Source organism: Mycobacterium sp. 1081908.1 (assembly GCF_001673535.1).
Classification (GTDB): domain Bacteria; phylum Actinomycetota; class Actinomycetes; order Mycobacteriales; family Mycobacteriaceae; genus Mycobacterium.
The window spans coordinates 1-94,959 of the sequence record NZ_LZLY01000155.1 but is presented as its reverse complement, the minus strand read 5'-3'; the positions used below and the strand labels follow the sequence as shown (position 1 = coordinate 94,959).

The following is a 94,959-nucleotide window of genomic DNA, read 5'->3' as shown; positions in this document are numbered from 1 at the left end:
CCGCGGCGTTGGTGCGCCCGGACCGCACGGTCATGCGCGCGGGCCGCGACCTTGCGGGGATCTGTGCGTGGACGGCCACCGCCCTGCGCGCGGGCTAAGGCGCCCAGCGACGGCTACGCAGGCTTCACGACGATCACCGGAATTCGCACCGAATGCAGCAGCGTGTTGCTGACGGAGCCCAGCAGCATGCCCGTGAGACCGCCTCTGCCGTGGCTGCCGACCACGACGAGTTGGGCCGATTCCGCCGCATCGATGAGGTGATGGGCCGGCCGGTCGCGCACGATCACCCGGCGCACCGTCACATCCGGATAGTGTTCGCCCCAGCCCGCCAGGCTTTCGCCCAGACTGCGCTGCCCCTCCTCCTCCACGGTCGCCCAATCCAAGAACGGAACCTCGGTCGTGACGTCGCTCCACGCGTGCAAGGCGACCAGGTCGACGCCCCGACGAGAGGCCTCGTCGAACGCCAGCTCGGTCGCGTGCTCGGACGTCGAAGAGGGTTGTGAGGCTTTAGTCCTCAACCATCGGGGACGGAGGGCAGTCGCTGAATCACGTTGGGGCCGTTGCTTCCCCCGGCCGACGGAAGCCGCCCGGAGGTAACCGCCTATTCACCCGCTGATCGGGGAATATTCAGGTTTCGCGGCGCTGCAGCTGCGCGATGGTCCAGAAGGGCAACGCCACGAAGACGGTGCCGCCGATCAGGTTGCCCACGGCGGTGACACCGATGTTGGTGAGCAAGCCGTCGTGGCCGAAGCCCCAGCTGATGCCGACGCCCGGTGCGCCGGAGTGAAACAGCTTGAGCAACAGGGGAAGCCCGAGAAAGCCGACGTTCGCGATCACGTGCTGGGTGCCGCCGATCACAAACGCGAACGGCCCGTAGAACGCGAATGCCATCCGCGCAACGTCGGTGCGGGCCTTGAAGAACATGCACATCGCGGTCTGCAGGAACCAGGTGCACACCACTGCAAGCAACAGCGCGGTCGAAAACGGCTGGCCGGCCTTGGCGGCGCCGACGGTCGCCGCCCGCTCGGCGAAGGCGCCCAGATATGGGCCTCCGGCGGCGCCGCAGATCGTGACGAATACGAACGCGCCGGCAACATTGCCGATGAGACCGACGACAACCAGCGACGCGTAGCGCGGGAGGCTCAATGAGCGTTTCAGCACGGCAAGCAACCCGGCGGCCATGTCCGCAGTGATCAACGACATGCCCGACACCAGGATCAGAACGAAGGACATGCCGAATGCCAGGCCCATCAACAGGCTCGCGACCCCGGGTGTCTTCACACCGGTGCTCACCACGAGCGCGAGCAGCACCCCGAAGGCCACCATCGCGCCGCCGACCAAGGAACGCATGAAGAAAGCCCACGGGTGCGCGGCCTTTTCGACCGCCATTGCGGCCACCCGGTCGACCATGGCGCCCACGCTCAGTGGCTCGAACGGATCTCCAGCGGGCCCCTTGGCGGCGCCGTCGGCCGCGCCGGGATAGAACGAAACCAGCGTGTCTCCCGTCGTCAATTGCCTTTCCAAATGCGGCGCCTGCGTGTCGATCGTCATCCGTTCTGGCCTTTCTTGAATTCGCTGATCGCGTTGGTGACCCCGGTGATGTGCTCGGCGCTGAGCTTCTCCCCCTCGAAAACGTGGTTGAGCAGGATCTTGAGGTCGAGCATTTGCTGCAGATAGACCAGGCACGGCGGGCACTCCGCGAGGTGCTTGGCGACGATCGCGCCCCACCGCGCGGGGTCGGAATCGACGAGCTCGTCGACGAGCCTCACGAAGTCGACACAGTCGATGGCGGGGATCATGTTGTCGGAGAGGGTCATCGGTGATACCGCTTTTCCAATTCGTTTCGCAGATTTCCGCGGGCGCGGTAGAGCAGGGCGCGCTGCGCTTCTGCCGAAAGCTGCAGGATCTCGGCCGCCTCTTCGGCCGATGCGCCGACGAGGTCGCGCAGGATGATCAGCTGTCGGTGGCGCTGCGGCAACGCGTCCAGCGCGGAACGCACGAACCCGACGAGTTCGCTTGCCACGGTTTGGTCCTCGGGCAGGAAGCGCCGCGACGGCGGGACGCTCCAGTGCCCGGCGTCGGGGTGCCCCGCGGGGTGCATGCGACCCGACAATGGATCGGCGTTAGCGGCGGCGAGGACCTCGTGGTCGCGGATGCGCGACTCGCGGCGCCGGTGGCGGGACGCGGTGTTCTTGACGATCCCGAACAGCCAGGTACGCACCGAAGAACGTCCCTCGAACGAATCGGACGACTGCAGGACCTGCACCCAGGCCTCCTGGACCGCTTCTTCGGCCACTGCTGTCGAATTGACGATGGTGCGAGCGAAGTTCACCATCGGACGGTGGAAGTCGCGTACCAAACTGGCCAGCGGGATCCCGCCGACCAGCTGATGCGATTCGGTGCCTTCGGGTGGCACCGCCACGGGAGTCACCATCGACGCGGGCTCAGGCGCATGCGGCGAGTTCCCAGCGCAGTTGCGCTTCCGATGGCGACTGGACGGGAATGAACGCGGCTTCCCGGTAGCGCCTGCTCGCCGACGTCCTGCTGGCGTAGCCCTTGCCTCCGGCGGTTCGGATTTCCAGATCGGCGCTCGCGCTGGAAAGTTCGGCAGCGCCAAGGCGCAGCGTCAGCAGCTCTTTCTTGGTCGGCGTGGTCGCCCCGCCGACCGCGGCGGCCAATCGGGCCAACGTTGCCTCCGCCGCGGCGAGCTTCTCGGCGAGGCGGTCGACGTCGGCGGCGAACACGGAGTTGACCCCCGACAGACCAAGCCTGCTCTGCTCCACGGCGGTTCGGGTCAACCCCAGGCACATCGCCGACTGCAGGATAAGGAAAGTCGGGCGCACCGCTCGCAGAAACTCGTCGAAGTCGCGCGACAGCACCTGCCCGGCGGGAACGTACGCGGCCCGCAGATTCAGATACGAGGACGCGGTGCTGCCCAGTGCCAGCAGGTCGAAGTGGTCACCCAGGACGACTCCCGGTGTATTCAACGGCAATGCCACGATGAGTTTTTCACCGGCATCGGTCCGCGCGGCGGTCACCATCGTGGCGTCCGCGTGCAGGTTGCTGGCCCACCTGATCGGGCCGGACACCTCATAGCCGCCGTCGACCGGCGCCGCCGTCAGTTCCAGACCGCCGCAGGCCGCCGCTTCCCGGAAAGCCGACGCCATCGCTGTGACCCCGGGCACGGTTCCGGCGAGCAGCGGCCGCGCCGCCGCGATACTGAAAGGGGTTGCGGCATTGAGCAAATACTCCACCGTCATTCGATGGGCCCACAACGAGAACCCGGTGCTCATGCATTCACCGGAGATCCGCCGGATGACGTCGGCCATGTCGGGGAGCCTGCCGTCGACGTTGCCCGGCGCGCCGATCCCGAGCAGTCCGGCGGCACCGAGCGCGGCGAAGCTGCGGCGGGATTGCTGCTCGCCACGGTCCAAGGCCCCCGCGTGCACCCGGATGTCTTCCAGCAGTTGGAGGTCCAGCCGGCCGGCCGCGGCGTCCATCGTCGTGGTCATGACACTCCCTCCTATTCGGTGACCAGCGTCGAGTCCACGGTCACCGGGTTGCGAAACGTGCTGACCACCGGCGACCACGCGATCGCGGTGTCATGGATCTGCTTGAGGGTCGCGTCGTCGGCATCGCCGGCGAGGGTGACCTTGCAGCGCACGGCGCTGAAACCGAGGCGTTTCCCCTCGGGGGTGTCACCCACCCCCCACACGGCCGAGATGTCGATGTCACCCTCCATCTCGACCTCGATCTTGGTCAGGGCCACACCACGGTGCGTGGCGTTGGCCAGCAGGCCAACCGAGACGCAGGACCCCAGTGCCGCCAGGGCGGTCTCCGACGGGTTGGGCGCCGAATCGTCGCCCAGCAGCGCCGGCGGCTCGCCGACCAGCATCGGCGCGAGGCCGCGCACGTAGGTCATGTTGCGGAACCCCGCTTCACAGACCGTCGTCGCCTTGAGCGTCTTCTTTCCGGTGTCGGGGTTGGCCTTGGCATTACACGACAGCCGGTCGAGCCCCTCCGCATCGATGACGAGTGCGTCGGTCATAAACATCCTCCGTTTCCCGCGGGTGATTAGGCCTGCACGGATTTAGTGCTCCTCGGAACCGATGCGTGACGCCGGGCGCATTCGTTTTGCACGGACGCGGCGACCCATCGCTTGCCTGGAGCATCGCTACCGCCCCGTTTGCGCGCACGGGTGCGATGTTGCTCTGATGAACCGACTCTGCCCCGTGTCGTGGGATTTGTTGGCCGGGCCGGGAAGCGCGGAAGTAGCCGGTCCGGGGACCACCGGTGTCCGTCGGGCAGGTCGTGCCCGCCGGGCGGGATCAACGGGCGAATAAAATCCCGCGGATCTTTTCAGTCAAAAACGGTTCAGCGCCCGAGCGGTTCCGTGACGAAATCGATGAGCTCCTCGACGCGGCCGATGAGTGCCGGTTCGAGATCGTTCCAGTCGCGCACACTCGAGCGAATGCGCCGCCAAGCCCGGGCGATATCGGCCTGGTTGGCGTGCGGCAGGCCCAGCGCCTCGCAGGCACCGTGCTTCCACTCGATGTGCCGTGGCACCTCCGGCCAGGCCGCCAGGCCGAGCCGCTGCGGTTTCACGGCCTGCCAGATGTCGACGTAGGGGTGGCCGACGACCAGGGTGTCGCGGCCGCCCGGTCCCTGGCGCACCGCCTCGGCGATCCGCGTCTCCTTCGAACCGGCGACGAGGTGGTCGACGAGCACGCCCAGCCGGCGCCCGGGGCCGGGCCCGAACTCCGCCACGATGCCCACCAGATCGTCTATGCCACCGAGGTGCTCGACGACGACGCCCTCGATGCGCAGGTCGTCGCCCCATACCTGTGCGATCAGTTCGGCGTCGTGGCGGCCCTCGACGTAGATCCGGCCGGCCCGGGCGACCCGGGCGCGCGCGCCGGGCATCGCCACGGAGCCGGACGCCGTCCTGGCCGCGGTAACGGGGGCGGCGCGGCGCGGCGCGGTGAGGATCACCGGGCGCCCCTCGAGCAAATACCCTGGGCCGAGCGGAAAGCCGCGGATGTGACCGTGCCGGTCCTCCAGGTCGACGCGACCGTATTCGACGCGCACCACCGCTCCGACATAGCCGGTTTCGACGTCCTCGACCACCAGGCCGGGATCGGCCGGGTGTTCCGTCGAGCGGGGCTTGCGCCGACCCGCGGCGAGGACATCGGTTCCGTAGCGATCGACCACCCGGCAATCCTAGGAAGCGTTGCGGCCAAACAGGGTTGCGGCGCGCCACCGTGTCGAAATTGGTAAAGCGCTAAGGTTTCGGGCTCAAGTCTGAAAAATCCATAAATTAGTCGTAAGTAACTGCGTGGTCTTACCGGGCTGATGACGTTGCCGCTGCTAAGTTGCTAAGTGCCGCTAATGCACAGCGTGTGGCGGTGAGCGAGGTGGACGTTATGGACCTGTCCCTTTGGGTGTCGAGCATCGTCGCTTTTTTGCGCGCCGGGTACCCCAGCGGCATGCCGACGACCGGTTACGCGCCGCTGGCGGCTTTGTCGCACCGGCGCGTATCGAACGATGAGATCAACACCATCACAAGAGAACTCATCATGCGCAGATGCGCGCCGATCAGCAGCGCCGATGTCGGGGTGGCAATAACCCACGTCACCAACGCGATGCCCTCCGACGACGACATCGCGCGCGTGCAACGCCGCCTTCACGCGATCGGCTGCGCGAGCGGATAGGTTCCGGCGCCCGACGCCGCGCTCGGCGCTGCTCAACAAATCCGGCGGCCATCGGTGCCGAAGAAGTGCAAGTGCCCGGGTTCGGGATGCAGGCGCACGCGGCTACCCTTCTCCGGCGGTTGACGCCCGTCGGCCCGCGCGACGACGGGCTGGCTGATCACCTTGCCCGAACCCGTGATTCGGCCGTAGAGATAGGCATCCGCCCCCAGCTCCTCGACCACGTCGACTTCCATCTCGACGCCGAGGCCGCCCAGTTCGAAGTGTTCGGGGCGGACCCCGACGACAACCTTGCTTGCGGTGCCATCGATCTCGCGCGGCACCCGGATCGGCCAGTCCCCCAGCGACACCGAGGAGTCCACAACGGGAAGGGTGAACAGGTTCATCGCCGGGGACCCGATGAATCCCGCTACGAATACGTTGTCGGGGTTGCGGTACAGCTCGCGCGGCGTCGCAAACTGTTGCAGCACCCCGTCGCACAGCACGGCGACCCGGTCCCCCATGGTCATGGCCTCGACCTGGTCATGCGTGACGTACACGGTGGTGGTGCCGAGCCGGCGCTGCAGTGCGGCGATCTGGTTGCGGGTCTGCACGCGCAGTTTGGCGTCGAGATTGCTCAAAGGCTCGTCCATCAGGAACACCTGCGGGCGCCGCACGATCGCGCGGCCCATCGCGACCCGCTGGCGCTGCCCGCCGGACAGGTCTTTGGGCTTGCGATCCAGGTAGGGCTGCAGGTCAAGCAGTTTCGCCGCGGCCAGCACCTGCTCGCGGATCTCGGCTTTCGGTGTCCTGGCGATCTTCAGCGCGAAGCCCATGTTCTGCGCCACGGTCATGTGCGGGTAGAGCGCGTAATTCTGAAAGACCATCGCCACGTCGCGATCCTTGGGGTCGACGTTGGTGACGTCGCGGTCCCCGATCCGGATGCGCCCGGCGTCCAGTGTTTCCAGTCCGGCCACCATCCGCAGCGACGTCGTCTTGCCACAGCCGGACGGTCCGACCAGGACCACGAATTCGCCGTCCCCGACGTCGAGATCGAGGCCGTCCAGGGCCGGTCGATCCGCACCCGGATAGCGCCGCGTCGCCCCCTCGAAACTGACCGATGCCATGGCTATCCGTTCATCCCGGTGACGGCGATGCCCCGTACGAAGGAGCGCTGGGCGAAGGCGTAGATGACGACCAACGGCACCATGATCAGCATCGAGGTGGCCATGATCACCGGCCAGCGGGCGACGTATTCGCCGCGGAGCCGGACCAGCCCGAGCGTGAGCGTCGCCAGGCTGTTGCGCTGAATCATCAACAGCGGCCACAGGAAGTCGTTCCAGACGTTGACCCAGGTGAGCACCGCGAGCACCATCACCGCCGGCCTCGCGTGCGGCAGCAGGATGCGCCAGTAGATCTGCCATGGCGAACAACCGTCCAGGATCGCCGCCTCCTCGAGGTCGGTCGGCAGCGTGCGGAAGAACTGCCGCATCAGATAGGTGCCGAAGGCGCTGCCGAACAAACCCGGCACGATCATCGCCCACGGGGTGTCCACCCAGCCCAAGGTGCGCATCAGGATGAACTGAGGGATCACCGTCACCGTCAGCGGCACCATCAACGTGCCCAGGTACAGCACGAACAACGTCTCCCGGCCCCGAAAGTGCAGCCGCGCGAACGCGTATCCGGCCAGCGAACAGAAGAATACCTGCCCGGCCGTGACGCACCCGGCGTAGAGCACGGTGTTGAAAAACATGCGCCAGAACGGCATCAGCGAGAACACCTCGGTGTAATTGGACCACCGCGGATGCGCCGGCAAAAGCCTTGGCTCCGTCACCTCGCCTTCCCTTTTCAGCGAGCCGGACACGGCCCAGGCGATCGGGAACAGCCAGCACCACGCGATCGCGATCAGCGCGGTGTACACCAGGACGGCGCGAAACGCGTTGCGCTTGAACACCCGCTCAGCCAAAACCACCGGAAGCCTCCAAAGAACGCTGCCGCGTGAGGCGCAACTGCACCACGGTCAGCACCAGCAAGATCGCGAACATCACCCAGGCCAGCGCCGACGCGTAGCCGAATTCCAGGAAGGAGAACGCATGCTGGAACAGCATGATGCCCAGCACATAGGTGGCGCTTTCGGGCCCACCGTTGGCGCCGTTGAGGACGTAGACCATGTCAAACGCCTGGAACGCGTGGATGATCGAGATGACCACCACAAATGACATCGCGCCCCGGATCAGCGGCACCGTGATGAACGCGAATTGCCGTATCTCGCCCGCGCCGTCGATCCTGGCGGCCTCGTAGAGGCTTTCGGGAACCCCCTGCATCGCCGCGAGCAGGATGACGGTGGCGAACGGCACGCTGCGCCAGACGCTGACGATGCACAACGAAACCATGGCCCAGTTGGGGTCGACCAGCCACGGGATCGGCCCGATCCCGACCCAGCCGAGCATGATGTTGAGCAGCCCGTTGTCGGTGTTGAAGACGAACTGCCACACGACCGCCATCACCACCGACGAGATGGCCAGCGGCAAAAAGACGATGGTGCGAAAGACGCCGATGCCCTTGACCTTCCGGTTCAGCAGCGCGGCCACGAGGAGGCTGATGACGATGGTCGGCACGACGGTGCCGAGGGTGAAGATCACCGTGTTGCGGATGGCGATGAGGAACAGCGGGTCGGAGGTGAACAGCTCTTTGAAGTTCTTGAGCCCCACGAACTTCGGCGGCCTGAACACGTCCCAGCTCTGAAAGCTCATGTACAGCGAGAACACCAGCGGGAAGACCATGAACACCGCGACCGCGGCCAGGTTGGGCGCGACGAACAGGCGACCGGCCCTCGCCCGCCGCTGCAAAGGACCGGACCCCTCGCCGTCGTTGCGGGTATCGACCGACGTCATGGATTGCGCAGCACTTCGTCGAGGGCCGGCGACAGCCCGGTCAGCGACGTCGCCGGGCGGGATCCGCGCAGCACCGGCCCGAAGCTGCGGTCCATCAGGGCGACGATCTTCTCCCACGCCGGGGTGACCGGCATTCCGTCCGAATAGGCCGGCCCCTGGGTGAGCACGGCGAGGTTGTCGATCCGGTGGTGCGATTCGGCGAAACCGGTCGAGTCGAGCGCCGACCGCAGCACCGGCACGAAGAGGGTGGATTCACCGGTCAACGCCTGGCCGACGGGTCCGGTCGCGAATTTGACGAACTCCCACGCCTGCTGCTTGCGTTGACTGCTCGCGGAGATGGCCAGTCCGGTGGCACCGATGTTGGAGCGGGCGGGCTGTCCCTCCCGTCGCGGCCCCACCGGCAACGGGGCGACATCGAAATCCAGGTCCTCGGCCCGGATGAACGTCTGGTAGCGCCAGTGGCCACCCAGCGCGATCCCCGCCTTGCCCGATGCGAACAGATCGGGCGTGGACATCGACTGCACCTCGGACGCGTCGGGCGCCACCCGGTGCCGGTTGGACAGGTCGGCGTAGAACTGGACCGCCTCGCTGAACGCGTCGTCGCCGAAATTGAAGTGGGTCGGGTTCGTCAGCGGGGTGGCCCAGGGCACCCCGTTGTTCATGGCGAACAACCCGGCCGAGTAGTACGAGAACCACATGTTGACGAAACCCCATTGGGTGGCTCGTCCCGAGCGGGCTCGCCTGGTGAGCGCGGTTGCGGTGTCGAGGAATTGGGCCCAGTTCCAGGGCCGTTCCCAGGTTCCCGGCGGTGCGGGCAGCCCGGCGTCGGCGAAAAGCCGCTTGTTGTAGAACAGGTAGTTTCCCGACCACTGTTCCGGGAGTGCGTACTGGCCCCCGTTGTACGCGAAGGTGGTGTACAGCGACGGGATGCTGTCCGATCTGAGTTCCGCCGCGAAGGCCGGGTCACGCGCGAGCATGGTGTTGAGGTCCAGCAACACCCCGCGGTCGGCCAGTTCGGCGTAGGTCAATTCCCACGCCATCAGCACGTCCGGGCACTTGCCGCCGGCGCAGAACGTCGAGAGCTGCTGCATCACGCCCGGCGCCGACAGCACCGCGCGGACCTTGATGTCGGGGTGTTGGCGCTGGAATTCCTCGATGATGCGCAACCTGCGATCCCGTTCGTCGGGGTTGGCCGCGAAGAAGAAGGTCAGCGCGTCGTCGTCGGGTGCACAGCCGGCGGCCCAGGGCGCCAGCGAAGCCGCGGTGAGCGCACCCGCGCCCCGCAGCAGACTTCGTCGCCCAAACGGCTTATCGAGCATGGCGATACCGATCTTGCCCGGTAACCGGCAGCGTGAGAACGGCCCGGCGCAGGTCATCCGGATCGCCGGTGATGTCGATCGTGTGGATCCGGCCGTCGGGGCCGATGACGATCCGCAACATGGCCTGCGCGCGCCCGCTTGGCGCGAGCACGACGCCCGGGGCGCCGTCGATAAGCAGGACCACCCCGGCCCGTGCGCGCCTGGCGAAGCGGCGGGTCTCCTCGGCCACTTCCCTCGCCCCACACACCTCGGTCGGCACGTCGGCGGGGACCAGCGCCGGGTCGACCCGGCGCACCACGTCGGGAGCGAGCAGCTCGAGCAGGGCGGCGATATCGCCGCCGCGGGAGGCCGCCAGAAACGCCTCGACGATCTCGAGGTGCTTGGCCGCGCGGGCCGGTTCGACCGCCGGGCGGGCGTGCAGGCGCCCGCGGGCCCGGCTGGCGAGTTTCTTCGCCGCGGCGGGCGACCGGTCCAGGAGGGCGGCGACCTTCTCGAACGGCATGGCGAACACGTCGTGCAGCACGAACGCCGCACGCTCCGCGGGTGAGAGCCGGTCGAGCACGACGAGCAGTGCGCTGCCGACCGAGTCCGCCAGCAGCGCGCCCTCGTCGGCCGGGGCCGCCGCGGCCCCGGTGAGCCGGTCCAGCTCGGTGGGATCGCCGAGCGGCTGCTCGGCGCGCCGCCCGCGCGCCCGGAGCTGGTCGATGGCGGCGTGGGCAGTGATGGTGGTGAACCAGCCGGTGAGGTTGTCGATGTCCGCGACGGCTTCGAATCCGCGGCGGCTGGCCTTCAGCCACGCCGACTGGACCGCGTCGTCGGCGTCGGCCGCCGAGCCGAGCAGCTGAAACGCGACCGATCTGAGGTGTCGTCGATCCGCGTCGAACCGCTGCGCGAGATCAACCAGATCCTTTGGTGCGCTCATGGGTCACCTTTTCCGCGTGGGAGTCGTCAAGAAGGTGAACGCATCCATCGAACTCTCTGTCGCAAAGGAGACCTGCACCATGACCCTACCGATTGTGCGCCGCAACGCGCGCCGCGGCCATCCGGCTCGCCGCCGCGGAAACACCTGTAAGACAAGGGATTGACGGAGATGCACACCGCGTACATCGTGATCACGCTGACAACCGCCGTCGTCACCGCCGGAATAGCCGTGGCCGACCTGATTCCGGCCGGGTTCGTCGTGGCCAACTCCGCCGAGGTGGGGGTGCCTCGCTCGTGGTTGCGGCCACTGGCGGCGGTGAAGCTGGCCGGGGCCGCCGGGTTGATTGTGGGACTGGTGAGCTTGCGCGCGTTGGGAATTGCCGCCGCCACAGGCCTGGTGATGTTCTTCGTCGGCGCGGTCGTTACTCACGTGCGGGCACGCGTCTTCTACAACCTCGCGTTCCCCGGCGCCTACCTGTGCCTGTCGGCGGCCACACTGGCGTTGATGGTCCCGCGCTGAACCCCGCTAGGCGGGCAACCGGTCCTTGATGACCTGGTCTTGTCTGCGGGCCATGTCCAGCACGACGTCGCGCGGAGCGGGATCGTTGGGCGCGCTGTCGAACTCGAGGTCGACGCCCACCCTTCCCTCGGCGAACGTCACATACGTCACCGATTTGGAGTTGTCGGGCGAAGTCCCCACTGCGATCAGCCCGTTGGTCCCGACCTCGAACGGCTGGGGGGTCCCGGTGACGTATTTGCCGTACGACGAGGCGCGCTCTTTGGCCTCCTGTGCGGCGGTCGCCGGGTCGGTGAAGACCACGACGAGGTCGTCGATGCTCCTCGTCCGATCGGGATTGGCGTACGTCACGCCTGCTCCGGCGATACCGCCGGGGTTCTGCACGGGCGGCGCCGTGGTCGCGGTGTCGGGCCCGATGTCGGTCGGCTGCAGCAGCAAATACGTGTAGTCGCCCAGCTGGGCGCTCCCCGACGGCGGCGCGCTCGACGTGGTAGTCGGTGTCGCCGAACTCGAGGGCGTCGTGGTGGACGACGCGGGCTTGGACGAGCTCGACGAGGAAGACGAGGTGGTGGTCACCGTGCAGGCCGTTCCTACCGTCAGGACGGCGGCGAACGCCACTCCCACGCCGAAGATCCGCACCACGCCCATCGCCCGCCTCCATTCGGTGACAGCTATTTCTACGGCAGTATCACTTGCCTGGCAAGACATATACGCATCCGGCACTGGCTAACTTCGGCACCCTCGAAAGATCGGAGCCGTCAGGCGGGAAAGTACCGGATCCGGTCGATCGCGTTGCCGGGCCGGGCCGCGTCGACGAGCATGACGCCGCGCCCGTGGGGCGAGCTGACCGAAACCGCGACGGTGGTCCCCGCGCCGATCACCTTGGTCCAGCCGGCCCCGCCGAGCTGTTCGACGAGTTCGGCGACATCGAGCCGGTCGTTGTCGCCCAAAGTTATTGCGGCCGTTGGCGACAGCAGACGACGAGCCGCGGACGCCTCCTTCCGGGCGACGGCGCCGAGGAAGGCCTCCGCCAGTCCCTTGCGCCGCGCGCCGGCGCGCCGAAAGCCGGCCAGGAAGCCCGCGGTCCCCCGGAATCCCTGATTGGCCAACAAGCCACGCGACAGTGCCACGGCCGGCGACGCCGCCCGCGACCCGGCCCGCAGGAACTGCAGCATCATCGCCGGCAACTCCCAATAGGCCCGCAGGTGGGCAATCTTCCAGTGTCCGTTGTCTTCTCGGAGGTCGTACCGCAGGAAGGCAGGTATGTACATCGTCACGCCCGAGCCCATCGACGCCTCGAGCTCGAGGTCGCGCAGCACGGCCGTGCCCACGACGATGTCGAGGTCGCGATGGAACGTGATGTCGCGGGGGCCGATGAAGGTGTCGTAGAAACGGCCGATCTGCGAATGCCCGACGTGCGGGCGCGATCCCACCGGGTCTTCGATCCGGCCGTCGCCGGTGAACAGCCCCACCCAGCCGGTGCGGTCATGCGCCGCGGCGGCCCGCGGCGAGCGCTCCACGGCGGCGAGCAGGCGCTCCCGATCCAGGGGCACCACCATCACGGGCCGCCAACCAGCTCGATGCCGGCGGCTCGCATCTCCGCCAACGCCTCCGCGCCCGAATCCGCCGTCACGGCCGCGGTCAGATCCACCAGCACCCGAGTGGACAGGCCGGCCCTGGCCGCGTCCTCGGCGGTCCGCCGGACGCAGTGGTCGGTGGCGATGCCGGCGACGTCCACCTCGTCGACCCCGCGCCGGCGCAGCCACTCGAGCAGTGGGGTCCCGGTGCCGTCGACGCCCTCGAAGCCGCTGTACGCCGCGGCGTGATCGCCCTTGCGGAACACCGCCTCGATGAGGTGGGTGTCGAGGCCGGGGTGAAAATCCGCGCCGTGGCTGCCCGCGACGCAATGCGGGGGCCAGGACGACCGGTAGTCCGGGCGGTCGGAGAAGTGGTCGCCGGGGTCGACGTGGAAGTCCGCGGTCGCGACGACGTGGTCGTAACCGGGCGCGCCGGCGAGGTATCCGGTGATGGCGGAGGCCAACGCCGCACCGCCGGTCACCGCCAGCGAGCCACCCTCGCAGAAGTCGTTTTGCACGTCGACGACGATCAACGCCCGCACGCGCTCCACCATATCGCCGGGCCGGATGCCACCGCCGCGAGCTGCGCCGACAGCCACGGCGGTTTGCCCGCCGGTCGGCCGGGTAACCCAGCTGCCATGTTGATCCGCAGAATCGCGAGGCCCCTGCTGTCGGCCGTGTTCATCGGCCAGGGAATCGACTCGCTGCTCAATCCCAAGCCGGCGGCCGAGGCCGCGGCGCCGGCGGTCGACGGTCTTCGCGCCCTGCCGGATCCGGTGGGGAGCAGCATTCCCAGCGACCCCCAGACGTTCGCTCAGCTCAATGCCGCCGTCCAGATCGGCGGCGGCTTGCTGCTCGCCATCGGCAAGGCCCCGCGCGTCGCCTCGGCGGCGCTTGCCTTCACGGTGCTGCCGGCCAACCTCGGCGCGCACATGTTCTGGAGCGAGAGCGACCCGCAGCTGAAAGCCCAGAAGCGCAAGGACTTTCTGACCGACCTCAGCCTGGTGGGCGGACTGATCATCGCGTCCGCCGACACGGCCGGCAAGCCGTCCCTGGGCTGGCGGGGCCGCCGGGCCGCGGAACGGCTCTCCGAGCGAATGTCGTCGGCGCTTCCCGGAACCGACGGCGAAAGCGGCGAACTCGCGGAAAAGATCGTGCACGGTCTGCAGGCCGGCGCCGAACGCGGGCGTGAACTGGCCAGCACCGCGGCCGAACGGGGCGCGCCCTATGCCGAGGCCGCCCTCGAACGCGGCCGCGAACTCGCCAGCACCGCCGCGGAAAGGGGCGCGCCCTACGCCGAGGCCGCCCTCGAACGCGGCCGCGAACTCGCCAGCACCGCCGCGGAGAGGGGCGCGCCACTGGCGAAGAAGGCCCGCAAACGCGGCGAGGAACTCGCCAGCACGGCCGCGGAAAAGAGCGCACCGCTGGCGAAGAAGGCCCGCAAGCGCGGCGAGGAGCTCGCCGACACGGCGCGCGATCGCGGCGTGGAGCTCGCCGAGATCGCCCGGCTACGCGGCATCGAGTTGGCCAACACGGCGGCCACGCGCGGCAGCGAACTTGCCGGCGAACTGGCTGACACTGCCCGCGACCGGGTGGGCGACGCCGTTCCGACCCGTCGGCGCCGGCGCCCCTGGTAATCGCGTTCAGCTCGGCCAGCGCGCCGACAGTTCCTCTGGCGCCCACTCCGGCCAGACGGGCGATCCGACCAGCTCACCGCCGCTCAGTTGGGCGACAATGCGCGGCCCGCGCAGGCGACTGTTGTCGTAGACCGTCGCGATGTCGGATAGGGCGACGGCGTCCGCGACGAGCGCCCCCAAGCGGCGGTGCCGCTGACGGATTTTGTCCTCGGGCACGCGGTGCCCGCCGGCAAGCACGCGATGCCGAACCCGCTCGACCGCAAGGTCTTCCGGGACGAGCAGCGCGTGCAGGACGACGGTGAAGCCCGCGCCGCGCGCGCGGCGGATCAGGTCCAGCTTCGAGGGATGCGAAAAGACCGTCTCCGCAATGAAAGACCGGCCCAGCTCGATCAACTTGGCGCGCGTGTCGGCGGCGATTTCCGCGGCCTCATACGCGTGCGACGCCGGGTCCTCGGGCCACCGCTGCCGAGCGATCTCGTCGGCGTTGACGACGAAGCCACGGGGCAACAACGGCGAGAGGGTGAAGGCGATGAACGTCGACTTGCCGGCTCCGTTCGGCCCGACGACCAGATCCAGTCGATTCATCGTCCCGCGCGGTCAGCGCGTGCCCGAAAGCACCACCTCGGTGCCGTCGGGTCGGTGCTCGACGATGTCGCCGGCGTCGTTGAGGGCCACCGTGGTGATCCCCTGGCCGGCCAGCGCCGCCCCGTAGTTGGTGCGCGCCAGGCTTTCCTCGATGGCGGCCGAGATCTCGGCGTTGAACACGACGCCCTCCTCGACGGTGAGCTCGCCGGTCGCCAGGTGGCCAGCCAACGCCGCTTCCACCCGCCGCCGCGAGCTGGTGTGCTGGCTGGATACCGCGCGCCCGACCCGCGCCCAGTGGTCGAGTTGCTGTTTGGCCGAACGGCTTTGGCGGGCGCCCTCGGACGCCGCACTGTCCATCAGGTCGGCGGCAACCCGCGTGACGCGATCGAGGGCCTCTGCCATGACCTTCCTCCGCTCCTGCAGCATTCCGTTACAGACCGTAGCATAATGCTACACGCCGCGGCGCGCCGCGGCCCGGCGGAGAACGTAAAGCGACGGATCAGCCACCGGCCACGAAGGCGTCGACGATGGCGTCGACCGCTAGGCCGGCGTCCACGGTGACGCCGGCCTCGTCGGCGCCGAGCGGTTCCAACGCGTCGAACTGGGATCGCAGCAACGCGGCGGGCATGAAATGGCCCGACCTCGCGGTCAGCCGGCCGCCGATGAGGTCCGGCGAACCGGCGAGGTGCAGGAACTCGACTTCTGGGCAGTGGGCGCGGAGTTGGTCGCGGTATTTGCGTTTGAGGGCCGAGCAACTCGCCACGGCCCCATCGCGGTGGCCGGCCAACCACTCCCCGACGCGGTCGAGCCAGGGCTGGCGATCGTCGTCGTCGAGCGGTTCACCGGCGGTCATCTTGGCGATGTTCGCCGGCGGGTGCAGCGTGTCGGCGTCCACGAAGGGCACCGCCAACCGTCGCGCCAGCGCCGTCCCCACCGTCGACTTGCCCGATCCCGCGACGCCCATCACCACGACGACTGGCCTGGTCGCTATTGGGCGAGGTTGCGGTTCCATTCCACCCAACCGACACCGCTGCGGCCGTCCGCGGTTTTGACGCTGACCCAGGCGCGCGGGAACTGGCTTACGCGCCCATCCTTGGCGACCATGCGGACCGGGGCGTGGCCGCGCACCGCGATGTCGGCGGCGGCGGCGCCGGGGTTGAGCTCCACGGTCGCGCTCAGCGGTAACCCGTTGTCGCCGAAGGATTCCCGCGAGGCGACGGTGTCCAGTTCGGTGACGTTGCGGGCGGCGTCCTGAACGTAGCCGATGCTGAACGTCGGGGCGCCCGGGATGCGGATGTTCACGCCGTGCAGGTGGGTGCCGTCGTCGAGGTGCAGCGCGCTCCAGATCCAGTCCATGGTCCACCAGTCGCGCACGCCCCACGAGTGGTCGCGCTGCCCGGGCGCCGAGTCGACGCGGTAGCTGGTGTCGCCGATCGTGACGGTTCCCGAGACGGTGCAAGGGATTTCGTAGCGCGTGGTCAGCCGGTACTTGTACGGGGCGCCGTCGGTGGCCCACTCCAGGTTCATCGTCATCTCGACGGGAGTGCCCGGCTCGCCGCGCAACAAGGCCGAGGGGTCCGGGTAGGCGTGGGCCTGCGCGCGCACGTCGACCCGATAGGCCTGCAGCGGGGTGCTGGCGGAGTGGTCCAGCTCGAAGGCGTCGGCGCGCACCACCCACGGGTCCGCCGGCAGCGGGACCTCGGCGTCGACCGCGACCGTCGGCATGTCGGGTCCGCACAGCAGGACGTGCACCAGGGCGTGCTGCTGGTTGGCGATCAGGCCGAGACGAAACCAGCCGCCCAATCCCTGTGCCGCATCGGCAAAGTCGGCGTACCAACTCTCACTCCATAGTGGCTCGCCGGTTGGGTCGTGGGCGAGCTCGTCGTCCTCCGACGGCCGCAGCGGCTCCGGCGCCGCCGCGGCGGGCAGGGTCGCCAGCGCGTCGGTGTCGAGAACGTGTTCGCAGTTGCGTTGCAGCATCGTCATGAACATCCGGTCGCCGCGGTCGGTGCGCTCCACGAGCATCGACGAGATGATCGCCATCATCACGCCGAAAAAGCTCTGCCGCCGGACACCTTCGGCGACATCGGCGAGGCTGACGGGCGGTTCCGGGCCCAGCGCGTCGTGGTAGGACCGGAGGAATTCGTCGTAGTGGTCCCGGCGGTCCTGCGCCCGCAGCGCGCAACCCAGGAAGTACGCCAGGTCCGTGAATGCCGGCCCCCAGGACACCGTCTGCCAATCGACCACGGTCAGCGCGCGGTCGGCCCCGGCGATGCCGAACAACATGTTGTCCAGCCGGTAGTCACCGTGCACCAGGCCGCGGATCCGGTCCGGTTCCGACTCGGCCGCAATGTAACCGTCGAACGCGGCGACCAGCCGCTCGCACACGACGCGGTGCTCGGGCGCGATCTGGTCGCCATACCGGTCGACGAAGCCGGCGTACAGCGACGCGATCATCGCCTGGTTGAGCGGCGTCTCGCGGTTGAGCCACGGCGCATCGGCCAGCGACGGGTCCCCGAGCAGCGGGCCGTGCAGCCGTCCCAATTCGACTACGCCGATGCGCGCCTGTTCCGTTGTGGCACCGGCGATTTCGTCGCCCACGACGGCGGGCCCGGCGTCGCCCAGCAGCAGATCGAAGACGCCCGTGGCGGTGTCGACGGCCGCGTGGTAGCACGGCGCTATCGGCCCGCCCAGGCGCGGCGCGATGTCGCCGTAGAAGCGGACCTCGCGCTCGTAGAGGCCCAGGGCCGAACCCGTCTGCCGGCTCACCGGATCGGAGGCCGCGACCTTCAGCACCACCGACTCCGGCCCCCCGGCGCCGGCGTCGGCTTCCGAATCGACATAGGTGAGCCGGACGCGGTAGCACTCGCTCATCTGTCCGGTGCCGATGCGCTCCACGCCGAAGTCGGCGATGGGTCCGCAGCCGATCGCCGCGGCCAGCCAGGAGGCCGTGAGGTTATCGGGTCGCTCGATGACTTGCTCGGTGTCGGCGTGCATGAGGGTCTAGCGTGCCAGGTCACTGCGCAAGTGAGAAGCCGTCCCAGGCGATGCGGCGGTGCGGGTGCGGATCGAACTCGATCCGGCTCTTGCGGTCGAACACCATCACGGCGCGTTCGGCGCGGGTGTACGCGGGCCAGTCGTCGCCCGGCGAACCCGTGCGACTGAAGGACCGCCACCGCCGCTGCACATGGTTGCTGACCCGCAGCGCCGCGCGCCGGTCGGCGGCCGCGGTCAGCAGCGCACCGAACCGGGTGCGATAGACGTCGAAGACTGCCAGTAGCTCGGTGGCATGCGTGGCGCCCAAACCCGACCAGCGCAGCGTCCGCGGGGCGTAGTCGTAGCGGTAGAGGTAGGTGGGCGCGTGGTTGCCGTGGGCCTCGGCGATCTGCCAGGCCGCCGAGCTGAACGCGAAGTCGCCGCCGAGCTGGATGCAGGCCGACGGCGCTGGGTAGTCGGGGTAGGCGGCGGTAATGCGCTCGCGGGCAGCCGGTTCCGTGTCGGCCAGCAGCTCTTCGATCATCGATTCGTTCGTCGGCAACATCTTGAGGAAGCGGGTGAACAGGCGGCCCTCCTCGGCGTTGGTGCCCACGATGAGCGGCACCTTGTGCGCACGTCCGGACCGCATCGCCTCGACCGGGTCGACGGGCAGGACGTCGTCGCCGACGACGGGACCGATCGGGAAAGCGCCCAGCCGGTTCTCCATGCCCTGGTCGATCAGCCGGTGTTGCGTTTCCACCAGTTGCGCCGCGGACGCCTTCATCAACGCGTGGGCGCCGTCTTGCGGGCGCACTCCGAGCAGGCCGGCGAAGCGCTTCGCGAACTCGGCGGCGATCTCCCGCGATCGCACCAACCCCGACGCCGGGCTCTCCGAGATCGCCTGCGCGAAGAGGCCTTCGGCGTCGGGCACGGCCAACAGCGTGGAGGTGATGCAGGCGCCCGCGCTCTCGCCGAAGATCGTGACATTGCCGGGGTCCCCGCCGAATTCGGCGATGTTGTCCCGGATCCACCGCAGCGCGATCACCAGGTCGCGCAGGTACAGGTTGCTGTCGATTTTCGTGTCGCGCGTCGACAGCGAGGACAGGTCCAGACACCCCAACGCGCCCAAGCGGTAGTTGACCGACACGTACACGCAACCGCGGCGAGCCAGCGCGGCACCGTCGTACAGCGGTGTGGCCGAGCTGCCCATGATGTAGCCGCCGCCGTGGACGAACACCATGACCGGCAGCGGTTCGTCCGGCGTGGCCTCGGGCGTGACGACGTTGAGGGTGAGGCAGTCCTCGCTCATCGGCTGATAACGGCCGACACCGAGCATCGTGTAGCGGCGCTGCTGCGGCGCGCAGTTGCCGAAGCCGTGGCAGTGCCGCACGCCCGACCACGGCGGCGCAGGCTGCGGCGCCCGGAATCGCAGCCCGCCCACCGGCGGGCGGGCGTAAGGGATGGACCGCCACCGGTTTACGCCGTCGCGGGTGAAACCTTCGACGATGCCGGCGGTCGTGCGGGCGCGAATTGTGCGCTCATGCATACCAGTGACGGTAGCCGACACAACCGCGGTCGTGCTCGGGTAGCGATCGAATCGCCGGGCGTGGCGGCTAGCCTGACGGGATGCGGATCGCCGCGCTGGTCGCCGTGTCATTGCTCGTCGCCGGGTGCTCGCATCCGGGCGGCGGCTCGGGGCAGCCCCAGACCACCACGCCGCCGTCGGCGGGGGCTTCCGCGACGACGCCGGCCGGACCGTCGGGCAGCAAACCCCCGGCGCCATCCGCCGCGCCCGGGGCCGGGGCCGCGATCTCCGACGTCATCGCCTGGATCGAGGCAGCTCACCCCGCGGATCCCGGCCGCTACCACAACGCTTCCCGCGACGGCACCACCACGCCGCTCGGCAACGACATCGCCCTCACCGCGCAGGCGGGCAAAGTGTCGTGCATGACCGATTCCAAGCGCACCGGCGGCGCGCTGGCGTGTCTGGTCGCCCTGACCAATCCCCCGCCCCGCCCGGACACGGCCTACGGCGACTGGAAGGGCGGCTGGGTCGACTTCGACGGAACGACCCTCCAGGTCGGGTCGGCGCGCGCCGATCCGGGTCCGTTCCTCAGCGGCAACGGACCCGAACTGGCGAACGGGGATTCGTTGTCCTTCGGCGACTACCGCTGCCGCGCCGACGATTCGGGCCTTCTCTGCGTGAACTACGCCCATCAGTCGGCGGTGCGGTTCGCCGCCGCCGGCATCCAGCCGTTCGGTTGCCTGAAGCCGGTGCCACCGCCGGACGGGTTCGGTGCCGCCTTCGGCTGCTGAATTTGCTGCACCCGCGGTTTCGGCGTGGGACCATTTGCCGATGGACTCCGACGATCCCGAACAGCGCATCGCGGACCTGGAGCGTCAGCTGGCGGAGCAGAAGCGCATCGCCGAGCTGGAACGTCAACTGGCCGAGGCCAAGGCGGCCGCCGACCAGAACCGCGCCGGGGGGCGGCCCCGCTCCTTCTTCAGCGTCCAAACGGGCGCGAGCCAGGGTGGCGACGACCGTGCCCGCCAGTACGCGGAGTCGTTGTGGGAGGGTTTGCGCTCCGGGGCGCCGGCGGGCCCCGGCGGGCCTTCCGGGCCCGAGATGGCCCAGCATCGGGCGGCGTTCATGCAAGCCGCGGCCCAGGCGGGCCTGTCCCAGGAACAGATCGACAACATCTTCAAACACGGGAAAGCGACGTTCCAGGTGGGCCACTCATCAGTGGTGTATTCCGGGCAGGGCGCCGCACCGGACTACAGCGCGTTCGCCGGGCCGCCCGCGTTTGCCCAACAGGTCGGGTCGAAGCGCCAAGCGGCGCAGGGCCGCCGGCGGCCGCTGGGCCTGCGCGGGTGGCCCGATCGGATCGGCGCGGTCCTCGGGACCTTTGGCCTCTGCATCGGCGCCGCCGCCTCCCTGACCGCAATGATGCCGTCGAGCGCGCTCTGGACGAGCCCCTTCGTGTGCGACAGCGGATACCAGCTGGCCTACGACACCACCAACTACAGCTACAAACCCGGGCAGTCGGGGACCAGCGTCAGCTTCGAATGCGTGGGGGCCACCGGCTCGTACGAGCCCAGCTGGATCGCGATCGATGCGTTTCAGACCGTGTTGGCCGCGGTGGTGCTGGGCGCCGCCGTGGGCATCGGATTCGTGATCTGGCGTCTGATCCGCAAATAGGTCCGACCGTCAGCCGGGCCGGCCGGCGATGGTTGCGAACAGCTCCGCCATCTCGTCGGCGGGTCCGGCCGGGACCGTGTAGCCCGCTTCGTCCCGAATCTCGTCGAGGTGGTCGCGCACGTCCTCGATGCACAGCCCGGGACGGTGGAAACCCTTTGTCCTGCCGATGAAGAAGCGGGCGACGTGGCCGGCGCCCACCGTGTAGATCTCGCCGGACACCGGGCACTCGCGGTGCGTCAGAAACGCCGCCACCGGGGCCACCAGCGCCGGGTCCAACTTCTGAAGGTATTGGTGCACAAGGTCATCCAACACCGCCTGCGCCGCCTGGTCGTCCTGCCGCCCGGTCGCGTGCTCGACTTCGCGCGCCAGCATCCGCGTGTACGCGATCGGCGCGATGGCGTTGACCTTGATGTCGTGGGCCGCCCCTTCGGCGGCCAGCACGCGGGTGAAGCCGATCAATCCGGTTTTGGCCGCACCGTAGTTGCTCATGCGTTCGGCGCCAAGGATTCCGGCGGCCGAGCAGGTGTTCAGTATCCGCCCGTAGCCCCGCTCGCGCATGACCGCCCACGCGGGTCGCGTGACGTAGAACGCGCCCTTCAGGTGCACGTCGACGAGCGGTTCGAGCCGGTCGGCGGTCATGTCCGCGAACGGCGCGTCCCCGACGATCCCGGCGTTGTTGATCACGATGTCCACCCGCCCCCACGCGCGCCGGGCGGCGTCGATGATCGCCTGTCCGCCTTCGGGAGTCGTCACGCTGTGGGTGTCGGCGACGGCGTCGCCGCCCCGCTCACGGATCTCGTCGACGACGGCGCGTGCGGCCTCGCCGTCGGCGCCATCCCCGGTTACCGACCCGCCGATGTCGTTGACGACGACGCGCGCTCCGCGGGATGCCAGCAGCAACGCGTAGTGCTTGCCCAGGCCGCCGCCGGCGCCGGTGATCACGGCGACCTGGTCGTCGAACCGCAGATCGTTGGTCACCAACTGACCGGAAGTTCTTTCATGCCGTAGATGTTGGCGTCTTTGAACCGCAGCTCCTCCGGCGATACCGCCAGTCGGAGCCCGGGTAGGCGGCGCGCCAGCGTGGCGAACGCGACCTGCATTTCGACGCGGGCGAGGTTCGCTCCGATGCATTGATGCACGCCATACCCGAACCCTAAGTGCCCGCGGGTGTTTCGGTCGGCCTCGAACGATTCCGGATTGTCGACGAACTCGGCGTCCCAGTTCCCCGCGGGCAGGTTCATCATGACGAAATCGCCGGCGCGGATCAGCTGACCGCCGATGATCAGATCTTCGGTCGCCACGCGATCGACCTGGCTGTGCACGATGCTGAGGTAGCGCATGAGCTCTTCGACGATGTTCGCGACCACGGCTTGATCGTCGATTTGTCCGAGTCGGCGGAATACGTCGGGGTGTTGCAGCAGCGCAACCGTTCCCAGCGAAATCATGTTGGCGGTGGTTTCGTGGCCGGCCTGCATCATGATCACGCTGTTCATGGCCGTGGTGGCATGGTCGAGCTGACCCGTCGCCACGTATTCGGTGACGAGGCGGCTGATCAAGTCGTCGCCGGGTTCGCGCTCCTTGCGCTCCACCAACTCCTCGATGTAGGCGTACATCGCCCCGAAGGCTTGGCCCTTCTCCTCGTCGGAGGACCTCTGGTCCAAGCCCACGGTGGTGTGGTGCTGGAAGAGCCCGAGATCTTCGGGCGGCACCCCCAGCAGCAGCGCAATCACCAACGACGGCACGGGCAAGGCGAATTCGCGCACCAGATCCGCCGGCGCTCCCCCGTCGATCATCTGGCCGAGGTAGTGGTCAACCGTTTCCTGGATTCGTGGCCGCATCGCTTCGCAACGCCGGAAGGTGAAGTTGCCGGTCATCATGCGCCGCAATCGATGATGCTCGGGGTCGTCGGTCCGCGCGAACATCACCGGGACCTTGTTGTTGGCGTCCTTCGGCATGATGGCGTCGGGAATGGTCTTCGCGGACAGGCGGGGATCGACCAGCGCCTGCCTGATGTCGTGGTAACGGCTCACCACCCAGACCGGGTTGCCCTGGAACATCGCCCTCCGGAGCCCCGGTTCTTGCCGCCAGTCCGCGAACTCGGCCGGCGGCGCGAGCGGGCAGCGCTCGGCGCGCGGGGCGGGCAGCACGGGAAGATCGGCGTCAGAGTGGACTTCGGAAGCTGTTGACATCACCGGCATTTCCTACTAAGTGGCAGATAGCTGTCAATTAGGGAGCGTAGAGCCCGGCTAACTGACAGTCAACCGTCAGTTAAGCTGTCCAGATGACCGCCGTCGAGGACCGCCCGTTGCGGGCCGACGCCGCCCGCAACGCCGAGCGCATCCTGCGCGCGGCGCGGGCCGTCTACGGCGAGCTGGGTCCCGACGCGCCCATGGAAGCCGTCGCCCGTCGCGCCGGAGTTGGGGAACGGACGCTCTATCGGAGATTCCCGGCCAAGGCCGATCTGGTCCGGGCCGCCCTCGATCAGAGCATCGCCGAGGACCTCACGCCGGTGATCGACAGCGCGCGCCGCGCCGATGACCCGCTGCGCGGTCTCACCGAACTGATCGAAGCGGCGATATCGCTGGGGGCGCGTGAGCACAACCTGTTGACCGCCGCGCACCGGGCCGGGTCCCTCACGTCGGACATCTCGGTTTCGCTCAACGAGGCGCTCGCCGCCCTTGTCCGCGAAGGCCAGCGGGCCGGCCGGATCCGCGCCGACCTGGTCGCCGACGACCTGCCCCGCCTGATCGCGATGCTCTACAGCGTGCTGTCAACGATGGATTCGGGCACCGACGGCTGGCGGCGCTACGTCGCCCTCGTCGTCGATGCGATATCGGTCGATGAAAGACAAACGTTGCCCCCGGCCGCTGCGCTGCGTTATGAGATCGGGCCCAATAGCTGGCCGCTGTAAGCGGTTTAGTTGATGGTGACCCCGGCGTCTACCTTGAACTGCAGCCCCGTCACATACCTGGACTCGTCGGAAATGAGGAACAGCACCGCGTTGCTGACGTCGGCGGGCTCGACCGCGGGCGTCGGCATCGCGTTGACGAAGATCGGGATCAGGTCGGAGCGTTGCTCGCCCAGCAGGGCCCCGAACGACGGCGGAACCATCCCGGTCGGGACACCGGTCGGGAGCACGGTATTCACGCGCACGTTCTGTGCGGCCAGTTCATTGGCCAGCGCCAGCGTCAATCCGACCACGCCGTATTTCGCCGCGGTATAGGGCGTCTGTAGCGGGAATCCCTTGACGGCGCCGGCCGAGCTGATGTTCACCAGGCTGCCGCCGCCCTGCTCGAGCAGGTGGGGTATCGCCGCCGCGCAGGTGTTCCATACCCCGATCAGGTTCACGTCCACCACCGTGCGCCAGTCGTCGGGAGTCGTTCTGTCCCATGGCGCCACCGTCAACACGCCCGCGTTGGCCACCGACCCGTCGAGACCGCCCAGTTGTCCGGCACCCTCGTCGACCGCCGCGCGTAGTTGTTCGCCGTCGCGGACGTCGACGACGTAACTCACGCAGCGGCGGCCGAATTCGCCCACCAATCGCGCCGTTTCGTCGAGATCTTCCGTTGTGGCCAACGGGTATTCGATCTGCGGCAGGGATTGGCAAACGTCGACCAGGATCAGGTCCGCGCCCTCCTCGGCGAGCCGCAGCGCGTGACTGCGCCCCAGACCGCGGGCCGCACCCGTGATCAGGATGCGCTTTCCGGCAACGCGCACCTAAGGCTCGTTCCACATCAGGCCGCGCATCGTCGCGGACAGCGGGATGTCCTCCACGCCGACCAGTCCTTGGGGCGCGCGGCACACCCAGTCGATCGCATTGACGGCCCGGCCCGCGGTCGAGATGCAGCCGGCATCTGTGGCGTCGAAGAGGGGATGGGATACGTGGGTGTTGATTTCCACCCGCGGCTCGCCCTCCACGACGACTCGGTGCACGCCGGTGTGCCCCTCGGGCGGGAACTCCCAGTCGGGCGCGGCGGCGGCGGTAAGCCTCGTCACGTGCTCGAGGGTGATCACCGGTTTGTCGTCGAGGACGCCCTCGGTGGCAAAGCGAACCGCGGCCATCCGCCCCGGCTCCACGGTCATCATCGTGCAGTCGATGCGCTCGGGTGTGTACCAGGGTTCGACGCGCTGCCGGACGTCGTCGAGTTTGATGTCGAGATGGTCGGCCAGACTCCGCACCTGGCCGCCCCACATCGCGACGATCACCCCGGGCAGGAACATCATGGCCGGCTCGTCGTCCGGGGCGGTTCCGAACCCCATTGCCGCACCGGTGAACTCGGCGTCGTCGTAGTTTCCGTAGTCGAATATCTCCTGCACGGTGATCGACGAGACCCGGGTGGTCAGGCTGGCCGCTGCGTGCACCAGTGTGTCGCCGGAGAAGCCGGGGTCGATGCCGTTGACGTAGAGCGAGGTACCCCCGGCCGCACAGGCGCGCTCCAACGGAACCCGCAACCAGTCTTCGGCGTGATGCGGTGTCACCAGCCAGACCAGCGACGTGCCGACGACGTTGACGCCCGCCGCCAGAAACTTGGCCATCTGCTCGATGGCCTCGATCGGCCGGGTCTCGCCCTGCGCCGTGTAGACGACGCAGTCGGCGCCGAGGGCCACGAGGGCGTCGACGTCGTCGGTGGCGATGATGCCCGTCGGCCGCGCCAATCCGCAGAGTTCGGCTGCGTCGCGGCCGATCTTTTCGGAGCCGGCGGCGTGCACCCCGACCAGTTCCAGGTCCGGTCTGCCGATGATCGCTCGCAACGAATGCCGCCCCACGTTGCCGGTCGAGAATTGAATGACTCTGCGCATTGTTAGCCCGATCCTTCCAACGGCGGATGATGACCGATCATGTCAGGCGCCGGTCAGTAGTCGGGTATGGGCAGTGGCGAATTGTTCGAGTCGATGCCGCCGTCGACATGGAAGGTCGCGTTCGTCGCGTAACAATCCCGCGTGCACAGGTACACCGCGAGCCGCCCGAGGTCCTCGACGTCGCCGAGCCGATGCAGGGGCGTGTTCTCCTGCATCTTCTCCAGTGAACCGGGCATCAAGTCCAGGCTGCTCTGCAAACCGTCGGTGGCGAACGAACCGAGTGCGATGGCGTTGACGCGGATCTTCGGCGCGAGTTCTTGCGCCATGGCGCGGGTTAGGGCCTCCAGCCCGCCCTTGGCGACGCAGTAGGCGGTCAGCGCGCGAATTCCGAAACGGGCCGATCCCGACGAAATGTTGACGATGGAACCGCGTCCGGCGCCGAGCATGTGTGGGGCGACGAGTTGGCTCATGATGAACGCAGAAGTCACGCACCAGTCGAACGTGTGCCGGAAATCCTCGTCCGTGATGTCGAGGAAACGGGCGTACGTGGAGCCGCCGACATTGTTGACGAGGATGTCGATGCGGCCCAGGCGATCCATGGCGGTGTTCACGACGCGTTCCCCGTCGGGACGACTCATCGCGTCCGCGACGAGCGCCAGCCCCTTGCCGCCCGCGGCCTCGATGCCCTCGATCGTGCCAACGATGTCCGCTTCGGTGCGGGCGGTCCCCACAACCGTCGCCCCGGCCTCCGCCAAAACCCGGGCGATGCCCGCCCCAACACCCTTGCCGGCGCCCGTGACGATCGCGACCTGTCCATCCAGTCTGAACTGCTCCAATGCCATGCCGGGCTCCTTCGGCCGCGCGTGGGGTGTGCGCCGTACACTCTAAGAACGCTCTCTGACTAAAGTCAATGAATGTATGCCGTTCCGATTCGCGTCGGCTGGTGTGGTGAGGCGACGCTCAAAGTTATGCAAGCCTTTCTGGCGCGAACACGTCATAATGGGCGAATTGCGCTCGTAACTCTCGGATGAGTCGGGTCAACCTTGAGGGACTGGAATGGCTGTGACGGACAGACTGTCTGCGCGAGAAGCAAAACGCTTGCAGACGCGAGAGCGTTTGATGGGCGCCGCCATCGCGGAGTTCGCGCGTGCGGGAATGGCCGAGGCCGACGTCAGCGCCATTGTGGCCGCCGCGGGGGTCGCCCACGGCACCTTCTTCTTCCACTTCCCCACCAAGGAACATGTCCTGCTGGAGCTGGAGCGCCGGGAAGAGGACCGCATCGCCAAGCAGTTCGCGCAATTCCTGAAGTCCAAGCACGATCTTGCTTCCGCGTTGAACGAGGCGGTTCGCGTCGTGGTCGGACTGGAACGCCGGCTGGGCTACCTGCTCTTCAATGACTTTCTCGCGCTGCACTTCTCCCAAACCCGTCCGCCCACCGAAGACGGCAGGGATCACCCGTTGGTGGTCTTGGTCGCCCAGGAAATCGCGCTCGCTCAGGAACGCGGGGAGACGGATCCGCACGTCAATCCCATGAACAGCGCGGTGTTCTTCTTGCTGGGTCTTTACTCCCTGTTGATCACCACGAACCATTGGCCGACCGGCCACGATCTGCTGGAAGACTACGTGGCAAGGACGTTGCGCAGCTTGCGTCCCTGATCCACGCCGCCAACGGCTACGAGCGCACCAGTCCACGCAACGGCACCAGCCCGAGCTCCTTGTGGGTGAGGAAACCCGGCGCGGCCTCGCAGACGGCCGGAACCGTGTTCGCCGGGCTCATCGCCGTCCAGGTGTAGCCGGGCTTGGGGTAGTTGCCCTGCGGGTCCGCCGGCGCTTGAAGGATCAGCTCGGTCGGCTCGTCGCCCTCGATCACGATGCGGTAGTGGTAATGGCCACCCCAATCAGGCTGCGGCTCAATGGCTTCGTACTCGTCCATCGTGTACATCTCGTGAAAGGTGATGAGCGGCTTGTTGTCGATCCACGTCGTCCACCTGTGATGCTGGGAGGCGACGGTGCCCTTCTTGATCACCCCCTTGAAACCCGGCATGTCGCTTCCCGGACCGCCTTCGAAGTGAATGTCGCGCGTCGCCACGCCAAGCTCCACGTCCGTCGTGTACTTCTCGACGGTCTCGCCCAGCCCGTCCGCGATCATGGCCATGGACTGCGCGAACAACGGCCACGCGTTCCCCAGCAGATTCGGGCCCGCCCGAAACTCTTCGGGTGTGTTGCCCATACCCATCTCGTGCAGGTACTTCAGCGTGTCCTTGCCGAAATTCACCACCTCGTAGATGTGGATGGCGTCGATCCGGCTGACAATGCGGGCCAGCGTCAGGACGAGCAGGTCCGCGGCGAAACCCGGGTTGACGCCGCCCGCGTGGAACGACGTCCCACCCTCGTGGCATGCCGCGTCGATCTTGTCGATGTCGGCCCGGCTGTGCTCGGTTCGGTACCACCACGCGCCGCCCGAGGCGACGACGTTCTTGCCGCCGCGCAGCAGCCGACAGACCTCGTCGGGATCCGACCAAAGCGGCGCGTAGAAAACACAATCGGCGTCGAGCGCCTCGATCGCCGCCTTGTCGGTGGTGGCGAGCACCCCGATCGGCGCGGCACCGACGAGCTCGCCGGCATCCTTGCCCACCTTCTCCGGGCGGTTGCAGAGGACTCCGACCACCTCGAAGGCGGGATTATGGGCAAAGTGGCGCAGCGCCACCGTTCCGACATTGCCTACGCCCCACTGGATTACGCGATACTTCGGCTGGGTCGGCGACTTGAGCGTCATTGCAACTCCTTTGGCCTGAGCGGCTGAGCGCTCGCTGAGCGTAGGCGCTCCTCAAACGCCATGTCAACGCTTGCAAGCCTGACTAATGTCAGTGTTTGTGAGTCCGAACGGTCGGGAATGGCCATGCGCTCCCAATGAGTCCGTCCCTCACGTGGCTACTTGCCGCTGCTCTATCGCTGACTCAAGTCAGCCTGCTATAGTGCTCGCACCTGCTCGATCAGTCTCGGCGAAGGGGGGTTCGTGTATCCGTCGAAGCTGCAACACGGCGGCTCTGCCGCACCGGGGCTGACGTTCGACGAGCACACGCAGCAATCGCAGCTCGCGCAGCGTCAGGCCGACAAATGGCTCATCTCCGGCAGCCTCCTGATCGGCACCGCGGCCTTGGGCATCTTCGGACTGCCGCTGTTTCTTTGGGGCGTGCGGTTATTGCGCCGCGCGCAACGGGATGGGCTTTCCGTCCGGCCGATGCTCGTCACGTTGCTCGGTTATCTCGTCATCATCGACGCCGCGATCAACACCGTGGGATGGGCGCTTGACCTGGTGGCGAACCACACCCTGCTCGCCCGCGTTCTGTTGAACGGCTGGGGCAACATGTTCGACGCCGGCTACTTCTGGCACTACAACGAGCTGTGGATCGGCGGCGCGGCGGGCCCCGGCGAAAAGGCCTGGGAGGTCGGACTCATCCTGACCGTCTTCACGATGCGGATCGCCGCCGCCATTGGCTTCCTGCAGATGAAGCGGTGGGGCCATCAATGGATGGTCGTCACCTGCTGGATGGGCGTGGTGATCTGGATCGGTTACGTCTTCAACATGACGATGTTCGCCGACGTCCGCTTCGCGGGCGTCGTGCTGCCGGTCGTCGGCTGGTGGCTCTACGACATCTTCTACATCACCCCGTTCCTCGCCATCCCGTATCTACACACCGTGAATCGCGAAATCTTCACCGATTGAAAGCCTTTGAGGAGGTCAGGCCGTGGGTTACGTCTGGGAGATCCTGCGCTATGTCGCCGCGTGGGGCGGAACTGGCCTGATCATCTGGTTCTGGTATTGGCTGTTCTCCAACATCGGCACATTCTGAAAGCGGCAAATGACTGAGCAACCCGATGGGCATGCCTTGGCGCTCGAACGCGGTTGTGCCGTGACGGCGGTGGCGTTCAGCGACCAGCGCCGCGAGGGCGCACGGCTCGTCACGGGTGAGCGGCGCGCCTTCGGGTTGAACGGAAAGCTCACGTTCGTCCATGTCCCCTATCCCGCACCGTCCGACTGGTCCCGGAGGACCCTGACGTGCGGTGTGGCCCTGCAATGCTCGCCATCAAAGGAACGCATCACCGAATACCGGCTGAACGAGCTGTCCGCCCGCGAGCTGCGGGCGCTCGCAATCGTCGAAGGCGGCGTCGCCCTGGGCTGGGTAGCTTCGCGGTGGCCGGGCCTGCTCCCCGAGATGCGACGACTGCTACCCGAAGTCCGCATCGAAGCCGGTGACATGAGCGCCGTGGAGATGCTCGACCGGGCAATCGTGCTGGCGGCCACGGGACAGGCGTTGACGGTCCATCCGCTGCTGGGCAACCTGCCGGTGGCCTACACGATGGCGAGGGGATGGTCCGACAGGTTGCGCCGCAGCTTCGGCAGGATGCCCTGGACGACAACGCAGAAGCGCCTCCCGCGTCCGTATTCGGTTCCCGTCGGCGGCGACGGGGGCGTCCGCAACCCCAACCTGCCCCCGCCCAGCCGGCCGCAGGACAATGATTTCGACGTCACCCCGGAACACCGGCCCGGGATTCCCTACCCCGAATGGAACGCGTGGACACAGCGGTTCATGCGCGACCACGTCGCCGTGGTGGAGACCGCGGATGCCCGGCGAACCGGCCAAGCCGCACCCGTGACCGTCGACGTACGCAGGTGGTTCGAGGAACACACCCATCGTGCGATGACGAATCGGCTCGAGGACGGCTGCGACCTCGACGTCGACCAATACGTGCGCCACTACATCGATCTCACGACCGGGGAGGCCAAGGAGCCGAGGATATTCCGCGACCTGCTGCCCAGCGGCCGGGATGTGACCACGGCCCTCCTGCTCGACGGCAGTTCGTCGCTGGGCGTGCACGGCGGGCGGATCTTCCGGCTGGAACTGGCCTGCGCCGATGCGCTTTCGCGCGCCATGACGCTGGCGCGCGAGCGTCATGGGGTCTTCGTGTTCAGCGGCAATACGCGTCACCGAGTCGAGGTGCGCTGCCTGAAGGACTTCGAAGACCGCCGGTTCGTGCCACCGAGCGGGCTGGGCCTGTCCACCCGGGGATACACCAGACTCGGTGCGCCACTTCGCCATTTGACGAACCGGCTGCTCGCGCAGCCCTCCGAGCGGCGCCTGCTGATCGTGATCGGCGACGGGCTCATCTCCGATGAAGGTTATGAGGGCCGCTATGCCTGGGCGGACGCCGCGCACGCCGTCGAGGAGGCCAACGACGCCGGCGTGTCGATGTACTACGTGGGCGTGGGGCCGACGCGCGTCGATCCCCTCCCCGAGGTGTTCGGTTCCCGTCTGTCCCAACGGATCCGCCGCGTCGAGGAGCTTCCGCGGGTGTTGGCACATGTCCATCGCGAACTGGTCGCCGCATGAACGCCACCGACACCTATTTGGCGAACGGCAACGAGGTCGAGCTGTTCGAGCAGGCCTTCCACCGGCGCCTGCCCGTGATGCTCACCGGCCCGACCGGCTGTGGCAAGACAAGGCTCGTCGAGCACATGGGCGTGCGGTTGCGGCGACCCGTCGTCACCGTCAGCTGCCACGACGACCTGACCAGCTCCGATCTCGTCGGCCGCTTCATGGTGACCGGCGGCGATGTGGTGTGGACCGATGGCCCTTTGACCCGGGCGGTCAAGGCCGGCGCGATCTGCTATCTCGACGAGGTCGTCGAGGCACGCCACGACTCGCTGGCGATCCTGCATTCGCTCACCGACCACCGCCGGTCGCTGTACCTCGATCGCGCCGGCGAGGTGGTGCAGGCGCCCGACGCCTTCATGCTGGTGTGTTCGTACAACCCGGCGTATCGCAGCTCGCTCAAGGAACTCAAGCCGTCGTTTCGCCAGCGGTTCGTCACGCTGACGATGAAGTATCTGCCGCCCGACCGCGAGGCCGAAGTGATCGTCGCCGAAACCGGCATTCCCGTCGCGGCGGCGCGGCGGCTGGTCGGATGCGCGGTTGCGATCCGCACCGCCGACGAAGCCTTTCACTTCGAGCCTCCATCGACGAGGGTGCTGGTTACCGCCGCCCACCTGATCGCCGCCGGCGCAACCGAATTGGATGCGGCCGACGCCTGCATACTCGCGCCACTGAGCAGCGACGGCGCGGTCACCGACGGTCTGCGCGAAGTCGCGGCGGCCAGCCTGGCCGCGCCGACCTAGAAAGGAGTACGGACATGGATCTGAAAGAGCGGAAGCGCAAACGGGCGCTCATCGTCTTCCAAGTACTGATCTACGGCTACTTAGCGGCGATGTTCGGAATCCAGCTCTATATGTCGTTTGCCCGCGGGTGGTGGGATCTGTGAATCTTCCCCTCCTCAACCGGCTTTCGGGCGGCGGATCCTCGGTCAGCCTCGAGGAACACCACGACGAATCGCGCCAGGCGCAGCGCCGCGCGGACAAATGGATGATCGTCGGCGCCGCCCTGATGGGCATGTGGGCCCCCGGTCTGATCGGATTCCCCATCTTCATGCGTGGGGTGTGGCTGCAGCGCCAAGCCCTGCGCGCAGGGCTGTCGGTCCGGCCCATGATCGTGACGCTGATCGGGTATCTGGTGCTGATCGACGGAATGCTCAACAGCCTGGGCTGGGCCCTGGACCTGGTCGCCAACCACACGTTGATCAACCGGGTGCTGATGGTCGGGTGGGGCAACATGTTCGACGCCGGCTACTTCTGGCACTACAACGAGCTTTGGGTCGGCGGCGCGGCGGGCCCGGGCGAGAAGGCGTATGTGGCGGGGCTGATCTTCACCGTGTTCTCCATGCGGGTTGCGGCGGCGATCGGGTTCCTGCAGATGAAGCGGTGGGGCCATCAGTGGATGGTCATCACCTGCTGGATGGGCGTGGTGATCTGGTCCGCCTACGTGTTCAACATGACCATGTACGCCGACGTGCGCTATGCCGGCGTGGTTTTCCCGGTCGTCGGCTGGTGGCTCTACGACATCTTCTACATCACCCCCTTCCTCGCCATCCCGTACCTACACACCGTCAACCGCGAAATCTTCACCGACTGAACAGGTTTAGGAGCATTGCGATGACCGAACCGACAACCACCGAGGAAAAAGACCCGCCTGCCGGTCTCGAGCCGGGGACGACGCCGTACTACGCGCGGATGCACAAATGGATCAAGCGGGCCGTCCTGGTGTGCCTGGTCGCCCTCGTCATCGAGGGCGCGTTCACGTTGCCGTTCATGGCGGTCTACTACGGCTACCCCACGCTGAGCCTGACCGAAATCTGCAGCGAGCTGCTGAAGATCCGATATTCGAACGACACCTTGGAGTGCAAGTACCCGTACCCGCCCTTCGGGCCGCCGGAGGGAGCCGCGGGCAAGGCCACCGCGCAGGACGTGTGGGGCATCCAGCCGATACCCAAATACCACCGGCTCGGCTTCCGTGAACTTGTCAGGATCCACGACGAACGACTCGCGCGTCAGCATTCGGCGGCGCACCCGTGATCGTGGTCGCCGAACGTGGGCCTTAGCTCGGCGCTCGGGCGTATTGCATACTGCACCCCGGAGTGCAAACGACCAGCCGAAGGAAGTGCGATGACGGCGGACGATCAATCGCCATCGCTCCATCACGTCGTGTTCGCCGTGGCACCCGAGCGGCATGCCGCGGTGGCGCAATTCTTCACAGACCTGGGATTCGTCCTCGAGAACTTCCAGCTGACCGAACTGGGCCTGGACATTCACCTCGACTGGAATCGCGGGATCGAGCTGATCAGCCCGATCCCGAAATCGCGGGGACAGGTGGCCGCGTCGGTGAACGAATTCCTCGAAAGTCACGGCGAGGGCGTGTACAGCGTGGTAATCCGGGTTCCGGCGGCCTCGGCGGCTGAAGACGTTGCCAAGCGCTACGGCGCGATAACCCGGTTCCGCCAGAGCTTGGCGGGCGAAGGCTCCCATCTCGACGAAATCGACTTATCGGTTTTGGGCCTGCCGCTGACGTTTTTGGCGACAAACATTTCGTGATGGCTCGCCGGCGTGGCGGCAGGCGACCCGTTCGCAATGCCGTTACCGCGGGTTTCCCATTTATCGCACATGAACAACGGCTGAGCTCGTTGCGATCCAAAGCAATTCGGCGCCGATCGATGGCGACCGGCAAAACCCGCAATTCTTGCGCTCGATCCGCAAGAATGATTCACTGGCGATGCTGAGTGAGTGCTCAGAACCGGGTCCGCGACCGAGCCTGAGTGTGGGGACAGATCATCGCGGAGGGGTCGCATGGAGCAGGTGCGCGAGATCGAGACGGGGGCGGTTCCCAGGCGGTTTGCTCGGGGATGGCATTGCCTGGGCCTCGAGCGCGATTTTTCTGATGGGATACCCCACTCGGTAGACGCGTTCGGCACCAGGCTCGTGGTCTTCGAGGACAGCCAGCACAAGCTGCGGGTCCTCGACAGTTATTGCCGCCACATGGGTGGTGACCTCAGCCGCGGATCGATAAAGGGCGACTCGATTGCGTGCCCGTTCCACGACTGGCGTTGGGACGGCGACGGCCGGTGCAGCCTCGTGCCGTACGCCAAACGCATCCCGAAGCTCGCTCGAACACGCTCGTGGACAACGTGCCAGCAGAACGGTCTGCTCTTCGTTTGGCACGATCACGAGAACAACCTTCCACCGGACGACGTTGCGATTCCCCGTATCGACGAAGTTTTCAGCGACGAGTGGACCGACTGGTCGGTGAAGAGCTGGCTGATCGAGGGCTCCCACAGCCGCGAAATCGTCGACAACCTGGCGGATACCGCGCACTTCTTCTACGTGCACGATGGCTTCCCCACCTATTTCAAGAACGTCTTCGAGGGGCACGTGGCCAGTCAGTACCTGACGAACCGGGGGCGGCCGGACACCGACCTGGGTCCCGCCTTCGCGAAGTCGATCCTGAAGACCGAATCTTCCTACTACGGGCCGGCCTACGTGGTCACCAACCTGCACAATGACTACGCGGGCTACCGATCCGAAGCCATCCTCATCGCGTTTCACTATCCGGTGACCCAAGACGCCTTCATGCTGCACAACGCGGTTTCGGTGCAGAAGCCACGCGGGCTGGACGCGGAGACCACCGACAAACTGGCGCGGATGGTCGCCGACGGCGTCACGGCCGGTTTCGAGCAGGACGTCGAAATCTTCAAGTACAAGGCCAAGATCGACAATCCGCTGCTGTGCGACCAAGACGGCCCCATTTACCAGTTGCGGCGTTGGTACTCGCAGTTCTACGTCGACATCGACGACGTCACACCGGAGATGACGGCGCGTTTCGAGTACGAGCTCGACACCAGCTACCCCGTGTCGGTATGGACACGCGAAGTGGAAGAGAACGTCGCGCACCAATCCACAAGCGTCACCGACATGTCCACCGCGTCGCGGTAGGTCGCCGGGGGCAACAGTGCATCGGCTCGGCGGATTCGACTCGACCATGCTCGTGTTCGAGAGTTCGGTGCAGCCGATGCACGCGTGTTCGCTGGCGGAGTTGGACATATCGACAATGCCCGGAGGGTACAGCTTCAAGGCGTTTCGCGACACGCTGCTGGAGCGCACCCATGCGCTGCCCGAGTTCCGCGCGAAGCTGGCCGACAGTGCGCTGAATCTGGACACCCCGGTGTGGGTCGAGGACTTTGATTTCGACATTGACCGACATGTCCACCGGATCGAGTTACCCGCGCCCGGCAGTCGCCGTGAATTGTCCGAAGTGGTAGGGCGATTGGCCGCAACGCCCCTGGAGCGCGATCGACCGCTCTGGGACATCTCGCTGATCGAGGGTGTCTCCGGAACCGACCCCACAGTGAGTGGGCGCATCGCCGCCGTCATCAGGACCCACCACGTTTTTGCGGATGGTCTGACGGCCGGCAACTTGTGGGCGCAGTTGTATGCCGCCGATGCCGTTGCGGCACCACCGGAACGCGTCGAGGGCTTCGGGCATGTCGGCAACCGCGAGATCGCGATCGACGGATTGAAGAGATTCGTTCGTCGACCGTGGTATCTGGTTGCCCGGGTCCTACCCGCGATGTTGATGGCCCTGTTCAAGACAATCGTCCGCGTCGCCCGGGGACGGGCTATGGCCGCACCATTCGCCGCGCCCCGAATCCCGTTCAACGGCAACCTCACCGAACACCGAACAGTCGCATACACCCGGCTGGGCCTGGACGACGTCAAGGCCGTCAAGAACAAGTTCGGCGTCAAGGTGAACGACGTCCTCTTGGCGGTGGTGGCTGGTGCCTCCCGGGATTACCTGCTTTCGCGGTCCGCCCTGCCGAAGGACCCGTTGATCGCATTGATCCCCATGTCGGTGCACGACGAAAAAAGCCTGAGCCGCAACCAGTTCGCGCCCATATGGTCGAGCTTGCACACTCACCTGAGCGACCCGGCGGAGCGCATCAAGGCTATCGCGGCGTCGAGCGCAATTGCCAAGGAACATAGTTCGGCAATTGGAGTTACGCTGCTGCAGGACGCTGCAGAGGTCGCGCCGTCGCTGCCACCGGCGATAATGCGCCTCTACGCGCGGGTGGGGCTCAGCAGCCGTCGGCCGGTGTACAACGTGTCGTTGTCGAATGTGGTCGGCGTACAAGGGGAGATCCTCGGGGCACGGATCATCGCGAACTATCCTTTCGGTCCGGTGATGAACGGGGCGGGGCTCAACGTCACGGCGGCCTCGCTCGACGGCAACATCGACGTCGGCCTGATCTCGTGTCCAGAACTGCTGCCCGACCTGTGGGACCTCGCGGAGGGATTTCCGGCCGCGCTCAGGGAACTGATGGACGCGGCTCCCTGAGAGGCTTGACGAAGTCGTACATCCGGTAGGACACTTCCCCGCTCTCTAGCGCGCGGTGAAGCCTACCCACCCCGAGCCTGACCACACCGCGAAGCAAAGGCGGCGTACGGCGGTCGGTGAGTTCGTTTATTCTCGGCGAACTCCACAACGTCTCGAGCCCACATACGACTTCGGCATGGATGTCGTGGTCGGCCAGCTTCGTCAGCTGGGCAGCCGCCAACGTCTTCTCCCACTGCGCCACGTGGTTGCGGTTTCGGATATCGGCATAGAGGAAGTGTCCGCCAGGCTTGAGCACGCGAGCGACCTCGCGCAGGAACCTTGGAAGATCCGGATAGCAGTGCGACGATTCGATATTCAGCACCACGTCAAAAGACTCGCCGGGGAAAGGAAGGTCTTGGGCATCGCCCTGAACGAAGTCAAGGCCCGGTACGTCGTGCATTCGCCGGCACAGCGCGATGCCCTTGGGATTCAGATCCATTCCGGTGTACGAGTGTGGGTGCAGGTAGCGGGTGAGATAGGAGGCGCCGCCGCCGTGCCCGCACCCCACCTCCAGCACCCGCTTGTCCCTGATATCCGTCTGGGTGGCCGTGCGGTGGTAAAGCTGGATCGACGCCCGGTTCGGCTCGTCGGCCGCATCCAGCGGCAGACCCATCGGTGGATCCTCCTCGTAGCCAAAGTTGAAGAATGAAACTTCCTCGGCTTCCATCCAACGGGTCGCCAGCGGGTAGACGTACTTCGCCGAAAGCCTGAAGGCGAGCGGGCTGAAACCGACGCGAAAAAGTACGCCCATGAATGACCATCAACTCCTGACGAAGTTGTACATCCGGTATGACAGCGTTCCGTCCTGCACCGCACGATAGAGCCCGGGCCCGGGCGCGCCCATCGCGCCTTTGATGGCACCGCGTAGCGGCGCCGGCACCACACGCTCGAATACTTGGTGCGTCTTCGGCGATATCCACCATTGATCGAATCCGCGAACGACCTCGGCATTGATGTCTTGCCTCGTCAGCATCGTCAGGGGCGAGTCGGCAAGTTGCGCTTCCCATTCCGCGGCGCGATTGCGGTTGCGGAAATCGGCGTAGAGGAAATGGCCTCCCGGCGCGAGCACACGGGCGACTTCGCGCAGAAATCCCGGAAAATCGGGGTAGCTGTGCGACGACTCGACATTGATCACCGCATCGAAGGACTCGTCGGCGAACGGCAGATCCTGGGCGTCGCCCTGAACGAACTCCACGCCCGGCACGTCGTGGGTCCGTCGACAGAACGCGACGCCGTCGGGATTCAAATCCATTCCGGTGTAGCAGGCCGGGCACAGGTGACGCGCGATGTAGGAGGCGCCGCCCCCGTGGCCACATCCCACCTCTAGCACCCGTTTGCCGCTGATGTCGACCTGTGCCGCCGTGCGGTGGTAAAGCTGGATGCATGCCCGGTTCGGCTCGTCGGCCACATCCAGCGGCAGGCCCATCGGCGGATCTTCCTCGTAGCCGGCGCTGAGAAACACGACATCGTCGCTCTCGATTCGACGAGTCAGCCACGGGTAGTGATATTTCGCCGAATGTTTCAACACGAAACGGCTGTAGCTGAGGCGAAAGAAAAGGTCCGCGGGAGCAACCTTCACCAAGATCGATCTCCTCCCGTCGCGACCGGCCCGGTCCGGACACGCCCCCCGGCCGAAACGAAATCGTAATCCCGATTAACGCGCGCCGACAATGGCTACGATGGCGTTGCCAGGCGCCACCAGAAAGTGCAGGCTTACCGGGCAATGCGGCATGACGGGTAGACGTTCAACCGACACGGTGCTGGTCACCGGCGCTTTCGGCCTCATCGGTTCGGCAACGGTTCGCCGGCTCATCGCCGACGGCCGCCAATGCGTCGTGACCGGTCGGTGCTCCGCGGCGGGCCGGAGGGCCGCCCGAGCGCTGCCGGCGGGTGTAAACGTCCGATGGTCGGACCTGACCCGGCCCGGAGAGGCCGAGCGCCTTGTCCACGAAACATCGCCAACCGCGATCATTCACCTCGCGGGGTCAAGCCCCCCATGGATGTACCGCGATGCCGTCGCGTCGCGCAAGATCAACGTCGACGCGACCGCGGCGTTGGTGCATGCGGCACAACGCATGTCGCACCCTCCGCGGTTCGTGCACGCTTCCAGCACCGCCGTGTACGGCGTGCGCAACCCCCACCGCTGCAGCGACCTGCTGAGAGCCGACACCGTGCCGAAACCCTACGACGCCTACGGTAGACAAAAGCTGGAAGCCGAAACGGCGGTGCGCGCATCGAGTCTGGAATGGACGATCCTGCGACTCGGAGCCGTACTCAGCGTCGAACCCCCCGCCGCGTCCTTGGACCTCGACGCGCTGTTCTTTGACCGATCGCTGCCCGCGGACGGGCGGACACAGACCGTCGACGTTCGTGACGCCGCGGCGGCCTTCACGGCGGCCACGACGGCAGACGTCGCAGGCACCATCATGCTGGTCGGCGGTGACCCGTCACACAGGTTGCGGCAAGGCGAGATTGGTTCGGCCATCGCGACCGAATACGGATTCGCATCGGGTCTGCCGGCCGGCCGACCGGGCAACCCCGACATCGATGAAGGCTGGTTCACCACCGACTGGATGGACACCGTCGAGGCGCAACGGAGACTGTCTTTCCAGCACCACTCCTGGCCCGACATGCTCGCCGAGATACGGGACCGCATCGGCTGGAAACGACTACCGACGCGGCTCCTTACCCCGATTGTGAGACCGCTCTTGCGCCGACGACTCACCATGCGGACCGCCGGCCCGGGCCGGTACGCCGACCCCTGGGAAGCCGCCCGGATCAGATTCGGTGACCCGATCACGAGAGGCTAACTGCCAGTCCGGGATACGGGCCCACGCCGAGCGCTTGACCCTACCTGGCCCTTTACGATAATTGGAGCGGTGACCATCGATGCCCTGCCGCTCGGTCCTCGACTTCCAGTCGCCGTTCAGACGGCCGCGTGGATAGGGCGCCCCTGGGAGTTCATGCGACGCTCGGCGGCCCGATACGGTGACATGTTCACGTTGCGCCTCGCGGGTGAGTCTCCTTGGGTGATGGTGTCGCATCCGGACGTGGTGAAAGAGGTGTTCACCGGTCCCCCTGAGCTGCTGCACGCAGGTGAGCAAAAGAGCATCCTGGTGCCGGCGCTGGGCGCCAACTCGATGCTGCTTCTCGACGACGACGCGCACCGCGAGCAGCGCCGTCTCCTCATGCCCCCCTTTCGGGGCAACCACTTGGCGTCCTACGCCGACAAGATGACCGCGGTCGCCAAGGCCGAGATCGCTCTCTGGCCGCGCGGCAAGCCGGTGCGTCTGCACCCGCGGATTCAGGCGTTGACACTCGAGATAATCCTGCGCACGGTGTTCGGGCTGAACGAGGGTAACCGCCTGGATCGCCTGCGCGCCGAGATGGTGCGGATATTCGCCAGGACAACGGGCGTTTCGACTCAGCTGTTCCTGGTCGCCCTGGGCCCCCAGCGCATCAGAGCCAAGCTGGTGCAAAGGCTGCTCCTCGGCGTCGATCGCCTGCTCTACGCCGAAATAGCCGAGCGCCGTCGGGCCGACGACCTGGACGGGCGCACCGACGTGCTCTCCACCCTGTTGCGGGCACGGCATGAGGACGGCCGGCCGATGAGCGACGTCGAGATCCGCGACGAGCTGATGACCCTGCTGTTGGCCGGACACGAGACCACGGCGACGGCACTGGCATGGGCGGTGGAGCGACTCGTCCGCCATCCCGGCCATTACGCGCGGCTCGTCGACGAAATCCACACGGGGCGGGAACAGTTCCTGGACGCCGTGGTCAAAGAAACGTTGCGGCTTAGGCCGGTGATCTCAGTGGTGTCACGGCGTCTCACAGCGCCGATGCAAATCGGCGGCGTTCCGTTGCCCGCCGGGGTGAACGTCATGCCATCGATCTACCTGATGCACCGGAGGCCGGAAATCTACCCCGAGCCAGAACGATTCATGCCCGAGCGCTTCCTCGGCGAACGCGCGGGCACGTACACGTGGATTCCATTCGGGGGCGGAGTCCGCCGTTGCATCGGCGAAGCATTCGCCGAATTCGAGATGCGCGTCGTGCTCGCAACGCTATTCGGCGACTGCGACGTGCGACCTATCAGCGAGCGACCCGAGGCGGTGCGACGCGGCGGGATCAGTCCCGTTCCGGCCCGCGGCGCCACCGTGGTGCTGCGGTCATCGGACTGCCAGGCGAACGGGTAGTCCACCTGCCAGAGCAGTGGATATGCGCAGTTTCGGTTTCGGGTTCCACCCGGGCTGAATCTCGAAGCTGTACCGCTGCAGGATTGCCGCCAGCGTCATCAACCCGTCGATGTAGGCCATTCGCCAGCCCATGCATTTGCGCGGGCCGATGCTGAACGGGATGTAAGCGTTTCGGTTAATCCTGTCGTGCAGGAACCGATTTGGCTCGAACTGTTCCGGCTGTACCCAGAATCGAGCGTCCCGGTGGATGCGATAGGGGGATATCAAGACGTGGGAATGCGCCGGGATGGAGTATCCCCCGATCTCGTCGTCTTCGTTCGTCGTGCGCAATATGCCCGCGGGCGCCGCGATGCGCAACGTTTCGTCGAAACATGCCCGCAGGTACGGAAGCCGGTCCAGGTGTGCGTACTTGATCGGAGCGGCGCCGAGGGCGTCCACCTCGGCGTAGGCCCGCGTGAGCGTTGTCGGATTCCTGCGCAGCAGCGCGACGGCCCATGAGACCGATTCCGCGGTCGTCTCGAAGCCGGCGAACACGAGCGACGCAAGCTCAGTCCGCAGCCTGCGGTAGCGCGTGTCAGGCGACCATTCCAAGGACATCGTCATCAGCGCGTCGAGAACATCGGGCGCCGAGCGCGGCCCCTCGGCGCGCCGCCGCGCGATGACCTTGTCGAGCTCGCTCAGCATCAGGCTCTGAGCGGCCTCCCCACGCCTCGCGAAGGGGCGTGGCACGAACTTCGGCAACGATGACATGAAGGCGCGACTAATGGTGTAGGAGCCGAGGTCTCGCGCCGCGCCGACATAGCGATGCAGGGTTTCGGCGTCCAACTCGGTGCTGAACATGGACCGCATCAGCGAGTCCATCACGACTTTGCCCAGCTCGAGTTCCAGGTCGATCCACTGGGCCGGTGCGACGAACTTCACCCAGGTCTCCATGCCCGCAGACACCGCGGCCGACATGGATTCGCTCAACGACGCCAAGGAGTTCTCGGTGAAGAACGGGTTCAGTTCCCGGCGCCACCTCCTCCACTCCTCGCCCTCGAGGACCGGGAGGACGTCGGGCTCACCCGGCACCAGATCGGCCGTCAGATCGTTGCGAACGTACCGATCGTGATTTCGCACCATAACGTAGTCGACGTGATCGGGATGGCTCAGCAGCGTCATCGTCCAGCCGGGCAGCGGCAAGGGAATATCAACGACGTCGCCGTACCGAGCCGCGATCTTCGGCAACAGGGCAAACGAATTCGGCCCATGCCGCAGGCACCACTTCCCCAGCTGCAGAAAGCTGGGGCCGGGCGGGCGGCCTTTACCCACCGTCTCGGGCCAAGATTTCGTCGTAGTCCCAACGCGTCGCCGGCTTCATACCGGGAGGCGTCCACCGAGTGAACCAGCCCCCGTTGGGGTGCGCGATCTGCTTCGGTAGGACGCCGAGCTGTGTTCGGACTTCGTCGAGAGGCTTATCAAGGAGCTCTTCCCACGGTGCCGCGGCCAGTTTGTCAGCGCGCCGGCCCCGTTCGACCGCCTGCCGGTAGACGCGCAATTTGTGGCGCAATGAGGCACCCGGCAGGGCGAACGCGACAGCGTAACCGAGCTTTTCGAGCGCTCCGGCGGGCTCCATCTGGCCACACTGGAATCCGATGCCGGTGATCTCACCGGCAATGTCCGGTCCGTAACCGGTGACGACGTGTTGGAGATCATGCATCGCGTTGCACCGCACCAGGAAGTAGTAGTAGTCCTCGTGCCAGTTGCGCGCCTGGGCATAGGGACGGACGACCGCGGACTCGTCGAACACTCCGGCATCGAGGCGGTTGGTGGTGAGGAACGAGCGGTAGGCATGTCCCACGGTTCCGGGGGCCAGCGATGCGAGGTACGCGTCATCGCGCAGCAGGGCCAGCAGATCGGGTTTGTCGCGGATGATTCTGCCGCCGTGCGGATGAGCGCGAACCTGGTGAAACAGGCGCGGGGTCGACGGAATCGAAATTTCCAGGGAAGCCAGATAAAAGAACTCGTACATGCGCTTACCGGTCACGGTGAAGCCTCGCCACGCTCGCAGGATCGTGCGCCAGGACCGCCGATCGGGGATGACGCCATTGGGCCTGCTGTATTCGGCGAGCTGTGTTTTTTCCCCGAGCATGAGCTCAGCCCCTGTCCGTCAGAAAACCCCTATGCACAAATCTAAGACGGTTACAACCCGTCGATGCAACAGTTGGGTTTGCGGGGGGCTTGCGAAGTGGTCCCGAGCACGTTTGAGTAGACGTGGCGAGGAGGTCTCCATGGCCACAGTGGCCCAATTGCCCTTCAATCAAGATCATCCGCTCCAGGTCGCACCGCGACTGCGTGAGCTCCAATCCGAAGGGCCGATCCACCGGGTTCGAACCGCGACCGGCGATTCGGCATGGCTCGTCACGCGCCACTCGGACGTGCGGCGATTGCTCGATGACGACCGGCTCGGCAGAGGGCACCCCGAGCCTGAGACCGCAGCGCGGTTGGGCGAATCGTTGTTCTTCGGCGGGCCAGTGGGCAATTTCGACACCGAGCACGCCGATACCGCACACATGCGCGAGCTGCTGCAACCACATTTCGCCCCAAAGCACATGCGTGCGCTTACCACCAGAATCGAGGCCCTGACTGCGCGCCTGCTCGACGAGATGGCACAGCATGGTCCCCCGGCGGACCTGCACACGATGCTGGCAGTGCCCCTGCCCATCCTGGTCATCTGCGAACTGCTCGGCGTGCCTTACGAGGACCGCGATCAATTCCAACGCTGGACCAGCGATGTCGCCAACACGAGCGACCGGGCGCGCTCCGAACAGGGGATGGGCCAGCTCTTCACATACGGTCTGCAACTGGTGGCGGCTAAACGCCAGGAGCCGGGCGACGACGTGATCTCGCGACTTTGCGCGGTCGAAGGGGTCTCCGATCTGGAAGTAGCGGGGCTCACGATGGCCCTGCTATTCGCGGGACACGAGACCACGGTCGTCCAAATCGGTCTCAGCGCAATGCTGCTGCTGGCCGACCCCCAGCAGTGGCAGGCACTCGTCGAGGAGCCCGCGCTGGTGCCGAATGCGATCGAGGAAACCCTGCGGGCCGCACACCCCCGAGGCTTCCCGGTGCCTCGGTACGCTCGCACCGACTTCGACATCGACGGCGTCAGCATCAAGACGGGCGAGCTTGTGCTCCTCGACCTCGGCGCGGGCAACCTTGACCCCACAGCGTTCGCGGACCCCGACCGGGTCGACGTGACGCGTTCCGGCGCAAGTCATCTCGCTCTCGGTCACGGCGCCAGGTACTGCCTAGGCGCGCCTCTGGCACGCATCGAACTCCGGACGGTGTTCTCCCAACTGATTTCACGATTCCCCACGTTGCGATTGGCGGTCGACGTCACGGAGTTGCGGCTGCCACCGGACGCACTGGCGGGTGGGCTCACCGAACTCCCGGTGCGGTGGTAATCGGGAATACGGGTGCTGCAACGGATCGCCCGGCTGGCCATCGCCACGCCGCGCTGGATCGTCGTCATGGCGGCGCTCCTGACAACCGTGCTGGGCGCCATCGCCGTGCCGGCGGCTAAGGTGCTGTCCGCCGGCGGCGTCTACGATCCGGCATCCCAGTCCGCCAAGGCGGACGCGATCATGGCGCAGAAGTTCGGACAGAGCCAACAGCAACTGCTGATCACTGTGAGCGCGCCAAACGGCGGAATCGACGGTGCCGCACGTGAAGTCGGCATGGCGATCGCTGACGGGTTGGCACATTCACCGCATGTCGCCGGCGTGACATCACCGTGGACGGTGCCTCCCGCCGCTGCGGCGCGGCTCATCAGCAAAGACCACGCGTCGGGGTTGATCGTCGCCAGCATCGCCGGTGACGAGAACCACGCACCGCGGTATGCGCGGGAGCTGTCCGACCGACTCGTCCACGACCGAGACGGGGTGAGGGTGCGCGCCGGCGGGGCCGCCATGCTTGCTTCGCAAGTCACCGAGCGCGTGACCAAAGACCTGATCCTGATGGAATCGATCGCAGTCCCACTCAGCTTCCTGTTGCTGGTGTGGGTGTTCGGCGGCCTCGTCGCCGCCGCGCTGCCGGTGACACTGGGTCTGATGGCGATCACCGGTTCGGTTGCATCCCTCAGACTTATCGCGCTCGCCACCGACGTGTCAACGTTTGCCCTGAACATCAGCGCCGGACTGGGTTTGGCGCTGGCGATCGACTACACCTTGCTGATCGTGAGCCGTTATCGCGACGAGAGGAGCAGCGGCGTCGACCGCGATGGCGCCCTCCTCACCACCATGGCGACCGCCGGTCGGACGGTACTCTTTTCTGCGGCCACGGTCGCGTTGGCGATGGCGGCGATGCTGCTGTTCCCGATGATTGCGCTTAAGTCGCTGGCGTACGCCGGGGTCGCAACGGTGGGTTTCGCGGCCCTTGGCGCGCTGGTCGTCACGCCCGCCGCAATCGTGCTGCTGGGCGATCGGTTGAACGCCCTGGACGTGCGAAGGCTGATCCGGCGGATGACGCGCCGACCAGATCCGGCTCACGTTGCAGTCGAAGCACAGGTCCTCTACCGCTTCACGAAATTCGTTGCTCGTCATGCTATCTCGCTGGGGATCGGCGCCGCGGCGCTGCTCGTCCTCCTCGCTTACTCCGCCACCGGCGTCAAATTGGGAATCCCTGACGACCGGATGCTTCCGACGTCGGCGCCCGCGCGCCAGGTGGGTGACCAACTCCGCGACGACTATCCGCGCAGCGAGTTCAGCAGCGTGGCAGTGGTTGTCCCGGACACCAGCGGGCTGTGGAAGGCGGACCTGGACCGGTATGGCGCACAATTGTCGCGGGTGCCGGACGTGTCGAGCGTCTCGTCGCCCGGCGGCACCTACGTCGGCGGCGTCCGGACCGGACCACCGTCGGCGGCCACCGGAATGGCCGGCGGGGCCGCATACTTGACCGTCGACAGCAGCGCACCCCCGCTGTCCGCCGCGTCCGACCTCCAACTCGACAGGCTGCACGGCATCACCGGGCCGACGGCGCTCTTCGGCGGACTGGCGCAGATCAACCGCGACAACATCGCTGCCATCACGACGCCGTTGCCGTCGGTTCTCGCGATCGCGGGCGGGGTCATGCTCGTCCTGTTGTTCTTGCTCACCGGCAGCGTTGTGGTTCCGCTGAAAGCCTTGGTGCTCAACGTGTTGTCCCTCGCCGCAACGGTGGGCGCATTGGTGTGGATCTTCCAGGACGGTCACCTTGCCGGCTTGGGCACCACCTCCACCGGCGTGCTTCCTGTCATCGTGCCCGTGCCCTTGCTATGTATCGTCTTCGCGCTGTCCATGGACTACGAGGTATTCCTGGTCTCCCGAATCCGCGAATACTGGCTGGCATCCGAACGCACATCGGCGGATAACGACGAGAGCGTTGCGCTTGGCTTGGCGCGGGGCGGCAGGGTGGTGACTGCGGCGGCTGTCTTGATGGCGATTCCCTTCGCCGCCCAGATCGGCACCAGCGTCCTGCGAATCTTCGGCGTCGGGCTGACCTTCGCCATCCTCATGGACGCGACCGCGGTGCGGATGGTGTTGTTACCGGCGTTCATGCACCTGCTGGGTAAGTGGAATTGGTGGGCGCCCAAAACCCTGACGGAGCTACACGCGCGCATGGTGGCGCCGTCGCGCGGATACCCGCCGGCGAAGCGTAGCGGCGTCGATTGATACGGCACCCGCACGTCCGTGTGCAACCTATGGCTCGAGGACGTGAATTTCCCCCGTGCTGCCGTCGACCTCGATGAGGGCGCCGGGCGGCAAAGCCTTGGTAGCTCCCGCAACGTCCACCACGCACGGGAACCCGAACTCGCGGGCCACCACCGCGGCGTGCGACATCGGGCCGCCGAGTTCGGTCACCACGGCGGCGGCGTAGCAGAACGCGGCGGTGTAGCCGACGTCGGTGGCCTCCGCGACGAGGATCTCGCCGGGCTGCAGGTCGTCGATGGTGTCGGGCCGCACGATCCGCACCCGGCCGCGCACCCGTCCCCCACAGACGCCGACCCCGCGCAGGGTGTCCCCGCCGGCCAGGGTCTCCGACGTCGTCGTGGTCGGCTGCCAGCTCGCGCTGAACACCGTCGGCGGAACGACGGAGGCCAACCTGCGTCGTTCGGCCCGGCGTCGCTCCACCACGCCTCCGACATCCGCGGGGAGCGCGTCCAGCTCATCGACGAGCAGGTAGAACACGTCGTCGGCGGTCCGAAGGATTCCGGCTTCGACCAACCGGCGCCCGTACTCCCGCATCAGGTTGCGCAACATCCAGTTGGCCCGCACCACCTTGTCGCGGCGGACCTCGCGATCGCGAAGTTGGTGTCCCGCCAGGCGCGCAATCGGCCTGGCCCGCAGCGGAATCCGGGCCGGTTCTGGCTGCGGTGCGGGAGGCGCGCTCATCGCCCTGGTCACCATGCGCACGAGCAACTCGGGATCATCGGCGTAGCTGGTCGACAGCATCTCGAGCTCGGCCGGGCCGCGATGCCCGATCAGCGCCAGCTCGGCCAGCACCGCGGCGTGAAACTCCGGCGCCTCGACGGCCAGCTTGCCCAGCCGCTCCCCCGGTTCGGCCAGCAGCGCCGTCACTTTCGGGTCGCGCCGCGCGGCGACCACCAGCCGCTGCATCGCCTCGACCGATCGCGCGCTGACCAATTCCGGTCCGGCGGGGGCGGCGGTGTCTCGCCCGCACAAACCGCGCAACAACACGTTGAACGCGGCGCACAGCATGAACGACGCCGAGGCCAGCACCCAGCCGTGCACCACGTCGTCGCGCGCCAGCGCGATCAGGCTCAGCAGCCGGCGATCGTCGAGTTGGGTGATGTCGCCGTCGGCCAGGCGTTCCAGGCGATCGACATCGGCGACGAACTCGTCGGTGTCGGCGGCCGACCCGGCGGATAGGCCGATCAGGTTGACCCCGAATACCCCGATGTTGCGAACGGTCCGCAGTTGCCTTCGGAGACGGCCGGTTTCGGAGCGCGGACGCTCCGCGCCGAACACCGGCAGCGACGCCATGCTGGGGCCGAAGAATCCGCTGTTGCTGACGATCGTCGCGGGCTTGGCGAAGGGCACCGTTTCGGCCATGAAGTGCGCCGAGGTGATGGCGCCGTAGAGCCGGTTGGCGAACACCGCGACCGTGCGCATCGCGATTTCGCGCTGGATGACGCCGCCGGGCCGCAGCCGCTCGGCGATGGCCACGCCGCCGGCGCGCAGCCCGCGCACCGTGACCGAGGCCGACGCCGGCGAGAACGGACCCGGCAACGCCTCCGACAAGTTGGTGGCCAGAAAGGTGGGAAAGCGCGGGTCGATCGGGGTGTCGAACTCCCCGTTATCGCCGGCCGGGCCGGCCCAATCGGGTTTCACGCCGTCCTCGCTCGGCGCGTCGACGGCGGGCAGGTCGCCGATGCTGGTCATCCGCCAGGGCAGCGACACCACCCGCTTGCCCACCGTGACGCGGCCGCGTGCCGCGACGGCGAAGTCCTCGACGCACTCGGCGGAGCTCCACGCCGGCCGGAATCCCCACTGCTCGCGCAACCGCGCGGTATCCATGAACGGGGCGCTCTGCACGAGTCGCAGCTCGGCCGATCGCACGCCCCACGGCACGATCGGGCGTCCCAACGTCGTGGCGACCCGCCGCAGGGTCAGTTCGCCCGGCGCGGCGAGATTGACGGGCCCGCTGCCCACTTCGGTGTCCACGATCGCCCGGCTGAACAGCCGAAGCGCGTCATCGAGGTGAACGACCTGCATGCGGCGATCGGCCGCCCCGCCGGGAAACGCCGGCAACGCCAACAGCCGGCGCACCCAGTTGTCGACGCCGCGGCCGAGGACCAGCGCGCAGCGGATGGCGATCCATTCCAGGCCCGAATCCTCGAGCAGCTGCTCGACGCGGGCCTGGTGCCGGCCGTCGGCGCTGACGGGGGTCCGGGCGTCGTGCTCGGTCTTCGGGGCGTCGCCCGCGCCGTAGACATGCGCCGACGACGCGAAAACGATGCGCCGGGTTCCGGTTTCGGCCATGGCCTCGAGGACGTTGAGCGTTCCCCCGATGTTGACCCGCTCGCTGCCGCGTGCCCACGCGCAGTGCGCGACGACGTCCGCGCCGGCGACGCCGCGCTTGACCGCTTCCGAGGCCCGGATGTCCGTCTCGACGAAATCCGCCGCGCTCGGCCAGCTTTCGGGCCGGTGCCGCGCGATCCCGGCGACATCGTGGCCCTGGCTGAGCAGCCGGGCGGCCAGGCCGCGTCCGAGCACGCCGCTGGCTCCGGTGATCGCGATTCTCACTGGCTACTCGTCGTCCTCATCGTCCCGCAACGCCGCGTTGACGAGCGCGTCGAGATCCATGTCGGCGATGTCCTTCTCGGTCGTCGCCGCGGGGGCCGCCTGCCCGCCGGCGTCGGCCTCGTTCGCCAATGCGAGCAACAGTTCCAGCACTCCCGCCTGGCGCAGCCGCTTGACCGGAATGGACCCGACGACCCGCTGGATCTCGGCCTCCCCGGGCGCGGCGGCCGGGGCGTTTTGCTCCGCGGTGCCGACGAGCTCGCGGTACATGTAGCCGGCCAGCGCGGCCGAGTTCGGGTAGTCGAAGATCAGTGTCGGTGAAAGGGCCAGCCCGGTGGCGGATTTGAGCCGGTTGCGCATCTCCACGGCGGTCAGCGAGTCAAAGCCCAGCTCCTGGAACGCCCGATCCGGGTCGATGGACTCGGGGCTGGAGTTGCCCAGCACCGTGGCGATGTTGGAGCGCACCAGGTCCAGCACCACCGCCTGCTGTTCGTCTTCGGGCAGCCCTTCGAGGCGTTGCAGCAGGGCCGATTTCGACTTCGCCGCGGCCAGCGAGTCGTCGACCTGACGCCGGCTCGGGGCGTTGATCAAGTCGACGAACATGGGCGGCAGCGTGCCGTTGTCGAACTTGACGCGCAGCGCCGCGAGGTCGATGTGGGCGGGCAACATGAACGGCTCGTCGACGATCAGGGCGGTGTCCATCAAATCCAGCGCCTCGTCGGAGGACATCGCGACGATCCCGTCCCGGCCGAAGCGGGCACGGTCGGCGGCGCCCAGCGCGCCGGTCATGGCGCTGGCCTGATCCCACAGACCCCATGCCAGCGATATCGCCGGCAGGCCGAGGTTGCGCCGGTGCACGGCCAACCCGTCCAGGAACGAGTTGGCCGCCGCGTAGTTGGCCTGGCCCGACGCTCCCGCCAGCCCGGCCATCGACGAGAACATCACAAACGCCGACACGTCGAGCTCGCGGGTGAGTTCGTGCAGGTTCCACGCCGCGTCGACCTTGGCGCGCAACACCGCATCGATGCGTTCCGTCGTCAGCGACGAGATCACCGCGTCGTCGAGCACGCCGGCCGCGTGAATCACCCCGGACAGCGGTCGCTGCACCGGGATATCGGCGAGCACCTTGGCGACGGCCTCGCGGTCCGCGGCGTCGCAGGCGACCACCTGTACCTGGGCACCGGCCGCGGACAGTTCGGTCATCAGCTCGGCCGCGCCCGGCGCGTCCAGCCCGCGGCGACTCATCAGCACCAGGTGCCGCGCGCCGTGGCGGGCCACGACGTGACGCGCCAACGCCGAACCCGCCATGCCGGTGGCACCGGTGATCAGGACGGTTCCCGCGACCCAGGCGTCGGGCATGGTCATCACGACCTTGCCGACGTGGCGGGCCTGGCTCAGGTACCGCAACGCCGCCGGCGCACGCCGCACGTCAAACCTGGTGGCCGGCAACGGTTGTAGCACGTCGTCGCCGAACAACCCGGCCAACTCGTCGAGCATCTGCTGGATGCGCTCCGGGCCGGCCTCGAACAGGTCGAAGGCGCGGTAGCGCACCCCCGGGTGGTCGCGTGCGACGATCTCGGGGTCGCGGATGTCGGTCTTGCCCATCTCCAGGAACACCCCACCGGGGGCAACCAGTCGCAGGGACGCATCGACGAAATCACCGGACAGCGAGTCCAGCACGATGTCCATCCCAGCGACGCCCGTCCTGCCGGTGACCGCCCGGAACTTCTCCTCGAAATCCAGGCTGCGCGAGTCGCCGATGTGGTCGTCGTCAAACCCCATGGCCCGCAGCGTGTCCCACTTGCCACGGCTGGCGGTCGCGAACACCTCCAGGCCGAGGTGGCGGGCCAGCTGCACGGCGGCCATGCCGACCCCGCCGGCGGCGGCGTGCACCAGCACCCGCTGACCGGGCCTGACGCCCGCGAGATCGACCAGCGCATAGCGCGCGGTGGCGAACACCACCGATGTCGTCGCGGCCGCGGTGTGTGACCAGCCGGCCGGCACCCTGGCGAGCAGCCGCTGGTCGGTGGTGGCGATCGTCCCGGTCCCGTCCGGGAACAGGCCCATGACGCGGTCGCCGACCGCGAAACGTGCCGCACCCGCGGCGATTTCGATCACGACGCCGGACGCCTCGATGCCCATGACCGCGTCGGGGTCGGGGTAGAGGCCCAGCGCGATCATGACGTCGCGGAAGTTGGCGGCGAGCGCTGACACGGCGACCCGCACCTGACCGGGGCCCAGCGGCGCGTCGGCGTCGGGGATCCGCTCCAGGCGCAGGTTCTCGATCGTGCCGTAGCTGCTCATGCCCAGCCGCCACGGTCCGTCGTCGGGCGGCACCAAGAGGCCACCGACGGCGCGGCTGCCGCGCACCCGCGCGGTGTGGACCGTCCCATTGCGCAACAACACCTGCGGCTCGGCCGGCGCCAAAGCCGCCGCTATCGCGTCCTCGTCCAGCGCAACGTCGGTGTCCACGAGCACAATCCGGCCGGGATGCTCCGTCTGCGCCGACCGCACCAGGCCCCACACCGCCGCGCCCGCCAGATCGGTGACGTCCTCCCCCGGCAGCGCCATGGCGCCCTGGGTCGACACCACCAGCGTTCCCGCCCCGTCGCGCGCCAGCCACGACTGCAGCACCGGCAGCACCGCGCGCGTGGCCGCGTACACCTCCGTCACGACGTCCCCGGCCACGGGTGCCGATTCGAACAGCACCGCCGACGCCTCGGATTCCGTTGCACCCCAAGCCGACACCGACACCGGCTGCACCGCGGACAACGGCTGAGCGGACCAGACGACCTCGAAGAGCCGGTCCGGCCCCGAACTGGACACCGCCGCCAGCAGCTGCTGATCGGTGACCGGCCTGGCCACCATCGACGCCACCGAGAGCACCGGCAGCCCCAGGCCGTCGGCCAATTCGATGGATACGGCAGACTCGCCCACCGGCACGATCCGCGCCCGCACCGCGGCCGCGCCCGCGGCGTGCAGGGACACCCCCTGCCACGAGAACGGCACCAGCATCGAACCTTCGGCGAGCTCGCCGTCATCCGATGCCAGGATCACCGCGTGCAACGCCGCGTCGAGAACCGCGGGGTGGACACCGAATCCGGCCGCCGACACTCCCGCGTCCTCGGGCAGCGCGACTTCGGCGAACACTTCGTCACCGCGGCGCCACATCGACGTCAGCCCGCGGAACGCCGGCCCGTACCCGTACCCACGATCGGCGAGCCGCTCGTACCCGTCGCCGATATCCACCGATGCCGCACCCAGCGGCGGCCACGCCGACAGGTCCGCGTCCGGCTGCACGGACCCCGCGCGCAGCACGCCCTCGGCGTGCAACGACCAGCCGGACCCGGATTCGGCGCGGGAGAACACCGACACCGCGCGGGCGCCCGAATCGTCCGCGCCCCCAACGACTACCTGAACCGCGACCGATCCACCGGCCGGCAACACCAGCGGCGCCGCCAGGTTCAGCTCGTCGACCACGCCGCAGCCCACCTCGTCGCCGGCCCGGATCGCCAACTCGACGAATCCCGCACCGGGGAACAGCACGACGCCGCCCACGGCGTGGTCGGCCAGCCAGCCTTGCGCGCTCGGCGACAACCGGCCGGTCAGCACGACGCCGCCCGAGGCCGGCAGCTCCACCACGGCGCCCAGCAGGGCGTGTTCGCCGGCCGCCAGCCCCAGCCCGGCGGCGTCCGCCGGGGCGCCGTCGCCGGAAAGCCAAAAGCGCCGCCGTTCAAAGGCATACGTGGGCAGCTCGACGAAGTTGGCGGCCCCGAGCGCGCCGCGCCAGTCCACGTCCATCCCGCTGACGAATCCCTGCGCGACGGCGTTGATCAGCGTCGCCGGCTCCGGGCGGTCCTTGCGCAGCGCCGACATGGTGGTCACCGCGGCATCGGGTAGCGACTCCTCGATCGACGCCGTCAGCCCGCCGCTCGGCCCGACTTCGAGGAAGCGGGTGCCGCCGGCGGAGTGCGCGAAGCCCACGCTGTCGGCGAATCGCACGGCTTCGCGGACGTGCCGCTTCCAGTACGCCACCGACCCGAAGTCGTCGCCGGCCAATTGCCCGGTCAGGTTCGAGACGATCGGGATGGTGGGCTTGCCGACGACGAGCCCGCCGGCGACGGTTCCGAATTCGTCGATCATCGGATCCATCAACGGGGAGTGGAAGGCGTGGGAGACGGCGAGTCGATGGACGCGGCGGCCGTCGGCGCGGAACTGATCGGCGATCGCGGTCACGGGGCCGTCGGGGCCGGAAATCACCACGGAGGCGGGCCCGTTGATCGCCGCGATGCCGACCTCCGGGGTCAGCAGCGGTGGCACCTCGGCCTCGGTGGCCTGCACCGCGATCATCGCCCCGCCCGCCGGCAACGCCTGCATGAACCGCCCTCGGGCGGCGACCAGGACCGCCGCGTTCTCCAGCGAGAGGACGCCGGCGACGTGCGCGGCGGAGATCTCGCCGACCGAGTGACCCATCACGAAATCGGGCCGCACACCCCAGGACTCGAGCAGCCGGAACAGCGCGACTTCCACCGCGAACAAGGCCGGCTGCGCGAATTCGGTGGTGTTCAAGAGGTTTTCGTCCCGGCCCCACATGACGTCGCGCAGCGGCCGCAGCAGGTGCTGGTCCAATTCACCCAGCACGGCGTCGAACGCCTCGGTGAACACCGGGTATGCCGCGTGCAATCCCATTCCCATGCCGAGCATTTGGGAGCCCTGGCCCGGGAAGACGAAGACGGTCTTGCCACCGGCGGTTGCCGTGCCGCGCACGACCGAGGCGGCCTCACCGGCGGCCAACTCGTCGAGGCCGGCCAACAGTTGTTCGCGGTCAGCGCCGACGACGACGGCCCGATGCTCGAAGTTCGACCGACCCGCCAACGACCACCCCACGTCGGCGGCGTCGAGTTCGTCGTGGGCGCGAAGGTGGGTCGCCAGCCGGGCCGCCTGGGACGCCAGGGCCGTCGCCGATTTCGCCGACACCGCCCACGGCACCACCGGCACCGGGGGGCTTTCCGCCACGCGCTCCGACCCGGCGGGCGGGGCTTCGATGATCACGTGCGCGTTGGTGCCGCTGATGCCGAACGAGGACACGCCGGCCCGCAGCGGGCGCTCGGCCTTCCAGGGCCGGGCTTCGGTCAGCAACGAGACCGATCCCAGCGACCAATCCACATGCGGGCTGGGCTCGTCGACGTGCAACGTGGCCGGCAGCGTCTCGTGGCGCATCGCCAGAATCATCTTGATCACGCCGGCGACGCCGGCCGCGGCCTGCGTGTGACCCATGTTCGACTTGATCGATCCCAGCCACAGCGGCTCGGCCCGGTCTTGCCCGTAGGTCGCCAACAACGCTTGGGCCTCAATCGGATCGCCCAACATCGTTCCGGTGCCGTGGCCCTCGACCGCGTCGACCTCGGCCGCGGACAGCCCGGCGTTGGCCAGCGCCGCCCGCACCACCCGCTGCTGTGACGGACCGTTGGGCGCGGTCAAGCCGTTCGACGCGCCGTCCTGGTTGATCGCCGAACCGCGCACCACCGCCAGCACCCGATGCCCGAGCCGCTGGGCGTCCGACAAACGCTCCACCACGAGCATGCCGCCGCCTTCGGAGAATCCCGTGCCGTCGGCCGCGCCGGCGTAGGCCTTGCACCGGCCGTCCGCGGACAGCCCGCGCATGCGGCTGAACTCGATGAAGATGTCCGGCGTGGCGTTGACCGTGACCCCGCCGGCCAGGGCCAGATCGGATTCGCCCGAGCGCAGCGATTGCACCGCCATGTGCAGCGCCACCAGCGACGAAGAGCACGCCGTGTCGACCGACACCGCCGGGCCCTCCAGGCCCAGCGCGTAGGAAATGCGGCCCGACGCCACGCTCGACGACTGCCCGGTCAGCCGGAAGCCCTCGGCGGCCGGCGGGGCGCCGATGCCGTAGCCCTGCGTGTACACCCCGGCGAACACGCCGGTCGCGCTGCCACGCAACCCGCCGGGTTCAATTCCCGCGCGCTCCAACGCTTCCCAGGACAACTCCAAAAACAGCCGCTGCTGTGGGTCCATGGCCAGCGCCTCGCTGGGCGTGATGCTGAAGAAGGCGGGGTCGAAGTCGGCGACACCGTCGACGAAGCCGCCGGTGCGGGTGTAGCAGGTGCCCGGAACGTCGGGGTCCGGGTGGTAGAGCCCATTAAGGTCCCAGCCGCGGTCGCCGGGGAATTCGGAGAGCACGTCGCGGCCGTCGGTCAGCATCTCCCACAGGTCCTCGGGGGAACTCACCCCTCCGGGATAGCGGCACGACATGCCCACGATCACGATCGGATCGTCGTCGGTGGCGCGGACGACCGGGGCGTGCTTGATCTCTTGCGGCATCCCGGCGAGCTCGGTGCGCATGTAGCCGGCCAGGCCGTTGGGAGTCGGGTAGTCGAAGATCAGCGTGGGCGAAAGCGCCAGTCCGGTAGCGGTTTTGAGCCGGTTGCGCATTTCGACCGCGGTCAGCGAGTCGAAGCCCAACTCCTGGAACGCCTTGTCCGGGTCGATCGCCTCGGCGGTAGTGTTGCCCAGCACGGTGGCGATGTGCGAGCGCACCAGGTCCAGCAGGACCGCGTGCTGCTCGGTCTCGGGCAGCCCCTGCAGGCGGTGTGCCAGAGCCGATTTCGATTTCGCCGCGGTCAGGGAGTCGTCGACCCGGCGGCGGGCCGGCGTGTTGACCAGGTCGCTGAACATCGGCGGTATCGCGAGCGCGTGGGCGCGCAGCGCGCCGAGATCGATGCGCGCGGGCGCCAGGAACGGTTCGTGGACGATCAGCGCGGTGTCGAACAATTCCATCGCCTCGGCGGAGGACAACGCCAGGATTCCGTCGCGGCCCAGCCGGGCGAGGTCGGCGGCGTCCAGCCCGCCGGTCATGGCGCTGGCTTGGTCCCACAGCCCCCACGCCAGCGAGGTCGCCGGCAGCCCGTGCGCCCGCCGGTGCGCGGCCAGCCCGTCCAGGAACGCGTTGGCCGCGGCGTAGTTGCCCTGGCCCGACGAGCCCACCAGCCCGGCCATCGAGGAGAACATCACGAACGCCGAAATGTCCAGGTCGCGGGTCAATTCGTGCAGGTTCCACGCCGCGTCGACCTTGGCCCGCAACACCGCATCGACGCGCTCGGGCGTCAGCGAGGTGACCATCGCGTCGTCGAGCACGCCGGCCGCATGAATGACGCCCGAAAGCCTTGGCACAGCGGCGATCACCGCCGCCAGCGCAGCCCGGTCGGCCGCATCGCACGCGACCACCGCGACCCGGGCGCCCGCCGCCTGCAACTCCGCGGCCAATTCGGCCGAACCCGGCGCGTCCGGACCGCGGCGGCTCACCAGCGCCAGGTCCCGCACGCCGTGGTGCGCCACCAGGTGGCGGGCCAGCGTCGCACCCGCCATGCCGGTGCCGCCGGTGATCAGCACGGTACCGGCACCCAATCCCGAAGGCATGGTCATGACGACCTTGCCGACGTGGCGGGCCTGGCTCAGGTACCGCAACGCGGTGCGCGCCCGCCGCACGTCAAACGTCGTCACCGGCAACGGCTTCAGCACCCCGGCGTCGAACAACCCGGCCAGCTCCAGCATCCACTGATGCATGCGGGGCCGGCCCGGCTCGAAGAGGTCGAAGGCGCGGTAGCGCACGCCCGGGTATTCGCCGGCGACCGCGCCGGGATCACGGATGTCGGTCTTGCCCATCTCCAGGAACACGCCGCCGGGCGCGACCAGCCGCAGCGAGGCATCGACGAATTCGCCGGCCAGCGAGTCCAGCACGATGTCCATGCCGCGGCCGCCGGTGACGGCCCGGAACTTGTCCTCGAACTCCAGGCTGCGGGAGTCCGCGATGTGGTCGTCGTCAAAGCCCATGGCCCGCAGCGTGTCCCACTTGCCGCGGCTGGCGGTGCCGAACACCTCCAGGCCCATGTGCCTGCCCAGCTGAACCGCGGCCATCCCGACGCCGCCGGCGGCGGCGTGCACCAACACCCGCTGTCCCGGTTTGGCATCGGCCAGGTGAATGAACGCCATGTACGCGGTGGTGAAGACGGCGGAGATGGCGGCGGCCTCGGGGTAGGACCAGTCTTCGGGCTTGTGCACCAGCAGGCGGACGTCACCGGCGACCAGCGTGCCGCTGCCGTCGGGGAAGAACCCGTAAACCGAGTCGCCGACGGCGAACTCGGTGACCCCCGGCCCGACTTCGACCACCACGCCGGCGCCCTCGCCGCCGAGCAGCGCGTCGTGGGTGAACATGCCCAGCGTGATCATGACGTCACGGAAGTTCGCGGCGATCGCGCGAAGGGCCACCCGCACCTGCCCCGGCTCCAGTGGCGCGTCGGCGTTGGGAACCGGCTCCAGGCGCAGGTTCTCGAACGTCCCGGCGCTGCCGATGCCCAGCCGCCACGGGCCGTCGGCCGGAGGCACCAGCAGGCCGTCGACCGCGCGGCTGCCCCGCACTCGCGGGTGGAAAAGCTCGCCGCCGCGCACCAACAGCTGCGGTTCGCCGGCCGCGAGGACGGCGGCTATCGCGGCGTCATCCAGGGGCGCATCGGAATCCACCAGCACGATCCGGCCCGGGTGCTCGGTCTGCGCCGACCGTGCCAGCCCCCACACCGCCGCGCCGGCCAGATCGGTGACATCCTCCCCCGGCAGTGCCATCGCACCGCGGGTGGCCACCACCAGCACGCCGGAGTCATGGTCGATCACCCACGACTGCACCGCGGCCAGCGCCCGGTGCGTGCGCTCGTAGGTCTGGGTCACCGGGTCTTGCCCGGCGGCAAGGGATTCGAACAGTTGGTGCGCCGGCCGCTCGGCGTCGGCCGCCGCGGTTGCGGTCACCGGCGACCAGTCCACCTCGAAGAGCCGGTCCGGGCCCGCGCCGGACACCGCCGCGCGCAGCTGCTGCTCGCTGACCGAACGGGCCGCCATCGCCCGCACCGACAGCACCGGCAAACCGAGCCCGTCGGCGAGCTCGATGGAGACCGCGTTCGACCCGGCCGGCGCGATGCGCGCACGCACCGCCGATGCGCCCGCCGCGTGCAGCGACACGCCCTCCCAGGCGAACGGCAACACGACTTCGTCTGTCCGGCCGGCGATTTGGTGGCCCATCACCAGGGCGTGCATCGCCGCGTCGAGCAGCGCCGGGTGCACACCGAACCCGTTGACGCCCCCGGCGGCGTCGGGCAGCCGCACCTCGGCGAACACCTCGTCGCCGCGGACCCACGCGGCGGTCAGGCCACGGAACGCGGGGCCGTAGCCGTACCCGCGCGCCGCCAACCGTTCGTAGCCGTCGGCCGGGTCGGCCGCGATTGCGCCCACCGGCGGCCACACCGAAAGATCCGCGGTCGGCTCGACCGCCCCCTTGCTGAGCGTGCCCTCGGCGTGGCACACCCAGCCGGCGGCGGCGTCGTGGCGCGAGTAGATCGACACGCCGCGCCGGCCGCTCTCGTCCTCGGCTCCCACCACTACCTGCACGGCGACCGAGCCCGACCCGGAATCCTTGGCGGGCAGCATCAATGGGGCCTGCAGCGTCAGTTCGTCGACCGTCGAGCAACCGACCTCGTCACCGGCACGGATCGCCAATTCCACGAACCCCGCACCGGGGAACACGACCACACCGGATACCGCGTGATCGGCCAGCCACCCCTGCAGGCCGGGCGACAGCCGGCCCGTCAGCAGCACCCCGCCGGCGGACGGCAGCTCCACGACCGCGCTCAGCAGGGGGTGCTCGCTGGTGCCCAGCCCCAGGCCGGTGGCGTCGGCCGCGAGGCCTTCACCGGACAGCCAAAACCGGCGGCGGTCAAAGGCGTAGGTCGGCAGCTCCACGAAGGCCGCCCCATCCAGCGCGCCGCGCCAGTCCACGCTCACCCCCGCGACGAAGGCGGTGGCGGCCGAGGTCAGGAACCGGTCGAGCCCGCCGTCGTCGCGGCCCAGTGTGGGAACGACGATCGCCTCACTGATTTGCGGGCTGTCGCCCGCTGAGCAGCTGTTGGCGGTGTCTTCGATCCCGGCGATCAACGCGGGGTGTGGGCTGGATTCGATGAACGTCCGGAAGCCGTGCTCGCACGCGCTGCGCACCGCCTGGTCGAACTGCACGGTCTGGCGGATGTTGCGGTACCAGTAGTCGGCGTCCAATCCCGCCGTGTCCAACCGGTTTCCGGTCACCGCCGAGAAGAAGGCGGTGCGCGTGGACCGTGGCTCGATGCCGGTCAATACCTCGGCGAGCTCCCCGCGGATCGCCTCGACCTCAACCGAATGCGAGGCGTAGTCCACGTCGATGCGCCGGGTGCGCAGCTCCAGGTCGGCGCAGAACCCGACGAGTTCCTCCAGCGCGGCCACGTCGCCGGACACCACGACGGCCGACCGGCCGTTGACGGCGGCGATGCTGACGCGATTTCCGTAGGGCGCCAACAGTTCCCGGGCCCGTTCCGTGCTGCACGCGATGGACAGCATGCCGCCCGGGGCGGCCAGCGAGCGCAGCAGCTTGCTGCGCAGCGTGACCACCCGCGCGGCGTCCCGCAGCGACAGCGCGCCGGCGACATAAGCCGCCGCGATCTCGCCCTGCGAGTGCCCGATCACCGCGTCGGGACCGACACCGACCGACTTCCACAGCTCGGCGAGCGAGACCATCACCGCAAACAGCACCGGCTGCACCACGTCCACGCGGTCCATGCCCGGGGCGCCGGGCGCACCGCGCAGGACGTCGGTCAGCGACCAGTCGACGAACTCGGCGAAGGCCTCCTCGCACGCCTGGATCTGTTGCGCGAACACCGGTGCGGTGTCCAGCAATTCGACGCCCATGCCCAGCCATTGGGAGCCCTGCCCGGGGAAGACGAAGACGGTCTTGCCCGCGGCCGACGCGGTGCCCCGGACCACCGACATGGGCGCCTCGAGGTTTGAGCCGGCCAACTCGTCCAGCCCCGCCAGCAACCGGTCTCGATCGCCGCCCACGATGACCGCGCGATGCTCGAACGTCGAGCGGCCGGCCAGCGACCACCCCACGTCGGCAACGTCGAGCTCCGGGTGCGCACCGAGATGCCCGGCCAACCGAGCGGCCTGTAACTGCAACGCCTTTGCGGACTTTGCCGAGATCACCCACGGCACCACGGCCGGCGCCGGGCGGGCTTCCCGCGGCTCGGCGGCGGGCACCGCCTCCACGATCACGTGTGCGTTGGTGCCGCTGATCCCGAACGACGACACGCCCGCGCGCCGCGCGCGGCTCGCGGGCCACGGCCGCGCCTCGGAGAGCAGTGACACCGAGCCCGCCGACCAATCCACGTGGGGGCTCGGCACGTCGACATGCAGTGTCGCGGGCAGCGTCTCGTGGCGCATCGCCTGCACCATCTTGATCACCCCGGCGACGCCGGCGCCGGCCTGCGTGTGACCCATGTTCGACTTGATCGAGCCCAGCCACAGCGGCTCGTCGCGGTCTTGCCCGTAGGTGGCCAACAACGCCTGGGCCTCGATGGGATCGCCGAGCGTGGTCCCGGTGCCGTGGCCCTCGACGACATCCACGTCGGCGGCCGCGAGCCCGGCATTGGCCAGCGCGGCGCGCACCACCCGCTGCTGCGACGGGCCGTTGGGCGCGGTCAGGCCGTTGGACGCGCCGTCCTGATTGACTGCCGAACCGCGCACCACCGCCAACACCGGGTGGCCGAGCCGTCGCGCATCCGACAACCGCTCGACGACGAGCATGGCGCCGCCCTCGGACCAGCCGACGCCGTCGGCCGCGCCCGCGTAGGCCTTGCAGCGGCCGTCCGGGGCCAGCCCGCGGTGCCGGCTGAACTCGACGAAGACGGTGGGCGTGGCGTTGACGGTCGCGCCGCCGGCCAGGGCCAGGTCGCACTCGCCCGAGCGCAGCGACTGCACCGCCATGTGCAGGGCCACCAGCGACGACGAGCACGCTGTGTCCACGGACACCGCCGGGCCCTCCAGCCCGAGCACGTACGACACGCGGCCGGAGGCGACGCTGGAGGTCATGCCGGTGAGCCGGTAGCCCTCGATCTCCTCGGCCAACATGCCGTAGCCCTGGACGATGAGCCCGGCGAAGACGCCGGTGGCGCTGCCACGAAGCCCGCCGGGATCGATCCCGCCCCGCTCCAACGCCTCCCACGACAGCTCCAGCAGCATCCGATGCTGGGGGTCCATCGCCAGCGCCTCACTCGGCGCGATGCCGAAGAACGCGGCGTCGAAGTCCGCGACACCGTCCACGAAGCCGCCGGTGCGGGCATACGTCTTGTGGCGCGCGTCGGGATCGGGGTCGAACAAGCCCGCCACGTCCCAGCCGCGATCGGTGGGAAAGTCCGTGATCACGTCGCGGCCGTCGGCGACCATCTGCCACAGGTCCTCCGGGGTCTCGACCCCGCCGGGGAAGCGGCACGACATGCCGACGATGGCGATCGGCTCGCTCGAGCGCTCCAGCAGCGCACGGTTGGTGCGCTTCAGGCGTTCCACCTGGACCAGCGCTTTGCGCAGCGCTTCGGTCGCATGCTGGAGTTGGTCCATCGCTAACCTCGCCTAACCCTGACCTGGCATGGGGCCGTCGTGTAACCGCCGGATGCGGCGTTTGCCGAGCGCCGTTGCCGAGTCACAGAAGTTGCTGCACGAATCGGTCTCGTGGATTTTTCGACCAGCTCCAACAAACTTCGTGCTGCTCTCCGACCCAAGAATGTCGCTCGTGAGTATGGCCAACTCCCGCAGGATTTCAAAACGTCCGACACTCCCGGCTGCTAGAAGGGGACCGGCGTCGACCTGTACGCCCGAGTACGCCCGGCCCGCCGCCCATGGCGCGACTGTACTCGGCGACCCATCGGTGGTGGTCAAAGCCGGATTAGACGCCCGCTCGGCGCCAACCGTCGGCCGCGCGGGCGGCCCGGATCAGCACGTCGCACAGGTCCCGCAGCTCGGCGGTGGCGGCCCCCTCGTCGAGCGCCGTGGCGACGTCCTCCGCCGCGCATCGCACCTGGTAAACGCGATCCGAGAGGTCGGCGGCGTCCTCGGCCGAGAGCACCACCGCGTCGGCCGGCAAGGCCCCCGCCTCGCCCCGATTCAGGGAGGCGCGTTGCTCGTAGGCGCGTTGCCGGCAGGACTGCCGGCAGTACTGGCGGCGACGGCCCATCCCGGCGTCGGTCACGTCTCGACCGCACCACCGGCACGGGTGGGGGCGGGCGCGGCGGGTCACGCCTGCCGACAATAGTCGGCCGTGGTTGGCAATCCCGTATCATTGAGGGTCGCGTCGCGTATGCCGCGTGTCGGCCTGGGAACTACGCGGGCCGTCGTTACGTTTGCTAAACGGAAATTGCACCACAGCCCAGGATCTAAAGGAGTAGCACCATGGCCGATCGCGTCCTGAGAGGCAGTCGCCTTGGAGCCGTGAGCTACGAGACCGACCGCAATCACGACCTCGCGCCGCGCCAGATCGCGCGGTACCGCACCGAGAACGGCGAGGAGTTCGAGGTCCCCTTCGCCGACGACGCCGACATCCCCGGCACCTGGCTGTGCCGCAACGGCATGGAGGGCACCCTCATCGAGGGCGACCTGCCCGAGCCGAAGAAGGTCAAGCCGCCGCGCACGCACTGGGACATGCTGCTGGAGCGCCGCTCGGTCGAAGAGCTCGAAGAGCTGCTCAAGGAGCGGCTCGAGCTGATCCGGTCGCGCCGCCGCGGCTAACCGCGGTTGTCGGCCCGGATCGCGCGGGGACGCGAGGTTCGCCCCTCGATGCCCCACCGGGTGACTTTGACCAGCGCCTCGCGGATGTTCGATCCGCTCATCTTGGAGACGCCGAGCTCGCGCTCGGTGAAGGTGATCGGCACCTCGGCGATGGCGAACCCGTTGCAGACCGTGCGCCACGTCAAGTCGATCTGGAAGCAGTAACCCTTGGAGTCCACGCCGTCCAGGCCGATTGTCTCGAGGACTTCGCGGCGGTAGGCGCGGTAGCCGGCGGTGATGTCGTGCACGCCGATACCGAGGGCGACCCGCGCGTAGGTGTTGGCCGTCCACGACAGCGCCCAGCGCCGCCACGGCCAGTTCCGGACCGCTCCCCCGTCGACGTAGCGCGAACCGATCGCCAGATCGGCGCCGGCGTCGACCGCGTCCAGCAGCAGGTGCAACTGTTCTGGCGCGTGGCTGCCGTCGGCGTCCATCTCGACGAGCACCGAATAGTCCCGGCTCAGGCCCCAGGCGAAACCGGCCAGGTAGGCCGCGCCCAGGCCGTCCTTGGCGGTGCGGTGCATCACGTGGACGCGCTCGGGGTCGGCCGCGGCGAATTCGTCGGCGAGCCGGCCGGTGCCGTCGGGACTGTTGTCGTCGACGATGAGCAGGTGCGCGTTGGGGCACGCAGCCCGCAACCGCCGGTGAATCACCGGCAGGTTCTCCCGCTCGTTGAACGTCGGGATGATCACCAGGACGCGCTCGCTGGGACGGTTGCCCGGGACCCGGGGCGCCGGCTGGCCGGTGGTCATGTAGCTCCTCTGTCTCGCCCGAAATCGGGTAGCCCGCCCTCCTCGGGCGGCGTGTCGTCATCGCCGTGCTCGTCCGGCGCGGTGTCCGCTTCGCCCTCGTCGGGCGGGGGTTCGCCCGGGGGCGTACCGGCGTGTTCCGATCCACCGCGAGGGCTGGACCTCCGAAGAATCGGACGCGCGAACCATCCATTGTGCCGTATCCCGACCAGAATGACCGCTCCGGCCGCTGCCACCAAGACCCACTGCAGGAGGGGACCCCACCGGGTTGCCGGCGTCAGCTTGGTCTTGAGACGCACCTGCATGTCCAGGTAGGCGGGCTCGAAGAAATCGGTGCGGACCAGCTCAGCGCCGTCCGGGGCGATCACGGCGCTGATCCCGGTGGTTCCGGCGACGACGACGTAGCGGTCGTGCTCCACCGCCCGGACCTTGGCGAACGCCAGCTGTTGTTCGCTCATCGTCTTGTTGAAGGTCGCGTTGTTGGCCGGCACGGCCAGCAGCTGGGCGCCGTTCAGCACCGCCTTTCGCGGGGCCCGATCGAAGATGACCTCCCAGCAGGTGGACACCCCGACCGGCACCCCGGCGATGTGCACCACGCCGCTGCTCCGGCCGGGCACCATGTGTCCGGCCCGGTCGGCGTAGCCGGAGAGGTGCTTGAACAGCCACGGCATCGGCAGGTACTCCCCGAACGGCTGCACGATTTCCTTGTCGTGGCGTTCGGCCGGCCCGCTGACCGGATTCCACACGATGACGGTATTGGTGTACTGCGCGTTGTCCGGCGTGCGGCCGGGCACATCGAGCACGGTGCCGACCAATATCGGCGCGCCGATCGCCGCGACGGCCCGCGCGACCTGCTCCGCGGCGTCGGGGTTGGCCAAGGGGTCGATATCCGAGGAGTCCTCCGGCCAGATCACGAATTGCGGTTGTGGTGCCAGCCCAGCGCGCACGTCCTCGGCCAGCTGCAGGGTCTCGCGGACGTGGTTGTCCAGCACCGCCCGGCGCTGCGCGTTGAAGTCCAGACCCAGCCGCGGCACGTTGCCCTGCACCACGGCGACCGTGACCGGGGGTTCGCCGCCCGCTCCCGCGCCGGCGTGCCGCACCTGCGGCCAGATGATGACGGCGGCGAACAACACCAGGCAGATGCATACGCCCGGCAGCACGACGGCCGGCGGCGGCGCGGGCTCTTTCGTGGCCGCTGCGCCGGCCGGGTGCCCGGTTTTCCACCACTTCGCGATCTCCAGCGCGATCGCGGTCGCGCTGAATCCCACCAGCACGACGGCCATGGACAGCAGCGCAACCCCGCCGAGCTGAACCAACGGCAGCAACGGACCCTGCGCTTGGCCGAAGGCGACCGCGCCCCAGGGAAAGCCGCCGAACGGGAAGATCGACTTCAGCCACTCCTGGGCGACCCACAGCAGCGCGAACCAGATCGGCCAGCCGGGCAGCCGTCGCACGGTGACGGCGCACAGGCCGAACATGCCGGGAAAGAGCGCGCAGGTCGCCGCCAGCACCAGCCAGGGCACGGCGCCCACCAGGGTGCTGATCCACGGCAGCAGCGGCACGTAGCAGGCCAGCCCGAACAGGAACCCGTAGCCGAACCCGCCCGCGGGTGTCGTGGCCGGGTGCTGCAGCACCCAGGCCAGCAACGCGGCGGCGACGACGGCGGCCCACCACCAGTTCACCGCGGGGAAGCTGGCGAACAGCAGCAGGCCACCCGCAATGGCGAGCGCCAGTCGCGGCAGGCGCGGCAGCAGCGCGGCCCACACGCCCGGGAGCCGTGCGATCGCCACCGCGCCGACCCCGGTTAGTGCCCGGCGCGTGACGGCGCCTCGGCGGGCGGCCGGGCTCGGTGGGTCGGGTGCTTCGGGCTCGGGGGGCTCGGGGTGGACCTCGAGGGGCTCCTCCTCGTGATCGGATTCGGCGGCGTCGCTGATCGGGTCGGTGTCGTCCCTAGTCATGGATGACGACGCCTCGATGCACGGTTCGGCGGCAACGCGGCAACGCGTCGGCGGGGCCCAGGGGCGGCAACGCGGGCACCCGGGAGCGGGGATCGGTGGACCAGCGCTGGACGGCGTCGCGAGGCGCGTGCACGTCGAGGGGCCCGGCGTCCCACACGGCATACGAAGCGGGCGCGCCGGGCACCAGGGTTCCCGCCTGGCCGTCGCGCGCGCCGGCCGCCCGCCAGCCGCCGCGGGTGGCGGCCGCGAACGCGGCCCGCGCCGACACCGCGCTGCCCGGGGTGCGGTGGTTGACCGCCGCGCGCACGCTCGCCCACGGGTCGATGCCCGTGACGGGGGCGTCGGAACCGAGCGCGAGGGGCACGCCTTGGGATGCTAACAGCGCAAAGGGGTTCAGTCGGCCGCCTCTTTCGGCGCCGAGCCGCCGCGCATACATGCCGTCGGCGCCACCCCACAGCGCATCAAAATTGGGCTGCACGCTGGCGATGACGCCCCACGCGCCCAGCTTGGCGGCCTGGTCTTCGGTCACCATCTCCAGGTGCTCGAGGCGGTGCCCGCAGCGGGCGACGGCGGCCACCCCGAGGTCGTCCACCACCCGTTCCAACGCCGCGACCGCCGCCGAGACCGCGGCATCGCCGATGACATGGAAACCGGCCGTCACCCCCGCCTCGGTGCACGCCCGCAGGTGGCTTTCGATGGCGGCGGGATCCAGGTAACAGGTGCCGGCGCGGTCCGGGGCGTCGGCGTACGGCTCGTGCAGCCACGCGGTGCGCGACCCGAGCGCCCCGTCGACGAACAGGTCGCCGGCCAGCCCGCGGGTCCCCGTCTCGTCCCTCAGCGCCCGCGCCTCGGCGGCCGTGGTCACGGCCTGGCCCCAGTAGCCGACGATCTCGACGGCTTGGTCGATTTGGCGCAGCGCCAGCCAGTCGTCGAGCCCGCCGATCTCGGGACCCGCGCATTCGTGCACCGCGACGATGCCGGCCGCGGCGGCGGCGCGCAGCGCGGCGGTGCGGGCCTCGGCCAGCTGCCGGGGCGTCAGCAGGTCGCGGGCGACGGCGCGGACCCGGTGGTGGGCGTCGCCGACCAGCGGCCGCTCCGGGTCGAAACCGGCCGCCGCGGGCAGGTCGGCGGCCAGCCGGCGCAGCGCCGTGGAGGCCAGCGCGGAGTGGACGTCGACGCGGGTCAGGTAGGCGGGCCGGTCCCCGAGGACGGCGTCCAGCTCGGCGGTGCTCGGCGGCGCGTTCTCGGGCCACGTCGATTCGTCCCAGCCGTGGCCCCACACCGGCAGGCCCGGGTGGGCGGCCGCGTGGTCGGCGACCATCCGCAGGCAGTGGGCGCGCGACGCAGCCGGCTGCAGGTTCAGGCCGCTGATCGTCAGGCCGGTCGCGGTGAGGTGGATGTGGCTGTCCACGAACCCCGGCGCGACGAAGCCGCCGTCCAGGTCCTCGACCCGGGCGCCGGGGAACTGGCTGCGCGCGACGTCGTCGCTGCCGAGCCAGGCGATGACGTCGCCGCGGACCGCCATGGCGGTGGCGTCGGGGTGGGTCGGGCTGTGTACCCGCCCGTTGACCAGCAGCGTGGTAGCCGTGTCGGTCACAGGCCAAAACTACGTGTGGCGGGTTTCAGATCAATCCCGGATCAATCCCAAGCGGGGTTTCCGGGATATCCGCCGCGCATGTCGTTCGGCAGCGCCGGCGCGCGGAAGTCCCGCACGTCCACGACCTCGCCGTCGATGTAGTCGCGGCCCTCGCGGGGGTCGGCGCCAAAGAGCGTCGCGTCGGTGATCAGCGGCGCCCGCCGCCGCACACCGCGGAGCGCCATCGCGGTCAAACCCGGCCTGGCGGCCTTGCGTATCGGCGGGACCAGCAGCAACAGCCCCAAAGCCGTGGTGACCAGCCCCGGGACGAGGACCAAAGCCATGGCCAGCGTGACCATCGCCCCGTCGCCCGCCGCGCGGCGCGGGTCGGCCAGGCCGGAGCGCAATTGCCCGATCTGGCGGATGAGCTGCGATCCCGCCATCGGCGCCAGCACGACCCACCCGAGCATGAACGTGGCCAGCAGCGCCAGCAGCGTCCAGCCCCACCCGACGGACGAGACCAACGCGGCGACCGCCGCGAGCTCGACCGCGGCGTAGATCAGAAACAGCCGCGACATCATGTGACGCCAACGTCCGCGGGCCACCGGGGAGTTCCCCTGGCGGTGCGTGTAACCGCTGCACTTAGATAACGCTATGGCAACGATTCAGATCGACACCCCGGACGGATCGATTGACGCGCTGTTGAACGTGCCCGAAGGACAGGGCCCGTGGCCGGGTGTGGTGGTGATCCACGATGCGTTCGGCTACGGCCGGGACAAGCAGGCCACCAACGAGCGCATCGCCCGGGGCGGGTATGTGGCGCTCACCCCGAACATGTACGCCCGCGGCGGCCGCGTCCGCTGCATCACCCGGGTCATGCGGGAGATGCAAGCGCAGCGGGGGCGCGCCCTCGACGACATTCTGGCGGCGCGCGACCACCTCAAGGCGATGCCGGAGTGTTCCGGGCAGGTCGGCATCGCGGGCTTCTGCATGGGCGGCCATTTTGCGCTCGTCATGTCGCCCAAGGGTTTTGGCGCCTCGGCGCCGTTCTACGGAACTCCCCTGCCGCGCAACCTCGACAAGACCCTGGAGGGGGCGTGCCCGATCGTGGCGAGCTTCGGCGGCCGCGACCCGCTGGGCAGGGGCTCGCCCGAGAAATTCCGCGAGGTGACCGAGGCCAAGCAGATCACCACGGACACCAAGGTTTATCCCGGTGTCGGGCACAGCTTCGCGAACACGCTCCCGGCCCAGCCGCTACTTCGCATCGCCGGTTTCGGCTACGACGAGGCGGCCACCGACGACGCGTGGAGCCGCGTCTTCGCGTTCTTCGGCGAGCACCTGAAGGCGGGCTGAAACGCGTTGGGTCACTTGAGCTTTTGCGACACGACGGTCGCGAACGTGTGCGTGTCGCCGGGCCAGCGTGCCGACACGTAGCTGCCGTCGTCGACGACGAACGCGGCCCGCGAATCGGTCGCGGTGTCACGCACCACGCCCGACGACTTCAGCCACCGGTGCGGCGTGTCGCTGCCGACGTCCTGAAAATCCGCCGGATCCTTAAGCGCGCGAGTGACTTCCGACTGCACGGACATGTAGCCGGCGGGTTGACCGGGCTCCTCGGTATAGGTGCGGTAGTAGTCGCGATCCCAGAATCGGGTCAGCCGGGTGAGCCGCCAGGCCAGGCCCTCCATCGCCCACGTCAGCGCCGTCGTCCTGCGCCCGTAGAGCACCGAGCGACCGGTCGCGGGATCGACGCTGCGCGCGGCGAGCAGCACGCCGTGACAAATCGCGGCGACGAGCAGACCCCGGGCGAAGGCGTCCACGACGAGCCGCTGCAGGACCTCGCTGTCGATGTAACTGCGCATTCCCCGGGCGCGATGGCCGCCGGGCAGCAGCAGCGCGTCGATGCCCTCGAGGCCGGCCTGCGACCAGCTGACCGGATGCTGAAATTCGGCCGAGCGCCGCATGTCCCGATACGCGTCGCGGCCGGCCTTGTTCGCCCGCAGCATCAGCCCGACGACCGGGACGGCGCCCAGCAGCGGCAGCGCGGACCAGACGTCCAACCCGCGGCCGGTCACCATGATGTCGTCGGCGACGCCGGGTGCGCCGCTTTCGGTGGTGAAGACCACCCGGTGCCCGTCGTGCGTCAGGACCCGCCAGCTGACGGCGACCTCGGTGGGGTCGAAGTCGCGGTCCGGGATCGGGATGAGGATGGTCCCCATTTGCCTTAGCTTGGCGCCACTTTCAGCTCGAGGCCGACGTTGCTGTCCATCCCGCCGCGCAGCTTGCTGAAGAAGTTGAAGACCTTTCCGACGATGCCGTACCGCCTGCCGATCGCGTCGTAGACGGCCGCGGTCTGCGACTTGTCGAGGATCGCTGCGGTGCCCTCGACCGCCTCGCTGGTCGGCCGGCCCTGCATGGTGCAGGTTGCCAGCGTGACCCGCGGGGTGTTGCGGATCCGCTTGACCTTCCACGATTTTTCCTGGGTGATGACCAGCAGCCGGTCGCCGTCGGCCGCGGCCCAGATCGGAACCGGCTTGGGCCGCCCGTCCTTGGTGAACGTGGTCAGCAGGAGATACTGCGCCTTGGCGAGGTCAGCGAAGGTGGGTGTCACGGTGTCAACCTACGCCCGTCGGCCCGCTCGTGCCGAGTGTGCGGCCAGCCGCACGTTCGGTGCCGAGTGCGCGGCGAGCCGCACACTCGCGTAGGCGTTAGCCCTCGAGATCACCCTCGGTTTCGAGCAGCGCCTGGCGCAGCCCGTCGAGGGTCTCCGGCTGCGGCTGTTCCCACATGCCGCGACCGGCGGCCTCCAGCAGCCGTTCGGCCATGCCGTGCAGCGCCCACGGGTTGGATTCGGCCATGAACTTGCGGTTCTCGGGGTCCAGCACGTAGCGCTCGGTCAGTTGCTCATACATCCAGTCGGCCATCACGCCCGCGGTGGCGTCGTAGCCGAACAGGTAGTCCACGGTCGCCGCCATCTCGAACGCGCCCTTGTAGCCGTGCCGGCGCATCGCCGCCATCCAGCGCGGATTGACCACGCGGGCGCGAAAGACCCGGGTGGTCTCCTCGGACAACGTGCGGGTGCGGATCGCGTCGGGCCTGGTGTTGTCGCCGATGTAGGCGGCGGGCGCCTGCCCGGTCAGCGCGCGCACCGTGGCGACCATGCCGCCGTGGTACTGGAAGTAGTCGTCGGAGTCGGCGATGTCGTGCTCGCGGGTGTCGGTGTTCTTGGCGGCCACCGCGATGCGCCGGTACTGGCGGTTCATGTCGTCGGTTGCGGGGCGGCCGTCCAGACCGCGCCCGTAGGCGAACCCGCCCCAGGCGGTGTACACCTGTGCGAGATCGGCGTCGTCGCGCCAGTTGCGGCTGTCGATCAGCTGCAACAGCCCGGCGCCGTAGGTTCCTGGCTTTGATCCGAAAATCCGTGTGGTGGACCGGCGTTCGTCACCGTGCTGGGCCAGGTCGGCCTGGGCGTGCGCGCGAACGTAGTTGTCCTCGGCGGGCTCGTCGAGGTCGGCGACCAGCCGCACCGCGTCGTCGAGCATGGTCACGACGTGGGGGAAGGCGTCCCGGAAGAACCCCGAAATCCGCACGGTCACGTCGATGCGGGGGCGGCCCAGCTCGGCCAGCGGGATCGGCGTCAGCCCCACGACCCGCCGCGACGCGTCGTCCCAGACGGGCCGAACACCGAGCAGCGCGAGGACTTCGGCGATGTCGTCGCCGGCGGTGCGCATCGCCGAGGTGCCCCACACCGACAGCCCGACCGATTGCGGCCATTGGCCGTGGTCGGTCCGGTACCGGGCCAGCAGCGAATCCGCCAGCGCCACACCGGCTTCCCACGCAAGCCGCGACGGCACCGCTTTCGGGTCGACGGAGTAGAAGTTGCGCCCGGTGGGCAGCACGTTGACCAGGCCGCGCAGCGGCGACCCCGACGGGCCTGAGGGAATGAACCGGCCATCCAAAGCCCTGAGCACCTGGTCGATTTCGGACGTTGTGCCCGCCAGCCGGGGCACCACCTCGGTGGCCGCGAACCGCAGCACTCTTGCCACCTCGGCGTTGTCGGTGAGCCGGTCGGCGGCCCGCGGATCCCAGCCGCTGGCCTGCAGCGCCGCGACCAACTCGCGTGCCGCGGCTTCGGTTTGGTCGACCGTTGCGCGCTCGTCGCTGCCGTCCTCGGCCAGGCCCAGGGCCTGTCGCAGGCCGGGGATGGCGTGCTCGCCACCGAACAGCTGGCGGGCCCGCAGGATGGCCAGCACCAGGTCGAGTTCGGCCTCACCCGTGGGCTTTTGGCCCAGGACGTGCAGACCGTCGCGGATCTGGACGTCCTTGATCTCGCAGAGCCACCCGTCGACATGCAGGATCATGTCGTCGAACGCGTCCTCGGGGGGGCGTTCGGTCAGCCCCAGGTCGTGGTCCATCTTGGCGGCCCGGATCAGCGTCCAGATCTGCTGGCGGATGGCGGGCAACTTGCCGGGATCCAGCGCCGCGACGTTGGCGTGCTCGTCGAGCAGCTGCTCCAAACGCGCGATGTCACCGTAGGTTTCGGCGCGCGCCATCGGCGGGATGAGGTGGTCGACGAGCACGGCGTGCGCGCGCCGCTTGGCCTGGGTGCCCTCGCCGGGGTCGTTCACGAGGAACGGGTAGATCAGCGGCACGTTGCCCAGCGCGGCATCGGATCCGCAGGCCGCCGACATGCCCAGGGTCTTGCCGGGCAGCCACTCCAGGTTGCCGTGCTTGCCCAGGTGGACTATCGCGTCGGCGTGAAATCCGGTGTCCAGCCAGCGGTACGCGGCCAGGTAGTGATGGCTGGGCGGCAGGTCCGGGTCGTGGTAGATGGCGACCGGGTTTTCCCCGAACCCGCGGGGTGGCTGGACCATCAGGACGAGGTTGCCCGCTCGCATTGCGGCGATGACGATTTCGCCGTCGGGATCGCTGGTGCGGTCGACGAAGAGGTCGCCGGGCGGCGGGCCCCAGTGCTTCACCACGGCGTCGGCGAGCTCGGCGGGCAGCGTCGCGAACCATGCGCGATACTCCTTGGCGGACACCCGGATCGGGTTGCCGGCCAGCTGCCCCTCGGTGAGCCAGTCGGGATCCTGTCCCCCGCGTTCGATCAGCGCGTGAATCAGGGCGTCGCCGTCGTTGGCCTCGACGCCGGGCAGATCGCCCACCCGATACCCGCGTTCACCCATCGCGCGCAGGAGGGCGACCGCGCTGGCCGGGGTGTCGAGCCCGACCGCGTTGCCGATGCGGGCGTGCTTGGTCGGATAGGCCGAGAACACCAGGGCCACCCGCTTTTCGGCCGCCGGGACATGGCGCAGCCGCGCGTGCCGGATGGCCAGGCCCGCCACCCGCGCACAGCGTTCCGCGTCGGCGACGTAGGAGATCAGCCCGTCGTCGTCGATCTCCTTGAACGAGAACGGGACCGTGATGATGCGCCCGTCGAACTCGGGCACCGCGACCTGGCTGGCGACGTCGAGCGGGCTCAGGCCGTCGTCGTTGTCGCGCCATTGGTCGCGCGGGCTGGTCAGGCACAAGCCCTGCAAGATCGGGATGTCCAGCGCCGCCAGATGTTCGACGTTCCAGCTGTCGTCGTCCCCGCCGGCGGACACCGTGGCCGGCTTGAGTCCGCCGGCGGCCAGCACGGTGACCACCATGGCGTCGGCGTCGCCGAGCCGTTGCAGCAGTTCGGGTTCGGCGGTGCGCAGCGAGGCGCAGTAGACGGGCAGCGCTCGCCCGCCCGCGTCTTCGATGGCCCGGCACAGCGATTCGATGTACGCGGTGTTGCCGGCCAGCTGCTGCGCGCGGTAGTAGAGCACCGCGATGGTGGGGCCGTCGCCGTCGGCGGCGTCCGGTCGCGGCAGCTCACCCCAGGTCGGCGTCACGACCGGCGGGCTGAACCCGTACCCGGTCATCAGCACCGTGTCCGAGAGGAAGGCGTGCAGCTGGCGCAGGTTCTCCACGCCGCCGTGGGCCAGATAGATGTGGGCCTGCACCGCGATGCCGGCGGCCAGCGTGGACAGGCCCGTCAGCTCGGCGTCGGCGGCCTGCTCGCCGCTGACGAGCACCGTCGGGACGCCGCTGGCGATCACCGCGTCGATCCCGTCCTGCCAGGCGCGGTAGCCGCCGAGGATGCGGACGACGACGATGGCGGCGTCGGCCAGCAGGTCCGGCAACTCGTCGTCGGACAGCCGCGACGGGTTGGCCCACCGATAGTTCTTGCCGCTGGACCGGGCGCTGATCAGGTCCGTGTCGGACGTCGACAGCAAAAGGATCCTCGGCTCGGCCACCCGTCATTCGTACCGCAGCGTCGCCGCGATGCGCGCGGCGACCTCGCCCGCCATCTTGAGCGCCGGCCCGCCCGTCGCCGGGACGTAGCGATCGGCGACCGGGTCGTAGTCGGCGCCGGCGATCGACCCGTGGTCGGCCGCCAGCTCCACCAGCTCCACCGGCCAACCCGCCCGGTGAAGGTCGGCGGCGAACGCCCTGCTCGCCGTCACCGGCACCGCGTCGTCGGCGAGGCCGTGCAGCAGCGTGAACGGCGACCGGGCGCCGTCGGCCGCCAGCATGTCGGTCGGCGTCCGGCCGGAGATCGGGTCGGGGGCCATGAAGGCCCCGGCCAGGCAAACCGTGTGCGCGAGGGCGACGTCGAAGCGCGCCGCGTCGAGCGTCAGGCCCGCGGCGGCGCAACCGCCCAACGACCACCCGACCAGGACCAGGGGGCCGGCGGCGACGTCGCGGGTGAACTCGAGCGACCGCAACAGGTCCGCGCGGCCGCCGTCGTCGCCGTGGGAGTTCCAATCCGGCGCCACGACCGCGGCGCCGCGTTCGGCGAGCATGCCGGCCAGCGGCCCGACGGCCGCCCGGGCGTCGGTCTGCATGCCGTGCCACAGCAGGATCGTGGGCCGTCCCGAATCGCCGAAGACGTCGGCCATGCGTCCCGCGGCGTACTCAACCGTCCTCACGGGCAACAGAGTGCCCACACCAGGCCCGCGCCGAACCTGCGCGAAACGGAGACGCGCAGTCGTACCGTAGGCGAATGGTCCGAGCGCGCGACACCGACGCCTGCCCGGGCGCCCTGCAGGTGCATCAGGCCGCCGACGGCGCGCTGGTGCGGGTGCGCCTGCCCGGCGGCCGGATCAGCGCCGCGCAGCTGGCTACGCTGGCCGGCGTCGCGGGTGAGCGCGGCTCGGGAACGCTCGAGCTGACCGCGAGGGGCAACGTGCAGCTGCGCGCGATCACCGACGTGCCGGCGGTCGCGGAGGCGCTCAGCCAAGCTGGGCTGTTGCCGTCGGCGACGCATGAGCGGGTCCGCAACATCGTTGCGTCGCCGCTGTCCGGCCGGGTGGGCGGGCTCGCCGACGTGAGTGGGTGGGTGAGCGAGCTGGATGCGGCGATTTGCGCCGAACCCGGGCTCGCGGAGTTGGGCGGCCGCTTCTGGTTCGGTCTCGACGACGGCCGTGCCGACGTGTCCGGGCTGGGCGCCGACGTCGGCGTGCATGCCCTGGACGACGGCGTCGCGCTCGTGTTGGCGGGGCATGACACCGGCGTCCGGCTGGCCATCGCCGACGTGGCGCGCTCGCTAGTCGCGCTCGCGCTGCGGTTCATCGAGGTGCGCGGAAAGGCTTGGCGGGTCGGCGAATTGGCCGACATTGCGGCGTTGTGGCCCGGCGCCGAACTCGGTGCGGCGTTTCCGCCCGTGACCAAGCCACCGGTGGGCTGGATCGGCCAGGACGACGGCCGCGTCGCGCTGGGCGCCGCGGTGCCGCTGGGCGTGCTGCCCGCAAGGGTCGCGGAATACCTGGCCGCTATCGAGGCCCCGCTGGTGGTCACGCCGTGGCGATCGGTGCTGGTGTGCGACCTCGACGAAGAGGTGGCGGACGTCGCGCTGCGCGTGCTGGCGCCGTTGGGCCTGGTTTTCGACGAGCACTCCCCCTGGCTGAGCGTCAGCGCCTGCACCGGCAGCCCCGGGTGCGAGCACTCCGCGGCCGACGTGCGGGCCGACGCGGCGATGGCGTTGGAGCCGGATTCCCCGGTGCACCGCCACTTCGTCGGCTGCGAGCGCGCGTGTGGAAGCCCGCCCGTCGGGCAGGTTCTGGTCGCGAGCGGGCAGGGCTATCGGCTGCTGCGCGACCAGCACCTAAGGTGAGCGGGTGCTCGACTACATCCGCGACGCGGCCGAGATCTATCGCCAGTCGTTCGCGGCCATCCGCGCCGAAGCCGACCTGACGCGGTTCCCCGACGACGTCGCGCGGGTCGTGGTCCGGTTGATCCACACCTGCGGTCAGGTCGATGTCGCCGATCACGTCGCCTACACCGACGACGTGGTCGCGCGGGCCGGCGCCGCGCTGCGCGGCGGTGCGCCGGTGTTGTGCGATTCGTCGATGGTGGCCGCCGGCATCACCACCGCGCGCCTGCCCGCGGGCAACGAGGTCGTATCGCTGGTGGCCGATCCGCGCGCTCCCGCGCTGGCCGCACGCCGGCGGACCACCCGTTCGGCAGCGGCGGTCGAGCTGTGGGCGGAGCGGCTGGCCGGCGCGGTTCTCGCCGTCGGTAACGCCCCCACCGCCCTGTTCCGGCTGCTGGAGCTGATCGACGAGGGGGCCTCCCCGCCGGCCGCGGTGCTCGGCGGGCCGGTTGGATTCGTCGGGTCCGCGCAGTCCAAGCAGGAGCTCATCGAGCGTCCGCGCGGCATGTCGTATCTGGTGGTGCGAGGTCGCCGCGGGGGCAGCGCGATGGCCGCGGCCGCCGTCAACGCGATCGCGAGCGACGCCGAGTGAGCGCGCGGGGCACCCTATGGGGGGTCGGGCTGGGGCCCGGCGATCCGGAGTTGGTGACGGTGAAGGCCGCCCGGGTGATCGGCGAGGCCGACGTGGTGGCCTACCACAGCGCGCGGCACGGTCGCAGCATCGCCCGCGGAATCGCCGAACCGTATCTGCGGCCGGGCCAGATCGAGGAGCACCTGGTCTATCCGGTGACCACCGAGGCCACCGACCATCCCGGCGGCTACGCCGGGGCGATCGAGGACTTCTACGCGGACTCGACGCGGCGCATCGCCGCGCACCTCGACGCCGGTCGCGACGTCGCGCTGCTCGCCGAGGGCGACCCGCTGTTCTACAGCTCGTACATGCATTTGCACACCCGGCTGACGCAGCGGTTCAACGCCGTCATCGTGCCGGGTGTGACGTCGGTGAGCGCCGCCTCGGCGGCCATCGCGACCCCACTGGTGGCCGGCGACGAGGTGTTGTCGGTGCTGCCCGGCACCCTGCCGGTGGCCGAGCTGACGCGCCGCCTCGCCGACGCGGACGCCGCGGTCGTGCTCAAGCTGGGCCGCTCGTATCACGCTGTGCGAGAGGCGCTTTCGGCGTCCGGACAACTCGGCGACGCGTTCTACGTCGAGCGGGCCAGCACGTCGGGACAGCGGATCATGCCTGCCGCGGACGTCGACGAGGCCAGCGTGCCCTACTTTTCGCTGGCCATGCTGCCCGGTGGCCGCCGCACGCAGCGGCCGTCGGTGGCCGGGACGGTCGCCGTGGTCGGCCTGGGGCCCGGCGACGTCGATTGGATGACGCCGGAGAGCCGGCGGGAACTGGCCGCCGCGACCGATCTGATCGGCTATGCCCCCTATTTGGACCGGGTCGCGGTCCGCGACGGCCAACGGCGTCACGCCAGCGACAACACCGACGAACCGGCGCGGGCGCGGCTGGCCTGCGCGCTCGCCGAGCAGGGGCACGCCGTCGCCGTGGTGTCGTCGGGCGATCCCGGCGTGTTCGCGATGGCGACCGCGGTGCTGGAAGAGGCCAAACAGTGGCCGGGAGTGCGGATCCGGGTCATTCCGGCGATGACGGCGGCGCAGGCCGTCGCCAGCCGGGTGGGCGCCCCGTTGGGTCATGACTACGCGGTGATCTCGTTGTCCGACCGGCTCAAGCCCTGGGACGTGATTTCCGGGCGGTTGGCCGCCGCCGCGGCCGCCGATCTGGTGCTGGCCATCTACAACCCGGCATCAAAGGCGCGGACCTGGCAGGTCGGCGCGATGCGCGACGTGCTGATGGCCCACCGCGAACCCGGCACGCCGGTGGTGATCGGCCGCAACGTGTCCGGGCCCGACGAAGATGTCCGCGTGGTGCGGCTCGCCGATCTCGACCCCGCCGACGTCGACATGCGCTGCCTGCTGATCGTCGGCTCCTCCCAAACCCAGTGGCACTCAGACGATTTCGGCGACCGGGTGTTCACCCCCCGGCGGTATCCCGCCTGACGGTCACTCGTACGGCGGGTAGGGGTTCTGCCGTAGAACGCCGGCGAGGTGCACCGCGTTGCGGGCCGCGGACTCGGTGGTGGTGGCGATCGCTTCCGGTACCTCGTCGAGGTCTTTGAAGTCCCCGCCCTGCATGGCCTCACCGTTCCAATACGTGCAGCCCTGCGCCGGGATTGAGAATCCAATGTCGTTGAGGGCCTGGAAAAGGTCGGCGACGATCTTGTGGGCGCCATCTTCGTTGCCCACGACCACGGCCAGGGCCACCTTGCCGACCATCTTGGGCCGGCCGGCGTCGTCCTCATCGGATATTTCTGCGTCCAGTCTTTCCAAGACGCGTTGCGCGACGCTGGACATGTGGCCTACCCAGGTCGGGGTGGAGACGACGACGATGTCTGCGGCCTTGATCTTTTCCAGCAGCTGCGGCCATTCGTCGCCCGGCCCCATGTCGGCCTCCGTGCCGGGCAGCAGGCTCAGGTCGACGCAGCGGACCTTCTGGCCGTCGACGCCGCCCTTGCGCAGCTGTTCGAGCACCTGATCGGCCATCACCTCGCTGCTCGATGCCGCCGGGCTTTTCTTCAACGTGCAGATCAACGCGACGGCGCTCAGCCGCTGTTGTGTTGCCGAAGTCATGGTGGCCCAAGTACCCGCGTGTCGCGGCGGCAAACGACTCTCACTTTGGCGCCTCGCCGCCCGTTGCTCGGCGCCATCGGGCTGTCACCCGATGGGGTTGCGGTCAGCCACGTTCGGGCAATCGCCGGCCCAGCTGCTGGGCATCAGGGGCAACGTGGGGCCATCGCTCAGACCGTCACCGGTCAACGTCGTCAATCCGGCGGCCGGGCCAGGGCCGGATTTGGCCGCGGTTCCGGGGAAACCAAGGGCTCCGGCGCCGCGGTCGGAGATCGCGACTCCGTCCGATTCCAGGTCCAGGTATTCGTAGCGGTGGGCACGGTCCTTCGATGCGGCCCGGACGCGCCGACGGCCGCTCTCTCGCTTCGCCGACGCCGCGGCGGCCGTGTTCGCATCGGCGTCGCCGGCGGCCGGTTCCTCGGATTTGCGACGTGCACGACTATTGGCGCTGCCACGTGCGGACAATCCGGACAGCCCCACGGCATACAAGACGTCGGCGATCCCCGTCGAAGCCGTCGGGCCGAAGCCCACTCCCGGCCCGCCACCGACCGGTCCCCCGCCGCTGCCGAGCGCCGGACCGGACGCCGCGGGGGCGGGCGCCGTCGTGGCGACGCTGCTGACGCTCGCTGGCGCGGCGGCCGTGCTTGCGGGCGCCGGCAAAGCGCCCGCCGGTACCGGCGCGGCGGCGCCCGCGGGTAAGGCCGTCGCAACGGACAGCGGGACCACGAGGCCGGCCGCGGCGGCGGCGCCCGCCGCGACACCAACGGCGCCGACGACCGGAACGGCGGCCAGGGCGGGGGCAAGCGATAGGGCCAACTGGACCGCTTGCTGACCGAACGGCCAAAAGATCATCAACGTGTGAAAGGTGGCCCACGCCAGGGCGCTTGCGAGAGCCGGGGACATTCCGGGGACTTGCATCAGCGCCGAGGTGAGCCCGTTGGCGAAGGGTACCGCAGGGATGGGCCATCCGGCGGGGTTGAGGTCCTTGGACACCGGCCACGCGAAATTGCGGGTGTACTGCTGGATGAGGGCGGCGAGCTGATCCTGCCAAGACGTGCTGGCGTTGGCCGACGGAGCGCTGGCGGCGGATCGTGTCGTGGCGGTGTCCGCTGGGCTGATCTCAGCGGCCGGCGCGACGATCTGCGGCGCGGGCGCCGTCGTCGGCATCGCCGCCAGGGCGGAGTCGGTCGCTGCTTGATAGGTCGTCATGGTTTCGGCGGCCTGCACCCACATGCGTGCGTAGTCCGCTTCATTGACGGCGATGGGAATGGTGTTGATGCCAAAGAAGTTGGTTGCCACCAGCGCCGCGTGAACGGCGTGGTTTGCGGCGAGCTCGGCCACCGTGGGCATGGCGGCCAGCGCGCCCGTATGGGCGGCGGCCGCCGTCTGATGCAGCGCGGCGGCAGCGGTGCTCTTGGCGGCGTTGTGCATGAGCCAGGTCAAGTAGGGGGCATGGGCCGCGACGTAACGTTCGGCGCTGGGCCCATCCCATGCGGTCTGCGCGGCGCCCAGCAACCCGATGAGTTCGTCTGCCGCGGTGGCATATTCGGTGCCCATCGACGACCACGCCTCGGCGGCGGCGAGCAGCGGCCCAGATCCCGGTCCGCTGCTCAGCAATGTGGAGTGCACCTCCGGCGGCAAGGCAATCCAGATAGGGGCGGTCATCGTCGGGGGCCTTCAGGTAGAGACACGAATACCTCTTCGGTGGATGGCGTGGCGGTAGGGCTTGCCTCCAGTGGTCGGTTTGCCGGAGGGTTTGGTTCCCGGCCTTCTGTTCCGTCCTGGCCTTTGCGCACCGATCGGGCATGCGCAACGATGCAGGGATGCGGTGTGACGTTGCGCGTGAGGCGCTTTCTGCGCGGTTGGACGGTGAGCGTCCGCAGGTGCTCGCGCAGCAGGTCGACGCCCACCTGGAATCGTGTCGCGCCTGCCGGAACTGGTTGATCGGCGCGGCGATCCAGAGTCGGCGGTTGGCCTCGATCGAGCCGGGCGAGGGGCCAGACCTGGTAGCAAAAATCATCGCAAGCCTCGATCAGCAGTCCCCCACCTATCACCGCTCGATGCGCTGGCTGCGGACGCACTACCGGCGCTGGGGACTGATCGGGGTCGGTCTGTTCCAGGTGGCGATCGCGGCGGCCCAGATCGGCGGCATCGATTTCGGCATGGTGTCGAGCCACATGCACGGCGCGATGTCGGGAGAACACCTGATGCACGAGTCGACCGCCTGGTTGCTCGCGTTGGGTCTCGCCATGGTTGCCGCGGGCGTATGGCCCGTCACCGCGATCGGCGTGGCCGCGATTACCGGCGTGTATTCGGTCGCGCTGCTGAGTTACGTGGTGGTGGACGCCTTCGCCGGCGAGGTGACCGCGACACGCATCGCGAGCCACATGCCCCTGCTGTTGGGGCTTGCTTTCGCGTTGCTGGTGGCGCGCGAGCGCATCGGGGCCGGCAGGCGGCGCACCTCCGATGTTGATGCCGACTACCGCGTCCGGCCGCCGGCGCCCAGTGGCCGGCGACACCGGCATCTTTGGCCCATCAACCGAGCGGGCTCTACGACGACCCGTCGTAGACTGCCCAGGCCCGCGCAACTAAGGTGGTTGCCTATGACCGCGTCAAGCGACGACGAGGCCGTCACCGACCTCGCGTTGGCCGCCGCACGCGGGAATCCGCGTGCGCTCGAGGCGTTCATCAAAGCAACCCAGCAAGACGTGTGGAGATTCGTCACCTATCTATCCGACGCGAGCACCGCGGACGACCTAACGCAGGAAACGTTCCTGCGGGCGATCGGCGCGATCGAACGATTCTCCGGGCGATCCAGTGCCCGAACGTGGCTGCTCGCCATCGCACGCCGGGTGGTGGCCGATCACATCCGCCACGCCCAATCGCGGCCGCGCACCACCTCAGGCGCCGATCCGGCGCACTTCCTCAGCCGCGACCGCCACGCCCGCGGCTTCGAAGACCTCGTCGAGGTGACCACGATGATCGCGAACCTCAGCATCGAGCAGCGAGAGGCACTGTTGCTCACGCAGCTGCTCGGGCTGCCCTACGCCGACGCCGCGGCGGTCTGCGGGTGCCCGGTGGGAACCATCCGATCCCGCGTCGCCCGCGCCCGCGACGCACTGCTCGCCGACGTGGAACGCGAGGACCTGACCGGCTAGCCGAGCGCCGCGACCCATTCGGCGGCCTCTTCCACGCTGCCGACGGCTACCACGCCCGCCGGAAGTTTCGGTCTCGCGATCATGACCACCGGAATGTCCAGCGCCGCGGCCGCATTCACCTTGGCGCGGGTCATCTCGCCGCCGCTGTTCTTGGTGACCAGCGCCTCGATGCGGTGCTCACGCAGCAGCGCGAGTTCGTCGTCGTAGCGATACGGCCCACGCGACAACAGCAACCGGTGGTGACGCGGCAGCGCGGCGGTATCTGGCGCGGTGACCACCCGGATTAGAAACCATGCACCGCTGCCGGCGAAGGCGGGCACGCTCGAACGGCCGGTGGTGAGAAATATCCGTGAATATTGGTGCTTCGCCACGGCTTCCGCCGCGCCGGTGTCCGAGTCGACGACGAGGGCGTCGCCGGCGGGCCAGGCCGGGCGTGCCAGCACCACATGCGGTATCCCCAGTGCGGCACAGGCTTCGGCGGCGTGCGCCGTCATGTTCGCCGCAAACGGGTGGGTGGCGTCAACGACGGCGTCGACGTGTTCGTCCCGCAGCCAGCGCCGCAGCCCGTCGACGCCGCCGAAGCCCCCGATGCGAACCGGGCCGACGGGAAGGGCGGGATCGGGGACGCGGCCGGCCAGCGAGCTGACGATATCGATGCGCGGGTGCAGCGTTTTCGCCAGCGCGCGTGCCTCGGCGGTGCCGCCGAGCAGCAGGACCCGCATCAGTGCCGGCTCCCCCGGATCCGCCCGGTGGAGTACAGGTAGCTGTCGCTGAATCCCTCGGCCGCCAGCACGTCGCCGACGATGATCACGGCGGTCTTGGTGATGTTGGCGTCGTGCATCCGGCCGGCGACGTCGGCCAGGTTGCCGCGCAGCACGATCTGTTGCGGCCAGCTCGCGAAAGCCACTACTGCAGTGGGTGTTTCGGGGCGGTAGCCGCCTTGGAGCAGCTGCGGGACGATGGCGTCGATCTGGGCGGCGGCCAGGTGAAGGACCAGAGTGCCGCCGGTTTGGGCGAGGGTCTGTAGCTCTTCGCCGGTGGGCATGGGCGTCGAGAGGGTGGCGACCCGCGTCAGCGTCACCGTCTGCGCCACGCCAGGTACGGTGAGCTCGCGTTTCAGGGCTGCCGCGGCGGCGGCGAAAGCCGGTACGCCCGGCACGATTTCGTAGTCGATGCCCAGCGCGTCGAGCCGGCGGCACTGCTCGGCCAGCGCGCTGTACAGCGACGGGTCACCGGAGTGCAGCCGTGCCACGTCATGGCCCGCCGCGTCGGCGTCGGCGATTTCGGTGACGATCTGGTCCAACGTAAGCGGACCCGTGTCAATGATTTTCGCGTCGGCCGGGCACAGCGCCAGCAGGTCGTCGGGCATGATGGAGCCCGCGTAGAGGCACGTTGCGCAGCCTTCGAGGAGCCGCTGGCCGCGGACGGTGATGAGGTCCGCGGCGCCCGGGCCCGCGCCGATGAAGTACACCGTCATTTCGTCATCGTCCACTGCGTGACGGGCAGCTGCGGGCGCCATCCGGTGAAGCCGCCGAGCGGCTCGCCGTGATAGTGCTGGAAGCGCCGCAGCTCGCCGCCGAATCGTGAATAAGACTGTGCCAGAACGGCTTCTGATTCAGCGGTGACCGCGTTGGCGACCAGCCGTCCGCCTTTGGGCAGGTTATCGAGGCATGCCTCGAGCAGACCCGGTTGGGTGAGGCCGCCGCCGACGAAGATCGCCGACGGTGCATCGACGCCGTTGAAAGCCTCCGGCGCCTCGGCGAGGACGTCGATGCTGACGCCGAACGCCGACGCGTTGGACGCGATGTTGAGCCGGCGCCGCTCGTCGCGCTCGAACGCCACCGCGCCGCAACCCCGCCAGCTCAGGCACCATTCGACGCTGATGCTGCCCGAACCCGCGCCAACGTCCCAGAGCCGCTCCCCTGGTCGCGGCGCCAGCGCGGCCAGGGTCGCCGCCCGGACCCCGTGTTTGGTGATCTGGCCGTCGTGGACGAACGCGGCATCCGGATATGGCGACATGCGTTCGTCGGGCAGGTAGCGGACAGCGATCACGTGGAGGTCATCGACGTCTTGCGGCGGGTCGTCGGCCCATCGGCGCGCGGTGCTGTCGCGACGGCGTTCGGTTGGGCCGCCGAGGTTTTCGAGCACGGTGAATGCGGAGTCGCCGCGCCCGTGCGCGCTGAGCAAGGCCGCTAGTTCCTTAGGAGTGGCCGCGTTTTTCGACAGAACGATCGCCTGGCCGCCGCGGCGCACGGCGGTGTGCGCCGGCGCGGTCACCAGGCTGATGACCTCGGTGTCGTGGGCGTTCCAGCCCATCCGGGCGCACGCCAAGGTCACCGAGGACACGTGCGGCAGCACCCTGACCTTCTCGGGACCGTACAGCCGGATCAGAGTGCCGCCGATGCCGTGCAGGAGCGGGTCTCCACTGGCGACGATGTGGATTTTGTCGTCTACGGGTAGCGCTTGCAGGGCAGGCAGCATCGGTGATGGCCACTCCCGGCGGGGCGCGGTCACCGTGTCGTCGAGCAGGTCGAGCTGCCGTCGTGATCCGTAAACGACTGTAGCTCTGCGTAATTCGGCGCGCGATGATTCCGCGAGTCCGGCCATGCCGTCGGCGCCGATACCGACAACGACGATCATCGCGGCATCCTGCGCCAGACGAACTGCGGCAGCAGCCGCATCACGAAGAACATCGGCCGTAGCGACCACGGGATCCACACCGTTCGTCGTCCTTTGGCCAGCGCCCGCGCGGTCGCGGCGGCCACTTGCTCCGGGGTGCTCGACAGCGGCGCGGGTCGCATGCCCTCGGTCATCCGTCCGATGACGAAGCCTGGGCGCGCGATGAGCAGCTTGACGCCGCTGCCGTGCAGCGCGTCGGCCAGCCCGCTGGCGAAGCCGTCCAAGCCGGCCTTCGCCGAGCCGTAGACGTAGTTCGCGCGGCGCACCCGAACCCCGGCGACGGAGGAGAAGACGACCAGCGAGCCACGGCCGGCGGTGCGCATGGCCGCGGCCAGATGGGTGAGCATGCTGACTTCGGCGACGTAGTCGGTGTGCACGATGGCGACCGCGTGCGCGGCGTCGGTCTCGGCGCGGGCCTGATCGCCGAGGATCCCGAAGGCCAGCACCGCGGTGCCGATGGGTCCGTGGTCGGCGACGATCGAGGAAACCAGCGGACCGTGCGAGGCCAGGTCGTCGGCGTCGAATTCCATGGTGTGCACCGCCGCGGCGCCGGCGGCCTTGAGGGTGGCGACCTGGTCGTCGAGCTGATTCGATCTGCGCGCGGCAAGCACCACCGTCGCGCCGGGGGCCAGCCGCCGCGCGAGCTCGATGCCGATTTCGCTGCGGCCGCCCAGGATTAGTACCGGACCTGCGCCCGTGTCGTCCACGGCTGCGATTATGACCTGCGCTAGCGTGAGCGGTGATGGCGAATACCACTACGCGGCTGACCGACGATGCGCTGGCTTTCCTGTCGGAACGTCATCTGGCCATGCTGACCACGTTGCGGGCCGACAATTCACCACATGTGGTGGCCGTCGGATTCACCTTCGATCCCAAGACCCACATCGCGCGGGTGATCACGACCGGCGGGTCGCAGAAGGCGGTGAACGCGGACCGCGCCGGGGTGGCCGTGCTCAGTCAGGTGGACGGCGCGCGATGGCTGTCGCTGGAGGGCCGGTCGAAGGTGAACAGCGACGCCGACGCCGTGCGTGACGCCGAGCTCCGTTACGCCCAGCGGTATCGGACGCCCAGGCCCAACCCGCGGCGGGTGGTCATCGAGGTGCAGGTAGAGCGGGTGCTGGGGTCTTCGGATTTGTTAGACCGCAGCGAGTAGCCGGACCGGGTCGGAATAAAACTTCTCGGGCGCCGAGTCAACGGCTACTTTGTCTCCGAGGGTCACACTCCGTGCCTGAGATATCGTCCCAGAATTTTGGAGAAACTTCCTTCACCCGATCTTCCGGTTGCACGGCGTTTATTTTTTCTTCGAACTCATCAAGTATCTTTTGCGCCTTCGCCAATTCTTCTGCTGTTGGAGGAGTAACGCCTGCTTCTTCCGGCGTGGAAAAAGTCTTGCCTGCAATCTTCTTGCTCACCACCGAACCCCCCTCTGCCGTTCTCGCTCCATCTCTGTTAATCCGGCTCGCGAGGCGCAGCTCAAACCCGTGGTTTCATTACACCGGAGTTCCACGGTTGCTCCCCGGCCTTTGCAAAAGTAAGTCGTCGTGCTCCCGCCTACGACAAGCTTCAATGAATTCAATCGCCGCCTCGCTATCGCGCAGAAATTCGCGATATTGATCCTCTGTCAGCTCGTAATACTCTTCGTAGTCGACGATGCCGTTGCTGACAGGTATCGATGCGTAGTAGCGGCCCGACGTCGACTCGACACCGATCGAATATCTGTCTTCCCTTGAAAAATATGTGTCGTCAAATTTCATTGCCACTCATTTCTAGTTGAAGACGTCGGTTACAGTGTAGTCGTCTGGGGGCACCTGTCCGCCATCTACGACCGCTTCGGAAGCACCGTTCGGCAAGCGCCCCCCAGGAATCCATTGATCGTTGGCGCCCGCCTCATTACCGGACGGGATCCGGAGATTAAATTCCTCTGGATCGGAGATGTCGATTCTAACGATTTTATTTGAGTCGAGGAAGCCTTCGGGTAAGCCGAGTTCATTCTCCATTGCACGGAGGTCACCTCCAGTTGCCTCAATCATTGCATCAGCTTCATTCTTGGGCATCACAAATGAGGTGCCGTCCCGCTGAGCAATTCCATACTTCTCAAAATTGCTTTCCGGCATAAACCGAGTTGCACCATCAGTGAATTTATCAAGATGATTGTGGATATATTCTGGGGATAAGTATTCCGACGGGTCGGGGCGGCTTCCCTTCGGCGTGGCGATGATTTCGTCGCGCTTCTCGGCGCTCAGCCCGTCGGACGATTGATCTTCGCCGTGAGGCTCCCGGCCGTCGCCCGCCTCGTGGGGCGTGGCATCACCTGGTGGTCCGTGCGAGTGGCCGCCTGGCGAACGCGAATCGTCAGGCCCATGCGGCCGACCACCGTGCGGTGGCCCTCCGTGCGGGCGTTCACCCGGCGGACCGCCCTCCCCCGGCCCGTGCCAGCCGCCGCGCGGCAGTTCGCTCGGATGACCTCCCGGAAGCGTGGCATGCGGTGCCGCAGAGGAGAGCGCCGGTGCCGGCTGCGATGAGTGCGCCGCGACGGGTGCGGGTTCCACGGGAGTCCCGCCAGGCGACGCCTGCATCGGAGCCGGCGAATGATCGACCAATTGCGGCATTGTCGACGGAACACGTTCGCCCGCTGCGACGTGAACGGGTTGGGGATGGGATGCGGGCGCGGTTGCCGGTAGCGGCTCGTGAGCGCCGCCCGCCGGCACCGAGGCCGGTTCGTGCGGGCCACCCGCCGGCGCTGACACCGGTTCATGCGGTGGACCACCCGCCGGATCATGTGGGCCGCCCGGCGAGGCATGCGCCGGTGCCGGCGCCGGCTCGTGCGGACCGCCCGCCTCGGCCGGCCCCGGTGCGGCAGCTGGCTCGTGAGGCGCGCCGGGGGCGCCTTCCGGCGCACGCGGCGCCGGCGCGACCGGTGCGTCAAGCGGCTTCGGGGGCAACACGACGGGCCGGCCACCGACCGGAGGCTCGATCTTGGGCAGTTTCCCGCTCACGCCTTCGAGGTCTTTGGTGAGGCTGCCGCCCTTCCCGGCGATGTCGGCCAGCGCACCGCGCGGACCGACAACACCGGCAAACCCATCCGCCACCCGCCCGGCCGCGCGCTCCGCCTGCACAGCCGCCTCGGCGCCGCGCGCGGCCAGCCCGGCACCGTCGGCCGCGGCGGCCGCTTCGCCGCCTCCCGGAATCAGTAACGTCGCGCCGTCGAAGAGGTTCTCTCCCAGGCCCAATCCCGGCCGGGCCGTGCTCCAATCATCAAGGTGCAGTAGGCCTTTGAGCTGCTGCCAGTTCGCCTCGACGAACTCCTGAGGGTTCGCGAGACCATTGACCAGACTTCCTTTCCAGAGGCTCTTGCCCAAGTCCGACCAGGTGTTCGCAGCACCCTTGGGATCGAGCGCGAACCACCTCGGGTCGAGGTCCCCAATCGACAGCGCCGTCCCGACGGCGGCCTTCAATACCCCCTCGTTCGCGTTGGCGAAGACATCGAAAACCGTTGCCACCTGGTTGCCGACCGCGTCGCCCAGATATTGCTTCAGCTCGCCACGCACGTACTTTTCCAATTTGACGACCAAACCGTCGACGACCCCCAAACCCAGCTTGATCGCCTGTTCGGAGGCCCGGGCTTCCCGCCCCAGGTTGTGCAGCACGTCGTTGACGTCCTTGGCGATCTTCTTGATCTCATCGAGCGCGTCGCCCTTGACGATCAACATCAGATCGTGCCCGAGGTCGGTCAGCGACCCGAGCCGGTTCAGCAGGTCGCGAATCGCGTTCTGGGCCCGACCCACATCGTTGGCGAAATCGTAGAGGCGCGCGGCCAACTCTCCGCTCGCGTCGCTGATCTTGACAATGCAGTCGCGGATCTGCGACACGGCGACATCGATCTTGCCGCCTTCGGGAATCTGATGCGCATCCAACAGCACCATGGCGGCGTTGAGGGAGTCGCGCACCCCGGCGGCCGCCACGCTGAATCCCCGCCACCGAGCCGCGGCCGCATACATCCCGGCCACGTCGCCGTCGGGCCAGACATCGTCGACGAACGACTGCACCACCGCCCACAGCAGCGGCGGCGGCTGGCCCGGCCCGAGCGTCCCGGGAGGGCCGGGCGGCGAGATGTTGGCCGGTTCGGGTGGCGCCTGCAAGACGCCCCCACCGCCGCGAAGGTTGGATGCGGCTTCGGCATTCGAATAATTGGCCGCGCCTTGTTGAATTTTGGCGCCGCTCTGCAGGCATGCGTTGACCGCGGCGGCCGCGGCCTGCAACAGCTTCTCCGCCGCGTCCTGATACCCAAGGCCGAACACTTCGCCGGCCGCGTCGTGGCCGGTGTTGGCCGAAAAACCCGCCGTCAACACCGTCAGATTGGCGGCCAGACCGCCGCCGGCGGCGGCCACGGCGCTGCCCACGGCGAACAGCGCCTGAGGGTCGACGACCAGCGGAACCACGGCCAAATTCTCGCCGACAGCGACTCGCCCCGCTATTCACCCAGGTCGAGAGCCCTCACCCAGCGACACCCAACGTGATCCGGTGCCGCCCCGCCGGCACGGCCACGGTCGCCCCGGCCGGCTCACCGTCGAGTTGCACCGATACCCGCTCGGGCAACCCTCCGAGCCTGATCTGCGCGGCGGTGTCGCTGACCACCGTGATCGTCGAGGACGGCAACCCGGCCAGCCCGGCGCGCGCGACGTCGACGGTGAGGCCGCCGACCCCGATCAGGCGCAGCGTCAAATACGGCAGCGGGCCGACGGGCCGTCCCACTTGCCAGTCCAGCTGGCTGTACAACCCGGGCGTCGGCTCGAAGTTCAAGACCACGCCGCGGTGGTGCCGGATCGTATGCGTCGGGTCCGGTCGGGCATACGAGCGCGCGTCGACCTCGGCGACGACCCCGCGCCGCGCCGTCACCGAGGGATCGGCGGTCAGGTCAGACAGCCACCACACCTGGTGCGGCCCGATACCCAGATCCGGCCGCACCAATTGCGGATACCACGCAAACGTGATGTGTCCCGGATCGGCTTGGCGCAGACCGGTTCCCATGTGCGCGATCGGGTCCTCGAACTTGTCCTGCAGCACCCAGGCGATGTGATCCTCGAGCGGATAGACGGTGAACCGGTGGCGGTAACCCAGGCGATCGAGTTCGAGCACCTGCTCGGCCGCCGACGCGAACGGCACCAGTTCGTCGACCAGCCCGTGGGCAATGACGTACGGCAGCCAGCGGGCGTTCACCAGCAACTTCCAGGTGTCGCCCTCCCGTGCGCAGGGCGAGTCCAGGTCGAGGTCGGCCGGGATGTCGACGTTGGGCAGCAGCCGCACGCCGCACGCCGGCGGCCCGGCCAGGACCACCGCCTGGGAGAAGACCTGCGGATAGCTCAACCCGAGCTTGTAGGCCGCGTACCCGCCCATCGAATAGCCCGAGATGACAGTGCGATTGGGGTCGGTGCCCAGCTGTTCGGCGACCCGGGCCCACACCTCCCACACGTCGAGCTCTCCGGTGTCGAAGTACCACGTCGACGGGCCGCGGGCGAGCGGCGTGACGACCACCGAGTCACGCACCTCGCACACCTCGTCCAGCAGCCGGGGGTCGATCGCCGCGAACTGGCTCTGCCCCAACGCAAGCGAGTGCAGCAACAGCGTCAGCGGCAGCGTGCGGCCCGCCGTATATGTCGACGGCAGGCAGATCGAATACGGCTGCACGCGCCCGAGGAACTGTGGCTTGGTGCTCAAGATGTCGTCGGCCGCGATGCCCTGCCCGAGCTCGATCGAGGACACGTACCAGCGGGTCGACGGGCCGGTGAGCACCGGCTCGGGCTCGGTTTCGCGGGCCGCGAGCCGGGCCCACGGCACCGTCACCGCGAACGCCGACACGTCGCCATGAGTCAAAGCCGCGGCCTGGGCCGAGTCCGACCAGAAGTTCAGGTGCGGCGGCTCCTGCGCGTTGGTGCGAAACGCGACGTTGTAGACGTTGGGCTGGCCGGGCAGCGCGCCCCGTCCGGCGGGCACGTCGGCGAACCCGTCCCCCGCGGCGTTGGCCAGCCCGGCGGCCAGCCGGACCGTCCAGCTTCCGTCCGGTTCCACCAGCGAGCGTGGGACCTGCGCCACGAACGACCGCGATTGCAGATCGACGCTGTGCTCGACCGGGGTCGTCACCTGGGTGGTCAGGTCGATCAACGCGGCGCCGCGCCCGGACACCAGCAGGGCCATGTCGATCCCGGCGGAGCGCACGCCGGCGCCGGCCGGCCAGTCCGCGGGGGCCTGACGGGCGGGGTCGGTGTCAAAGGTGAACAGGGCGATGGGCACCGAGGCGTCCAGCAGGGTGTTCCAGTCGACCCGCCACCAGGTGTGGGTGTCGGTGAGCCCGACGGCCACACGGAAGATGTCGGCGCCGTTGCGGGCGGCGGGCCCGTCGGGATAGACGTAGGTGCCCCGCGGCGGCGCCTGGATTTTCAGGTCCCCGACCGGGATTCCCGTCGCGCCGTGGTCGTCGTAGAGGAAGTCGGTCCAGAACAGGGCGCCGCCGGCCACACGGCCCGCGCCGCAGGTGCGCGGAAACTCCTCGCCGAACGGCCAATTCGACGGCGCGGGCAACCGCGGCTCGGGACGCCGGGCCGCCGGCGGCACGCCCTCGGGCATCCCGTCGACGACGACAAGCTCGCCGGGTGGCGCCGGCGCGGGCGCGACGGGGTGCAGCACCGCGTCGGCGACATGGCGCGCGATGCGCAGCGGAAGCAGCGTGAGGTCCAGGATCGACACGCCGCCCAACCTACGCGGGGGCACCGTCATGCCAGCTAGGACGCGGGCACCACGATCAGTTCGTGCGGCCGGTTGTTGACGGCCAGGGCGCCGTCCTCGGTGACGACGACGATGTCCTCGATCCGGGCCCCCCACCGGCCGGGAAAGTAGATGCCGGGCTCGACGGAGAACGCCATGCCCGCCGCCAACGGCAGGTCGTTGCCGGCCACGATGTAGGGCTCCTCGTGCACCGAGAGCCCGATGCCGTGCCCGGTGCGGTGCACGAAAAACTCCGCCAGCCCGGCCTCGGCCAGCACGTCGCGGGCGGCGGCGTCGACCTGCTGGGCGGTGACGCCGGGACGGACGGCGTCGAGCGCGGCGCGCTGGGCCCGCTGCAGCGCCGAATACTGTTGCGCCACATCGTCTCTGGGCTCACCGATGCTGTAGGTGCGGGTCGAGTCGGAGTGGTAGCCGGGCTCGTAGGCTCCGCCGATGTCGACGACGACCACGTCGCCCACCTGCAATTCCCGGTCGGAATAGCCGTGGTGCGGGTCGGCCGCGTGCGGGCCCGAGCCGACGATGATGAACGCCACCTCCGAATGCCCCTCGGCCACAATGGCTTCGGCGATGTCCGCGGCGACGTCGGCCTCGGTGCGGCCCGGTCGCAGGAATTCCGGCACGCGGGCGTGCACCCGGTCGATGGCCGCGCCGGCCTTGCGCAGCGCGTCGACCTCGCATTCCTCCTTGACCATCCGCAGCTCGCGCAGCACGTCGGTGGCCAGCACCGGCAGCACCCCGAGCACGTCGGCCAGCGGCAACAGGTGCAGCGCGGGCATGGAATCGGTGACGGCGGTCGCGGCGGGTCCGCCGCCCAGGGCCTCGCTCACCAACCGGTACGGGTCCTCGCCGTCGACCCAATCGCGCACCGCCAGGCCCAGTTCCGCGATGGCCGACTCCTTGAGCGACGCCAGCTCGAGCCGGGGCACCACAACCGTCGCGTCGCCGGTGGCCGGCACCACCAGCGCGGTGAGCCGCTCGAGGGTCTGGGCCTGCGAGCCGGCGAGGTAACGCAGGTCGTAGCCGGGGGTGATCACCAGGCCGGCCAGGCCGGCGTCGGCGGTCGCCTCGGCCGCCGCGGCCAGGCGGCGCGCGTAGACGTCCGCGTCGAATCGGTGCGAGTCCATGGCAGCCAGGTTAACGGCGCTGGCAGGATAGCCGGCATGCCCGCACCTGTGTTGCTGCTCGACGGCGCCAGCATGTGGTTCCGCTCGTACTTCGGGGTGCCGTCGTCGATCACGGCACCCGACGGCCGGCCCGTCAACGCCGTGCGCGGCTTCCTCGACTCGATGGCCGTCGTGATCGGCCAGCAGCGGCCCGGCCGGCTGGTGGTGTGCCTGGATCTGGATTGGCGGCCACAATTCCGGGTGGACCTCATCCCGTCGTACAAGGCGCACCGGGTCGCCGAGCCGGAGCCGCCAGGAGAGCCGGACATCGAGGAAGTGCCCGACGACCTGACGCCGCAGGTCGACATGATCATGGAGCTGCTGGACGCGTTCGGGATCCCGACGGCGGGTGCGGAGGGTTTCGAGGCCGACGACGTGCTGGGCACGCTGGCGGCGCGGGAACGCACCGACCCGGTCGTCGTGGTCAGCGGGGACCGCGACCTGCTGCAGGTGGTCGCCGACGACCCCGTCCCGGTTCGGGTGCTCTACCTGGGCCGCGGCCTGACCAAGGCCACGTTGTTCGGGCCGGCCGAGGTGGCCGAACACTACGGCGTCCCGCGGGAACGGGCGGGACCGGCCTACGCCGAGCTCGCGCTGCTGCGCGGCGATCCGTCCGACGGCCTGCCCGGTGTGCCGGGCGTCGGCGAGAAGACGGCGGCCACGCTGCTGGCCCAGCACGGTTCGCTGGAAGGGATCCTGGCCGCCGCCCACGACCCAAAGTCCAAGATGGCCAAGGGTTTACGGGCGAAGCTGCTGGGCGCAACCGACTACATCGAGGCGGCCGGCAAGGTGGTGCGGGTGGCCACCGACGCGCCGGTCACGCTGTCGACGCCCACCGACGCGCTGCCGCTGGCCGCGGCCCATCCGAAACGCACCGCCAAGCTTGCGACCGAGCTGGGGGTCGGGTCGCCGGTCGCCCGGTTGCAGAAGGCGCTCGACGCGCTGCCCGGCTGACGCCCCTTACTGGGGCCTTCCGACCTCGTACGTGCCCTTGTTGTCCTGGAAGGTCACCGTCACGTGCTTCTTGGCGCCGTCGATGTTGACGTCGCAGTCGAACGTGCCGCCCTTCTTGACGACGGGGTCCTGGCCGTGGTTGCAGGAGACGTCCTTGACGTTCTTGGCGCCGTAGCCGTTGGTCTCGTCGGTCAGCACCTGCTGGACACCGGCCTGCGCCTTGTTGACGTCCAGCTTGGTGGTGACGAAGAACCCGGGCTGCCAGAAACCGAGCACCAGCACGACGGCGATCACCAGGAAGGCGATCACGCCCACCACGCCCCCGATCAGCGCCATCGAGCGCTTCTTCGCAGGCTTTTGGTCGTAGGGCCCGTACTGCTGCGGGTATTGGCCGGGCTGACCGTACTGGCCCGGCTGACCATATTGACCAGGCTGGCCGTACTGGGCGGGCTGGCCGGGCTGCCCGGGTTGCCCGTACTGGCCCGGCTGGCCGTACGGCGCGTACTGGCCGGGCTGGGCGTATTGCGGGGGCTGTTCACCGTACTGCGGGGGTTGGCCGTAGCCGGGATGCTGGGGGTACTGCTGCGGATATGCCTGCTCGGCCGGCTGCTGCTGGTATTGCGGGTACTCGGCGGGCGGCGTGTAGGCCGGGGCCTGCCACGTCTGCTCCTGGCCGGGCTGCTGCTGCGGCGGCTGCCAATGCGTTGGCGCCACCTGCGTGGGCTCCGAGGACTGATCGCCGGCCTGACCGGGCGGTTGCCACTGGTGACCCGGGTCCGACCCCTGCGGTCCGCTCATTACTTTCTCCTCAGTTGCCTTGTGTCTGGCCCTGTTAGCGCCCTGTAACGGTAGCTCGGGCCCAGCCTACCCGGCGTCAACTGCGACGACGCCGCGCCGGACGTCATTGATGGCGCGCTTGGCGGCCGCGCGGACCTCCGGATCGGGCGCGGCGTTGCGCACCTGGTCCAACAGGTCGAGCACCTGGCGGCACCACCGCACGAAGTCCCCGGCGGACAACGGCGAGCCGGCACCCTGAGAGTCCGCGACGGCCAGCGCGGCCGCCAGGTCCGCCGACCCGGCCCACCGGTAGATGACGTTGACGAAGCCGTCGTCGGGTTCGCGGCTCGGGGTAATCCGGTGCGCCTGCTCGTCGGCGCGCAGCGCCATCGACAGCCTCGAGGTCTGCTGCAGCGCCTGCCGCAGCCGCTGGGTGGGGACCTCGGCGGCCAACGCGGCACCGGCGCCGTCGCCGCCCCGGGACTCGTAGAGGACGGACGAGACCACCGCCGCCAACTCGGCCGGCTTCAGACCCGCCCACGCCCCGGTGCGCAAGCACTCCGCGACCAACAGGTCGCTTTCGCTGTAGATGCGGGCCAGCAGCCGGCCGTCGTCGGTGACGTGGGGATCGGTGGCCGGGCCCTGGATGAAGCCGCGCTCGGTGAGCAGCCCGACGATCCGGTCAAACGTCCGGGCCAACGAGTTCGTGGCGGCGCCGACCTTTTTCTCCAGTTGCGCGTTGTCGCGTTCGACGCGCAGGTAGCGCTCGGCCTGGCGCATCTGAGGCTCGAGGTTGGGCGCATTGTGCGTGGGGTGCCGGCGCAGCTCGGCCCGCAGCGACGCCAGCTCCGGGTCGTGAAACTCCCCGTCCCCGTCGCCGCGAGCGCCGCGGCGCGTGGCCGGAACGGTCAGCCCGGCGGCTGCCGACCGCAGCGCCGACGCCAGGTCGCGGCGCACTCGTGGCTGGCGGTGGTGCTGGAGTCCGCGCGCGACAGCTCCGACCCGCGCCCGCTGGTTCTCACCGAAAACCGTTGGGCGGGGCGGATTTCGACGGCGGACTACACGGGCGCGACGGCACCCGTCGGCTCGATGCCGTTGCCCAAGCGCGTCGAACACCGCCAGCCACGAGTGCGCCGCGACCTGGCGTCGGCGCTGCGGTCGGCAGCCGCCGGGCTGACCGTTCCGGCCAC

General features: G+C 68.7%; 78 protein-coding genes and 4 pseudogenes. 29 read left to right on the top strand and 53 right to left on the bottom strand.

What is annotated here, in order from left to right; all coding sequences use genetic code 11:
* Nucleotides 1-113: 113 nt before the first annotated feature.
* The 7 genes and pseudogenes from A5655_RS25445 to A5655_RS25415 all read right to left on the bottom strand — a co-directional run.
* Nucleotides 114-494, bottom strand: a pseudogene (locus A5655_RS25445) (universal stress protein); the annotation flags it as partial.
* Nucleotides 495-627: 133 nt separating this feature from the next.
* On the bottom strand, nt 628-1,551 hold the full coding sequence (locus A5655_RS25440; RefSeq protein WP_067015376.1) for a formate/nitrite transporter family protein: 924 nt from the start codon (nt 1,549-1,551) through the stop codon (nt 628-630).
* On the bottom strand, nt 1,548-1,817 hold the full coding sequence (locus A5655_RS25435; protein ID WP_067015374.1) for a hypothetical protein: 270 nt from the start codon (nt 1,815-1,817) through the stop codon (nt 1,548-1,550). The genes A5655_RS25440 and A5655_RS25435 overlap by 4 nt, the downstream gene beginning before the upstream one ends.
* Nucleotides 1,814-2,434, bottom strand: a complete 621-nt coding sequence (locus A5655_RS25430; protein ID WP_067015371.1) for an RNA polymerase sigma factor — start codon at nt 2,432-2,434, stop codon at nt 1,814-1,816. The genes A5655_RS25435 and A5655_RS25430 overlap by 4 nt, the downstream gene beginning before the upstream one ends.
* Nucleotides 2,435-2,444: 10 nt before the next feature.
* Nucleotides 2,445-3,512 (bottom strand): acyl-CoA dehydrogenase family protein, encoded by a 1,068-nt coding sequence (locus tag A5655_RS25425; RefSeq protein ID WP_067015368.1) that lies wholly within the window; start codon nt 3,510-3,512, stop codon nt 2,445-2,447.
* An 11-nt stretch (nt 3,513-3,523) separates the two neighbouring features.
* A complete protein-coding gene (locus A5655_RS25420; protein ID WP_067015365.1) occupies nt 3,524-4,048 on the bottom strand; it encodes an OsmC family protein in 525 nt (174 codons plus the stop codon).
* A 326-nt stretch (nt 4,049-4,374) separates the two neighbouring features.
* On the bottom strand, nt 4,375-5,211 hold the full coding sequence (locus A5655_RS25415; RefSeq protein WP_067015363.1) for a DUF3097 domain-containing protein: 837 nt from the start codon (nt 5,209-5,211) through the stop codon (nt 4,375-4,377).
* A gap of 194 nt (nt 5,212-5,405) precedes the next feature.
* On the opposite strand from A5655_RS25415, the gene A5655_RS25410 reads away from it, so the two are divergent.
* Nucleotides 5,406-5,711, top strand: a complete 306-nt coding sequence (locus A5655_RS25410; RefSeq protein WP_369807250.1) for a DUF3349 domain-containing protein — start codon at nt 5,406-5,408, stop codon at nt 5,709-5,711.
* 32 nt (nt 5,712-5,743) lie between these two features.
* On the opposite strand, the gene A5655_RS25405 is transcribed toward A5655_RS25410, so the two are convergent.
* The 5 genes from A5655_RS25405 to A5655_RS25385 are packed head-to-tail and all read right to left on the bottom strand — an operon-like array spanning nt 5,744 to nt 10,822.
* The gene (locus A5655_RS25405) at nt 5,744-6,814 is read right to left on the bottom strand and encodes an ABC transporter ATP-binding protein (RefSeq protein ID WP_067015360.1); all 1,071 of its coding nucleotides are present in this window, start codon (nt 6,812-6,814) and stop codon (nt 5,744-5,746) included.
* A 2-nt stretch (nt 6,815-6,816) separates the two neighbouring features.
* Entirely contained in the window at nt 6,817-7,659 is an 843-nt protein-coding gene (locus A5655_RS25400; RefSeq protein WP_067015357.1) for a carbohydrate ABC transporter permease, read from the bottom strand.
* Complete coding sequence (locus tag A5655_RS25395) at nt 7,646-8,581, bottom strand: carbohydrate ABC transporter permease (RefSeq protein ID WP_067015354.1); 936 nt, start codon at nt 8,579-8,581, stop codon at nt 7,646-7,648. The genes A5655_RS25400 and A5655_RS25395 overlap by 14 nt, the downstream gene beginning before the upstream one ends.
* The gene (locus A5655_RS25390) at nt 8,578-9,900 is read right to left on the bottom strand and encodes a sugar ABC transporter substrate-binding protein (protein ID WP_067015351.1); all 1,323 of its coding nucleotides are present in this window, start codon (nt 9,898-9,900) and stop codon (nt 8,578-8,580) included. Before A5655_RS25390 ends, A5655_RS25395 begins: the two co-directional genes overlap by 4 nt.
* Nucleotides 9,890-10,822, bottom strand: coding sequence for a sigma-70 family RNA polymerase sigma factor (locus A5655_RS25385; RefSeq protein WP_067015348.1), 933 nt, complete (start codon nt 10,820-10,822; stop codon nt 9,890-9,892). Before A5655_RS25385 ends, A5655_RS25390 begins: the two co-directional genes overlap by 11 nt.
* Nucleotides 10,823-10,990: 168 nt before the next feature.
* Here A5655_RS25385 and A5655_RS25380 point away from each other — a divergent pair, with 168 nt between their 5' ends.
* Nucleotides 10,991-11,341 (top strand): DoxX family protein, encoded by a 351-nt coding sequence (locus A5655_RS25380; protein ID WP_067015345.1) that lies wholly within the window; start codon nt 10,991-10,993, stop codon nt 11,339-11,341.
* Between the two features lie 6 nt (nt 11,342-11,347).
* Here the strand turns inward: A5655_RS25380 and A5655_RS25375 are convergent, their stop codons facing one another.
* The 3 genes from A5655_RS25375 to pncA form a co-directional block, all read right to left on the bottom strand.
* Entirely contained in the window at nt 11,348-11,986 is a 639-nt protein-coding gene (locus tag A5655_RS25375; protein WP_067015342.1) for a hypothetical protein, read from the bottom strand.
* A gap of 110 nt (nt 11,987-12,096) precedes the next feature.
* Nucleotides 12,097-12,897, bottom strand: a complete 801-nt coding sequence (locus A5655_RS25370) for a ketosteroid isomerase family protein (protein WP_067015339.1) — start codon at nt 12,895-12,897, stop codon at nt 12,097-12,099.
* Nucleotides 12,897-13,457, bottom strand: coding sequence for a pyrazinamidase PncA (gene pncA / locus A5655_RS25365; RefSeq protein WP_156765033.1), 561 nt, complete (start codon nt 13,455-13,457; stop codon nt 12,897-12,899). The genes A5655_RS25370 and pncA overlap by 1 nt, the downstream gene beginning before the upstream one ends.
* 96 nt (nt 13,458-13,553) lie before the next feature.
* Here pncA and A5655_RS25360 point away from each other — a divergent pair, with 96 nt between their 5' ends.
* Complete coding sequence (locus tag A5655_RS25360; RefSeq protein WP_067015333.1) at nt 13,554-14,552, top strand: DoxX family protein; 999 nt, start codon at nt 13,554-13,556, stop codon at nt 14,550-14,552.
* A gap of 6 nt (nt 14,553-14,558) precedes the next feature.
* Here the strand turns inward: A5655_RS25360 and A5655_RS25355 are convergent, their stop codons facing one another.
* The 5 genes from A5655_RS25355 to A5655_RS25335 all read right to left on the bottom strand — a co-directional run bounded on the left by A5655_RS25355 (nt 14,559) and on the right by A5655_RS25335 (nt 19,659).
* On the bottom strand, nt 14,559-15,137 hold the full coding sequence (locus A5655_RS25355) for an AAA family ATPase (protein ID WP_067015330.1): 579 nt from the start codon (nt 15,135-15,137) through the stop codon (nt 14,559-14,561).
* A gap of 12 nt (nt 15,138-15,149) precedes the next feature.
* Nucleotides 15,150-15,539 (bottom strand): hypothetical protein, encoded by a 390-nt coding sequence (locus tag A5655_RS25350; RefSeq protein ID WP_067015400.1) that lies wholly within the window; start codon nt 15,537-15,539, stop codon nt 15,150-15,152.
* Nucleotides 15,540-15,636: 97 nt separating this feature from the next.
* On the bottom strand, nt 15,637-16,101 hold the full coding sequence (locus tag A5655_RS25345) for a gluconokinase (RefSeq protein ID WP_197508797.1): 465 nt from the start codon (nt 16,099-16,101) through the stop codon (nt 15,637-15,639).
* A 23-nt stretch (nt 16,102-16,124) separates the two neighbouring features.
* Nucleotides 16,125-18,134 (bottom strand): phosphotransferase, encoded by a 2,010-nt coding sequence (locus A5655_RS25340; protein ID WP_067015324.1) that lies wholly within the window; start codon nt 18,132-18,134, stop codon nt 16,125-16,127.
* Between the two features lie 19 nt (nt 18,135-18,153).
* A complete protein-coding gene (locus A5655_RS25335) occupies nt 18,154-19,659 on the bottom strand; it encodes a carboxylesterase/lipase family protein (RefSeq protein ID WP_067015321.1) in 1,506 nt (501 codons plus the stop codon).
* An 80-nt stretch (nt 19,660-19,739) separates the two neighbouring features.
* Between A5655_RS25335 and A5655_RS25330 the strand changes: the two genes are divergently transcribed.
* On the top strand, nt 19,740-20,429 hold the full coding sequence (locus A5655_RS25330; protein ID WP_067015318.1) for a hypothetical protein: 690 nt from the start codon (nt 19,740-19,742) through the stop codon (nt 20,427-20,429).
* Nucleotides 20,430-20,469: 40 nt separating this feature from the next.
* Nucleotides 20,470-21,312, top strand: coding sequence for a hypothetical protein (locus A5655_RS25325; RefSeq protein WP_067015315.1), 843 nt, complete (start codon nt 20,470-20,472; stop codon nt 21,310-21,312).
* Between the two features lie 9 nt (nt 21,313-21,321).
* Here the strand turns inward: A5655_RS25325 and A5655_RS25320 are convergent, their stop codons facing one another.
* Both A5655_RS25320 and A5655_RS29050 read right to left on the bottom strand, forming a co-directional pair.
* Nucleotides 21,322-22,290 carry an SDR family NAD(P)-dependent oxidoreductase gene (locus A5655_RS25320; protein ID WP_231999270.1) on the bottom strand — a complete coding sequence of 323 codons (969 nt, stop codon included), beginning with the start codon at nt 22,288-22,290 and terminating at the stop codon, nt 21,322-21,324.
* A complete protein-coding gene (locus A5655_RS29050) occupies nt 22,287-23,501 on the bottom strand; it encodes a cytochrome P450 (protein ID WP_231999269.1) in 1,215 nt (404 codons plus the stop codon). Before A5655_RS29050 ends, A5655_RS25320 begins: the two co-directional genes overlap by 4 nt.
* A gap of 92 nt (nt 23,502-23,593) precedes the next feature.
* On the opposite strand from A5655_RS29050, the gene A5655_RS25310 reads away from it, so the two are divergent.
* On the top strand, nt 23,594-24,223 hold the full coding sequence (locus A5655_RS25310; RefSeq protein ID WP_067015309.1) for a TetR/AcrR family transcriptional regulator: 630 nt from the start codon (nt 23,594-23,596) through the stop codon (nt 24,221-24,223).
* 5 nt (nt 24,224-24,228) lie between these two features.
* Here A5655_RS25310 and A5655_RS25305 read toward each other — a convergent pair whose 3' ends face one another.
* Genes A5655_RS25305 through A5655_RS25295 form a run of 3 tightly spaced genes read right to left on the bottom strand, consistent with a single transcriptional unit; the run spans nt 24,229 to nt 26,954 of the window.
* The gene (locus A5655_RS25305) at nt 24,229-25,029 is read right to left on the bottom strand and encodes a mycofactocin-coupled SDR family oxidoreductase (protein ID WP_082978877.1); all 801 of its coding nucleotides are present in this window, start codon (nt 25,027-25,029) and stop codon (nt 24,229-24,231) included.
* Entirely contained in the window at nt 25,030-26,112 is a 1,083-nt protein-coding gene (locus tag A5655_RS25300; RefSeq protein ID WP_067015307.1) for a dihydrodipicolinate reductase, read from the bottom strand.
* Between the two features lie 53 nt (nt 26,113-26,165).
* A complete protein-coding gene (locus tag A5655_RS25295; RefSeq protein WP_067015304.1) occupies nt 26,166-26,954 on the bottom strand; it encodes an SDR family NAD(P)-dependent oxidoreductase in 789 nt (262 codons plus the stop codon).
* A gap of 214 nt (nt 26,955-27,168) precedes the next feature.
* On the opposite strand from A5655_RS25295, the gene A5655_RS25290 reads away from it, so the two are divergent.
* Complete coding sequence (locus A5655_RS25290) at nt 27,169-27,768, top strand: TetR/AcrR family transcriptional regulator (protein ID WP_067015301.1); 600 nt, start codon at nt 27,169-27,171, stop codon at nt 27,766-27,768.
* Between the two features lie 16 nt (nt 27,769-27,784).
* Here the strand turns inward: A5655_RS25290 and A5655_RS25285 are convergent, their stop codons facing one another.
* On the bottom strand, nt 27,785-28,888 hold the full coding sequence (locus tag A5655_RS25285) for a dihydrodipicolinate reductase (RefSeq protein WP_067015299.1): 1,104 nt from the start codon (nt 28,886-28,888) through the stop codon (nt 27,785-27,787).
* Between the two features lie 255 nt (nt 28,889-29,143).
* On the opposite strand from A5655_RS25285, the gene A5655_RS25280 reads away from it, so the two are divergent.
* From A5655_RS25280 to A5655_RS25245, 9 genes are all read left to right on the top strand, one after another.
* Nucleotides 29,144-29,839, top strand: coding sequence for a hypothetical protein (locus A5655_RS25280; protein ID WP_156765035.1), 696 nt, complete (start codon nt 29,144-29,146; stop codon nt 29,837-29,839).
* Between the two features lie 136 nt (nt 29,840-29,975).
* The gene (locus tag A5655_RS25275) at nt 29,976-31,505 is read left to right on the top strand and encodes a nitric oxide reductase activation protein NorD (protein WP_067015295.1); all 1,530 of its coding nucleotides are present in this window, start codon (nt 29,976-29,978) and stop codon (nt 31,503-31,505) included.
* Nucleotides 31,502-32,290 (top strand): CbbQ/NirQ/NorQ/GpvN family protein, encoded by a 789-nt coding sequence (locus A5655_RS25270; protein WP_067015286.1) that lies wholly within the window; start codon nt 31,502-31,504, stop codon nt 32,288-32,290. Before A5655_RS25275 ends, A5655_RS25270 begins: the two co-directional genes overlap by 4 nt.
* A 14-nt stretch (nt 32,291-32,304) precedes the next feature.
* The gene (locus tag A5655_RS29165; RefSeq protein WP_255362034.1) at nt 32,305-32,433 is read left to right on the top strand and encodes a hypothetical protein; all 129 of its coding nucleotides are present in this window, start codon (nt 32,305-32,307) and stop codon (nt 32,431-32,433) included.
* Nucleotides 32,430-33,140 carry a hypothetical protein gene (locus A5655_RS25265; RefSeq protein WP_067015283.1) on the top strand — a complete coding sequence of 237 codons (711 nt, stop codon included), beginning with the start codon at nt 32,430-32,432 and terminating at the stop codon, nt 33,138-33,140. Before A5655_RS29165 ends, A5655_RS25265 begins: the two co-directional genes overlap by 4 nt.
* 20 nt (nt 33,141-33,160) lie before the next feature.
* Nucleotides 33,161-33,580 carry a hypothetical protein gene (locus A5655_RS25260; protein ID WP_067015280.1) on the top strand — a complete coding sequence of 140 codons (420 nt, stop codon included), beginning with the start codon at nt 33,161-33,163 and terminating at the stop codon, nt 33,578-33,580.
* Between the two features lie 90 nt (nt 33,581-33,670).
* The gene (locus A5655_RS25255; protein ID WP_067015278.1) at nt 33,671-34,096 is read left to right on the top strand and encodes a hypothetical protein; all 426 of its coding nucleotides are present in this window, start codon (nt 33,671-33,673) and stop codon (nt 34,094-34,096) included.
* A 252-nt stretch (nt 34,097-34,348) separates the two neighbouring features.
* Nucleotides 34,349-35,491 carry a Rieske 2Fe-2S domain-containing protein gene (locus tag A5655_RS25250; RefSeq protein WP_067015275.1) on the top strand — a complete coding sequence of 381 codons (1,143 nt, stop codon included), beginning with the start codon at nt 34,349-34,351 and terminating at the stop codon, nt 35,489-35,491.
* Nucleotides 35,492-35,507: 16 nt separating this feature from the next.
* Nucleotides 35,508-36,890 (top strand): wax ester/triacylglycerol synthase family O-acyltransferase, encoded by a 1,383-nt coding sequence (locus tag A5655_RS25245; protein ID WP_067015273.1) that lies wholly within the window; start codon nt 35,508-35,510, stop codon nt 36,888-36,890.
* Here A5655_RS25245 and A5655_RS25240 read toward each other — a convergent pair.
* Nucleotides 36,862-37,680: a phthiotriol/phenolphthiotriol dimycocerosates methyltransferase gene (locus tag A5655_RS25240; protein WP_067015271.1), complete on the bottom strand. Its 819-nt coding sequence runs from the start codon at nt 37,678-37,680 to the stop codon at nt 36,862-36,864. The genes A5655_RS25245 and A5655_RS25240 overlap by 29 nt on opposite strands.
* A 9-nt stretch (nt 37,681-37,689) precedes the next feature.
* Nucleotides 37,690-38,457: a phthiotriol/phenolphthiotriol dimycocerosates methyltransferase gene (locus A5655_RS25235; protein ID WP_067015391.1), complete on the bottom strand. Its 768-nt coding sequence runs from the start codon at nt 38,455-38,457 to the stop codon at nt 37,690-37,692.
* Between the two features lie 142 nt (nt 38,458-38,599).
* Between A5655_RS25235 and A5655_RS25230 the strand changes: the two genes are divergently transcribed.
* Together A5655_RS25230 and A5655_RS25225 are read left to right on the top strand one after the other, a co-directional pair.
* Complete coding sequence (locus A5655_RS25230) at nt 38,600-39,739, top strand: NAD-dependent epimerase/dehydratase family protein (RefSeq protein WP_369807249.1); 1,140 nt, start codon at nt 38,600-38,602, stop codon at nt 39,737-39,739.
* Between the two features lie 69 nt (nt 39,740-39,808).
* Nucleotides 39,809-41,128 (top strand): cytochrome P450, encoded by a 1,320-nt coding sequence (locus A5655_RS25225; RefSeq protein ID WP_156765032.1) that lies wholly within the window; start codon nt 39,809-39,811, stop codon nt 41,126-41,128.
* On the opposite strand, the gene A5655_RS25220 is transcribed toward A5655_RS25225, so the two are convergent.
* The gene (locus A5655_RS25220) at nt 41,102-42,439 is read right to left on the bottom strand and encodes a cytochrome P450 (RefSeq protein ID WP_082978875.1); all 1,338 of its coding nucleotides are present in this window, start codon (nt 42,437-42,439) and stop codon (nt 41,102-41,104) included. The genes A5655_RS25225 and A5655_RS25220 overlap by 27 nt on opposite strands.
* Nucleotides 42,432-43,259: a Coq4 family protein gene (locus tag A5655_RS25215; protein ID WP_067015265.1), complete on the bottom strand. Its 828-nt coding sequence runs from the start codon at nt 43,257-43,259 to the stop codon at nt 42,432-42,434. Before A5655_RS25215 ends, A5655_RS25220 begins: the two co-directional genes overlap by 8 nt.
* A gap of 139 nt (nt 43,260-43,398) precedes the next feature.
* Here A5655_RS25215 and A5655_RS25210 point away from each other — a divergent pair, with 139 nt between their 5' ends.
* Entirely contained in the window at nt 43,399-44,574 is a 1,176-nt protein-coding gene (locus tag A5655_RS25210; protein ID WP_067015263.1) for a cytochrome P450, read from the top strand.
* 12 nt (nt 44,575-44,586) lie between these two features.
* Nucleotides 44,587-46,818 carry an MMPL family transporter gene (locus tag A5655_RS25205; RefSeq protein ID WP_067015259.1) on the top strand — a complete coding sequence of 744 codons (2,232 nt, stop codon included), beginning with the start codon at nt 44,587-44,589 and terminating at the stop codon, nt 46,816-46,818.
* A 27-nt stretch (nt 46,819-46,845) separates the two neighbouring features.
* Here A5655_RS25205 and A5655_RS25200 read toward each other — a convergent pair whose 3' ends face one another.
* From A5655_RS25200 to A5655_RS25190, 3 genes are all read right to left on the bottom strand, one after another.
* Nucleotides 46,846-49,413 carry a sugar epimerase family protein gene (locus A5655_RS25200; RefSeq protein WP_067015258.1) on the bottom strand — a complete coding sequence of 856 codons (2,568 nt, stop codon included), beginning with the start codon at nt 49,411-49,413 and terminating at the stop codon, nt 46,846-46,848.
* Nucleotides 49,414-49,416: 3 nt separating this feature from the next.
* Nucleotides 49,417-61,896, bottom strand: coding sequence for a type I polyketide synthase (locus A5655_RS25195; protein ID WP_067015247.1), 12,480 nt, complete (start codon nt 61,894-61,896; stop codon nt 49,417-49,419).
* A 325-nt stretch (nt 61,897-62,221) separates the two neighbouring features.
* Entirely contained in the window at nt 62,222-62,572 is a 351-nt protein-coding gene (locus A5655_RS25190; protein WP_082978874.1) for a hypothetical protein, read from the bottom strand.
* Nucleotides 62,573-62,724: 152 nt separating this feature from the next.
* Between A5655_RS25190 and rbpA the strand changes: the two genes are divergently transcribed.
* Nucleotides 62,725-63,060 (top strand): RNA polymerase-binding protein RbpA, encoded by a 336-nt coding sequence (gene rbpA, locus A5655_RS25185; protein WP_067015244.1) that lies wholly within the window; start codon nt 62,725-62,727, stop codon nt 63,058-63,060.
* Here the strand turns inward: rbpA and lnt are convergent.
* From lnt to A5655_RS25165, 3 genes and pseudogenes are all read right to left on the bottom strand, one after another.
* Nucleotides 63,057-65,806: pseudogene (lnt, locus tag A5655_RS25175) on the bottom strand (apolipoprotein N-acyltransferase). The gene rbpA and the pseudogene lnt sit on opposite strands and share 4 nt — an antisense overlap.
* Nucleotides 65,799-67,331: an amidohydrolase gene (locus A5655_RS25170; protein ID WP_082978880.1), complete on the bottom strand. Its 1,533-nt coding sequence runs from the start codon at nt 67,329-67,331 to the stop codon at nt 65,799-65,801. The pseudogene lnt and the gene A5655_RS25170 overlap by 8 nt, the downstream one beginning before the upstream one ends.
* A 113-nt stretch (nt 67,332-67,444) precedes the next feature.
* On the bottom strand, nt 67,445-67,963 hold the full coding sequence (locus A5655_RS25165; RefSeq protein WP_067015232.1) for an FxsA family protein: 519 nt from the start codon (nt 67,961-67,963) through the stop codon (nt 67,445-67,447).
* 73 nt (nt 67,964-68,036) lie between these two features.
* Here A5655_RS25165 and A5655_RS25160 point away from each other — a divergent pair, with 73 nt between their 5' ends.
* Complete coding sequence (locus A5655_RS25160; protein WP_067015231.1) at nt 68,037-68,735, top strand: dienelactone hydrolase family protein; 699 nt, start codon at nt 68,037-68,039, stop codon at nt 68,733-68,735.
* 11 nt (nt 68,736-68,746) lie between these two features.
* On the opposite strand, the gene A5655_RS25155 is transcribed toward A5655_RS25160, so the two are convergent.
* The 4 genes from A5655_RS25155 to A5655_RS25140 all read right to left on the bottom strand — a co-directional run bounded on the left by A5655_RS25155 (nt 68,747) and on the right by A5655_RS25140 (nt 74,341).
* Nucleotides 68,747-69,601: a type 1 glutamine amidotransferase domain-containing protein gene (locus A5655_RS25155; RefSeq protein ID WP_067015230.1), complete on the bottom strand. Its 855-nt coding sequence runs from the start codon at nt 69,599-69,601 to the stop codon at nt 68,747-68,749.
* Nucleotides 69,602-69,606: 5 nt separating this feature from the next.
* Nucleotides 69,607-69,993, bottom strand: a complete 387-nt coding sequence (locus tag A5655_RS25150) for a PPOX class F420-dependent oxidoreductase (RefSeq protein WP_067015223.1) — start codon at nt 69,991-69,993, stop codon at nt 69,607-69,609.
* A 97-nt stretch (nt 69,994-70,090) separates the two neighbouring features.
* Nucleotides 70,091-73,666 (bottom strand): cobaltochelatase subunit CobN, encoded by a 3,576-nt coding sequence (cobN, locus tag A5655_RS25145; RefSeq protein ID WP_067015220.1) that lies wholly within the window; start codon nt 73,664-73,666, stop codon nt 70,091-70,093.
* Nucleotides 73,667-73,669: 3 nt separating this feature from the next.
* Nucleotides 73,670-74,341, bottom strand: a complete 672-nt coding sequence (locus tag A5655_RS25140) for an alpha/beta hydrolase (RefSeq protein ID WP_231999267.1) — start codon at nt 74,339-74,341, stop codon at nt 73,670-73,672.
* 74 nt (nt 74,342-74,415) lie between these two features.
* Between A5655_RS25140 and cobG the strand changes: the two genes are divergently transcribed.
* The 3 genes from cobG to A5655_RS25125 are packed head-to-tail and all read left to right on the top strand — an operon-like array spanning nt 74,416 to nt 77,631.
* Nucleotides 74,416-75,525, top strand: coding sequence for a precorrin-3B synthase (gene cobG, locus A5655_RS25135; RefSeq protein ID WP_067015214.1), 1,110 nt, complete (start codon nt 74,416-74,418; stop codon nt 75,523-75,525).
* Between the two features lie 4 nt (nt 75,526-75,529).
* The gene (locus A5655_RS25130) at nt 75,530-76,156 is read left to right on the top strand and encodes a precorrin-8X methylmutase (RefSeq protein WP_067015213.1); all 627 of its coding nucleotides are present in this window, start codon (nt 75,530-75,532) and stop codon (nt 76,154-76,156) included.
* Nucleotides 76,153-77,631 (top strand): precorrin-2 C(20)-methyltransferase, encoded by a 1,479-nt coding sequence (locus tag A5655_RS25125; RefSeq protein ID WP_067015212.1) that lies wholly within the window; start codon nt 76,153-76,155, stop codon nt 77,629-77,631. Before A5655_RS25130 ends, A5655_RS25125 begins: the two co-directional genes overlap by 4 nt.
* 3 nt (nt 77,632-77,634) lie before the next feature.
* Here the strand turns inward: A5655_RS25125 and A5655_RS25120 are convergent, their stop codons facing one another.
* Both A5655_RS25120 and A5655_RS25115 read right to left on the bottom strand, forming a co-directional pair.
* A complete protein-coding gene (locus A5655_RS25120; RefSeq protein ID WP_067015210.1) occupies nt 77,635-78,261 on the bottom strand; it encodes a flavodoxin family protein in 627 nt (208 codons plus the stop codon).
* Between the two features lie 84 nt (nt 78,262-78,345).
* Nucleotides 78,346-79,923: a PPE family protein gene (locus A5655_RS25115; RefSeq protein ID WP_067015208.1), complete on the bottom strand. Its 1,578-nt coding sequence runs from the start codon at nt 79,921-79,923 to the stop codon at nt 78,346-78,348.
* Between the two features lie 140 nt (nt 79,924-80,063).
* Between A5655_RS25115 and A5655_RS29045 the strand changes: the two are divergent.
* A pseudogene (locus A5655_RS29045) lies at nt 80,064-80,699 on the top strand (DUF2275 domain-containing protein); the annotation flags it as partial.
* A 162-nt stretch (nt 80,700-80,861) separates the two neighbouring features.
* The gene (gene sigC / locus A5655_RS29040) at nt 80,862-81,416 is read left to right on the top strand and encodes an RNA polymerase sigma factor SigC (protein WP_231999271.1); all 555 of its coding nucleotides are present in this window, start codon (nt 80,862-80,864) and stop codon (nt 81,414-81,416) included.
* On the opposite strand, the gene A5655_RS25105 is transcribed toward sigC, so the two are convergent.
* The 4 genes from A5655_RS25105 to A5655_RS25090 are packed head-to-tail and all read right to left on the bottom strand — an operon-like array spanning nt 81,413 to nt 84,802.
* Complete coding sequence (locus A5655_RS25105; RefSeq protein WP_067015205.1) at nt 81,413-82,138, bottom strand: cobalt-precorrin-6A reductase; 726 nt, start codon at nt 82,136-82,138, stop codon at nt 81,413-81,415. The two genes, sigC and A5655_RS25105, sit on opposite strands and share 4 nt — an antisense overlap.
* Nucleotides 82,138-82,893 (bottom strand): precorrin-4 C(11)-methyltransferase, encoded by a 756-nt coding sequence (cobM, locus tag A5655_RS25100; RefSeq protein ID WP_067015203.1) that lies wholly within the window; start codon nt 82,891-82,893, stop codon nt 82,138-82,140. The genes A5655_RS25105 and cobM overlap by 1 nt, the downstream gene beginning before the upstream one ends.
* Nucleotides 82,890-84,056 carry a bifunctional cobalt-precorrin-7 (C(5))-methyltransferase/cobalt-precorrin-6B (C(15))-methyltransferase gene (locus A5655_RS25095; protein ID WP_067015201.1) on the bottom strand — a complete coding sequence of 389 codons (1,167 nt, stop codon included), beginning with the start codon at nt 84,054-84,056 and terminating at the stop codon, nt 82,890-82,892. The genes cobM and A5655_RS25095 overlap by 4 nt, the downstream gene beginning before the upstream one ends.
* A complete protein-coding gene (locus A5655_RS25090) occupies nt 84,053-84,802 on the bottom strand; it encodes an SDR family NAD(P)-dependent oxidoreductase (RefSeq protein WP_067015199.1) in 750 nt (249 codons plus the stop codon). Before A5655_RS25090 ends, A5655_RS25095 begins: the two co-directional genes overlap by 4 nt.
* Before the next feature lie 35 nt (nt 84,803-84,837).
* Between A5655_RS25090 and A5655_RS25085 the strand changes: the two genes are divergently transcribed.
* Nucleotides 84,838-85,248, top strand: a complete 411-nt coding sequence (locus A5655_RS25085) for a F420-dependent biliverdin reductase (protein ID WP_067015197.1) — start codon at nt 84,838-84,840, stop codon at nt 85,246-85,248.
* A 37-nt stretch (nt 85,249-85,285) separates the two neighbouring features.
* On the opposite strand, the gene A5655_RS27535 is transcribed toward A5655_RS25085, so the two are convergent.
* The 5 genes from A5655_RS27535 to A5655_RS25070 all read right to left on the bottom strand — a co-directional run bounded on the left by A5655_RS27535 (nt 85,286) and on the right by A5655_RS25070 (nt 91,999).
* Nucleotides 85,286-85,507 carry a hypothetical protein gene (locus tag A5655_RS27535; RefSeq protein ID WP_082978872.1) on the bottom strand — a complete coding sequence of 74 codons (222 nt, stop codon included), beginning with the start codon at nt 85,505-85,507 and terminating at the stop codon, nt 85,286-85,288.
* A gap of 78 nt (nt 85,508-85,585) precedes the next feature.
* On the bottom strand, nt 85,586-85,849 hold the full coding sequence (locus tag A5655_RS27530) for a hypothetical protein (RefSeq protein WP_082978871.1): 264 nt from the start codon (nt 85,847-85,849) through the stop codon (nt 85,586-85,588).
* A 12-nt stretch (nt 85,850-85,861) separates the two neighbouring features.
* Nucleotides 85,862-88,534, bottom strand: a complete 2,673-nt coding sequence (locus tag A5655_RS25080) for a hypothetical protein (RefSeq protein WP_067015194.1) — start codon at nt 88,532-88,534, stop codon at nt 85,862-85,864.
* A gap of 55 nt (nt 88,535-88,589) precedes the next feature.
* Nucleotides 88,590-90,866: an alpha/beta hydrolase-fold protein gene (locus A5655_RS25075; RefSeq protein ID WP_369807248.1), complete on the bottom strand. Its 2,277-nt coding sequence runs from the start codon at nt 90,864-90,866 to the stop codon at nt 88,590-88,592.
* 5 nt (nt 90,867-90,871) lie between these two features.
* Nucleotides 90,872-91,999 (bottom strand): Xaa-Pro peptidase family protein, encoded by a 1,128-nt coding sequence (locus A5655_RS25070; RefSeq protein ID WP_067015191.1) that lies wholly within the window; start codon nt 91,997-91,999, stop codon nt 90,872-90,874.
* A gap of 36 nt (nt 92,000-92,035) precedes the next feature.
* Between A5655_RS25070 and A5655_RS25065 the strand changes: the two genes are divergently transcribed.
* Entirely contained in the window at nt 92,036-92,992 is a 957-nt protein-coding gene (locus A5655_RS25065) for a 5'-3' exonuclease (RefSeq protein ID WP_067015183.1), read from the top strand.
* Between the two features lie 6 nt (nt 92,993-92,998).
* Here A5655_RS25065 and A5655_RS25060 read toward each other — a convergent pair whose 3' ends face one another.
* Both A5655_RS25060 and A5655_RS25055 read right to left on the bottom strand, forming a co-directional pair.
* Nucleotides 92,999-93,790 (bottom strand): DUF4333 domain-containing protein, encoded by a 792-nt coding sequence (locus A5655_RS25060; protein ID WP_067015181.1) that lies wholly within the window; start codon nt 93,788-93,790, stop codon nt 92,999-93,001.
* Nucleotides 93,791-93,856: 66 nt separating this feature from the next.
* A pseudogene (locus A5655_RS25055) lies at nt 93,857-94,959 on the bottom strand (DEAD/DEAH box helicase); the annotation flags it as partial.

What these genes read in the sequence shown, in the direction of transcription:
- A5655_RS25440 (WP_067015376.1), bottom strand. Translation starts at nt 1,551, where the DNA reads ATGACGATCGACACGCAGGCGCCGCATTTGGAAAGGCAATTGACGACG.
- A5655_RS25435 (WP_067015374.1), bottom strand. Translation starts at nt 1,817, where the DNA reads ATGACCCTCTCCGACAACATGATCCCCGCCATCGACTGTGTCGACTTC.
- A5655_RS25430 (WP_067015371.1), bottom strand. Translation starts at nt 2,434, where the DNA reads ATGGTGACTCCCGTGGCGGTGCCACCCGAAGGCACCGAATCGCATCAG.
- A5655_RS25425 (WP_067015368.1), bottom strand. Translation starts at nt 3,512, where the DNA reads ATGACCACGACGATGGACGCCGCGGCCGGCCGGCTGGACCTCCAACTG.
- A5655_RS25420 (WP_067015365.1), bottom strand. Translation starts at nt 4,048, where the DNA reads ATGACCGACGCACTCGTCATCGATGCGGAGGGGCTCGACCGGCTGTCG.
- A5655_RS25405 (WP_067015360.1), bottom strand. Translation starts at nt 6,814, where the DNA reads ATGGCATCGGTCAGTTTCGAGGGGGCGACGCGGCGCTATCCGGGTGCG.
- A5655_RS25395 (WP_067015354.1), bottom strand. Translation starts at nt 8,581, where the DNA reads ATGACGTCGGTCGATACCCGCAACGACGGCGAGGGGTCCGGTCCTTTG.
- A5655_RS25390 (WP_067015351.1), bottom strand. Translation starts at nt 9,900, where the DNA reads ATGCTCGATAAGCCGTTTGGGCGACGAAGTCTGCTGCGGGGCGCGGGT.
- A5655_RS25385 (WP_067015348.1), bottom strand. Translation starts at nt 10,822, where the DNA reads ATGAGCGCACCAAAGGATCTGGTTGATCTCGCGCAGCGGTTCGACGCG.
- A5655_RS25380 (WP_067015345.1), top strand. Translation starts at nt 10,991, where the DNA reads ATGCACACCGCGTACATCGTGATCACGCTGACAACCGCCGTCGTCACC.
- A5655_RS25375 (WP_067015342.1), bottom strand. Translation starts at nt 11,986, where the DNA reads ATGGGCGTGGTGCGGATCTTCGGCGTGGGAGTGGCGTTCGCCGCCGTC.
- A5655_RS25370 (WP_067015339.1), bottom strand. Translation starts at nt 12,897, where the DNA reads ATGGTGGTGCCCCTGGATCGGGAGCGCCTGCTCGCCGCCGTGGAGCGC.
- A5655_RS25360 (WP_067015333.1), top strand. Translation starts at nt 13,554, where the DNA reads ATGTTGATCCGCAGAATCGCGAGGCCCCTGCTGTCGGCCGTGTTCATC.
- A5655_RS25355 (WP_067015330.1), bottom strand. Translation starts at nt 15,137, where the DNA reads ATGAATCGACTGGATCTGGTCGTCGGGCCGAACGGAGCCGGCAAGTCG.
- A5655_RS25350 (WP_067015400.1), bottom strand. Translation starts at nt 15,539, where the DNA reads ATGGCAGAGGCCCTCGATCGCGTCACGCGGGTTGCCGCCGACCTGATG.
- A5655_RS25345 (WP_197508797.1), bottom strand. Translation starts at nt 16,101, where the DNA reads ATGGGCGTCGCGGGATCGGGCAAGTCGACGGTGGGGACGGCGCTGGCG.
- A5655_RS25340 (WP_067015324.1), bottom strand. Translation starts at nt 18,134, where the DNA reads ATGCACGCCGACACCGAGCAAGTCATCGAGCGACCCGATAACCTCACG.
- A5655_RS25335 (WP_067015321.1), bottom strand. Translation starts at nt 19,659, where the DNA reads ATGCATGAGCGCACAATTCGCGCCCGCACGACCGCCGGCATCGTCGAA.
- A5655_RS25330 (WP_067015318.1), top strand. Translation starts at nt 19,740, where the DNA reads ATGCGGATCGCCGCGCTGGTCGCCGTGTCATTGCTCGTCGCCGGGTGC.
- A5655_RS25325 (WP_067015315.1), top strand. Translation starts at nt 20,470, where the DNA reads ATGGACTCCGACGATCCCGAACAGCGCATCGCGGACCTGGAGCGTCAG.
- A5655_RS29050 (WP_231999269.1), bottom strand. Translation starts at nt 23,501, where the DNA reads ATGTCAACAGCTTCCGAAGTCCACTCTGACGCCGATCTTCCCGTGCTG.
- A5655_RS25310 (WP_067015309.1), top strand. Translation starts at nt 23,594, where the DNA reads ATGACCGCCGTCGAGGACCGCCCGTTGCGGGCCGACGCCGCCCGCAAC.
- A5655_RS25300 (WP_067015307.1), bottom strand. Translation starts at nt 26,112, where the DNA reads ATGCGCAGAGTCATTCAATTCTCGACCGGCAACGTGGGGCGGCATTCG.
- A5655_RS25295 (WP_067015304.1), bottom strand. Translation starts at nt 26,954, where the DNA reads ATGGCATTGGAGCAGTTCAGACTGGATGGACAGGTCGCGATCGTCACG.
- A5655_RS25290 (WP_067015301.1), top strand. Translation starts at nt 27,169, where the DNA reads ATGGCTGTGACGGACAGACTGTCTGCGCGAGAAGCAAAACGCTTGCAG.
- A5655_RS25285 (WP_067015299.1), bottom strand. Translation starts at nt 28,888, where the DNA reads ATGACGCTCAAGTCGCCGACCCAGCCGAAGTATCGCGTAATCCAGTGG.
- A5655_RS25275 (WP_067015295.1), top strand. Translation starts at nt 29,976, where the DNA reads ATGACTGAGCAACCCGATGGGCATGCCTTGGCGCTCGAACGCGGTTGT.
- A5655_RS25270 (WP_067015286.1), top strand. Translation starts at nt 31,502, where the DNA reads ATGAACGCCACCGACACCTATTTGGCGAACGGCAACGAGGTCGAGCTG.
- A5655_RS29165 (WP_255362034.1), top strand. Translation starts at nt 32,305, where the DNA reads ATGGATCTGAAAGAGCGGAAGCGCAAACGGGCGCTCATCGTCTTCCAA.
- A5655_RS25260 (WP_067015280.1), top strand. Translation starts at nt 33,161, where the DNA reads ATGACCGAACCGACAACCACCGAGGAAAAAGACCCGCCTGCCGGTCTC.
- A5655_RS25255 (WP_067015278.1), top strand. Translation starts at nt 33,671, where the DNA reads ATGACGGCGGACGATCAATCGCCATCGCTCCATCACGTCGTGTTCGCC.
- A5655_RS25250 (WP_067015275.1), top strand. Translation starts at nt 34,349, where the DNA reads ATGGAGCAGGTGCGCGAGATCGAGACGGGGGCGGTTCCCAGGCGGTTT.
- A5655_RS25240 (WP_067015271.1), bottom strand. Translation starts at nt 37,680, where the DNA reads ATGGGCGTACTTTTTCGCGTCGGTTTCAGCCCGCTCGCCTTCAGGCTT.
- A5655_RS25230 (WP_369807249.1), top strand. Translation starts at nt 38,600, where the DNA reads ATGGCTACGATGGCGTTGCCAGGCGCCACCAGAAAGTGCAGGCTTACC.
- A5655_RS25215 (WP_067015265.1), bottom strand. Translation starts at nt 43,259, where the DNA reads ATGCTCGGGGAAAAAACACAGCTCGCCGAATACAGCAGGCCCAATGGC.
- A5655_RS25210 (WP_067015263.1), top strand. Translation starts at nt 43,399, where the DNA reads ATGGCCACAGTGGCCCAATTGCCCTTCAATCAAGATCATCCGCTCCAG.
- A5655_RS25195 (WP_067015247.1), bottom strand. Translation starts at nt 61,896, where the DNA reads ATGGACCAACTCCAGCATGCGACCGAAGCGCTGCGCAAAGCGCTGGTC.
- rbpA (WP_067015244.1), top strand. Translation starts at nt 62,725, where the DNA reads ATGGCCGATCGCGTCCTGAGAGGCAGTCGCCTTGGAGCCGTGAGCTAC.
- A5655_RS25170 (WP_082978880.1), bottom strand. Translation starts at nt 67,331, where the DNA reads ATGGCGGTCCGCGGCGACGTCATCGCCTGGCTCGGCAGCGACGACGTC.
- A5655_RS25165 (WP_067015232.1), bottom strand. Translation starts at nt 67,963, where the DNA reads ATGATGTCGCGGCTGTTTCTGATCTACGCCGCGGTCGAGCTCGCGGCG.
- A5655_RS25160 (WP_067015231.1), top strand. Translation starts at nt 68,037, where the DNA reads ATGGCAACGATTCAGATCGACACCCCGGACGGATCGATTGACGCGCTG.
- A5655_RS25155 (WP_067015230.1), bottom strand. Translation starts at nt 69,601, where the DNA reads ATGGGGACCATCCTCATCCCGATCCCGGACCGCGACTTCGACCCCACC.
- cobG (WP_067015214.1), top strand. Translation starts at nt 74,416, where the DNA reads ATGGTCCGAGCGCGCGACACCGACGCCTGCCCGGGCGCCCTGCAGGTG.
- A5655_RS25120 (WP_067015210.1), bottom strand. Translation starts at nt 78,261, where the DNA reads ATGACTTCGGCAACACAACAGCGGCTGAGCGCCGTCGCGTTGATCTGC.
- A5655_RS25115 (WP_067015208.1), bottom strand. Translation starts at nt 79,923, where the DNA reads ATGACCGCCCCTATCTGGATTGCCTTGCCGCCGGAGGTGCACTCCACA.
- sigC (WP_231999271.1), top strand. Translation starts at nt 80,862, where the DNA reads ATGACCGCGTCAAGCGACGACGAGGCCGTCACCGACCTCGCGTTGGCC.
- A5655_RS25105 (WP_067015205.1), bottom strand. Translation starts at nt 82,138, where the DNA reads ATGCGGGTCCTGCTGCTCGGCGGCACCGCCGAGGCACGCGCGCTGGCG.
- cobM (WP_067015203.1), bottom strand. Translation starts at nt 82,893, where the DNA reads ATGACGGTGTACTTCATCGGCGCGGGCCCGGGCGCCGCGGACCTCATC.
- A5655_RS25095 (WP_067015201.1), bottom strand. Translation starts at nt 84,056, where the DNA reads ATGATCGTCGTTGTCGGTATCGGCGCCGACGGCATGGCCGGACTCGCG.
- A5655_RS25085 (WP_067015197.1), top strand. Translation starts at nt 84,838, where the DNA reads ATGGCGAATACCACTACGCGGCTGACCGACGATGCGCTGGCTTTCCTG.
- A5655_RS27530 (WP_082978871.1), bottom strand. Translation starts at nt 85,849, where the DNA reads ATGAAATTTGACGACACATATTTTTCAAGGGAAGACAGATATTCGATC.
- A5655_RS25075 (WP_369807248.1), bottom strand. Translation starts at nt 90,866, where the DNA reads ATGACGGTGCCCCCGCGTAGGTTGGGCGGCGTGTCGATCCTGGACCTC.
- A5655_RS25070 (WP_067015191.1), bottom strand. Translation starts at nt 91,999, where the DNA reads ATGGACTCGCACCGATTCGACGCGGACGTCTACGCGCGCCGCCTGGCC.
- A5655_RS25065 (WP_067015183.1), top strand. Translation starts at nt 92,036, where the DNA reads ATGCCCGCACCTGTGTTGCTGCTCGACGGCGCCAGCATGTGGTTCCGC.
- A5655_RS25060 (WP_067015181.1), bottom strand. Translation starts at nt 93,790, where the DNA reads ATGAGCGGACCGCAGGGGTCGGACCCGGGTCACCAGTGGCAACCGCCC.